117 protein-coding genes and 1 tRNA gene (2 of these 118 cut by a window edge) are annotated in these 110,061 nt (G+C 70.9%); 69 read left to right on the top strand and 49 right to left on the bottom strand.

From position 1 onward, the window contains the following. From cofG to uppS, 3 genes are all read left to right on the top strand, one after another. Positions 1-654, top strand: the 3' portion of a protein-coding gene (gene cofG / locus K6T36_RS06220; protein ID WP_222923076.1) for a 7,8-didemethyl-8-hydroxy-5-deazariboflavin synthase subunit CofG. 492 nt of this gene lie to the left of the window's left edge; the window shows 654 of its 1,146 coding nt (coding positions 493-1,146); its start codon lies off the left edge, out of view; its stop codon occupies positions 652-654. Positions 655-798: 144 nt separating this feature from the next. Continuing rightward, positions 799-1,689, top strand: coding sequence for a mechanosensitive ion channel family protein (locus K6T36_RS06215; protein ID WP_222923075.1), 891 nt, complete (start codon positions 799-801; stop codon positions 1,687-1,689). Between the two features lie 125 nt (positions 1,690-1,814). Beyond that, positions 1,815-2,756: a polyprenyl diphosphate synthase gene (gene uppS, locus K6T36_RS06210; protein WP_222923378.1), complete on the top strand. Its 942-nt coding sequence runs from the start codon at positions 1,815-1,817 to the stop codon at positions 2,754-2,756. Positions 2,757-2,771: 15 nt separating this feature from the next. Here the strand turns inward: uppS and K6T36_RS06205 are convergent, their stop codons facing one another. Continuing rightward, positions 2,772-3,380: an undecaprenyl diphosphate synthase family protein gene (locus tag K6T36_RS06205; protein WP_222923074.1), complete on the bottom strand. Its 609-nt coding sequence runs from the start codon at positions 3,378-3,380 to the stop codon at positions 2,772-2,774. 110 nt (positions 3,381-3,490) lie between these two features. Between K6T36_RS06205 and K6T36_RS06200 the strand changes: the two genes are divergently transcribed. Continuing rightward, positions 3,491-4,999, top strand: coding sequence for a DUF92 domain-containing protein (locus K6T36_RS06200; protein ID WP_222923073.1), 1,509 nt, complete (start codon positions 3,491-3,493; stop codon positions 4,997-4,999). After that, a complete protein-coding gene (locus K6T36_RS06195; RefSeq protein WP_222923072.1) occupies positions 4,996-5,409 on the top strand; it encodes a GNAT family N-acetyltransferase in 414 nt (137 codons plus the stop codon). Before K6T36_RS06200 ends, K6T36_RS06195 begins: the two co-directional genes overlap by 4 nt. Positions 5,410-5,421: 12 nt before the next feature. Here the strand turns inward: K6T36_RS06195 and K6T36_RS06190 are convergent, their stop codons facing one another. After that, positions 5,422-6,105, bottom strand: a complete 684-nt coding sequence (locus K6T36_RS06190) for a TVP38/TMEM64 family protein (protein WP_222923071.1) — start codon at positions 6,103-6,105, stop codon at positions 5,422-5,424. A gap of 142 nt (positions 6,106-6,247) precedes the next feature. On the opposite strand from K6T36_RS06190, the gene K6T36_RS06185 reads away from it, so the two are divergent. Continuing rightward, positions 6,248-6,637, top strand: a complete 390-nt coding sequence (locus K6T36_RS06185; protein WP_222923070.1) for a DUF5830 family protein — start codon at positions 6,248-6,250, stop codon at positions 6,635-6,637. 19 nt (positions 6,638-6,656) lie between these two features. On the opposite strand, the gene K6T36_RS06180 is transcribed toward K6T36_RS06185, so the two are convergent. After that, a complete protein-coding gene (locus K6T36_RS06180; RefSeq protein ID WP_222923069.1) occupies positions 6,657-7,763 on the bottom strand; it encodes a DUF7115 domain-containing protein in 1,107 nt (368 codons plus the stop codon). A gap of 173 nt (positions 7,764-7,936) precedes the next feature. Between K6T36_RS06180 and K6T36_RS06175 the strand changes: the two genes are divergently transcribed. Further along, positions 7,937-8,085: transfer RNA gene (locus K6T36_RS06175), tRNA-Met, on the top strand. A gap of 312 nt (positions 8,086-8,397) precedes the next feature. On the opposite strand, the gene K6T36_RS06170 is transcribed toward K6T36_RS06175, so the two are convergent. Further along, entirely contained in the window at positions 8,398-10,038 is a 1,641-nt protein-coding gene (locus K6T36_RS06170) for a hypothetical protein (RefSeq protein WP_222923068.1), read from the bottom strand. A gap of 252 nt (positions 10,039-10,290) precedes the next feature. Next, positions 10,291-10,431 (bottom strand): hypothetical protein, encoded by a 141-nt coding sequence (locus tag K6T36_RS06165; protein WP_222923067.1) that lies wholly within the window; start codon positions 10,429-10,431, stop codon positions 10,291-10,293. Between the two features lie 215 nt (positions 10,432-10,646). Here K6T36_RS06165 and K6T36_RS06160 point away from each other — a divergent pair, with 215 nt between their 5' ends. The 5 genes from K6T36_RS06160 (at position 10,647) to K6T36_RS06140 (ending at position 14,394) form a co-directional block, all read left to right on the top strand. Then, the gene (locus tag K6T36_RS06160) at positions 10,647-11,018 is read left to right on the top strand and encodes a DUF8134 family protein (protein WP_225935195.1); all 372 of its coding nucleotides are present in this window, start codon (positions 10,647-10,649) and stop codon (positions 11,016-11,018) included. Between the two features lie 47 nt (positions 11,019-11,065). After that, a complete protein-coding gene (locus K6T36_RS06155; protein WP_222923066.1) occupies positions 11,066-12,832 on the top strand; it encodes a nitrite/sulfite reductase in 1,767 nt (588 codons plus the stop codon). 9 nt (positions 12,833-12,841) lie between these two features. Then, the gene (locus tag K6T36_RS06150; RefSeq protein ID WP_222923065.1) at positions 12,842-13,129 is read left to right on the top strand and encodes a DUF6360 family protein; all 288 of its coding nucleotides are present in this window, start codon (positions 12,842-12,844) and stop codon (positions 13,127-13,129) included. 101 nt (positions 13,130-13,230) lie between these two features. Further along, entirely contained in the window at positions 13,231-13,467 is a 237-nt protein-coding gene (locus tag K6T36_RS06145) for a hypothetical protein (RefSeq protein ID WP_222608559.1), read from the top strand. A 57-nt stretch (positions 13,468-13,524) separates the two neighbouring features. Further along, positions 13,525-14,394, top strand: a complete 870-nt coding sequence (locus tag K6T36_RS06140) for an HpcH/HpaI aldolase family protein (RefSeq protein ID WP_222923064.1) — start codon at positions 13,525-13,527, stop codon at positions 14,392-14,394. A gap of 13 nt (positions 14,395-14,407) precedes the next feature. Here K6T36_RS06140 and K6T36_RS06135 read toward each other — a convergent pair whose 3' ends face one another. The 3 genes from K6T36_RS06135 to K6T36_RS06125 all read right to left on the bottom strand — a co-directional run bounded on the left by K6T36_RS06135 (position 14,408) and on the right by K6T36_RS06125 (position 16,089). Then, positions 14,408-14,584, bottom strand: coding sequence for a DUF8178 family membrane protein (locus tag K6T36_RS06135; protein ID WP_222923489.1), 177 nt, complete (start codon positions 14,582-14,584; stop codon positions 14,408-14,410). A gap of 100 nt (positions 14,585-14,684) precedes the next feature. Next, positions 14,685-15,209 carry a DUF1684 domain-containing protein gene (locus K6T36_RS06130; protein ID WP_225935216.1) on the bottom strand — a complete coding sequence of 175 codons (525 nt, stop codon included), beginning with the start codon at positions 15,207-15,209 and terminating at the stop codon, positions 14,685-14,687. A gap of 277 nt (positions 15,210-15,486) precedes the next feature. Continuing rightward, the gene (locus K6T36_RS06125; RefSeq protein WP_222923062.1) at positions 15,487-16,089 is read right to left on the bottom strand and encodes a DUF7282 domain-containing protein; all 603 of its coding nucleotides are present in this window, start codon (positions 16,087-16,089) and stop codon (positions 15,487-15,489) included. Positions 16,090-16,325: 236 nt separating this feature from the next. On the opposite strand from K6T36_RS06125, the gene K6T36_RS06120 reads away from it, so the two are divergent. Beyond that, positions 16,326-17,615: a threonine synthase gene (locus K6T36_RS06120; RefSeq protein WP_222923061.1), complete on the top strand. Its 1,290-nt coding sequence runs from the start codon at positions 16,326-16,328 to the stop codon at positions 17,613-17,615. A 20-nt stretch (positions 17,616-17,635) separates the two neighbouring features. On the opposite strand, the gene sucD is transcribed toward K6T36_RS06120, so the two are convergent. The 3 genes from sucD to K6T36_RS06105 all read right to left on the bottom strand — a co-directional run bounded on the left by sucD (position 17,636) and on the right by K6T36_RS06105 (position 20,056). Then, positions 17,636-18,505 (bottom strand): succinate--CoA ligase subunit alpha, encoded by an 870-nt coding sequence (sucD, locus tag K6T36_RS06115; protein ID WP_222923060.1) that lies wholly within the window; start codon positions 18,503-18,505, stop codon positions 17,636-17,638. Further along, the gene (gene sucC, locus K6T36_RS06110) at positions 18,502-19,647 is read right to left on the bottom strand and encodes an ADP-forming succinate--CoA ligase subunit beta (protein WP_222923059.1); all 1,146 of its coding nucleotides are present in this window, start codon (positions 19,645-19,647) and stop codon (positions 18,502-18,504) included. The genes sucD and sucC overlap by 4 nt, the downstream gene beginning before the upstream one ends. A gap of 124 nt (positions 19,648-19,771) precedes the next feature. Beyond that, a complete protein-coding gene (locus K6T36_RS06105; protein WP_222923058.1) occupies positions 19,772-20,056 on the bottom strand; it encodes a hypothetical protein in 285 nt (94 codons plus the stop codon). A gap of 127 nt (positions 20,057-20,183) precedes the next feature. Between K6T36_RS06105 and K6T36_RS06100 the strand changes: the two genes are divergently transcribed. Then, complete coding sequence (locus K6T36_RS06100) at positions 20,184-21,146, top strand: NADPH:quinone reductase (RefSeq protein ID WP_222923057.1); 963 nt, start codon at positions 20,184-20,186, stop codon at positions 21,144-21,146. A 79-nt stretch (positions 21,147-21,225) separates the two neighbouring features. On the opposite strand, the gene K6T36_RS06095 is transcribed toward K6T36_RS06100, so the two are convergent. Beyond that, positions 21,226-23,586, bottom strand: a complete 2,361-nt coding sequence (locus tag K6T36_RS06095) for a bacterio-opsin activator domain-containing protein (protein ID WP_222923056.1) — start codon at positions 23,584-23,586, stop codon at positions 21,226-21,228. A 193-nt stretch (positions 23,587-23,779) separates the two neighbouring features. On the opposite strand from K6T36_RS06095, the gene K6T36_RS06090 reads away from it, so the two are divergent. After that, entirely contained in the window at positions 23,780-24,121 is a 342-nt protein-coding gene (locus tag K6T36_RS06090) for a DUF7344 domain-containing protein (protein WP_222923055.1), read from the top strand. Positions 24,122-24,196: 75 nt separating this feature from the next. Here the strand turns inward: K6T36_RS06090 and K6T36_RS06085 are convergent, their stop codons facing one another. Further along, positions 24,197-24,343, bottom strand: a complete 147-nt coding sequence (locus tag K6T36_RS06085; protein WP_222608548.1) for a DUF7563 family protein — start codon at positions 24,341-24,343, stop codon at positions 24,197-24,199. A gap of 105 nt (positions 24,344-24,448) precedes the next feature. Further along, positions 24,449-25,363, bottom strand: a complete 915-nt coding sequence (locus tag K6T36_RS06080) for an HhH-GPD family protein (protein ID WP_222923054.1) — start codon at positions 25,361-25,363, stop codon at positions 24,449-24,451. Positions 25,364-25,499: 136 nt separating this feature from the next. Here K6T36_RS06080 and K6T36_RS06075 point away from each other — a divergent pair, with 136 nt between their 5' ends. Further along, positions 25,500-25,820, top strand: coding sequence for a hypothetical protein (locus tag K6T36_RS06075; protein WP_222923053.1), 321 nt, complete (start codon positions 25,500-25,502; stop codon positions 25,818-25,820). A gap of 103 nt (positions 25,821-25,923) precedes the next feature. Then, the gene (locus tag K6T36_RS06070; RefSeq protein WP_222923052.1) at positions 25,924-26,259 is read left to right on the top strand and encodes a ribbon-helix-helix protein; all 336 of its coding nucleotides are present in this window, start codon (positions 25,924-25,926) and stop codon (positions 26,257-26,259) included. A gap of 79 nt (positions 26,260-26,338) precedes the next feature. Here the strand turns inward: K6T36_RS06070 and K6T36_RS06065 are convergent, their stop codons facing one another. Both K6T36_RS06065 and K6T36_RS06060 read right to left on the bottom strand, forming a co-directional pair. Next, the gene (locus K6T36_RS06065; RefSeq protein ID WP_222923051.1) at positions 26,339-27,688 is read right to left on the bottom strand and encodes an aminotransferase class III-fold pyridoxal phosphate-dependent enzyme; all 1,350 of its coding nucleotides are present in this window, start codon (positions 27,686-27,688) and stop codon (positions 26,339-26,341) included. A gap of 145 nt (positions 27,689-27,833) precedes the next feature. Then, on the bottom strand, positions 27,834-29,120 hold the full coding sequence (locus K6T36_RS06060) for an MgtC/SapB family protein (protein WP_222923050.1): 1,287 nt from the start codon (positions 29,118-29,120) through the stop codon (positions 27,834-27,836). A 121-nt stretch (positions 29,121-29,241) separates the two neighbouring features. On the opposite strand from K6T36_RS06060, the gene K6T36_RS06055 reads away from it, so the two are divergent. Beyond that, on the top strand, positions 29,242-30,471 hold the full coding sequence (locus K6T36_RS06055; RefSeq protein ID WP_222923049.1) for an AI-2E family transporter: 1,230 nt from the start codon (positions 29,242-29,244) through the stop codon (positions 30,469-30,471). Positions 30,472-30,597: 126 nt separating this feature from the next. On the opposite strand, the gene K6T36_RS06050 is transcribed toward K6T36_RS06055, so the two are convergent. Beyond that, positions 30,598-30,876, bottom strand: coding sequence for a PadR family transcriptional regulator (locus K6T36_RS06050; protein ID WP_222608541.1), 279 nt, complete (start codon positions 30,874-30,876; stop codon positions 30,598-30,600). Positions 30,877-31,172: 296 nt separating this feature from the next. Between K6T36_RS06050 and K6T36_RS06045 the strand changes: the two genes are divergently transcribed. After that, a complete protein-coding gene (locus K6T36_RS06045) occupies positions 31,173-31,454 on the top strand; it encodes an amphi-Trp domain-containing protein (protein ID WP_222923048.1) in 282 nt (93 codons plus the stop codon). A 204-nt stretch (positions 31,455-31,658) separates the two neighbouring features. Here the strand turns inward: K6T36_RS06045 and K6T36_RS06040 are convergent, their stop codons facing one another. Beyond that, a complete protein-coding gene (locus K6T36_RS06040; RefSeq protein ID WP_222608539.1) occupies positions 31,659-31,805 on the bottom strand; it encodes a hypothetical protein in 147 nt (48 codons plus the stop codon). A 206-nt stretch (positions 31,806-32,011) separates the two neighbouring features. Beyond that, positions 32,012-32,827 (bottom strand): cytochrome c oxidase subunit II, encoded by an 816-nt coding sequence (gene coxB / locus K6T36_RS06035; protein WP_222923047.1) that lies wholly within the window; start codon positions 32,825-32,827, stop codon positions 32,012-32,014. Positions 32,828-33,058: 231 nt separating this feature from the next. Here coxB and cyoE point away from each other — a divergent pair, with 231 nt between their 5' ends. The 4 genes from cyoE to K6T36_RS06015 all read left to right on the top strand — a co-directional run bounded on the left by cyoE (position 33,059) and on the right by K6T36_RS06015 (position 35,866). Beyond that, positions 33,059-34,453 carry a heme o synthase gene (gene cyoE / locus K6T36_RS06030; RefSeq protein WP_222923377.1) on the top strand — a complete coding sequence of 465 codons (1,395 nt, stop codon included), beginning with the start codon at positions 33,059-33,061 and terminating at the stop codon, positions 34,451-34,453. 30 nt (positions 34,454-34,483) lie between these two features. Further along, the gene (locus tag K6T36_RS06025) at positions 34,484-35,161 is read left to right on the top strand and encodes a DUF7546 family protein (protein WP_222923046.1); all 678 of its coding nucleotides are present in this window, start codon (positions 34,484-34,486) and stop codon (positions 35,159-35,161) included. Between the two features lie 91 nt (positions 35,162-35,252). After that, positions 35,253-35,492: a DUF2061 domain-containing protein gene (locus tag K6T36_RS06020; protein ID WP_222923045.1), complete on the top strand. Its 240-nt coding sequence runs from the start codon at positions 35,253-35,255 to the stop codon at positions 35,490-35,492. 131 nt (positions 35,493-35,623) lie between these two features. After that, on the top strand, positions 35,624-35,866 hold the full coding sequence (locus K6T36_RS06015; RefSeq protein WP_222923044.1) for a SelT/SelW/SelH family protein: 243 nt from the start codon (positions 35,624-35,626) through the stop codon (positions 35,864-35,866). A gap of 27 nt (positions 35,867-35,893) precedes the next feature. On the opposite strand, the gene K6T36_RS06010 is transcribed toward K6T36_RS06015, so the two are convergent. Further along, positions 35,894-36,574, bottom strand: coding sequence for a class I SAM-dependent methyltransferase (locus tag K6T36_RS06010; protein WP_222923043.1), 681 nt, complete (start codon positions 36,572-36,574; stop codon positions 35,894-35,896). Between the two features lie 186 nt (positions 36,575-36,760). Between K6T36_RS06010 and K6T36_RS06005 the strand changes: the two genes are divergently transcribed. The 3 genes from K6T36_RS06005 (at position 36,761) to K6T36_RS05995 (ending at position 38,909) form a co-directional block, all read left to right on the top strand. Next, entirely contained in the window at positions 36,761-37,021 is a 261-nt protein-coding gene (locus K6T36_RS06005) for a hypothetical protein (RefSeq protein WP_222923042.1), read from the top strand. Positions 37,022-37,095: 74 nt separating this feature from the next. Next, complete coding sequence (locus tag K6T36_RS06000; protein ID WP_222923041.1) at positions 37,096-38,133, top strand: ABC transporter ATP-binding protein; 1,038 nt, start codon at positions 37,096-37,098, stop codon at positions 38,131-38,133. Beyond that, positions 38,130-38,909, top strand: coding sequence for an ABC transporter permease (locus K6T36_RS05995; protein ID WP_222923040.1), 780 nt, complete (start codon positions 38,130-38,132; stop codon positions 38,907-38,909). Before K6T36_RS06000 ends, K6T36_RS05995 begins: the two co-directional genes overlap by 4 nt. Before the next feature lie 17 nt (positions 38,910-38,926). Here K6T36_RS05995 and K6T36_RS05990 read toward each other — a convergent pair whose 3' ends face one another. Beyond that, the gene (locus K6T36_RS05990) at positions 38,927-39,814 is read right to left on the bottom strand and encodes a winged helix-turn-helix domain-containing protein (protein WP_222923039.1); all 888 of its coding nucleotides are present in this window, start codon (positions 39,812-39,814) and stop codon (positions 38,927-38,929) included. Between the two features lie 268 nt (positions 39,815-40,082). Here K6T36_RS05990 and K6T36_RS05985 point away from each other — a divergent pair, with 268 nt between their 5' ends. Both K6T36_RS05985 and K6T36_RS05980 read left to right on the top strand, forming a co-directional pair. After that, complete coding sequence (locus K6T36_RS05985; protein WP_222923038.1) at positions 40,083-40,727, top strand: bifunctional 4-hydroxy-2-oxoglutarate aldolase/2-dehydro-3-deoxy-phosphogluconate aldolase; 645 nt, start codon at positions 40,083-40,085, stop codon at positions 40,725-40,727. A gap of 41 nt (positions 40,728-40,768) precedes the next feature. Further along, positions 40,769-41,140 carry a VOC family protein gene (locus tag K6T36_RS05980; protein ID WP_222923037.1) on the top strand — a complete coding sequence of 124 codons (372 nt, stop codon included), beginning with the start codon at positions 40,769-40,771 and terminating at the stop codon, positions 41,138-41,140. A 76-nt stretch (positions 41,141-41,216) separates the two neighbouring features. Here K6T36_RS05980 and K6T36_RS05975 read toward each other — a convergent pair whose 3' ends face one another. Together K6T36_RS05975 and K6T36_RS05970 are read right to left on the bottom strand one after the other, a co-directional pair. Next, on the bottom strand, positions 41,217-41,666 hold the full coding sequence (locus tag K6T36_RS05975) for a universal stress protein (protein ID WP_222923036.1): 450 nt from the start codon (positions 41,664-41,666) through the stop codon (positions 41,217-41,219). A 69-nt stretch (positions 41,667-41,735) separates the two neighbouring features. After that, positions 41,736-42,269 carry a hypothetical protein gene (locus K6T36_RS05970; RefSeq protein WP_222923035.1) on the bottom strand — a complete coding sequence of 178 codons (534 nt, stop codon included), beginning with the start codon at positions 42,267-42,269 and terminating at the stop codon, positions 41,736-41,738. 268 nt (positions 42,270-42,537) lie between these two features. Between K6T36_RS05970 and K6T36_RS05965 the strand changes: the two genes are divergently transcribed. After that, positions 42,538-43,449, top strand: coding sequence for a DUF4349 domain-containing protein (locus tag K6T36_RS05965; RefSeq protein WP_222923034.1), 912 nt, complete (start codon positions 42,538-42,540; stop codon positions 43,447-43,449). 39 nt (positions 43,450-43,488) lie between these two features. Here the strand turns inward: K6T36_RS05965 and K6T36_RS05960 are convergent, their stop codons facing one another. After that, positions 43,489-44,424 (bottom strand): inositol monophosphatase family protein, encoded by a 936-nt coding sequence (locus tag K6T36_RS05960; protein ID WP_222923033.1) that lies wholly within the window; start codon positions 44,422-44,424, stop codon positions 43,489-43,491. A 128-nt stretch (positions 44,425-44,552) separates the two neighbouring features. Here K6T36_RS05960 and K6T36_RS05955 point away from each other — a divergent pair, with 128 nt between their 5' ends. The 3 genes from K6T36_RS05955 to K6T36_RS05945 all read left to right on the top strand — a co-directional run bounded on the left by K6T36_RS05955 (position 44,553) and on the right by K6T36_RS05945 (position 48,804). Next, a complete protein-coding gene (locus K6T36_RS05955) occupies positions 44,553-46,715 on the top strand; it encodes an alpha/beta hydrolase family protein (protein ID WP_222923032.1) in 2,163 nt (720 codons plus the stop codon). A gap of 53 nt (positions 46,716-46,768) precedes the next feature. Beyond that, positions 46,769-47,272 carry a macro domain-containing protein gene (locus tag K6T36_RS05950; RefSeq protein WP_222923031.1) on the top strand — a complete coding sequence of 168 codons (504 nt, stop codon included), beginning with the start codon at positions 46,769-46,771 and terminating at the stop codon, positions 47,270-47,272. A gap of 107 nt (positions 47,273-47,379) precedes the next feature. Continuing rightward, entirely contained in the window at positions 47,380-48,804 is a 1,425-nt protein-coding gene (locus K6T36_RS05945; protein WP_222923030.1) for an oxidoreductase, read from the top strand. A 68-nt stretch (positions 48,805-48,872) separates the two neighbouring features. Here the strand turns inward: K6T36_RS05945 and K6T36_RS05940 are convergent, their stop codons facing one another. After that, positions 48,873-49,985, bottom strand: a complete 1,113-nt coding sequence (locus tag K6T36_RS05940) for an ABC transporter permease (protein ID WP_222923029.1) — start codon at positions 49,983-49,985, stop codon at positions 48,873-48,875. A 94-nt stretch (positions 49,986-50,079) separates the two neighbouring features. Here K6T36_RS05940 and K6T36_RS05935 point away from each other — a divergent pair, with 94 nt between their 5' ends. Further along, positions 50,080-51,066: an ABC transporter permease gene (locus K6T36_RS05935; protein WP_222923028.1), complete on the top strand. Its 987-nt coding sequence runs from the start codon at positions 50,080-50,082 to the stop codon at positions 51,064-51,066. Here the strand turns inward: K6T36_RS05935 and K6T36_RS05930 are convergent. The 5 genes from K6T36_RS05930 to ribH all read right to left on the bottom strand — a co-directional run bounded on the left by K6T36_RS05930 (position 51,063) and on the right by ribH (position 57,112). Next, positions 51,063-53,102, bottom strand: a complete 2,040-nt coding sequence (locus K6T36_RS05930) for a DEAD/DEAH box helicase (protein WP_222923027.1) — start codon at positions 53,100-53,102, stop codon at positions 51,063-51,065. The two genes, K6T36_RS05935 and K6T36_RS05930, sit on opposite strands and share 4 nt — an antisense overlap. 134 nt (positions 53,103-53,236) lie before the next feature. Then, positions 53,237-54,424 carry a nitrile hydratase subunit alpha gene (gene nthA / locus K6T36_RS05925; protein ID WP_222923026.1) on the bottom strand — a complete coding sequence of 396 codons (1,188 nt, stop codon included), beginning with the start codon at positions 54,422-54,424 and terminating at the stop codon, positions 53,237-53,239. A gap of 72 nt (positions 54,425-54,496) precedes the next feature. After that, on the bottom strand, positions 54,497-55,180 hold the full coding sequence (gene nthB / locus K6T36_RS05920) for a nitrile hydratase subunit beta (RefSeq protein ID WP_222923025.1): 684 nt from the start codon (positions 55,178-55,180) through the stop codon (positions 54,497-54,499). Between the two features lie 322 nt (positions 55,181-55,502). After that, a complete protein-coding gene (locus K6T36_RS05915; RefSeq protein ID WP_222923024.1) occupies positions 55,503-56,687 on the bottom strand; it encodes a pyridoxal phosphate-dependent aminotransferase in 1,185 nt (394 codons plus the stop codon). Then, on the bottom strand, positions 56,684-57,112 hold the full coding sequence (gene ribH, locus K6T36_RS05910) for a 6,7-dimethyl-8-ribityllumazine synthase (RefSeq protein ID WP_222923023.1): 429 nt from the start codon (positions 57,110-57,112) through the stop codon (positions 56,684-56,686). Before ribH ends, K6T36_RS05915 begins: the two co-directional genes overlap by 4 nt. 153 nt (positions 57,113-57,265) lie before the next feature. Here ribH and K6T36_RS05905 point away from each other — a divergent pair, with 153 nt between their 5' ends. The 16 genes from K6T36_RS05905 to K6T36_RS05830 all read left to right on the top strand — a co-directional run bounded on the left by K6T36_RS05905 (position 57,266) and on the right by K6T36_RS05830 (position 74,763). After that, positions 57,266-59,266, top strand: coding sequence for a flippase activity-associated protein Agl23 (locus K6T36_RS05905; RefSeq protein WP_222923022.1), 2,001 nt, complete (start codon positions 57,266-57,268; stop codon positions 59,264-59,266). A gap of 119 nt (positions 59,267-59,385) precedes the next feature. Further along, on the top strand, positions 59,386-60,564 hold the full coding sequence (locus tag K6T36_RS05900; RefSeq protein ID WP_222923021.1) for a 5-(carboxyamino)imidazole ribonucleotide synthase: 1,179 nt from the start codon (positions 59,386-59,388) through the stop codon (positions 60,562-60,564). A gap of 54 nt (positions 60,565-60,618) precedes the next feature. Continuing rightward, positions 60,619-61,242, top strand: a complete 624-nt coding sequence (gene purE, locus K6T36_RS05895) for a 5-(carboxyamino)imidazole ribonucleotide mutase (RefSeq protein WP_222923020.1) — start codon at positions 60,619-60,621, stop codon at positions 61,240-61,242. A 178-nt stretch (positions 61,243-61,420) separates the two neighbouring features. Beyond that, positions 61,421-61,834 (top strand): NADH-quinone oxidoreductase subunit A, encoded by a 414-nt coding sequence (locus K6T36_RS05890; RefSeq protein WP_222608512.1) that lies wholly within the window; start codon positions 61,421-61,423, stop codon positions 61,832-61,834. 1 nt (position 61,835) lies between these two features. Continuing rightward, entirely contained in the window at positions 61,836-62,537 is a 702-nt protein-coding gene (locus K6T36_RS05885) for an NADH-quinone oxidoreductase subunit B (protein WP_222923019.1), read from the top strand. Between the two features lie 2 nt (positions 62,538-62,539). After that, complete coding sequence (locus K6T36_RS05880) at positions 62,540-64,210, top strand: NADH-quinone oxidoreductase subunit D (RefSeq protein WP_222923018.1); 1,671 nt, start codon at positions 62,540-62,542, stop codon at positions 64,208-64,210. Then, positions 64,207-65,283, top strand: coding sequence for a complex I subunit 1/NuoH family protein (locus tag K6T36_RS05875; RefSeq protein WP_222923017.1), 1,077 nt, complete (start codon positions 64,207-64,209; stop codon positions 65,281-65,283). The genes K6T36_RS05880 and K6T36_RS05875 overlap by 4 nt, the downstream gene beginning before the upstream one ends. A 2-nt stretch (positions 65,284-65,285) precedes the next feature. Then, positions 65,286-65,747 carry a NuoI/complex I 23 kDa subunit family protein gene (locus K6T36_RS05870; RefSeq protein ID WP_222608508.1) on the top strand — a complete coding sequence of 154 codons (462 nt, stop codon included), beginning with the start codon at positions 65,286-65,288 and terminating at the stop codon, positions 65,745-65,747. A gap of 360 nt (positions 65,748-66,107) precedes the next feature. After that, entirely contained in the window at positions 66,108-66,383 is a 276-nt protein-coding gene (locus tag K6T36_RS05865; protein ID WP_222608507.1) for an NADH-quinone oxidoreductase subunit J, read from the top strand. After that, entirely contained in the window at positions 66,380-66,760 is a 381-nt protein-coding gene (locus K6T36_RS05860) for a proton-conducting membrane transporter (RefSeq protein ID WP_222923016.1), read from the top strand. Before K6T36_RS05865 ends, K6T36_RS05860 begins: the two co-directional genes overlap by 4 nt. Then, positions 66,760-67,062, top strand: a complete 303-nt coding sequence (nuoK, locus tag K6T36_RS05855; RefSeq protein WP_222608505.1) for an NADH-quinone oxidoreductase subunit NuoK — start codon at positions 66,760-66,762, stop codon at positions 67,060-67,062. Before K6T36_RS05860 ends, nuoK begins: the two co-directional genes overlap by 1 nt. 3 nt (positions 67,063-67,065) lie before the next feature. Then, complete coding sequence (nuoL, locus tag K6T36_RS05850; RefSeq protein WP_222923015.1) at positions 67,066-69,111, top strand: NADH-quinone oxidoreductase subunit L; 2,046 nt, start codon at positions 67,066-67,068, stop codon at positions 69,109-69,111. Further along, the gene (locus K6T36_RS05845; RefSeq protein WP_222608503.1) at positions 69,108-70,640 is read left to right on the top strand and encodes a complex I subunit 4 family protein; all 1,533 of its coding nucleotides are present in this window, start codon (positions 69,108-69,110) and stop codon (positions 70,638-70,640) included. The genes nuoL and K6T36_RS05845 overlap by 4 nt, the downstream gene beginning before the upstream one ends. After that, positions 70,640-72,148 carry an NADH-quinone oxidoreductase subunit N gene (locus K6T36_RS05840; RefSeq protein ID WP_222923014.1) on the top strand — a complete coding sequence of 503 codons (1,509 nt, stop codon included), beginning with the start codon at positions 70,640-70,642 and terminating at the stop codon, positions 72,146-72,148. The genes K6T36_RS05845 and K6T36_RS05840 overlap by 1 nt, the downstream gene beginning before the upstream one ends. A 247-nt stretch (positions 72,149-72,395) precedes the next feature. Then, positions 72,396-73,853, top strand: coding sequence for a DHH family phosphoesterase (locus tag K6T36_RS05835; protein WP_222923013.1), 1,458 nt, complete (start codon positions 72,396-72,398; stop codon positions 73,851-73,853). Between the two features lie 73 nt (positions 73,854-73,926). Further along, positions 73,927-74,763 carry a CBS domain-containing protein gene (locus K6T36_RS05830; protein ID WP_225935194.1) on the top strand — a complete coding sequence of 279 codons (837 nt, stop codon included), beginning with the start codon at positions 73,927-73,929 and terminating at the stop codon, positions 74,761-74,763. A gap of 16 nt (positions 74,764-74,779) precedes the next feature. Here the strand turns inward: K6T36_RS05830 and K6T36_RS05825 are convergent, their stop codons facing one another. The 3 genes from K6T36_RS05825 to K6T36_RS05815 form a co-directional block, all read right to left on the bottom strand. Beyond that, positions 74,780-75,013 (bottom strand): DUF7543 family protein, encoded by a 234-nt coding sequence (locus K6T36_RS05825; RefSeq protein WP_222923012.1) that lies wholly within the window; start codon positions 75,011-75,013, stop codon positions 74,780-74,782. Positions 75,014-75,517: 504 nt separating this feature from the next. Then, the gene (locus K6T36_RS05820; protein ID WP_222923011.1) at positions 75,518-76,855 is read right to left on the bottom strand and encodes a S8 family serine peptidase; all 1,338 of its coding nucleotides are present in this window, start codon (positions 76,853-76,855) and stop codon (positions 75,518-75,520) included. Between the two features lie 175 nt (positions 76,856-77,030). Next, the gene (locus tag K6T36_RS05815; RefSeq protein WP_222923010.1) at positions 77,031-78,008 is read right to left on the bottom strand and encodes an aldo/keto reductase; all 978 of its coding nucleotides are present in this window, start codon (positions 78,006-78,008) and stop codon (positions 77,031-77,033) included. A 142-nt stretch (positions 78,009-78,150) separates the two neighbouring features. Between K6T36_RS05815 and K6T36_RS05810 the strand changes: the two genes are divergently transcribed. The 4 genes from K6T36_RS05810 to K6T36_RS05795 all read left to right on the top strand — a co-directional run bounded on the left by K6T36_RS05810 (position 78,151) and on the right by K6T36_RS05795 (position 82,062). Continuing rightward, positions 78,151-79,851 (top strand): acetate--CoA ligase, encoded by a 1,701-nt coding sequence (locus K6T36_RS05810; RefSeq protein WP_222923009.1) that lies wholly within the window; start codon positions 78,151-78,153, stop codon positions 79,849-79,851. Between the two features lie 101 nt (positions 79,852-79,952). Continuing rightward, positions 79,953-80,177, top strand: a complete 225-nt coding sequence (locus K6T36_RS05805; protein WP_222608496.1) for a zinc ribbon domain-containing protein — start codon at positions 79,953-79,955, stop codon at positions 80,175-80,177. Further along, positions 80,178-80,342: a DUF8143 family protein gene (locus K6T36_RS05800; RefSeq protein ID WP_222923008.1), complete on the top strand. Its 165-nt coding sequence runs from the start codon at positions 80,178-80,180 to the stop codon at positions 80,340-80,342. It abuts the gene before it with no gap. Positions 80,343-80,487: 145 nt separating this feature from the next. Then, positions 80,488-82,062, top strand: a complete 1,575-nt coding sequence (locus K6T36_RS05795; protein WP_222923007.1) for a cryptochrome/photolyase family protein — start codon at positions 80,488-80,490, stop codon at positions 82,060-82,062. Between the two features lie 53 nt (positions 82,063-82,115). On the opposite strand, the gene K6T36_RS05790 is transcribed toward K6T36_RS05795, so the two are convergent. Next, positions 82,116-82,514: a CopG family ribbon-helix-helix protein gene (locus K6T36_RS05790; RefSeq protein WP_222923006.1), complete on the bottom strand. Its 399-nt coding sequence runs from the start codon at positions 82,512-82,514 to the stop codon at positions 82,116-82,118. Positions 82,515-82,615: 101 nt separating this feature from the next. Between K6T36_RS05790 and K6T36_RS05785 the strand changes: the two genes are divergently transcribed. Next, positions 82,616-83,590, top strand: a complete 975-nt coding sequence (locus K6T36_RS05785) for a hypothetical protein (protein WP_222923005.1) — start codon at positions 82,616-82,618, stop codon at positions 83,588-83,590. Between the two features lie 75 nt (positions 83,591-83,665). Here K6T36_RS05785 and K6T36_RS05780 read toward each other — a convergent pair whose 3' ends face one another. Further along, on the bottom strand, positions 83,666-86,302 hold the full coding sequence (locus K6T36_RS05780) for a heavy metal translocating P-type ATPase (RefSeq protein ID WP_222923004.1): 2,637 nt from the start codon (positions 86,300-86,302) through the stop codon (positions 83,666-83,668). 169 nt (positions 86,303-86,471) lie between these two features. On the opposite strand from K6T36_RS05780, the gene K6T36_RS05775 reads away from it, so the two are divergent. Then, positions 86,472-86,672, top strand: coding sequence for a heavy-metal-associated domain-containing protein (locus K6T36_RS05775; protein WP_222923003.1), 201 nt, complete (start codon positions 86,472-86,474; stop codon positions 86,670-86,672). Between the two features lie 180 nt (positions 86,673-86,852). Here the strand turns inward: K6T36_RS05775 and K6T36_RS05770 are convergent, their stop codons facing one another. From K6T36_RS05770 to K6T36_RS05750, 5 genes are all read right to left on the bottom strand, one after another. After that, positions 86,853-87,518 (bottom strand): hypothetical protein, encoded by a 666-nt coding sequence (locus K6T36_RS05770; RefSeq protein ID WP_222923002.1) that lies wholly within the window; start codon positions 87,516-87,518, stop codon positions 86,853-86,855. A gap of 59 nt (positions 87,519-87,577) precedes the next feature. Then, complete coding sequence (locus K6T36_RS05765; protein ID WP_345778301.1) at positions 87,578-88,171, bottom strand: peroxidase-related enzyme; 594 nt, start codon at positions 88,169-88,171, stop codon at positions 87,578-87,580. Positions 88,172-88,238: 67 nt separating this feature from the next. Further along, a complete protein-coding gene (locus K6T36_RS05760; RefSeq protein WP_390182324.1) occupies positions 88,239-88,439 on the bottom strand; it encodes a PLDc N-terminal domain-containing protein in 201 nt (66 codons plus the stop codon). Between the two features lie 84 nt (positions 88,440-88,523). Beyond that, on the bottom strand, positions 88,524-89,024 hold the full coding sequence (locus tag K6T36_RS05755; protein ID WP_222923001.1) for a metal-dependent hydrolase: 501 nt from the start codon (positions 89,022-89,024) through the stop codon (positions 88,524-88,526). Between the two features lie 108 nt (positions 89,025-89,132). Beyond that, the gene (locus tag K6T36_RS05750; RefSeq protein ID WP_222923000.1) at positions 89,133-89,936 is read right to left on the bottom strand and encodes an aldo/keto reductase; all 804 of its coding nucleotides are present in this window, start codon (positions 89,934-89,936) and stop codon (positions 89,133-89,135) included. A gap of 160 nt (positions 89,937-90,096) precedes the next feature. Here K6T36_RS05750 and K6T36_RS05745 point away from each other — a divergent pair, with 160 nt between their 5' ends. Both K6T36_RS05745 and K6T36_RS05740 read left to right on the top strand, forming a co-directional pair. Further along, positions 90,097-90,423 carry a 2Fe-2S iron-sulfur cluster-binding protein gene (locus K6T36_RS05745; protein ID WP_222922999.1) on the top strand — a complete coding sequence of 109 codons (327 nt, stop codon included), beginning with the start codon at positions 90,097-90,099 and terminating at the stop codon, positions 90,421-90,423. A gap of 113 nt (positions 90,424-90,536) precedes the next feature. Next, positions 90,537-91,142, top strand: coding sequence for a DUF998 domain-containing protein (locus tag K6T36_RS05740; RefSeq protein WP_222922998.1), 606 nt, complete (start codon positions 90,537-90,539; stop codon positions 91,140-91,142). Positions 91,143-91,177: 35 nt separating this feature from the next. Here the strand turns inward: K6T36_RS05740 and K6T36_RS05735 are convergent, their stop codons facing one another. Continuing rightward, entirely contained in the window at positions 91,178-92,812 is a 1,635-nt protein-coding gene (locus K6T36_RS05735) for a potassium channel family protein (RefSeq protein ID WP_222922997.1), read from the bottom strand. Between the two features lie 136 nt (positions 92,813-92,948). On the opposite strand from K6T36_RS05735, the gene K6T36_RS05730 reads away from it, so the two are divergent. Then, complete coding sequence (locus K6T36_RS05730; protein ID WP_222922996.1) at positions 92,949-93,206, top strand: CDGSH iron-sulfur domain-containing protein; 258 nt, start codon at positions 92,949-92,951, stop codon at positions 93,204-93,206. Between the two features lie 13 nt (positions 93,207-93,219). On the opposite strand, the gene K6T36_RS05725 is transcribed toward K6T36_RS05730, so the two are convergent. Further along, positions 93,220-94,086 (bottom strand): cytochrome c oxidase subunit 3, encoded by an 867-nt coding sequence (locus K6T36_RS05725; RefSeq protein ID WP_222922995.1) that lies wholly within the window; start codon positions 94,084-94,086, stop codon positions 93,220-93,222. A gap of 178 nt (positions 94,087-94,264) precedes the next feature. On the opposite strand from K6T36_RS05725, the gene K6T36_RS19165 reads away from it, so the two are divergent. The 5 genes from K6T36_RS19165 to K6T36_RS05705 all read left to right on the top strand — a co-directional run bounded on the left by K6T36_RS19165 (position 94,265) and on the right by K6T36_RS05705 (position 99,438). After that, positions 94,265-94,420 carry a DUF7563 family protein gene (locus tag K6T36_RS19165; RefSeq protein ID WP_425601398.1) on the top strand — a complete coding sequence of 52 codons (156 nt, stop codon included), beginning with the start codon at positions 94,265-94,267 and terminating at the stop codon, positions 94,418-94,420. 75 nt (positions 94,421-94,495) lie between these two features. Then, a complete protein-coding gene (locus tag K6T36_RS05720; RefSeq protein ID WP_222922994.1) occupies positions 94,496-94,975 on the top strand; it encodes a DUF488 family protein, N3 subclade in 480 nt (159 codons plus the stop codon). A 115-nt stretch (positions 94,976-95,090) separates the two neighbouring features. Next, positions 95,091-96,485 carry a hypothetical protein gene (locus tag K6T36_RS05715; RefSeq protein WP_222922993.1) on the top strand — a complete coding sequence of 465 codons (1,395 nt, stop codon included), beginning with the start codon at positions 95,091-95,093 and terminating at the stop codon, positions 96,483-96,485. After that, the gene (locus K6T36_RS18875; RefSeq protein ID WP_225935192.1) at positions 96,482-96,898 is read left to right on the top strand and encodes a DUF7410 domain-containing protein; all 417 of its coding nucleotides are present in this window, start codon (positions 96,482-96,484) and stop codon (positions 96,896-96,898) included. The genes K6T36_RS05715 and K6T36_RS18875 overlap by 4 nt, the downstream gene beginning before the upstream one ends. A gap of 110 nt (positions 96,899-97,008) precedes the next feature. Further along, a complete protein-coding gene (locus K6T36_RS05705; protein ID WP_222922992.1) occupies positions 97,009-99,438 on the top strand; it encodes a DUF7527 domain-containing protein in 2,430 nt (809 codons plus the stop codon). 150 nt (positions 99,439-99,588) lie between these two features. On the opposite strand, the gene K6T36_RS05700 is transcribed toward K6T36_RS05705, so the two are convergent. Continuing rightward, positions 99,589-99,894, bottom strand: a complete 306-nt coding sequence (locus tag K6T36_RS05700) for a hypothetical protein (RefSeq protein ID WP_222608481.1) — start codon at positions 99,892-99,894, stop codon at positions 99,589-99,591. A gap of 261 nt (positions 99,895-100,155) precedes the next feature. Between K6T36_RS05700 and K6T36_RS05695 the strand changes: the two genes are divergently transcribed. From K6T36_RS05695 to K6T36_RS05685, 3 genes are all read left to right on the top strand, one after another. After that, entirely contained in the window at positions 100,156-101,490 is a 1,335-nt protein-coding gene (locus tag K6T36_RS05695; protein WP_222922991.1) for an adenylosuccinate synthase, read from the top strand. Between the two features lie 187 nt (positions 101,491-101,677). Next, a complete protein-coding gene (locus K6T36_RS05690; RefSeq protein WP_222608479.1) occupies positions 101,678-101,869 on the top strand; it encodes a methytransferase partner Trm112 in 192 nt (63 codons plus the stop codon). A 110-nt stretch (positions 101,870-101,979) separates the two neighbouring features. Then, on the top strand, positions 101,980-102,723 hold the full coding sequence (locus K6T36_RS05685; protein ID WP_222922990.1) for a DUF7524 family protein: 744 nt from the start codon (positions 101,980-101,982) through the stop codon (positions 102,721-102,723). 39 nt (positions 102,724-102,762) lie between these two features. Here K6T36_RS05685 and K6T36_RS05680 read toward each other — a convergent pair whose 3' ends face one another. From K6T36_RS05680 to K6T36_RS05670, 3 genes are all read right to left on the bottom strand, one after another. Next, positions 102,763-103,893 (bottom strand): DR2241 family protein, encoded by a 1,131-nt coding sequence (locus K6T36_RS05680; protein WP_222922989.1) that lies wholly within the window; start codon positions 103,891-103,893, stop codon positions 102,763-102,765. Further along, a complete protein-coding gene (locus tag K6T36_RS05675) occupies positions 103,894-104,772 on the bottom strand; it encodes a CbiX/SirB N-terminal domain-containing protein (protein ID WP_222922988.1) in 879 nt (292 codons plus the stop codon). A gap of 137 nt (positions 104,773-104,909) precedes the next feature. Beyond that, positions 104,910-105,164 (bottom strand): hypothetical protein, encoded by a 255-nt coding sequence (locus tag K6T36_RS05670; RefSeq protein WP_222922987.1) that lies wholly within the window; start codon positions 105,162-105,164, stop codon positions 104,910-104,912. A gap of 150 nt (positions 105,165-105,314) precedes the next feature. Here K6T36_RS05670 and K6T36_RS05665 point away from each other — a divergent pair, with 150 nt between their 5' ends. Further along, a complete protein-coding gene (locus tag K6T36_RS05665) occupies positions 105,315-105,890 on the top strand; it encodes a DUF7523 family protein (RefSeq protein WP_222922986.1) in 576 nt (191 codons plus the stop codon). 148 nt (positions 105,891-106,038) lie between these two features. Beyond that, a complete protein-coding gene (gene cysS, locus K6T36_RS05660) occupies positions 106,039-107,550 on the top strand; it encodes a cysteine--tRNA ligase (protein ID WP_222922985.1) in 1,512 nt (503 codons plus the stop codon). Positions 107,551-107,565: 15 nt separating this feature from the next. Here the strand turns inward: cysS and K6T36_RS05655 are convergent, their stop codons facing one another. The 3 genes from K6T36_RS05655 to K6T36_RS05645 form a co-directional block, all read right to left on the bottom strand. Beyond that, a complete protein-coding gene (locus K6T36_RS05655; protein WP_222922984.1) occupies positions 107,566-108,555 on the bottom strand; it encodes a universal stress protein in 990 nt (329 codons plus the stop codon). A gap of 109 nt (positions 108,556-108,664) precedes the next feature. Then, positions 108,665-108,952, bottom strand: a complete 288-nt coding sequence (locus tag K6T36_RS05650) for a DUF357 domain-containing protein (protein WP_222923372.1) — start codon at positions 108,950-108,952, stop codon at positions 108,665-108,667. A gap of 156 nt (positions 108,953-109,108) precedes the next feature. Further along, complete coding sequence (locus K6T36_RS05645; RefSeq protein ID WP_222922983.1) at positions 109,109-109,600, bottom strand: Lrp/AsnC family transcriptional regulator; 492 nt, start codon at positions 109,598-109,600, stop codon at positions 109,109-109,111. A gap of 244 nt (positions 109,601-109,844) precedes the next feature. Here K6T36_RS05645 and K6T36_RS05640 point away from each other — a divergent pair, with 244 nt between their 5' ends. Beyond that, positions 109,845-110,061 carry the beginning of a universal stress protein gene (locus tag K6T36_RS05640; RefSeq protein WP_222922982.1) on the top strand. 1,967 nt of this gene lie beyond the right edge of the window, so the window shows 217 of its 2,184 coding nt (coding positions 1-217); its start codon is at positions 109,845-109,847; the stop codon falls past the right edge of the window.

Below are 110,061 nucleotides of genomic sequence, written 5' to 3'. Positions count from 1 at the left end.
GACGTGGCCGCCCACGCCGGCGGCCGGCGCAAGACGCCGGGCCAGCGGCTCAACACGATCCGCGCGGCGGGGGAGGCCCGGGTGCCGTTCACCACGGGGATCCTCGTCGGGATCGGCGAGGACTGGCGCGACCGGGCGGAATCGCTGCTCGCGATCCGGAACCTGCACGAGCGGTACGGCCACGTGCAGGAGGTGATAATTCAGCCCGTCGTGCCCAACGAGCGGTCCGACTACGACGCGCCCTCGACAGACACGATGCGACGGGTGACGGCGATGGCCCGCGCCGCGTTGCCCGCGGGGGTGTCGGTGCAGTCGCCGCCGAACCTCGCGCCGGTGCGGGAGCTGCTCGACTGCGGCGTCGACGACCTGGGCGGCGTCTCGCCGGTCACGGACGACTACATCAACCCGGACTACGCGTGGCCCGCGCTGGAGGAACTCCGCGCGGTCGCGGAGGCGGGCGGCGTCCCGCTGCACGAGCGGCTCCCGACCCACGAGCGCTACCTCCCCGCCGAACACCGCCGCGACGGCTTCGACGGCGAGCCCGCGCCGGGGTCGTGGCTCCACGGTCGGATCCCCGACGCCCTCGCCGACGGGGGCGTCCACGGCGAGCGCTTCCGCGCGGTCGCCCGTCGCGAGGGGCCGCTGTCGGCGTAGGCGAGCGACGAATTGGCCGCCGGCGTCGGGCGCGATGGACCGGACGCCGGTGTCGGTGCGCGACCGACCGCCCGCAGGCGTCGAGCGTTGTATTCGGGTGGCCGGCAGGTTCTTACCCGATACCGCCCAACGCTGGCCCGACTGATGCATTCCGTCGTGTTGCAGACGACCCTCGATGGCCTGATCGACACGTTCGCCGGCTACCTGACGAACGTGATCGGGTTCCTCGTCGGCTTCGTCGCGACGTACCTCGTCGGTCGGCTCGTGCTGGTCCCGCTCGTCCGACGGGTGTTGGACCGCCGCGGCTTCGACCGGACCGTGTTGAGCCTCATCGACAGCCTCACGGGTGTGATCGTCGTCGTCCTCGCGCTGTCGATCGGCTTCATGAGCGCCGGCTTCCCCCGGTTCCTGACCGCGGCGGCGACGCTCGGGGGCGCGCTCGCGCTGGCGGTCGGCTTCGCCGCGCAGGACCTCGTCGGCAACTTCGTCGCCGGCGTGTTCATCATCAAGGACAAGCCGTTCGAGGTGGGCGACTGGATCGAGTGGAACGACAACGCCGGGCGCGTCGAGGACATCGACCTACGCGTCTCGCGCGTCCGCACCTTCGACAACGAGCGCGTCACCGTTCCGAACGGCGAGCTCGCGAACAACGCGATCACCAACCCCGTCGCCTACGACACGCTCCGCCAGAAGTTCGTCTTCGGCATCGGCTACGACGACGACATCGACCACGCGACCGACTGCATCCTCGAGGAGGCCGAGGCGGTCGACGGCATCCTCGACGACCCGGCGCCGTCGGTGCGGGTCACCGAACTCGGAGACTCGGCCGTCGGGCTGCAGAGCCGCTTCTGGATCGACGAGCCCGACCGCGGCGACTTCGTGCGCGTCCGCTCGGAGTACGTGCAGGCGGTGAAGGAGCGCTTCGACGAGGAGGGCATCGACATGCCGTACGTCCACCGCCAGCTCACCGGCGAGGTGGAGGTGCTGGAGTCGGTCGCCGGCGACGCGGCCGGATCCACGGATTCGACGCGGTGATCGACCGCGGGGGCGACGCCGACTGACGCTGTGCGTCGGTCGCGTACCGTCCGCGCGTCATTCGCGTGTCGTCCGGGCTCTCACAAGACACATATTCCCTGGCCGACACACTATCGGTAGTGACCCTGCGCTCGCGTCTCGCGACCCTGTTCGACAGTACCTACGAGCGCGTGCTGCGCCGGGAGATCGGCGAGGGGCCCGACCACGTGGCGATCATCCAGGACGGGAACCGCCGGTACGCCCGCAGCCGCGGCGACGACGCGCCCGACGGCCACCGCGCGGGCGCCGACACGACCGAGCGGGTGCTCGACTGGTGTGCGGATCTCGGCGTCGAGGAGCTCACGCTGTACGCCTTCTCGACGGAGAACTTCGACCGCCCGGACGACGAGCTGGACCCGCTGTTCGACCTGCTGGAGGACAAGCTCCGCGAGTTCGCCGACGCCGACCGCGTCCACGAGCAGGGCGTGTGTATCCGCGCGCTCGGCGACGTGGAGCGGCTCCCGCCCCGCGTTCGCGACGCGGTCGAGTACGCCGAGGACCGGACCGCCGGCTACGACGAGTTCACGCTCAACATCGCGCTGGCGTACGGCGGCCGCAACGAACTGCTCGGGGCGGTCCGGGCGGTCGCCCGCGACGTGGCCGACGGCGACTTGGCGGCCGAGGACGTGGGCGTCGCGGAGGTGGAGTCGCGGCTGTACCGCCGTCCCGTCCGCGACGTGGACCTCATCATCCGGACGGGCGGCGACGAGCGCACCTCGAACTTCCTCCCGTGGCACGCCAACGGCAACGAGGCGGCGGCGTACTTCTGCTCGCCGTACTGGCCTGAGTTCTCGAAGGTCGACTTCCTGCGCTCCATTCGAACGTACGAGGCCCGCGAGGAGTCATGGCGCCGGACCCGCGCGAAGCGGGCGGCCGCGCTCGTGCGGTCGCTCGCGGCCGTCGAGCTGGACGAGGCGCGGACGGTCGCGGGGCGGCTGCGCGAGCGGCTGCCCGGCGAGGCGACCGACGAGGAGTTGACCGAGGCGCTGGAGGTCGACGGCGCGGGGACCCGCGAGACGGCGGATTGACCGGGGACTGGTCCGTTATTTTCCGAACCGGCGCTGGCGGTTCTGGTAGTCCAGCACCGCCCGCAGGTAGTCCCGTTTCCGGAAGTCCCGCCAGTTCACGTCGGTGAAGTACAGCTCCGAGTAGACGGACTGCCAGATGAGGAAGTCGGAGAGCCGTTCGGCGCCCGTCTTGATCACGAGATCCGGCTCCTCGGGGAAGATCAGTCGGTCCTCGATGTCGGCCTCGGCGATCTCGTCGGGCGCGAGGTCGCCGGCCTCGACGGCCTCGGCGATGTCGCGGACGGCGGCGGCGAACTCCCGCTTACCGCCGAGGCCGATGTTCACCCGGATCGGCGCGTCCGCGCGGGCGGTGTCGTCGGGCGTGCGAACCGCGATCGAACGGGGAGCGTCGACGTCCGCCAGCTCGCGAGCGAGCGTGTCGACGACCGCCTCGTCGAGCACGGAGACGGAGACGGTGACGCGTTCCGCGCCGTACTCGAACGCCCAGCCGAGGAACGACTCCAGCGTGTCGTAGGCGCCCTGTTCGAGCAGGTCGCGCTCGGTGATGACGAGCGCGACGTGGGCGGGCGGGTCGCCCGGGTTGCGCCGGTGGCGCACGCCGAGGTACGCGTCGTAGAGTCCCACTGCTGATAGTGGGTGTGGCGGGGCGCCCGAAAGCGTTACCGTTCGCTCTCCGATCCCGGGAGAGCCGCCGTCCCGGGACCGTTAAGTGTGCGTCGGGGATAGCTCCCGGCGTGAGACACCGACTCCGGCGTGCGGGGGCGTTCGCGGTCGTCGCCTCGGCCGTGTTGGCCGCGCCGGCGCTGGGGCCGGCCGCCGCCGCGCCCTTCGCCGCCGTCGCCGTCCTCGCGGCGTTCGTCGTCGAGGAGGGTCGGTTCTTCGAGCTGTTCGCCCGGCCGGGCGACTACGAGGACCGCCGCCTCAACGGCCTCGCCGGGTTCGCGCTCGCGGCGACCGCCCTCGGCGTGCTGACGGCGCTCCCGCAGGCGGCGATGCCGGCCACCGTCTACGCCGCCAGCGTCCTCTCGCTGGCGTACGGCGTCCTCGGTCGCGAGTTCGTCCGCGAGTCCACGAGCGACGAGTTCGCCACGACGACCGCGTTCACCGTCACGGCGTTCGCGGCCGCGACGGTCGGACAGGCCGCCGTCGCGGTCGCCGCCGGCTCGTTCGCCGTGGGGGCGCTCCCGACGTACGTGTTCCTCGCGGCGACGGCCGCGCTGGTGGCCGCGCTTCTCCGCTCGGTGCTGTTCCCTCGGGACGATCCGATCGTGGTCGTGTCGGTCGGGTTCCTCCTGTGGCTGCTGTCGGCGCTCGTCGCCGCCGGCGGGGTCGTCGTCACGCCGACGCTCGTGGCCGTCGGGCTCGCGCTGACCGTCGGGCTCGGCGTCGTCTCGTACGTGCTCGAGACCGCGTCCGTCTCGGGGATGTTGACGGGCGTATTGCTGAGCTTCGCGACGGTCGTGCTCGGCGGGCTCGGCTGGTTCCTCGTGCTCATCTCGTTTTTCGCCATCGGCGGGCTCGCCGCGAAGTTCCGCTTCGAGGAGAAGGACAGCCGCGGCGTCGCCGAGGGCAACGACGGCGCCCGCGGCGCCGGCAACGTCCTCGGCAACGCCGGGGTCGCGCTGTGTGCGGTGCTCGTGTTCGCGGCCGCCAGGGCGGTCCTCCCGGACACCGCCGTGCCGACGCTGATCGCGTTCGCGTTCGCCGGCTCGGTCGCGGCGGCGATGGCCGACACGCTCTCCTCGGAGTTCGGCGGGCTGTTCGACGCGCCGCGGCTGGTGACGACGCTGCGGCCGGTCGACCCCGGCACCGACGGGGCGATCACCTGGCAGGGCGAGGTCGCGGGGATCGCCGGGGCCGGGCTGGTCGCCGCGCTCGCGGCGCTGGCGATGCCGCTGGGCGGGTCCGCGACGCCGGGCGGCCTCGCGGTCCCGGCGGCCGCGAGCGCGACGGTCGCGGTCCCCGTGGCCGCCGCCGTCACCGGCGCCGGGTTCGTCGGCATGACGGTCGACAGCCTGCTCGGCGCGACCGTCGAGGGCGACCGGATCGGGAACCAGGGGGTGAACACGCTCGCGACGCTGTCGGGCGCGCTCGCGGCCGTTGTCCTCTCGGTCGCCACCGGCGCCGCCGCGGCGCCGTCGCCGGCGGTGCTCGGGGCGCTCGTCGACGCCCTCGCGTCGGTCGCGACGATCGTCCTCCAGGCGCCGCCGTTCCCGGCGTCCGTGCCGCTCCCGCCGCCGTGACGGTCCGATCCGGCCGGCCGGCCGACGAGCCGGCGATCCGAACGCTGCAGCGACTGCTCCGCGAGCCGAGCCCGACGCTGCGTTCGCACGCCCTCCGAACCGGCGACGCGCTCGTCGACGAGACGGCCGACGGCGCCGTCGTCGGCTACCTGCTCCCGGTCGCCGGCGACGGCGTTCACGTGGCGGAGCTCGCCGTCCATCCCGCCCACAGGCGGGCGGGACGGGCGACCCGCCTCCTCCGGGAGCTCCTCGCCCGCGCCGACGGTCGCGTCACGCTCCTCGTCGCCGCCGACAACGACGGCGCGAGGCGCCTGTACGAGTCGCTCGGCTTCCGCCCGACCGCGCGGCGACCTGATTTCTACGACGACGGCACGGACGCGATACTGCTGGCTCGCGAGCCGGCGGAATAGCGCACCCGCAGATCAGACCGACGTCGAGCGGTAGTGGCGGTAGGCCGGCCCCGCGAGGAGGAGGAGCCCGCCCAGCGCCGCCGTCCCGATCAACCACGGGTCGATCACCCCGTCGAGCCCGACCTCGGCGACGCGCCCGGCGGACGCGCCGGCGACGGTGCCGGCGACGGCCCACGGGAGCTCCCCCACCGCGCTCCCGAGGACGAACGGCCCGGCGCGGACGCCCGCGAGCCCGGCGGCGACGGAGACGGCGTCGGAGGGGAACGGGAGGAGCCGGGAGGCGGCGACCGAGCGGGTACCCCCGGCGACGGAGACGGCCCGCTCGCCGGCGCCGACGGCGCGATCGAGGAGGCCGTTGACGGCCGTCGAGATCCGGTCGCCGCCGGCGAGCGCGTCGCCCGCGTCGCGCCCGCGTCTGGCGAACAGATACGGCGGGACCGAGGTCGCCACCATCGCGGCGAGCGACAGCGGGATCGCCGACAGGCCCAGGCCGTAGCCGGCGACGACCGCCAACAGCGTCACCGGCCACGCGAGCAACGGACGAACGACCGCGAGCGCGGCCAGGATCGCGACGAGCCGCCACGGCTCGGCGGTGACCCACGCGATCCGGTCGAGCACGGCGCTCGGGGAGGAGAGGACGGCCGCGATCACCACCGCGGCGGCGACGAGGCCCCCGACGAGCGCGCGACGATTCACGGCCGTACTGGGGCCGTCAGGCGAATAAGCGCCGCGGTCGAGGCTCGCGGCGGCGACGAGTTCACGACGGCACCCCCGGGCGACGCGTCGGCCCCGGGACACCCGAGACGCTTAACAGCGACCGCGGCGAACCGCGGCCGACGTGCCCCCGGACGACGACACGCCCGCCCGAACTCGCGAGGAGACGGTCGCGCTCGGCGTGGAGCTGCTGGAGCACCTCGAGGACGACGAGCTCCCGCTCCCCGAGCTGATCGACCGGCTGGAGACGGTGACGACGAGCCCCGCGGTCACCCGCGAGGTGCTCGACGAGGCCGAACGCCGCGGGGTCATCGACCGCGAGGACGCGGTCGTTCGCGTCCACGGCTCCGGGTTCGTCCGGTTCGACTCGCAGGTGATCCGTCGGGAGGGAGACTTCTCGTGTCGTCGCTGCGGCGCGGGGATCACGACCGGCCACTTCGTCAGACTCGACGCGGGGGAACTCGGGCCGTTCGGATCCTCGTGTATCCGGAAGGTGACCGGGCGCGAGGAGTGAACGACCGGGACGACGGCAGTCAACGGCCGCGGCGCAGTTCCTCGATCAGCTGCTCGACGAGCTCCGTCTGGCGTTCGATCTGCTCGCCCTGGCGCTCGACGAGCTCCCTGAGGGCCGCCACTTCCTCGGCCACGTCGTCGGTGGGTTCGGCGGGCTCGAACCCCGAGTCGCCGAAGCCGTCGCGCTCGGCCGCCTCGGCTCCGGCGGCGTCGGCGTCGACGGCCCCCGGATCGGCCGCGTCGACCGCGTCGGCGTCCCTGTGCATCCCCGTCGCGGCCGCGGTCCCCGCGGCGCCGGCCGTCCCCGACTGTTCGCTCGCCCCGGCCGCGGCGTCCGCGCTCGGCTCGGCGGCCTCCTCGTCGGCGAGCGGCTCCTCGCGGGTGCCGGCGTCGGTGTCGACCTCCGCGGGCTCGGCCGACAGCGGGTCGGGGCCGCCGCCGAAGTCGGTCCGGTCGACCGACTCGTCGGCGTCGTCCTCGCCGTCGGCGGCCGCCGCGAGCGCGCGGAACTCCTCCAGCGAGTCCACGTCGTAGTGGGCCAACAGCGCGTTCGTGAGGCGCTCTTTGATCGCTCGGGCGCTGTCGCTGGGCGCCTTGAACCGCTCCTGGCGCCCGTTGACGGTGAGCACCAGCGTGGTGGCGACGCTCCCCTCCTCGAAGGTGAGGTCGGTCACGTCGTCGTAGTGGAACTCCTCGTAGTCGTCGTCCCAGACGGCCGCGCCGATGTGCTTGACCAGCCGTGCGGAGGTGACGACGAGCGTGAGCTCCGAGAAGCGGAAGGTGCGCTCGACGGTCTCGCCCGGGTCGGTGATCCCGGACGCCGAGAGGACGCCCGCGAGCACGGGGTGGAGGACTTCGTCGAGGGAGCCGCGCGGCACGGAGAACGTGCGCTCGCCGTCGAGGCCGTACTCGAGGGTGAACTTCGCCTTCCGACGCGACTCGGAGACGGCCACGCGCTCGGCGTCGTGGGGGAGCTCATCGGTGGACTCGTCGGAGAGCAGCCCTTCCGCGCGGTAGATCAGCGTGCGGGTCGGGGTGACGAACAGTTCGTCGTCCCCGCCGAGGTGGACGCGGGCGACGGGGTCCTCATCGCCCAGCTCTCCCCGGACCAGTTCCGGCAGACTCATACCAGCGTTTCGCCCGCCCCGTGGCTTAAACCCGGCGGGTACGCCGGTCGCGCGGCGGAACGCCGTCGGCCCGAGGCGTCGCACGCGCGGGGCGCCGCCGCCGTGTGGTTCGGCGTGGCGCACCGGTTCGCGATGGGAAGCTTCAAGAGTGCGACCGCCCGACGACCACGTGAGCCGGGGTGGCTTAGCTGGACATAGCGCCGCACTCATAGGGTTTCGAGATTCGGTGCGGAACGCCTTGGAAGCCTCCGCCCCAACGGGGCCCGCCGAGCCTCGTACCTGGGCCATGCGGAGATCGTGGGTTCGGAGCCCACCCCCGGCATGCTTCTCGCGGAGCGAGGAACGAAGTGACGAGCGGAGGCTGAAGCATGCCGGAGTGATCGTGACGAACCCAGGATGGGTCGACGCGAGCGAAGCGAGCGTCGAGTAGACGGGGCGCGCCGTCCGAGCGTCGCGAGGACGGCCGTCCCGGCGTGGTTCGGAGCCCACCCCCGGCATACATTCGGACCGTTTGATGCCGAAATACGATACTCCACCAGAATGGAGTCCGTATAACCGAACGAATTATTCTCGATTTGCTGGCCTTCCGGTAAGTACGGACCAATCCTGAGTGAACCAACAAGAGATCGGGTGTTCAGGAGAACTGCGTTTCGAGCAACGTAGCGGCCGCATCCACGTCGAACATCTCGGACCCGAGGAAGATCGAAAGGGGAAGTTCACGACCCTCGTCCGCATACCGTTCCCGCCAGAGCTCCGCCAGCGACTTCAGGTCTGCCGCCCGAACCAATCGAATATCCGTTTCGGTCCGCATTTCCAACTGTAGCGCGTTCTCCGCTGCCTGTTCGGTGAACTCGGGTGCGATTATCAGAAACCACTCGACATCGTGTTGCTCGCCTTTCGTGTCGATGTAGTTCTTGATCTTGCTCCTGGTATCGCTGTCGAGTTTGAACGTTCCTCGTCTGCGCTTGTTGTCCCAGAGTAACCATCGGCCGTCCTGCTTGATCTCTCCGTCCGCCACGACACCGGACGCCTGCTGCCCTAGTTTGTTCGTGCCGGTCAGGTTGAACGCTTCCTCGAAGATCTCGGCGGTCGCATCCTCGAACAGGATGTCGAGTTTCTCATCGGGATTGTCCGCATCAACGAGATCCTGAAGCTGGGGTGGGACTTCCGTTATCGCTCCATTCGCTATCTCCTCGAACGCGTCCAAATACAGATCTACTGCCGGCTCGTTGTCATCGACGGTCTTCTGGGATTGTTCGAAGTATTCGATGATCGCTGACACCATTTCATCGGTCTTCCGCTTGTGCGCATCGAGTCCGTACCGCTCGACGATCGCTTTCAGATCGTCCTTGTCGACGACCGTTTTCAGCAGTTCGCTTGGGTATACGCCCGCATCGACGATGTTCTCTCTCCGCTTTTGATTCCGTCCGTAGTTCTTCGCTTCAATGTCGAACTTCTCGTTCGCTTCGACCAGGACGGATTGACGGTCGAACGGCTCCAACGTCTCCAGCATCTGGAGGAAGTTCCGGTCGGACATCTCATAGTAGAGCCACTCCTGTACGATCGGAACGTACTCGTCGGGAATGCCGGTGAGTTCCTCGGAATCCTCGCCGTTTACCTCATAGACCAGCGCCTGTTCCTGAAGCGACCACAGTCCCTTCTCGATGGTATCACGGGCATGTTCCGGCGTCTCGGATCTCGATACCTTGGGGAACCGGCCGATGGCCGAGAGCCGCTGGAAGAAGTCTAACCATGTGTAGTACTGATGTTTACTTTCTTGTGCTCGATTATGCAACTCAAAATAGCTGTACACCATGTGTAGTTCCGAGTCGTCTATTCTGTTCTCGTAGTCGACGGCAGCCTGTGCGAGATGGAGCAGGTCGTCAGTGTCGGGGAAGGAACGCTCATCCGACTCCTCGATCATGTCTCGTTGCCAGCCTTGTACAGCGTCCAGCAACCGTCCCTTTGTCATACTGTAGTCGGGTTGTTGAATCAGTTGACGAAGGATTCCGTAGCGGATGACGAGCGCCTGATAGGGAGAATCGTTGATGGCGTTCAGTCGCGGTGGTGTGAAGTCAGTGAGTTCCGATTGAACCCTGGTTTCATCTGCAAGTGCCGGCACATACCGGTTAAGATACTTTTCGCGATCGTCGAACCCGTCGTGCTTGAACGATTCCGGATCGAATCGATCCGTCTTGTGTTTCGTATCGTCCTTCAGGAACCGTTTTCGCTCGTAACTGTTCCAGTTCTTGTCGATGAGATCGGACAATTTCATTTACTATTCAGTATGACACACGTCAACACTTCAATTTATCTTGGGAAAAGTTAGATTGGACGGTAGATTGGACCAGTGCTAATCTGTCCAGGTCGGGTCTCTACTCTCAATTCGACAAGAATTCTGTCGTGAATCCACTGAGAATGCCCGGACTGTTGAAAGTAGCCGATGCTATGTACTCGAGGAATACGAGACGATCCCACCTATGAAGGGAACAGACGGAACAGCGTCCTGCCAACTACACCAGCAGCCTTACTCCGCCTCGTCGGCGTCCTCGTCCTCGGAGAGGTGCTCCCACACCTCCGCGCAGCCGCAGCCGTCCTCGAGATCGTCGAGATGAGAGGTGTCGACTTCTTCGTCGCCGTATCGGTCGTCGGTCGTCTGTTCTGCCATCACTACACTACAGATACCCCACTACCATAAGCCACGTCGCACGGTCAAGCGTGACCGACGCTCCCCGGTCGAGGATGTTGTTGCCGCTATTCGGGACGGCTGGATCGCGGCGATCCGAACGGAGGCGGGCGATCCCCGCCGCCGTCGGCGTCACCGGAACCGTCGGCCGTTGCGTCCGGCGACGGGGGTATGTCCGTCCACCGCCTCGATACCGTATGAGCGTCGCCCTCCGCGTGCTCGACGACGGCGCGTGGGTGTCCGTGAACGACGAACGCCGGGTCAGCGTCAGCGAACTGTGGCGCGTCGCCGGCGGCGACGATCCGGTGTGCGCCTGCGACTGCGCCGACTACGTCGTCGAGGGCTTCACCGACGTGGGCGTCGACGGCCGCACCGTGACGGCCGACGTGTACGGGCAGTGCATCCGGTGTGGACAGGCGGCGACCGTCCGGGGGCTCCCCGTCGGGCGGATCGTCGACGGCGAGTTCCGTTCCGTCGCGGGCGAGGCGGTCCGGTTCCCGGACGGCGCCCTCGGCGCGCCGGCGGCCTCGCAAGCGTTGCCGGTTCCCGACAGCGTCGGGGAGGATTGACGCGGAGGCGCGCTTTAGGGTCGTCGGGCGACTGTGTTCGTCCACGAATGCCCACGGACGTCGAAAACTGGAAATCGGAGGTGTACGGCAACGAGATCAGGGAGCACCTGATGGAGTTCGCCGAGGAGGGGTGGGAGTCGATCCCGGAGGACGAACACGACGCCTGGTTCGAGCGCTTCAAGTGGTGGGGGCTGTACCACCAGCGGAACGGCCAGGAGAGCTACTTCATGATGCGGATCGGGACGCCCAACGGCGTGCTGAAGCCGGGGCAGGTCGAGGTCGTCGCCGATATCGCCGACGAGTACGCCCGCGGCCCCGCCGAGAACCCCGAGTTCGGCGACGCGTACGTCGACTGGACGACCCGCCAGTCGATCCAGCTCCACTGGATCCGCCTGGAGGACGTGCCCGAGATCTTCGAGAAGCTGGAGGCGAACGGGCTGTCCACCCAACAGGCGTGTGGCGACTCCTGGCGCAACATCGTCGGCTGCCCCGTCGCCGGCAAGGACTCCAACGAGTTCGTCGACGCGCTGCCGGTCGCGATGGACCTCAACGAGACGTTCAAGGGCAACGACGAGCACTCGAACCTCCCCCGCAAGTGGAAGGTGAGCGTCACCGGTTGCGAGGAGGGCTGCGGCCAGGGCGACATCAACGACCTCGCGTTCGAGCCGGCCGAGAAGGACGGCGTCAAGGGGTTCAACGTCCGCGTCGGCGGCGGCCTCTCGCGCAACGAGCCGCGGCTCGCCCGTGACATCGACGTGTTCGTCCCGCCGGAGGACGCCGACGCGGTCGCGGGCGGCATCTCGGCGCTGTTTCGCGAGTACGGCGACCGCGAGGACCGCTACAACGCCCGGATGAAGTTCCTCACCGACGAGTGGGGGACCGAGAAGATCCGCGAGACGCTCCAGGAGGAGTTCGTCGACTTCGAGCTCCAGCACGCCGGCGAGGACCTGCGCGACGAGTACACGTACAACTCCGGCCGCAACGACGCGGGCCACCACGACCACGTCGGCGTCAACGAGCAGAACGACGGCGACTACTACGTCGGCCTGAACGTCCTGGTCGGCCGGATGGGCGCCGACGACACCCGAGAGCTCGCCCGCATCGCCGACGAATACGGCTCCGGCGAGGTCCGCGTCACCCAGCGCCAGAACGTCATCGTCACCGACGTGCCCGAGGAGGACCTCGACGCGCTGCTCGCCGAGGACCTGCTCGACACCTACGAGCCGGACCCGCACACGTTCATGCGCGGCTCCATCGCCTGCACGGGGACGGAGTTCTGCTCGCTGTCCATCGTCGAGACGAAGAACCGGCAGGTGCGGTACGCCCGCTGGCTCAAGGAGAACGTCGAGGTGCCCGACGGCGTCGAGGACTTCCACATCCACCTGTCGGGCTGCACCGCCTCCTGCGCGCAGCCGCAGATCGCCGACATCAGCCTCCGCGGCATGAAGACCCGCAAGGACGGCGAGCCGGTCGAGGCGCTCGACATCGGCCTCGGCGGCGGCCTCGGCGCCGAGCCGCGCTTCGCCGAGTGGGTCGAACAGCGCGTGCCCGCCGACGAGGTTCCCGGCGCGATCGCGAACCTCCTCGCCAACTTCGAGGAGCGCCGCGAGGGGGACGAGTCCTTCCGCGACTTCGTCGAGCGGACCGACGAGGAGACGCTCGCCGAGCTCGTCGAGCCCGAGGAGACCGCCTACGAGGACCCGTACATGCACAACACGAAGATGACGTGGTACCCGTACGCCGACGAGGACGACATGGACGCGTCGCCGGCGCCGGCGCGCGCCGACGGCAGCCCTATCCCGTCGGACGACTGAGGGCCGCCCATGCCCGACCGGCTCATCCGCGTCAACGCCTACACCACCTTCGACCTGCTCGACGGCCACGCCCGCGGCCACGGCTTCGAGGAGGAGGCCGTCGCCGTGTTGAACGTCACGGCGCCGCGGGAGAACCCCGACCACGTCACGCTCGAACTCGAACTCGACAACACCGGACTGACCGAACTCCCGGCCCACGCCGAGGGGGTAACCCTCTCGGCGGCCGAGGCGCGCGAGCTCGCCGACGAACTCGAGACGTACGCGGGCCGCGTCGAGGCGGCCCAGGACGACGAGTAGCCGCCCCGACGGCCGCGCGACGAACGGTCGACGCGCACGGCGTTCTCACCCCCGAGAGCCGGGGACGAACGCTTTTGTGACCCCGACGGCGAGTCGCCCCCATGTGGGTACGGGAGCGCGACGCCGTCGACTACCTGGGAATCTCCGCCGTGACGCTGATCGCGTGGGTCCACTTCCCGTACCGCTTCTTCGTGTACACGCAGATCCACTACGCGGCGTGGTGGCTCCAGCGGTGGATCGACCAGTCGCCCGCCGAGGTTATCGCGGTCGCCGTCGTCGTCGTCGCCGTCGCCGGCGGCGCACTCCTGGCCGGCATCGTTCGGTCGGCGTCGGCATAGCGGCAGCGGAGTGCGGGTTCTGCCGGATTGATGTCCCGTCGGCGAGGAGCGGTTCGCATGACCGACGACTCCGGCCTCGCGGGCCTGCGCGCGACCCTCCGCGAGCGCCCCGCCGGCCACTGGCTGTCGACGCCGTCGCCGCAGATCGCCGAACAGCTCGCGCTCACCGACGCCGACTTCGTCGTGATCGACACCGAACACGCGCCGACGGACACCGAGTCCGTGGAGGCGGCCGTCCGCGCGGTCGACGCAGCGAACGCCCGCGACGGTCCGGGCGGCACCGACGCCCGCGGCAACGACGACGCCGACGCCGAGCCGAACGCCGCCGGCGACACGAGGGACGCGAACGCCGCCGGCGACACGGCGGCCGTGGTCCGGGTCGCGTGGAACGACCACGTCCGGATCAAGCGCGTCCTCGACACCGGCGCGGCGGGCGTGATGGCGCCGCAGGTGAACACCCGCGAGGAGGCCGAGGAGTTCGTCGCGGCCGCGCGCTACCCGCCGGAGGGACGCCGCGGCGTCGCGGGCACGCGCGCGTCGGCGTACGGTCGCGACCTCGACGACTACTACGGGCGGGCGAACGACCGCGTCGCGACTATCGCCCAGATCGAGACCGAAACGGCGGTCGCGAACGCCGGCGACATCGCCGCCGTCGACGGGCTCGACGCGCTACTCGTCGGCCCGGCCGACCTCTCGGCGGACCTGAGCGTCTTCGGCGAGTACGACTCCGAGCGGTTCCTCGCGGCCGTCGAGCGGGTGCTCGCGGAGAGTTCGGTGCCGGTCGGCACGCTCGCGACCTCGCCCGCGGAGATCGACCGCTGGTCGGAGGTGGGGTACGACTACCAGATCGTCGGCGTCGACGCGGGGTACGTCGGCGCCGGCGCGGCGGCTGCGCTGGAGCGGTACGCCGCGGACGAGGAGGAGTGAGTCGGGGGCCGGATCAGACCGCGCGACCGGGTTCGCTCGTCCCGACCAGGTAGGTTCCGTAGGTGAGCAGTGCCGCCGCCGGGACCAGCGCCCAACTCGCGAGCGACCCGGACTGGGGGCCCAGGCTCGGGAAGAACAGCACGGTGCCGACGAGCATGAGAACCGCGCCGAGGACGACCGTTCGTTGCATGGGCGCCAATGGGATCTCGCCCGTACTAAGGGTTACTTTTCGGCCGGTCGCGACTGCGCCCGCCTCACTCCAGCGTCGGGTACCGACTGCGCCAGCCGCCTCACTCCAGCGCCGGGTCGCGCTCGCCGGCGGGCACCGCGACCTCGAGCCAGTTGTCGGTCGGCGGCAGCGGGCAGGCGAACGCGTCCGCGAACGCGCAGAAGGGCGTGTACGCGAGGTTGAAATCCAGCGTCACCTCGTCGATCCCGTCGAGGTCGCCGTCGGGGTGGAGGTCCATGTACCGGCCGCCGTCGTACGTCTGCTGGCCGGTCGTCTTGTCCCTGAACGGGAGGAACAGCGCCGCCGAGCCGTCCGCACGCAGCGCCGTGAGCGTCTCCTCGACCTCGCCGCCGCCGGCGCTCGGGAGCGTGAACGACAGCGTCGCGACGCGGTGGAACCGCTCGGCGGTACCGTTGCGAACCGTCAGCTCGACCGCGTCGGGGTCGTCGTGCACCTCCAGGGACGCCGTCACGCGGTAGGCGGGGTCGGGCTCGAAGTAGTCGAGGCCGTCGAAGTCGTCGCGCAGCGACGGATCGAGGGGGGACTGGGGGTCGCTCGCGAGGAACTCGTCCTTCTCGTCGCGCATCCCGCGGAGGCGAGCGAGCCACTCGTCGTCCGCGTCGCCGCCGCCGTCGCCGCCGTCGCCGCCGTCGCCGCCGTCTCCGGCGTCAGCCGCGGGCTCTGCATCCGTCGCCGTCCCCGACCCGTCGGGAGTCTCGTCGGTCATACCCGTCGGTAGCCGGCGACGAGGGTTCAATCCCGCGTTCCGCGGTCGGACGGCTCGCGATCTGCTGGGATCTGGGTGCACAAAGGGAGCTCGCGTTCGGTGTCGATGCGTCGGTCCGGCGACGGGGTCGCGGACGTTACCGGCGCGCGAGCAGCGCGGCGCCGACCAGCGCGATCAGGGCCGCGGCGATCCCGAAGCCGGGACCGCTCGTCTCGGTGGGCTCGTCGGTCGCGGCGGTCGTCGCGGGCTCGTCCGACTCGGTCGCCGTCGCGGTGGCGGTCGCCGTCGCCGTCGGGGTGGCCGTCTCGGTTTCCTCGACGGTCACGTACGCGGTGTCGCCGATGGGCTGGCCGTTGTCGTTCGTGTACGGCGCGTCGGCGGAGGCGTTGAACGACTCGTCGCCGTCGTCGGCGCGGACCTCGGCCACGGCGACCTGGCTGCGCGAGAACTCGGGCGAGACCTCGAGGGTCACGTCCTCGTGGGTGCCGTTGTCCAGGTACTCGGAGACGCCGACGATGCCGCCGGAGGCGTTGTAGACGACGACGAAGCCGCCCTCGGGCAGCGTCGCCTCGGCGACGGTCACCGACTCGGCGCCGGTCTGGTCGTCGACGCTCACGTCGGCGGTGGCGTTGGCCGTCTGTGCGGTCGCGGTGCCGGCGGCGAGGCCGCCCGCGAGGGCGACGGCGCCGACCAGCACGGAGAGCAATACGAGCGCGGGGATCGTGGATCGTGCGTTCATGTGTAGGGAGGGCCCTCGGCGTCGGTGACGCCGGAGCTGACTCGCGATTCACGGCTCACACGAAAGAGTCCGTCGCTCCCGAACGCGAAAAGTTGGCATACGGCGTGGGGATCGGTGACGATATTCCGTGGCGGACGTGAGTCCCGTCGTCGGTCGATCACGGGGCCGTGCGTGGGTCGGCCGCCGTCCCGTCGAGGGGCGTCGGGCTTTTCCCGACCGCCCACCCGCGTTCGGACGTGCTCACCTGCGACGCCTGCGGCCGGACCGCCGAGTCGGGCCAACGGTGTGACGACTGCGGCGAGCCGCTGTGGTTCGACACCGACCCCGACGGGGTCGCGTGGCCCGACCGCGACGGCGTGTGGGCGTTCGGCGACCTCCTCCCGGTCGAGCCGCCCCCGGGCGGGCTCGCGGCGGCCGCCGGCGCGACGCCGCTGGTTCGCGCGCCGGGGCTCGACGCGGACGGCGCCCGCGTCCACGTGAAGATCGAGGGAACGAACCCGACCGGCTCGTTCAAGGACCGCGGCAGCGCCGTCGGCGTCGCCGCGGTCGCCGGGGACGACGCCCCCGACGCCGTCGGGACGGTCTCCCACGGGAACATGGCCGTCTCGATGGCGGCCCACGCCGCGGGCGCGGGCCTCGAGTGCGTCGTGCTCGTCCCCGCGGACATCTCCGCGGCGCGGCTCCGACGGATCGCCGCGTACGACCCGCGGATCGTCCGCGTCGACGGCGACTACGGCCGCCTGTATCACGACGCGCTCGCGCTCGGCCCCGAGGCGGGGATCGCGTTCGTCAACTCCGACTCGCCGCTGCGCGTCGCCGGCCAGAAGACGACCGTTCTGGAGGTCCTGCGGGCGTTCGCGACCGGCGAGGCCGGCGCTGGCGGCGGTGGCGGCGAGGCCGGCGCTGGCGGCGGTGGCGGCGAAGCCGGCGGTGGCGGCGGGGGCGAGCGCGGGACCCCCGAGGCCGCCCTCGACGCGCCCGACGCCGTCGTCATGCCGATCAGCAGCGGCGGCCACGCCAGCGCCGCCTGGAAGGCGGTCCGCGAGGCGACCGCGGCGGGACTGATCGACGACCCGCCGCGGCTGTACTTCGTCCAGGCGGCCGCGTGCGCGCCGGTCGCGGCGGCGTTCGAGCGCGGCGACGACGCGGTGACCAGGCTCGAGCGCGGGGAGGTCGGCGAGACGGTCGCCTACTCCATCGCCAACCCCGACCCGCCGAGCGGGACGCGCGCGCTGGCGGCCGCCCGCGCCACCGACGGCGCGGTGCTCGCCGTCGACGACGGCGCGATCCACGCGGCCCGACGCGACCTGGTCGCCGCCGGGATCCGCGTCGAGCCCGCGTCGGCGACGCCGCTGGCGGGACTCCGGCGGCTCCGCGAGCGCGGCGCGGTCGACGCGGGCGAACACGTCGTCCTCGTCGCCACCGGCGCCGGATACGGCGGGGACGACCGCGGGACGGAGGCGCCGGCCGCCGAGACGGTCGCCCGCGGCGACCTGGCGGGCGCTCTCGGGGTCGACGACGGGTGAAAAACGGGGGAACGAAGCGTCTAGAGGAAGTCCTCGATGTGGTCGGCGACCTCGTTGGGCGTGTCGCCGACGGGGACGCCCGCGTCGTTGAGCGCGCCGATCTTCGACTCGGCGGTGCCGGTGCCCGAGCCGGAGACGATGGCGCCGGCGTGGCCCATGCGCTTGCCCGGCGGGGCGGTGCGGCCGGCGATGAAGCCGGCGACGGGCGTGTCCATGTTCTCGGCGATGTAGCGGGCGGCCTGCTCCTCGTCCTCGCCGCCGATCTCGCCGCACATCACGACCGCCTTCGTGTCGGGGTCGGCCTCGAAGGCTTCGAGGGCGTCGACGAAGGAGGTGCCGATGATCGGGTCGCCGCCGATGCCGATGGCGGTGGTCTGGCCGATGCCGCGCTCGGTCAGGTTCGAGACGACCTGGTAGGTGAGGGTGCCCGAGCGGGAGACGAGCCCCACGTCGCCGGACTCGAAGATGTTGCCCGGGAGGATGCCCAGCTTCGCCTCGCCGGGGGTGATGATCCCGGGGCAGTTGGGGCCGAGCAGGCGCGTGTCGACCTCCGAGAGGCGCTTGTTCACCTTCGCCATGTCCTGGGTCGGGATGCCCTCCGTGATGGCGACGACGAGGTCGAGGTCGGTGTCGAGCGCCTCGAAGACGGCGTCGCCGGCGAACGCCGGCGGGACGAACACGACGGAGGCGTCGGCGTCCTCGGCGTCGACGGCCTCGTCGACGGTGTCGTAGACGGGGACGCCGGCGACCTCCTGGCCGCCCTTGCCGGGCACCGCGCCCGCGACGACGTTCGTGCCGTACTCCAGCATCTGTTCGGTGTGGAACTTCCCTTCCCCGCCCGTGATGCCCTGCACCACGACGCGAGTGTCGTCGTCGACGAAGATACTCATTGGGTCACCTCCTCCGCGTTCTTGACCGCACGCTGAACCGCGTCCTCGAGCGTTCCCTCGACCTGCACGAGGTCCTCGTTGAGGATCTCCATCCCCTCTTCGGCGTTCGTCCCCGCCAGGCGGACGACCACCGGCTTGGGGATCTCGTCGAACCCTTCGAGCGCCTCGTTGATCCCCTTGGCGACCTCGTCGCCGCGGGTGATCCCGCCGAAGATGTTGAAGACGACCGAGTCGACGTTCTCGTCGGAGAACACCATGTCCAGCGCCTGCGTGACGCGCTCGGCCTTGGCGCCGCCGCCGATGTCGAGGAAGTTGGCGGGCGCGCCGCCGTAGTAGTCCACGAGGTCGAGCGTCGTCATCACGAGCCCGGCGCCGTTGCCGATGATGCCGACGTTGCCCGACAGGCGGACGTAGTCGAAGCCGTACTCGTTGGCCTTCGCCTCCAGCTCGTCGCCGGCGGCCTCGTCCTCCATCTCGGCGAGGTCGGGCTGGCGGAACAGCGCGTCCTCGTCGATGTTCATCACCGCGTCCGCGGCGACGACCTCCCGGTCCGAGGTGATCATGACGGGGTTGATCTCGATCTCGGAGGCGTCCTTCGACTCGTACAGGTCGTACAGCGTCGAGAGGATCGAGGCCACGTCCATCGCCACGTCGCGCGGGATGCCGGCCTCGAAGACGACCTTCCGGGCCTGATAGGAGTGCAGGCCGAAGGCGGGGTCGATGTGCTCGCGGGCGATCTTCTCTGGCGTCTCCTCGGCGACCGACTCGATGTCGACGCCGCCCTCGGTGGAGACCATCGCGACGGGCTCGCCCTCGCCGCGGTCCATCGTGATGCCCACGTACAGCTCGTTCTCGAAGTCGACGCCGGCCTCGACGAGGACCGTGTCGACGGTGTAGCCCTTGAGGTCCATCCCCAGGATGGACTCGGCGGCCTCGCGCGCCTCCTCGGCGCTCGTGGCGATCTCGATGCCCCCAGCCTTCCCACGTCCGCCGACGTGGACCTGCGCCTTGATGGCCGCCGGGTAGCCGATCTCGTCGACCGCGTCCATGACCTCCTCGACGGTGGACGCGAGCCGCGAGTCCGGGGTCGGGATCCCGGCGTCGGCGAAGACCTGCTTCGCCTGATACTCGTGAAGTCTCATGCGTGTGGATAGCAGCCACTCGGGGGGTTAAATCCCGCCGATTCCGGTCGCACTCGCGGCGACGCCCGTGTCCGTCCTCGCGGCGGTGTCCGGGGCCGGCCCGCCCGGTTCAGCGACCGTCGGCTCACCCGGCGGTCGCCTGGCCGACCGCGGCGAGCACGAGTCCGACGGCCGCCGCGAGGCCGGACCACTGCACGAGCGGACTGAGCGCGAACTCGTTACAGCCGTCGGTGTACCGCACCGTCGGCGGCATCCCCTCGACCGCGACGAGCGCGTACTCCGCCAGGCGCCGCGGCCCCGGACAGAACACCTCGGTGCCGCCCCACGCGACCCCGAACGCCACCGCCGAGACGAGACACGCGAACAGCCCGACCGCGAACGTCGTCGCGCCGAGGCGCCGGAGGGACATATCCGACGGCTACCGCGGCGGACGGTTTCACTCCACCGGTCGCCGGCGGCCGCGTCGCCTCCGTCGCCGCGGTGAGCGCGGTTCCGCCGCCGCCCGGAGTTAAGTCACCTCGGGGGGAGTACCGACCATGCGCGCGGTCCGATACCACGAACACGGCGACGAATCGGTGCTCCAGGTGGACGAGGTCGACCGGCCGGATCCGGCCCCCGACGAGGTGCTCGTCGAGGTCGCAGCGGCGGGGGTCAATCCGGTCGACACCTACTTCCGCGAGGGCTCCTACGAGCCGTACGGCCTGCCCGCGATCCCCGGCGTCGACGCCGCCGGAACGGCCGTCGAGGTCGGCGAGGCGGTCGAGGGGATCGAGGAGGGCGACAACGTGTTCGCGACCGGCCTGTCGGGGGCGATGCCCGGCGGCTACGCCGAGTTCGTCGCCGTCCCGGACGACCGGATCGCGGTGTTGCCCGACGGCGCCGACCTCGTCGCCGCCGGCGGCGCGGGCGTCGCCGCCGTCACGGCGTGGCGGGCGCTCGTCCAGCACGCGAACCTGCGTCCGGCCGAGACGGTCCTGATCCACGGCGGCTCCGGCGGCGTCGGCCACGCCGCCGTGCAGGTCGCCGCCGCGACCGGCGCGCACGTGACCGCCACCGCCGCGGAGGGGTACCACGACGACGTGGCGGCGCTCGGCGCCGACGCGGTGCTCGACTACAACCGCGACGACCTCGCGGAGGCGGTCGTCGACGCCGCCGACGGCGACGGCGTCGACGTGATCTTAGACCACCGGCTCGACCAGTATCTCGGCTTCGACGCCGAGGTCGCCGCCCAGGGGTGCCGGGTCGTCGGCATCGGCGAGAACGACCCCGCGATCGGGTTCCCCCAGTCGTCGGCCGCCCGCGGCAAGGACCTGAACCTCCAGCTCATGTCGATGTTCAACACGCCGAGCCTCGCGGACGCGCTCGCGGACGTGGCGTCGCTGTGGGGCGATGACATCGCGATTCGGGTCGCCCACAGCTACGACCTGGAGGGCGCCGCGGAGGCCCAGCGCGCCGTGCTGGAGGACAGCTTCCTCGGGAAGCTGGTGATCGAGCCGTAACGGAGGCCGCCGCGCTCTCGGAGTTCTCGGCGGGCCCGCTGCTCGCCGGTGCTCGACTGTCCGCGCGGCGGCGTGCCGCTCACCCGCCCTCGAACGCCGCCGCGAACACCGTGCGCTGGCACGTCCGGAGATGTCGGTGAAGCGTCGACCGCGCGATGTCGAGCGAGGAAGCCACCTCCTCTGCGGTCGCGTCGCGGGGCCACTCGAAGTAGCCGGCGTGGTATGCCGCCGACAGCGCCGCCCGCTGACGGTCGCTGAGGGAGTCGATCGGCGCAACCGCGGTGGCCGATCCGTCTGTCCCCGCCCGGGTCATCTGCCGTCGCTTCACCAACCTGACATCGGGGTACGTCTCGCGCATGGCGTCGATCACCCTGCGCGCGTCCGTGCTCGGGGAGAGCCGGACCGTCAGCCGGTAGTCCCCGTCCTCGATGACGGCGTCCTCGATCGACCCGCCGTGGGACGCGATCGCAGACAGCACCGGCAGGTCGGCGACGGAGAGTTCGAACCGCAGACCGTCGTCGGCGGAGCGGACACGGAGGTCCTGATACAGCGAATGCGAGTCGACGAGCGTCTCCAGCGTCTCGACGCCCGCGGCCGTCGTCCGGCCGAAGACGACGAACTCGTCGTCCCCCAGCGGGACCGCGTCGTCGAACCGGAACGGGTCGGGAGCGGCGTCGATCCCGGTCGGGGCGAACACGTCCTCGACGAGGAACGACAGCTCGACGACCTCGTCGCCCAACAGCGCCCGTTTGCGCTCGACGGCCGCGATCGCGTGGCCGACCACCTGGCCCAGTTTCCCGATCACCTCCCGTTCGCGCCCGACGAACGCCTCGCGACGCTCGGTGTACACGTTCAACACCCCGTAGACGGTTCCGCCGTGAACGATCGGGATCGCCGCCGACGAGCGGTAGCCGTAGGTCTCGACCTGGTCCGCCCACGGCTCCTGGCGCGGGTCGGCGGCGGCGTGGTCGGTCGTCTGGATCGTCCGCGTACGATACGCCCGACCGGTCGGCCCCTGCCCGTGCTCGTCGTCGGGGTCGATCGAGACCCAGGTCCCGTCGAGATACCCCTCGACGCCGGCCTCCGCTCGTGGGAGTATCTCCCGGCTCGCGGCGTCGGCGTCGCCGATCCACGCGAACAGATACGACTCGGAGGCGGCGAGGCGTTCGCAGACGGCGGTCTCGATCTCCGCGCGCGTCGATCGGTCGATCACCGCCTCGGTGATGTCGCGGACGACCCGGCTGACGCTGTCGAGCGCGACGAGCTGATCGCGTTGCCGGTCGAGTTCCCGCTCGTGGCGCGCCCGGTCGATCGACGACGCGAGCACGTTCGCGACAGCCCGAACGAACGCGGCGTCGTGGTCCGATCGGGTCGCCGGCTCGGTGTCGTGGGTTCCGAGGATCCCCCACGGCGACTCCGGCGGTCCGATCACCGTGGAGATCCCGCTGCGAACGCCGTGGGACGTGAGCAGTTCGGGGGCGTCGAAGCGGCTCTCCTCGCGGAAGTCCTCCACGACGACCGGCTCCGAGGTGCACAGCGTGTACGCCGCCTGGGAGCCGTCCTCGAGGGCCGACACCGTCGCCGACCCCACGACGCCGTCGTCCCAGCCGACTCCCTGTCGCACGCGCAGTTCCCCGGACTCGTCGTCCAGATCCAGCACCGTGCAGTAGTCGTTGTCGAGGGTCTCCGCGACGACGCGCGCGGCCGTCGCGAACAGGTCGTCGAGGTCGTCGGCCTCGAGCGCGTGCCGGCCGAGGGCGGCGACGGCCTCCTGCTGGCGGACCCGCTCCTCGAGCTCCCGCTGGTACTCGACGCGCTCGGTCACCGCCTGGGACATCCCCAGCGCCTCGAACACCTCGCCGTCGTCGTCGCGGACGGGGTAGAAGTGAAAGCGGTACACGTGGTCGTCGATCGCGGCCTCGTATTCGGACGCCTCGCCGTCGAGCGCCCGCTCGTACCCCGGGACCACCGCGTCGGCGACCTCGTCCGGCAGCGCCTCCCGGAGCGGCTCGCCGACGAGCGCGTCGGGCGTCACGTCCGTCTCGCCCTCGAGCGTCCCGCCGAAGGTCGTGTAGCGCATGTCGCGGTCGACGAGCGCGAGCACGCCGTTCGGGAACTGCTCGACGAGCGTCCGGTACTGGTGGCGCGTCGCCCCGCGGTCCGACTCGATACTCTCGATCGTCCCCGACCGCTCGGCCGCCCTGTCGGCGTCCGAGCGTGGCCCCTCGGGCGCCGGCGGACGCCACCAGACCCGGCCGCCGGATCCGACCTTCTTGGTCTCGAGGTGACCGGCCTCGGCGAGGCGGCGGAGCCGGTCGTACGCCGCCCGTCGCCCGACGCCGGTTCGGTTCGCGACCTCGCTCGCCGTCAACGGGTGCCCCCGTCCCGGGAACGACGCCAACGTCTCGCGCTGGACCTCCGAGAGCGGCTGCGGTCCCATATCGCACATCCCTCGATCCGAAGGGCTCTCAAGGTTCCGCCGGCGGAACACGCTGGTCGGTGAACTGGTAACCAATCGTGGGTACTCGTCGTCTCGTGAGTACGAAACGGACACTATCGGGCCGGTTGCCGCCCGCTCACGACCGACGTGTGTTGCCCGGGCGCTTACGCTCCGGGGGACCCTCCCTCGGACTATGCCCGCAGACGACGTGCTCCGCGGCCCGAGTGACCAGTCGGAGAGTCTCGACGAGCCGATCGGACGGTACCCGTCGACGGCGGCGCTTCCGGAGGACGAGCGGCACCGGGTGCTGGCGTCCGAGCGGCGGCGACACGTGCTGGGGATCGCGGCCGCGCGACCCGCGCCGATCCCCCTCGAGGCGCTCGCGGCCGCGGTCGTCGCCCGCGAGGACGCCGACCCGGCCGACGACGAGACGCGCGAACACGCCGTGATCTCGCTGCACCACGTTCACCTGCCGCTGCTGGACGATCACGGCGTGGTGGAGTACGACCCGAACGAACGGGAGCTCCTCGCGTAAGGACACGGAACGACCGGGTGGCGGAGAACGGCGACGAGACGGACGGCCGGCGACGTGAGTTCCCTCCCCGAACGGTCAGTTCTTCTTCGCGCGGACGGTCTTCCCGCGGCGCACCATGTCCTCGCAGTGGGGGCACGCGCGGGGCTGGGTGACGCCCTCGGGTTCGAACACTTTCACGTACCGTTCGGTGACGAACGATTGGCAGTTCTGGCAGGTGGGCATACAACCCCGGCGGGGCACCTCGAATAAACGAATTACGGTCGACGGACCCCGGGTCATGCGGTGGCACGTTCCGGTCGCCCGCGGTCCGCCGACTCCGAACGCACGCTATCGCCGCAGTCGGACCGTCGTTCCGTCCTCGCCGTCCGTCACCTCGACGAGGCCGTCGTCCGCCAGGTCGCCGACGAGCCCGCGGAGCCAGTCCTCGCTCCCCTCGCCGTCGCCCTCGGGGCTGTAGTCGACCCGGATGCGCGGGCCGAGTTCGCCGAGCGTCAACTCGTCGTGGTTCCCGAGCGCGCGTACGACCTTCCCGCGGAACTGCCGACGGCTCCCCTCGAAGCTCGGCTGCTCGGGCACGTCCGGCGCGGTGAAATCGCCCGTCTCGTAGGCGCGACACCACCGTCGCCACGGGCAGCCCGCCTCGTCACAACGCGGGGACTGTCCGCAGGCGACGCCGCCCAGCTCCATGATCGCGTTGTTCCAGACGCGCGATTCCCCCTCGGGCATCAGCGCGGACGCGGCCCCCTCGAACTCCGCGTCCTCGTCGGGGACGCCGAACGCGCGGTGGAGCACCCGCTTCACGTTCGTGTCGACCACCGCGTCGCCGTTGTCGAAGGCGAACGACGCGACCGCGTTGGCGGTGTAGGGCCCGACGCCCATCAGCTCCTGGAGCTCGTCGGGCTCGGTCGGGAACTCCCCGCCGTACTCGTCGCGGACCTGCGTGGCCGCCTCGTGGAGGTACTTCGCGCGGTTGTTGTAGCCCAGCGAGTGGTTCGACCAGAAGGAGACCACCTCGCCGCGCTCGGCGGCCGCGAGGTCCTCGGCCGCGGGCCACCGGTCGAGGAAGTCGGCGTACGCCTCCTCGACCCGCGAGAGCTGCGTCTGCTGGCTCATCACCTCCGAGACGAGGATCCGGTAGGGGTCGTCGGTGCGTCGCCACGGGAAGTCGCGGTGATCGTCTTCGTACCACTCGATCAGCGCCTCCCGCGCCGCGTCGGGGTCGTCGGGGAGGTGTGCACTCATTACCGGAACGGGGGACCGCCGGGCGAAAAGCGCTGACGGTCCCGGGCGTCGGTCTGCGGAGGGGGTCGCGGTCGGCGGAGGGGGTCGCGGTCGGCCCCCGAAACGCCTTTGTGGCGATCCGTGCGTGCATCCGCCGATGCGACATGACCTGGTCCTCGCCTCGCTGCTGGCCGGAATCGGCGTCGCCGTCCTCCCCGGCGTCCTCGCGTTCTACCTCGCCGCCGGGCCGTCGGTGTGGCTGGCGACCGGCGCCGCCGTCGCGGCGCTCGGGCTGGCGGTCGCCTACACCGCCGACGAACGCGAGGACGGCGCCGACGGAGCCAACGGCGACACCGACGGTGCCGACGGCGACGCGGACGGCTCGGCTCCCCCGAGGGTGAACTGTCCGGAGTGCGGCGCCCGCGGCGTCGCGGACGGGTCGAGATGCGAGTACTGCGGCGCCGCGTTCGCGGAGTGAACCGACGGTCGGCCCGGATCGGACGGATCGAATCGGACGGGTCGACCCGGGCGAACCGAACCGGAGCGTAACGGGTTTCCGCCGGCCGCGACACCCACCCACCATGAGCCTCGACGACCTCGACGACGCGATCACCGCGGAGTACGGCGACCTCGACGACGAGATCGGGGTCGAACTGGACCGCGAGACGAAACACGAGCTGTCGCTGCTCGCGGCGGCGCTCGGGACCGACCGCGACGAACTCGTCCGGCGGGGGATCCACGCGCTGTTCCGGCGGACGCTCGACACCGGCGACCTCGACTTCCACCTCCGGCAGGCGTTCGACGTGACCTACGACGAGTACCTCTCGGGGATGACGTACGACGAGATGGCCGGCGGCGCCGGCGGCGGGGCGGGCGACTACCCCGAACGAAGCGACGAGCGGCGCTACCAGCAGTAGCGACGGAGGAAGGGGACGGACGGAACGGCGGCGGACGAGAAAGACGCAACGGCGCGGGCGCCGGAGCGGTTCGACCGTCTCAGTTCACGTCGCCGGCGGCATCGATCAGGAGGTCCGCACCCATCTCGATCTCCCGTTCGGTCACGTCCAGCGGCGGCAGGATCCGGATCACCGTCGAGCCGCACGCGAGCGTGAGCAGGCCCCGGCGCAGCGCCGCCTCCTGCACGTCGTCGCGGAGGTCCGCGGACTCGAACTCGACGGCGAGCATCAGGCCCTTCCCGCGCACGTCGGTCACGCCGTCGAGGGCCGCGTCGCGAACGATCTCCTTGAACTGCTCGCCGCGGACGACCGCGTTGTCGAGCAGGTCGTACTCGTCGATGGCGCGCAGCGTGAACACGCCCTGGGCCGAGGCGACGATGTCGCCGGCGCCCCACGTCGACGAGAGCCGTGCGCGCTCGTCGGGGAAGGTGTCCTCGTTCGCGATCGTGGCGCCGACGCGCATCCCCTTCGCGCCGGTGATCACGTCCGGCTCGATCGGGTAGTGGTCCGACCCCCAGAACTCGCCGGTGCGACCCATCCCCGACTGGATCTCGTCGGCGACGAGGGGGATGTCGTGTTCGGCGGCGAGGTCGGCGACCTCCGCCATGAACGGCTCGGAGGGGAAGCGGTAGCCGCCCTCGCCCTGGATCGGCTCCATGATGATGTAGGAAGTCTCCTCGGGGTCGACGTGCCCCGTCTTCGGGTCGAGCTTCTCCCGCAGCAGCGACGTGTCGCCGTCGTCGACGAAGAAGCCGCACGAACACGTCTCGGGCGAACACGCGCGGTCGTCACAGAAGGGCACGTCGTGGATCCCGGGAACCTCGGGGAAGTCCCGGCGGTACACCGACTTCGAGCGGTTGAGCGAGAGCGCACCGAGCGTCCGCCCGTGGAACGCGCCGTCGAAGGTGACGCCGTACTTGCCGCCGCCGGAGGCGTCGTAGCAGACCTTGATCGCGTTCTCGACGGCCTCGGCGCCGGAGTTCGAGAGGAAGACGGTGTCGAGCCCGTAGCGGTCCGTGCGGTCGACGAGTTCGTGCATCAGGTCGGCGGGGCCGGGAAGCGCCGACTCCCCGGGATCGGCGCCGTCGGAGACGTAGAAGTCCTGCCCGGCGATCTTCGTCGGGTCGACCATGTCGAACTCGGCCATTCGGTCCGTGATCTTCGGGTTGTTGTAGCCGAGCGGCGCGGCGGCGACGTGGGAGGTGAAATCCAGCAGGACGTTCCCGTCCACGTCGGTGCAGAACGGCCCCTCGGCCTCGGCGGTGATGTCCCACACGAAGTCGTACACGTACGTCGACGTCGCGGCGACGTCCCGGTGGTAGGCGGCCCACTCGCGGGCGCGAGCGCCAGGCATCTCGGTGACGCTCACCTCGGCCGTGTCTCGGTCCATGCCGGTGGATGCGGACGGTAGATGATAAAACAGTGGTTCACTTGATACTGGTCCGGATCTGGACGGAGATCTTGTGGCAAATCCAATGCCGGGCGGTCGCGGGCGGCACGCGCTGTCGCCGGTCGCACGCGCGGCCGCGGACTGTTCACGCCATCGTCGCCGCGAGGGCGACGACCGCGGCGCCTGCGACGATCGCGAGGCTGTAGGCGGCCACGCGGCGCACGAACGCCCGCGGGCCGGCGAACGCCAGGGCGGCCTTCACCGCGACGCTGGAGACGGTCGCGAGCAGGACGGCGACGCTCGCGGCCTCGGCGCCGACGGTGCCCCCGCGGTACAACAGCACCGCCGAGGTGGTCGCGCCGGCCGAGGAGACCAGCCCCGAGACGGCCGCCGACGCGTACAGCCCGGCGGTGCCGAAGCGGGCCTGCGCGAGGCTGCTGGCGGCGAGGATGACGAGGAACGCCGCGCCGAACGCCAGCGCGTTGCGGAGCGAGAACGGCGACTCGATGGCGAGGTCGACCCGGGTACGCCAGTCGGCCGTCGCCGCCGCCACCGCGACGGCCCCGAGCGCGAGCGCGCCCAGCGGTGCGGCGACGCCCAGCAGGACGGGCGCGTCGCCGCCGACGGTGAACGCGACGGCGATCGCGAGGTTGCGCAGCGCCATCGCCGCGTCCGCCAACAGCACGCCGGCGACGGCGTACGACACCGACTCCGCCCGGTCGGTCGCGTGATCGAGCATCGTCCCGACGACCGCCGTCGAGGAGGCGAGCCCGCCCAGGAACCCGGTGACGGCGATGCCGCGGCCGCCGTAGGTGCGCACCAGCGCGTAGTTCACCATCCCGATGCCCGCGACGGTGACGACCATGAGCCACGCGACCCGCGGCTCCAGCGGGACGCCGAGCACGACCCGTTCGCCCGCCGGCAACACCGGATAGACGACGAACGCGAGGACGGCGAACTCGGTCATCGAGCGCAACTCCGTGCGCGAGAGGTCGCCCGCGAACGAGTGTAGCTCCCGCTTCAACACCAGCAGCGCGGCCGACACCACCGCGACCGTCACGCCCTCCACGACGGCGCCGACGGCGACGAGCGCCCCGACGCCGTACGCCGCCAGCAACGAGACCGACGTCGTGAGCGACAGCGACCCGTCGGCGCCGGTCCGAAGGCCGCTGACCGCCAGCAACACCCCCTGCACGATGACGAGGATCCCGCCGACCGCCAGCAGCGCGCCGCCGACGTCTGTCTCGATCGCCAGGTGCGTGAACACCGCGGCGACGAGGCTCGTCAGCGAGAACGTCCGGATCCCGGCGGACTTCTCGGACCACTCGCGCTCCAGTCCGAGGAACAGCCCCAGCGCCGCCGCCAGCGCCAGCCGGACGACCGGCAGCGACAGCGGATCCCCGACGACGCCCTCCGCACCCGTCGCGATCATGGCCTCAATATTACTCTATAGCGGTATATACTTCTTCGGGCGGGCCGGCCGCGAGCGCCCGCCGCTCCCGGGACGTGCGCTCCCGCGACACGCTTTTGTCGGCGGACGGAGGGGACAGGGTATGGCGCTCTCCGATGTCGACTGGTCGCGAACGGCGTGGTGGGGCATCGGCGCGGTGCTGGGAGCGGCGCTCACGTTCGTGGTGTATTCGTTCGTCGGGACGTTCGTGTTCGGGGTGTTCATCTACTACGCGACGCGCCCCGTCTACAACCGGATCCGCAAGCGGATCCCGCAGCCGAGCGTCGCCGCCGCGGTCGCCATCTTCGCCATGGTGCTGCCGGCACTGCTGCTCGCGGGCTATGCCCTGCTGATCGTCGCCAACCAGATCCGGGAGCTCGACATCGCGGGGAACGGCTACCTCGAACAGCTCCCGTTCACCCAGGACACCCTCGACATGCTGACCGACCCGTCGCAGGTCGCGGCGATCGACTGGCAGCAGTACGTCACGCTCGACACGATCGGCGGGGCGTTGAACTCGTTGGCGCAGGCGGCCGACACCGTCGCGTTCGTCGGGACCGGCGCGGTCCACCTGTTCGTCATGCTCGCGCTCGCGTTCTATCTGCTTCGCGACGGCGGACGGCTCGGCCGGTATCTCGTCCGATTCACCGACCAGGCGGGGATCGTCGACGCCTACGGGCTCGCGGTCGACCGCGACCTGAAGTCGATCTTCTTCGGAAACATCCTCAACGCGATCGTCACCGGCACGATCGGCGTGATCGTCTACTCGGTGCTCAACGTGTTCGCGCCCGAGGGCGGCGCCATCCCCGCGGCCGCGCTGGTCGGACTGATCGCGGGCGTCGCGAGCCTGATCCCGATCGTCGGGATGAAGCTCGTGTACGTCCCGGTCACGGCGTTCATGGCGGTTCGAGCGGTGGCGAACGATGTCACCGGAGGGCTGGCGTTCGTTGGCGTGTTCGCGCTCGCGTCGCTGGTCGTCGTCGACACGATCCCCGACCTCGTGTTGCGGCCGTACGTCTCCGGGCGCTCGCTCCACGTCGGGGCGGTGATGCTCGCGTACACCCTCGGCCCGCTGCTGTTCGGCTGGTACGGGATCTTCCTCATGCCGATCCTGCTCGTGTTGCTCGTGCACTTCGTCCGGATCGTCCTCCCGGAACTGCTCGCCGGGGAGCCGCTCCGGCCGTACGCGGTCGACCCCACACACCTCACCGCAGAGGGGCCGTCAGTCGTTCCCACGAAGTCGGACCCGGCCGCCGTCGAGGACGGCGGCGGGACCGAGGAGTCCCCCTCTCAGGACCGACAGCCGCCGGCGGAGGGGACCGACGAGGAGTGACTCGGCTATGGACGGGGAGAGGAGCGCGGGGGAAGAGAGAATCCGGCGAGGAGAGAACCCGGCGAGGAGAACATCGACGAACGGACCCCGACCGGGGAGCTCGACGGGGAGCGACCGGGCCGGCGCTCACTCGAGGTCGACGTAGCGCCCCTCCCACTCGCGGCGGGCCTCGATCTCCCGGCGCCCGCGTCGCGTGAGCGTGTAGAAGTTGGTTCGTTGGTCGCGTTGCCCCTTCTCGACGAGTCCCTTCTCGACGAGCGTGTCGAGGTTCGGGTACAGTCTCCCGTGGTGGATCTCCTTCTCGTAGTAGTCCTCGAGCTCCGCTTTGATCGCCAGCCCGTGCGGCTCCTCTTGCCCAGCGATCACGTACAACAGGTCACGCTGGAACCCGGTCAGGTCGTACATCGGTAATGTCCGGGAAACTGTTATTGTCGGACCGAAATAAACGTGCCGACGACCGGAACCGTCGTGTCCGCTCGTGAGGCGGGACGCTTCCGTCTCCCGTCGAGACTTCGGTAGTGTAGATGAACGGATACGTCGTTGCTCCTATCAGCGATCGAAGACGGGATGAACCCCGGATGCCGGCCGGCGATCCGGGCGAACCCGTACCGCCTCGCCGCCCGCACGACCGCCGTCGCGTCCGTTCCACGCGAACCCTTACGGCCGACTGGTTTTTCACCGCTCCCGACGAGTACCGTGATATGCCCGAAGAAGTGCTGTTCAAATCCGAGACCCGCCAGGACCGCAGCGAGATCGCCGCCCACCTCCGCGAGGTCGCCGCGAAGCTCGACGCCGACGGGGAGCTCACGCTGGCCGGCGGCGGCGAGTCGCTCACGATGGCGGTGCCCGCGACCGCGACGTTCGAGGTGAAGGCCGAACGGGAGACCGGCTCGGGGCCGGACGAGCTGAGCGTCGAGTTCGAGATCGAGTGGGACGAGGGCGCCGACGTGGATGCCGCCGACTCGGGGTTCTCCGTCGAGTGAGGCCGGTCCCGGTCATCGGCCGACGGATACGGCGACGGCTCGCGGCGTTGTCTCGCGGGCTCCGAGAACGAACGGGGGCGCGCCGCGGAAACACCCGCGGCGCGCCGCCCGGATCGGTCCCCGCTGACGCTTCGGCCCTCCAGACGAAGCGTCACCGATCGATACCGGCGGTACGGCGATAAAACTACCGGGCGGATCGATCTCTCACATGTGCTCCTCCTCGAGTACCCACCCGAGCGCGCGTTTGTAGTGGGTGAACAGCTCCCTGACGCCCTCGTGGCGCATCTCCTCGGAGTCCAACTGCTCGGCGAGATACTCGTACTGCTCTCTGATCTCCGCCTCGTCGCGCATGCCCGACCGTACGGTCACCGGCGACTTGAACGCGGGGGCGACACGGGCACCGACCGCGGAACCGTCGCGGCTGATCCTCCGGGGGAGCACGTGCGGGAGTCGGCGCCGGCGGCGACGAAACCGCCCGGGGCGTCGACGGCGGAGGTCGCAGACGGAACCGGCGGAGCGAAGGAACCGGAAGAACCGTCGATCCGGGAACGCGTCGGTTACGCGCCGAGGGCGGCCGGTGCCGGTGCGCTCAGCGACTCGCTCTCGGAGTCGTCCGACCCGGTCTGGTTGTCGACGAACTCGTCGTAGGTGCCCTGGTCGACGACGATGACGGTGAAGTACATGTTGGAGTGGGCGACGCCGCAGTACTCGGTGCAGTACCCCTGGTAGGTTCCGGTCTCCTGAGCGACGGTCTTGATCGTGATCTCCTGTCCGGGCACGGCGTCCTGCTTGAGTCCGAGCGCGGGCACGCTGAAGCCGTGGATCACGTCGTCAGAGGCCGTGGTGAAGAACAGGTCCTGCCCCTCGGGGACCACTATCACCGGCCCCTCGACCCCCTCGGCTTGTGGCACCACCGACGTGTCGATGTCGCTCGCGGTCAGTTCGCTGATGTTCGACGTCTGGTAGTTCATCCGCCAGTTCCACTGGTAGGCGACGGCCTCGACGTGGACGTCGCCGTCGGCGGCGTCGATCTCCTCGGGGCCGCCCGTGTAGGTCACGTCGGGGTTCGCCAGCACGCCGTAGGAGGCGACGCCGACGAACAGGAGGATGATCGCCGTCGCGACCGTCCACGTGATCTCGAGGCGCCGGTTCTCTCGGGTCGGCGCCGGCTCGTCGTTGTCCTTGAACTTCAGGACGGTGTAGATGAGAATGACCTCGACGAGCAACGTGATCGGGAGCGCGACGTACAACAGGTCCTCGTTCAGCCCGTTGATCAGCTCCGCCGTCGTCGATGCCTGTGCCGCGACCGGCGTCGCGAACAGCATCAACCCGGCAAGCCCGACCAGCAGGCTCCCCAGTCGCGTACGCGTCATTACAACCGCGGTTGGCGCAGGCCACGTAAATACCTACTGTTGTCGCTCGAAACACCGGATGGCGGGACCGTGTTCCGCGACTCGACCCGAACATCTTCCCGCCGATGAGCGCGCGCTCGCCGCGGCGATTCCGGCGGGTCGAGCCCGAAAAGCGCGGGGTTGATATGCGGCGGGTCGCAAGGTCGGATAGTGATATCGAAGCGGTTCCCGCCGCTGCTCGCGGCCGGCGCGATGGGGGTGTACCTGCTGCTCGTGGTGGGTGCGACCACCGCCGTCACCGACGCGGCCACGGCCTGTACGGCGTGGCCGGCGTGCGGTGACGGGTTCGCGCTTCCGACGGCGGAGGCCGGCTGGGTCGCGCTCGGCCACCGCGCGCTCGCGGCCGTCGTCGGCGTGCTCGTGCTCGCCACCGGCGTCGCCGCCTGGCGGGCCCGCCCGAGCCGTCGCGTCGCCGGAGCGCTCGCGGCATCGTTCCTCCTGTATCCCGTCCAGTCGTTGTTGGGGGCGTACGTCGCGACCGGCGGCCGCGAGACGCTCGCGGTCGTCGCGGGGGTTCCGGTGACGCTGTCGGTCGTCCACCTCGCCGGGGGCCTGGCCGTGTTCTTCGGGCTGCTCGCGGCGCTCGCGTGGGAGTTGGAGAACCGCACGGGCGACCCGGACGACGAGCCCGCGATCGGTGCCGACGGCCCGGCCCTCGCGGACGAGCCCCTCGACCCCGGGCCGCGCCCCGAGATCCCGTCGTGGCGGGAGGACCCGGTCCGGCGCGCCCGTCTCACGGCGGCGGCGTACTTCCGGCTCATGAAGCCGCGGCTGATGTGGCTGCTGTGTCTGGTCGCCAGCGCGGCGATGGCGCTGGCGGGCGGACCGGGCCTTTCGGTGCCGGTCGTCGCGGCGACGCTCGTCGGCGGGGCGCTCTCGATCGGCGCCTCGGGCACGTTCAACCACGTGTTCGAACGCGACATCGACCGCCGGATGCAGCGCACGAGCGACCGCCCGCTGGCGGTCGATCTGGTGTCGGTGCGCAACGCGGTCGCCTTCGGGCTGCTGCTCACGGTCGTCTCGGTCGGCCTGTTCGCGTGGGTGAACGTCCTCGCGGCCGTCCTCGGGTTCGTCGCGATCGTGTTCTACTCGGTCGTGTACACGCTCGTGCTGAAACCCAACACCGTCCAGAACACCGTCATCGGCGGCGCCGCCGGCGCGCTCCCCGCGCTCATCGGGTGGGCGGCCGTGACCGGCGAGATCGGCGTCGGCGGGCTCGCGCTCGCGACGCTCATCTTCCTGTGGACGCCGGCGCACTTCTACAACCTCGCGCTCGCGTACAAGGACGACTACGAGCGCGGCGGCTTCCCGATGATGCCCGTCGTGCGCGGGGAGACGGCGACGCGGCGCCACATCGTCTGGTACTTCGGCGCGACGTCGGCGGTCGCGGCCGGGATGGTCGGCCTCGGCCGGCTGGACTGGCTGTACGCGCTCGCCGGCGCCGTCGTCGGCGCCGTGTTCCTGTGGGCGATCGTCCGCCTCCACTACGAGCGCGACGAGTCAGCGGCGTTCCGCGCGTTCCACGCGTCGAACGCCTACCTCGGCGTCGTCCTGCTCGCCGTCGTCGTCGACGCGCTCGCGCTGTGACCGCGCTGACTTCACGCTGACCCCACATCCATGAGCACGAACACGTCCACGTCCTCGGGTATCGTCCCGTCGGTCACCCGTCGCGACCTGTTGATCGCGGCGCTCGTCGCCAACGTCGAGCTCGCGGCCGTCGTCGGGTACTTCGCGCTCACGAACGCGACCCTCTCCTCGCCGCTGTTCACGCTGTACGGGCTGATCTGGGTGAACGTCGCGCTCGTCGTGTTCGCGCGCTACCGCCCGCCCCGTGGCGACGCCCGGAGCCGCCGCCGCGCGCTCGCGGTCGCCGGCGGCTACGCACTGCTGCTGGCGGTCTTCGGCGGCGTCCTCGGCGTAGCGCCGCCGCGGACGACGCCGGGCGTGGAACTGGCGTTGCTCCCGCCGGGGTGGGGGCCGGCGCTCGTCGTCAACGCCGGCGTCGCCGCCGCGGTGGTGATCCCCGCGAAGGTGCTCGGCTACGCCGCGCTGGCGTACCTCCTGTACGGCACCGTCGTCGACGCCGCGAGCGCGGGGGTGGCGGGCGTGCTCGGGCTGTTCTCGTGTGTCTCCTGCTCGCTGCCGATCCTCGTCGGCGCGGCCACCGCCGTCGTCGGCGGCGGGGGGTTCGTCGTCGCGGCCGTCGGGGGCATCGGCTACGGCCCCTCGACGCTCGTGTTCGTCGTCACGGTCGGCCTGCTGTGGTGGCGCCCCGAGTTCGACCTGCTCCGGTAGAGATCGCTCGTCCGTAAAATAACTTACTCCGGTTACTTTCCGGTGGGATGCAAGCGCTAGTGGTTATATTCCGGCGGTGCGTGGTCCGCACATGGCGCGTCTCTCGCTCCCGCGGTCGCCGCTCCAGCACAGGCGGCGAGCGATCGTCAAGACGCTGTGCTACCGGGCGGTGATGGTCACGATCACGGTCGTCGTCGCGTGGGCGGTCGTCGGCGACGTGAGCGACGCGGTGAACATCGGCGTCGTCGCGAACGTCGTGAAGACGGCGACGTACTACGTCTACGAACGGCTGTGGGACCGGATCTCCTGGGGCGTCGTCGAGGCTGCGTGACCGGCGCCCGCGCCATCGCCGCCGGGCGAATGGGTTCGGATCGGCGTCCGGCCCGGGAACGGTCACTGGGTGGGGCCGCGGACGGCCGACTGCGTCGGACTTACCTCGCGGGCGTCCCTACGGGGAGAGGTATGACGCAAGTCGAGATCGAATACTGCGTACCGTGCGGGATGCTGGAGCGCGCACAGGACGTACAGGCGGCGATCCTCGAGGAGTTCGGGCTGGACGTCGAGGCGGTGTCGCTGGTCACCGGCGACGGCGGGATCTTCGAGGTGCGCGCCGACGGCGAGGTGGTGTTCGACAAGGAGTCCGACGAGTTCGATGTCGACGCCATCGTCGACGCCGTCGGGAGTCGCGTCGGCGCGACAGCCTGAGTCGGCCGCGAGGGACCGATCTCGGGGTCAGTCGGCTCGGAGCCGCGCGAACAGGTGCGTCCACGACCCGCCGTCGTCGTCGGCGACGGTGTCGCCGAGGACTCGCTCGTCGGTCACGCGGAACCCGGCCTCCCGGAGCTGCGCGCGGGTCGTGTCGAGCCCCGGGAACGACCACGTCATCGTCGCCCCCGAGCCGAGCCAGTCGGGGTTCGCGCCCGCCCACCCGTCCTCGTCGGTCGCGGCCGTGAGGTAGAGCCGGCCGCCGGGCCGGAGCACCCGGGCGAACTCCCCGAACACGGCCGGGTGCTCGGACACCGGCACGTGGATCACGGAGTGAAGCGCCGTCGCCGCGTCCGCGACGTTCGACGCGACCGGGAGCCTGGTGAGATCCCCACGGACGAGGGCGGCGTCGGTCCGCTCGCGGGCGAGATCGAGCATCGACGCAGAGAGGTCGACGCCGACGCCCTCCACGCCGGCGGGAAGACGGTTCAACACCGGCGTCCCCTGCCCGCACCCGGCGTCGAGGAGCCGGTCGCCCGCCGAGAGGTCGGCGAGGAACGACTCGACGAGCGGACGCTCCGGGGCCTCGGTGCCGTCGCCGTCGTCGCCGCGCTCGTCGCGATACGCCGCCGCCATCGCGTCGTAGCCGTCGCGTACCGTCGTCCGCTGGGCGTGCGGGTCCGGCGGCGGTGAGGGCTCGTCGGTCATACCGACCCGCTCGGCGGGCACGCCCAAGAACGTGTTCCGACAGTGCTACTCGATGCCACGCCGCCGACGGGACGACGATCGGGGCCTCCGGCGGCCGGTCGTCGGCTCGGCGGCGATCGGCCCCGGTATTGAAGTCGATACGTTCGGCGACGGAATTATATCCGGAGCACCGACAACCGAGCGGGTATGACGGGGGGACCGATCGAGCCGTGGGCGTCGGCGTCGACGCCGAGGGACGCCGTCCACGACGCGCTCGCGGGCGAACTCGGCGGGTTCCTCGCGCTCGGGGCGACCCTCTCGCCGGTCGGGGTGCTCCGGGCGTGCCACGAGTGGCTCGTCGCGCTCGGGGTCGACCCGGCGAGCGCGGCCGCGGTCGTCGTCATCGTCGCGCTCGCGCGCTGGGCCGTCGGCGTTTCGCTGTTCGCGACACGCACGGTCGAGTGGTAGCCCCCGAACCGCGAACCCGATCTCACGGGGACGCCTTCGGCACCCTTACTTCCGCGAGGCTCGGACCCGACGTCATGAACGACGCGACGGTCGTCCGCGCCGTCGACGCGCGCAAGTCCTACGACGGGACGGTCGCGCTCGACGGCGTCTCGCTCGACGTACACGAGGGCGAGGTGTTCGGGCTCATCGGCCCGAACGGCGCGGGGAAGACGACGCTCGTGCGCGCGCTCACGGGCACCGCGAGCGCCGAGGGAACGCTCGAACTGTTCGGCGACCCCGCCGGCGACTCCGACCGCTCGCGCGTCGGCCTGCTCCCGCAGGAGTTCGGCCCGCCCGAGCGGCTCACCGCCCGCGAGCTCGTCGCCTACTACGCCGGCCTGTACGACGAGTCCCGACCCGTCGGCGACGTGCTCGACGACGTGGGACTCGCGGACGACGCCGACGCCGACACCTGGTACGAGAACCTCTCCGGTGGACAGAAACGCCGCGCGTGCGTCGCCACGGCGCTGGTGAACGACCCGGACGTGCTGTTCCTCGACGAGCCGACGACCGGCATCGACCCGGCCGGCCGGCGCGCGCTGTGGGGGCTCATCGAGTCGCTCGCCGACGGCGGCGTCACCGTGTTCCTGACGAGCCACTCCATGGAGGAGGTCGAGCGGCTCGCCGACCGCGTCGGCCTGCTTCGCGACGGGGAACTCGTCGCCGTCGGCACGCCCGCGGAGCTGGTGGCCGACCACGGCGGGCCCGCGCGCCTCGTCGTCGCCGGACCCGTGGTCGAGGCGGGCGCGGAGCCGCTTCGGGAGGTCGGCTTCACGGTCGAGGTCGGCGCCGACGAGCTCGTCCTCGGCGACGTGTCGCCCGCCGACCTGGCTGACGCGGTGGCCGCGCTCGCCGAGGCCGGGGTCGGCTACGAGTCGCTCACGTGGACCGAGCCGACGCTGGAGGACGTGTACCTCCGGCTGACCGGCGAGGAGTTCGAGGGGGCGGCCACGCCCGGAGCCAGCGCGGTCGAGGGGACGGGCGCCGACGACGCGGCCGCCGCGGGAGAGGAGGCAGCGGGCGGCGCCGCCGGCGACGCCGACCCGGCAGCGACCGCGGAGGCCGACCGATGAGCCTCGTCGGGCGCGTCCGCGCGGAGACGCTGGCGGCGACGCGGTCGTTCCTCCGCCGCCGGACGGCGGTGTTCTTCACGTTCTTCTTCCCGCTGTTGCTCGTGCTCATCTTCGGCGTCCTCGTGCGCACCCAGCCGGGCGGGGGCGGGCTGTTCTCCCGGCCGGACGCCTACTACCTGCCGGGGTATCTCGCGACCGTCGTCCTGTTCACGCCGCTGTCGCGGGTCGGCTCGGAGATCGCCCGCCACCGCGACGGTCACCGCTTCGAGAAGCTGGCGACGACGCCGTTGACGCGCGCCGAGTGGCTGCTGGCGCACACGCTCGTCAACGTCGGCGTCATCGGCGCCGCCTCGCTGCTCGTGTTCGGACTGGTCGTCCTCGTGACCGGCGCGGAGATCCCGCTTTCGGTGGACCTGCTCCTGCTCGTCCCGTTCGTCGTCGTCGGGGTCGTGCTGTTCTGCGGCGTCGGGGCGATGCTCGGGCGGGTATCGGACACGCAGGACGGCGTCATCGCCGCCTCGAACTCGGTGGCGTTGCCGCTGCTGTTCCTCTCGGACACGTTCGTCTCCCCCGAGTTGCTTCCGGAGTGGTTCCTCCCGGTCGTGAACCTCTCGCCGCTCACGTACTTCTCCCGGGGTGTCCGCGCGGTGACGTTCGCGGTGCCCGACGGCGCCGGACTGTCGAGACTGGGGGCGACGGCGAACCTCGCGATCCTCGCCGCGCTGGCCCTCGTCGCGTTCGCCGTCGGCGCGGTCGCGGTGCCGCGCGGGGAGTAGTCGATCCAGGCTCTCGGTCACGATCCGACCGACTCGATCGTCCGCGCCTCGACGATCCGCGCGTCGCCGTCGACCACGATAGAGAGGTGGTCGCCGTCGTACGCGAAGTGGCCGCGGACTCGGATCGGGTCGGAGTCGACCGAGTCGACGGCCCAGTCGATCCGGTCGGTCCACAGGTACTCCGACCAGATGTCGACCCCGCGGGCCGCGAAGAACGCCTGCACCGGCTCCTCGATGCGCAGCGCGGCCGCGAGATTCGCGTAGACGAACCACGAACACGCCTCGCAGACGACGTGGACGAGCGCGTCGTCGTCGATCATCCCGGTCTCCTCCCAGTGGTCGGCCTCGAACCGGAGGTCGGATACGGCGGTCCCGCCGCAGTACGGGCAGATGCCACGGAGCATGGAGCCGTAGTCGCGGAGGGCCCGCTCGTGCATCGCGTCGAGCAGCGACTCCGGATCCGCGGGGTCGACGTGTCGCGCGTCGACCGGGTAGCGGAACTGGATCTCGCCGCAGTCCGCACAGCCGACGTGCCCCCGGCCCTCCTCGTACCACGCCCTGCGGTCGCCGCCGCAGGTCCGGCACTCACCCGGGACGTCGAACGGTTCGACGGCGACGCCGCCCTCCGACTGATGGGCGATGACGGCCTGATACGCCCGGATCCCCGCGAGCGTCAGGCTGTACCCGGTTTCGGTCTCCTCGACGAACTCGCCGAGCAACTGCTTGAGATGGTAGGTAAACTTCCCGCTGTCCTCGACGCCAGTCCGCTCCCGCAGGTCGGTGAACGCGAGCGACGCGTACCCGTCCTCGCCGCTGGCGTCGCCGAGCGCCGTGATGATACGCAACCTGATCTCGTCGGACAACAGCTCGAACGTGCGGCGCGACGGGTGCTCGTCTCGACTCACGCTCCGACGAGTTCCCCGAGGGATAAAGGAATTGTCGTGAGGACAGGACCTGCATCCGACGCGGCGACGGCCGGTCGACCGACTCGGCGAGGGCGATGGGTCGCGTCCGACTACCCGACAGGCACGCTTCTCTCGGTTCCCGGGCGCTCGGCCAGTTCGACCTCGACGGCAGGCTCGCCGACCTCGCCCTCGCGGCGGACGGTCACCTCGTTCGGGGCTCGGTCCCGCAACCCCCGGCTTTATTCTCCGCCGCGAAGTTCACTCGCGTATGAGTTCCACGGACGCGTTCACAACGATGCGGGAGTCGGGGGTCGTCGCGGTGCTGCGCGGCGCGGAGCCGGAAACCGTCGTCGACACCGCCGAGGCGCTCGTCGCCGGCGGCGTCACCGCCCTGGAGGTCACCGCCGACACCGCCGGCGCGACCGACATGATCGCCACGCTCTCGGCGGAACTGGGCGACGACGCGCTCGTCGGCGCGGGCACCGTCCTCGACAGCGAGACCGCCCGCGCGGCCGTCGCCGCCGGCGCGGAGTTCGTCGTCTCCCCCTCCTTCGACGAGGGCGTCGTCGAGACGTGCAACCGCTACGGCGTGTTGTGCGCGCCGGGCGTGATGACGCCGACGGAGGCCGTCGAGGCGTCCGAGGCCGGCGCCGAGATGGTGAAGGTGTTCCCCGCCAAGACCGTCGGCCCCGACCACGTCGCCGCGATGAAGGGCCCGCTCGGGCAGCTGGAGATCATGCCCACCGGCGGCGTCTCCGCCGACAACGCCGGCGAGTACATCGAGGCGGGCGCCGTCTGCGTCGGCGCCGGGTCCGCGCTCGTCGACCGCGACCTCGTCGACGCCGGCGACTTCGACGCCATCACCGAGCGCGCCGAGCGGTTCCGCGCGGTGATCGAGGACGCCCGCGAGTAGACGGCGAAGGCTATTCGTCGCCGCCGGCCGTCGGGGCGGTCATGGGCGCCCCCGACGGCATCGTCTTCGTTCGGACCGCGAACCGCGAGCGCGTCGTCGACTGGTACCGCGAGGTCGTCGACGCGGACGTGTGGCTCGAACAGCCGGGCTGTACGATCCTCGAACGCGGCGGCTTCCGGTTCGGGTTCTGCGACGCCGGCGGCGACGCGGACGCCGCGACCGAGACAGAGGGTATCCTCACGTTCGTCTATCCGGACCGCGACGGCGTCGACCGGATGCACGACCGCGTCGGCGACGCCGCCCGCGAGGAGCCGCACGTGAACGAGCGCTACGACATCTACCAGTTCTTCGCCGACGACCCGGACGGCCGCACGGTGGAGTTCCAGACGTTCCTCCACGACCTGCCCGAGTGAGTCGACGGACGGCGACGTGTCCTTCCCCGGTGGGGGATCCGATCGGGATCCGTTCGGGATCCCCTCGTGAGCCCGTTCACCCGCCGACGCGCTCCCGGACCGTCGTGACCGGGACGGGCGACCGGCGGACCAGCGCGCGGGCCACGTCGCCGATGAGGAACTCCGCGAACGGCGACCGACCGTGCGCGCCGACGACGATCAGGTCCGCGCCGTACTCCTCGGCGACCGCGATAGTCATCTCGGAGACGCGGCCGACGGCGACGGCCGTCTCGATCGACGCGCCGTACTCCTCGGCGACCGCCTCGGCGTCCGCGAACAGGTCGGCGGCGTGCCCGCGGCGCTCGGTGAGCCAGTCCTCCCACTGTCCCGGGTGGTCGCCCCATCCGGCGGACGCCGTCTCGTCGGTGTGTTCGTCGACGACGTAGAGGACGGTGAGGGTGCTCGACGGGAACTCGGCGCAGGCGTATCGCAGCGCGTGGTCCGCCAGCGGCGACCCGTCGTACGGGATCAGGACGTGCTCGGGCATGGCCGGCGCTACGGCGGCCGCGGCCTAACTCGCCGCGACCGTTCCCATCCGGCCGGAAGCCGGTCGCGGTCACCCCTCGGCGCGCTCGCGGTGGACCGACTCCCCGTCGATCCAGTAGACGTACGTCTGGGTGAACCAGTCGGCGTGGAGGACCGTCGAGGTGGCGGTTGCGGTGCCGTCGCCGGCCGACTCGCCGCCGGTGTTCGAGTAGGCGGTGCAGGTGACGACCGCGCGCCAGGCGTCGCCCCGGCGATCGACGGCGTCGAGTTCGCACTCGGCGGACACCTCGCTCGTCTCGTCGTACCAGAGGCTGTTGTACACGAACCGGTACTCGTAGGTCCGGGCGAACGAGCCGACCGAGGACTCGTTCAGCGTCGGCGGGCGCTCGGGACGTTCCTTCGGTCCGTCGGGCCAGTCGATCGACGTTCCCGGGAGTTCGGTGTGCTCGCCGTCCGCGCCGGCGGTCGCCGAACCGCCCGGTTCGGTTCCCGGGGAGGTCGCGGCGTGACCGTCGGTTCGGCCGCCGGGCGCGCCGAGACAGCCGGCGGTCACCAACAGCAGCGCGATGCCACACGCCCGGAGGGGAGGGCCGCGGGGACGCATCGGGTCGACGATCCGGAGTGTCCGTCAAGTGTCTTCTGTCGGTGGCACGCAGCCGGATCCGGTCGGCGGTCACCTCGATCCCGGACGAGTAGCGGACGATCGGCTCCCCGGACGGGGGCTCGAAGTCGTCGGCCTCGAACAGGGCGTCGAGCCACCGCACCGACAGCAGGCGTCGCTGTATGAGGGCCGTAGGCGCGGCGTACGGAAGGGTCAAACGGCCCTTTGAGCGTACCGAACGGGTATGGGCCCCGCCGCGGTAGGGTGTCGCATGCGACGTGGCTCACTCGCGACGGTCTGTTGTGTCCTCCTCGTCGTCCTCGCGGGCTGTTCGGGCGCCGGCGGGGGCGCCGACGCCGGCGGCGACGGGGCGACGGGCGCGGAGATGCAGGCGGACGCGACCGCCGCCCCCCAGGCGACGCCGGGACCGGAGGGTGACGACGCCGCCGGCGGCGACGGCGCCGGCGCGAACGTGAACGCGCAGGTATCCGAGCGCCAACTGATCTACGAGGCGACCGTGCAGCTCCGGGTGGACGACTACGACGCCGCCCGCGCGGACCTGACGGCGATGGCCCGCGAGCGGGGCGGCTACGTCGGGAGCTCGCGGACGCAGGTCCGCGGCGAGGGCAACGAGACGTGGACGACCGGGCAGCTCGTGCTCCGCGTTCCCTCGGACAACTACTCGGCCGCGATGGAGGCGATCAACGGGACCGGCGAGGTCCGCTCGGTCGAGCAGTCCACGCGGGACGTGACCGAACAGATCGTCGACCTGGAGGCGCGCCTGGAGAGTCTCCGCGCGGAGCGCGACCGTCTCCGCGAGCTGTACGACCGGGCGAACGACACCGAGGACGTGCTCGCGGTCCAGCGCGAGCTCTCGGACGTGCAAACGGAGATCGAGCGCACCCAGGCGCGACTCCAGAGCCTCGAACGGCGCGTCGCCTACTCGACGATCACCGTCGAACTCCACGAGCCGCGGCCGGACTACGAGCCGCCGGAGCGAACCGCGTGGCACGAGACACCGCTGACCGAGGCGTTCCTGGAGTCCGTCAACGGCGTGATCGTCCTCGCGCGCGGCGGGGTCGTGCTCGCGGCGTACGCGCTGCCGTACCTACTCGTGCTCGCGGTGCCCGTGGTCGGGGTCGCGCTCGGGTATCGGAGCGCCCGCGGCCGGTTCGGCGACTGACGCCGTCGACCCGGGGTCCGCCCGATCGCGGGATCGTTCTCACTCGTCGAGCGACTCCCGAACTGCCTCCGGCAGCGCCTCCACCAGCGCCGTGAGGGTCTCCTCGTCGCCCGCGGCGACGTAGTAGCCGTCCACCGATGTCGAGACGACGCCGGCCTCGCTCGCGAGCAACTCGCCCGCCTCCTGTTCGAACGGGTCGGGATACGCGCAGACGATCCCGGCGATGCTCCCGCGGGCGAGCAGTCCCCAGTCGACGCAGGGCGACCACGTCTCAAGCACCCGCTTGCACTGCCCGGAGAGCGCGCGTCGGACGGCCTCGGCCTCCGCGCGCAGATCCCCGTCGCGGAGGGCCGGCAGTCCGACGACGAACGAGACGGTCGAGCGATCGAGGGGTCGGTCACGCGGCGTCGCCGTCACCTCCTCCCCGTTGACGGTCGCGCCCGCGCCGCGGACGGCGACGTAGCAGTCGTCGACCAGCGGCTCGTAGATCGCGGCGACGAGCGTCTCGTCGTCGGCCCGCGCCGCGACGGCGCTCGCGATCGACGGGTAGTCGATCGCGTAGTTGTTCGTCCCGTCGAGCGGGTCGACGACCCACTCGACGCGACCGTCGCCCGAGCGACCGGACTCCTCGCCGTGGAGCGAGTGCGTCGGGAACTCCTCGCGGATCCGCTCGAAGACCAGCTCCTCGGCGGCCTCGTCCGCCTCCGCCTTCACGTCGTCCGTGTGGTACTCGCCGACGGTGCCGCCGTCGCGGAAGCGCTCGGCGAGGTAGTCGCCGGCCGCGCGCACCGCCGCCTCCGCCGTCTCCGCGAGCGCGTCAGGCGTCGGCACGCCGGCGGCGTCCCAGACGTTCGCGGCATCTCGGCCGCCCGCCGCGTCCCGGTCGTCCGCGTCCGTCCGGCGGTCCGCGGCGTCCCGGCCGTCGGCGGCGCCGCGGTCGTCCTCGCGTCCGGTGCCGTCGTCCTCCTCGGTCATTGTCGACGATGGGTCGCTTCGGCGTTTCAACGCCTCGGTTCCCGTGGGCGATCCCGGCCGCGACGACGGATGCGGCCGCGACGACCGGATGACGAAGCTATTTCCGCCGCCCCACGGCACCAGGGTGCATGACGGAACTCCCGCTTTCCGCCTTCTACGACCTGACGCAGGTCGGCGAGGTCGCGGTCTCGCCGACGGGCGACCGGGTCGCCTTCACGACAACCGAGTACGACGCCGACGCCGACGAACCGGTCGGCTCGCTGTTCGTCGCGCCCGCCGACGGCTCCCGCGAGCCGCACCGGCTCACCCGCGTGTCGGGCGCCTCCGCCCCCGGGTGGTCGCCCGACGGCGACCGGCTGGCCTTCCTCGCCGCCCGCGACGAGGACGCCGAGCGCCGGGTCGGCCGCGACGACGGGAACGACGAGGACGGGGGCGACGAGAGCGACGACGACGCCTCGGCCGCCGGCGGGAACGGCGACGAGGAGCCGACCCAGCAAGTGTGGGCGTTCGACCTCGCGCTCGGCGGCGACGCGACCCAGATCACCGACTTCGAGGAGGGCGCCGAGGAGTTCGACTGGGGGCCCGACGGGGAGCGGCTCGTCGTCGCCGCGCGCGACCCGACGGACGCCGAGAAAGCCTATCTCGACGGGCGCAAGGAGGGCGAGCCGATCGAAACCGAGCGCCTCCAGCACAAGCTCGACGGCGTCGGCTACACCGACACCGTCCGAACCTACCTCCACGTCGTCGACGCCGACACGGGCGAGGCCGAGCGCCTCGACGACGCCCACGGCGGCGGCGCCTACCAGGAACTGTCGGGCCTCCAGCCCGACTGGGGCGCGACCGACCGCATCGCGTTCACCTCCTGTCGCGAGGACGACCCCGACGACACGCTCGTTCGCGACGTGTTCACGATCGCGCCCGACGGCACCGGGCTCCGGAAGCTCACTGACGGCGACCTCTCGGCGAACGCGCCCGCCTGGTCGCCCGACGGCGACCGCCTCGCGTTCCTCGGCGGCGACCCCGTGAACTGGTGCATCCCGACGCAGGTGTACCTGTACGAGGACGGCGAGTACGCGTCATTGACGGCGGATCTGGACCGGACGGTCGCCCGGGGCGGCGCGCCGGTCTGGGCCGACGACGGGACGCTGTACTGCCTGTTCGGCGACGAGGCCCGAACGCGGCTGATGCGCGTCGACGCCGAGCCCATCGCCGGCGACGCAGCGGCCGGCGACGCCGACGGCGGCCGCGCCGCCGAGCGCGTCTTCGAGGCGCAGGGCGACGGCCGCGCGATGGCCGGCTTCGACCTCTCGGCGGACGGCGAGCGCGCCGGCCTCGTCTTCTCGCACCCGAGCGACGGACAGGACGTGTACGCCCTCGATTCCGCCGACCTCGACGCCGACGAGGAGGACGAAGCCGAGTCGCTGACGCGGCTCTCCGAGGTCAACGCCGACCTCGTCGACGAGTACGCGATGCCCGAGTCGAGGCGGATCGAGTGGGACAGCGACGGCGAGGCCATCTCGGGGATCGTGTATCACGACCCCGACGTTGACCTCTCGGACGGCGATCACCCGCTCGTCGTCGCCATCCACGGCGGCCCGATCAGCTACGACGAGCCCGTGTTCAGCTTCGACCACGCGGCCCTGACGAGTCGCGGCTACGTCGTCCTCCGGCCGAACTACCGCGGCGGCTCCTCCTACGGCCGGGAGTTCGCCGAGGCGCTGCGCGGCCAGTGGGGCACCCACGAGGTGACCGACATCGCCAACGGCGTCGCCGACGTGATCGAGCGCGGCTGGGCCGACGAGGACCGGGTGTTCGGCTACGGCTTCTCCTACGGCGGCATCGCGCAGGGGTTCCTCGTCACGCAGGAGCCGGACCTCTTCACCGCCGCCGCGCCCGAGCACGGCATCTACGACCTGCGCTCGGCGTACGGCACCGACGACTCGCACGTCTGGATGGAGAACGAGTACGGCCTCCCGTGGGAGAACCCGGAGGGCATCGACGCGTCGTCGTCGATAACCGATATCGGCAACGTCGACACGCCCCTCCTGGTCACCGCCGGGCAGGAGGACTGGCGGTGCCCCCCGAGCCAGAGCGAGCAGCTGTACGTCGCCGCGAGGAAGCAGGGCGTCGACGCGCGTTTGGTCCTCTACGAGGACGAGCACCACGACATCGGCACGCCCGACCGCGCGATCCACCGGCTGGAGGAGCTGACCGCGTGGTACGCACGCCACGATCCCGCCGTCGACGACCCCGACGCGGACGACCCGCACGGGCGCGAGAACGGGGAGTAGTCGGGGCGTCGCCGTCGGACAGTTCTTTGCCGTTCGACGCGGATCGGACGCACATGGACTTCGAGGTGATTCAGGGCGACATCGCCGACCAGTCCGCCGACGCGCTGGTGAACGCCGCCGGCACGAGCCTCCGGATGGGCAGCGGCGTCGCCGGCGCGCTCCGCCGCACGGGGGGCGAGGAGCTGAACCGGGCCGCGATGGCGAAGGGACCCGTCGACCTGGGCGCCGTCGCCGTCACCGACGCGTTCGCGCTCGACGCCGACTACGTGATCCACGCGGCCGCGATGCCCCACTACGGCGACGGGAAGGCGACCGCCGAGAGCGTCCGCGACGCCACCCGCAACGCCCTCGCGGCCGCCGACGAGCGCGGCTGTGAGTCGCTGGTGATCCCGGCGCTCGGCTGCGGCGTCGCGGGGTTCGACCTCCGGGAGGGCGTCCGCCTCATCGCCGAGGAGATCCGCGCGTTCGACCCCGATTCGCTGCGGGACGTGCGGTTCATCGCGTACTCGGACGAGGAAGTCGAGACGGTGCGCGAGGCGGTCGGCGCCGACGGCTGACGCCGTCGCCCGCGCGGTCGAGTCGCTGTGGCGTCGTCGTCCGACGGTGTCGCCGCGACGACCGATCGCGTGAACGTTCCCGTTCCTGGCGGTTCGACCGAGCGTTCATGCTCCCGGAGCGCCAGCATTCGTCCGTGCCGGCGCTCACCGAACCGCTCGATGTCGGGGGCGTTACGCTCCCGAACCGGCTCTACCGCGCGCCGCTGCTCGAACACGCGGGCAACGGGCCGGACGCGGTCGAGGCGCTGATCGACGACCTGGAACCGGCCGCAGAGGCAGGGGCCGGGCTCGTCTGCCAGGGCGCCACCATCGTCCGCGAGGAAGGCGGCTGTGCCGCGCCGGGGATGACCCGCGTCCACGACCCGGACTTCGTCGCCGACCTCGAACGCCTCACCGACGCGATCCACGATCACGGCGGCCGGATCGCGATCCAGCTCGAACACGGCGGCCTGCGCTCGATGGAGACGTGGCACCACGGCTTCCGCGAGCGCAACCCGGACCTCGAACAGCTCGCCGTCTCCCGCCCGCCACGCCCCCTCCGCCTGCTCGACCGCCTCGGCTTCCTCCACTACGACGCGCGCGTCCTCACGACCGACGAATGTCACGAACTGGCCGCGGACTTCGGTCGCTCGGCCGCGGCCGCCGTCGACGCCGGCTACGACCTGATCCACCTCGCGGGCGCGAACATGGGCATCATCCACCAGTTCGCCTCGCCCTTTTACAACCGTCGCGACGACGAGTTCGGCGATCCCGCGCGCTTCTTCGAGACGGTGATCGCGGAGATCCGCGACCGCGCCGGCGACGTGCCCGTCATGACGAAGGTGCCCGCCGAGACCGGAGCGCCGCCGGGGATCGCCCCGACGCTGTCGGCCGACGACTGCGTCCGCCTGTGCGATCGGCTCGCCGACGCCGGCTACGACGCGCTCGTGCCCGTCAACGGCTCGGTGTTCTGGGACATGAGCGTGATCCGGGGCGCGTTCCCCGGTCGCTCGTGGCGCGACGAGCGCTTCCGCGAGGGGTACGTCGACGCGTTCGGGTCGCGCCCGCGTGCGGCGCTCGTCGCCGCCGCCAACTGGGCCGAGTCGCTGGTCTATTCGCGGGAACCGGCGTGGAACGCCGATCTCTGCCGCCGGGTCCGCGAGCGCGTCGACGTGCCGGTCCTCTGTGAGGGCGGGATCAGACGCCGGGAGACGATCGACCGACTGCTCGGCGATGCCTGCGACGCGGTCGGCATGGCCCGCCCGTTCTACGCGGAGCCCGGGTTGCCGGCGCGGCTGCTCCGCGAGGACGCGGCGGCGGACGGCGTCGCGGTCGCCTGCGAGGACTGCAACAACTGCGTCGTCCCGCAGGCGACCGGCGAGCCGGGGGTGTGCCGGACGCCGGCCGTGCTGCGGCGGGTCGGCGAGCGCCGGCGCGACGGCGAGTACGAGCCTGCCGGCGGTGCCGACGGCGGGGAGATCGACCGCGGGACCATCGACAGCGAGAGCGTCGACGGCGGGAGTGTCGGCGACGGGACCGACGCGGACGCCTGAGTCAGGACGAGAGCAACCAGTTACGCCGGGCGTCCGTGGCGACGTGCTCGCCTTCGGTCGGGTCACCTTCAGTCGGGCCCGCGGAGCGTCGAGGAGCCACGGTCGAGCGCGTCCCGCGCGGCGTCGCCCGCGACGCTCGCTGCCACGGTCGTGAGGACGAGCGCGACCGCCGGTGCCGCGGAGATCCACCACGTCAACGGGAAGAACTGGTCGAGCCCGCGGGCGGCGATCGCCCCCCAGGAGAGCAGGTCGAGGTCGGTGAGCTTCATGTACGCCAGCGCCGCCTCGACGAGGATGAGCGACGGCGCGCGGGCGAACGCGGCGACGACGACCGAGTCGGCGACGTTCGGGAGCACGTACCGCCGCAGTAGTCCCAGGCGGCCGGCCCCGGCGACCCGGCCCGCCTCGACGAACGACGACTCCGTGACGCGGATGGTCTCGCTGCGCACGAGCCGCGCGATGCTCCCCCAGCCCAGCAGCCCGAACGCGAGCACGAGCAGCCACAGGTGCCGGCCGTATACGTACGCGAGCAGGACGTAGACGACGAACGCCGGGACGGTCTCCTGCACGTCGACGTACCGCATCAGCACGTCGTCGACCCACCCGCGGGCGGTGCCGGCGGCGACGCCGACGGCGGTTCCGAGCGGGACGATGAGCGCGGCCGCGACGACGGCGACCTCCAGGCTGACCCGCGCACCGCGGACCAGCAACACGAGCACGTCGCGGCCGAACGGGTCGGTGCCAAGGGGGTGTGCGAGCGTCCCGTGGCATCGGTTCCCCACGACCGGCCCGAGACAGTCCGCGGCGACGAACGCGTCGACGGTGAACCCGACCGGGGGGAGGTAGGCGCGCGACGCGTCGCCGAGCGGCTCCGAGACGACGACCGGACCGAGGACGCCAACGGCGGCGAACACCGCGAGGTACGCGGCGGCGACCCCGGCGCCGGTTCGCTCGGCGAACGCCGCGCGGTACCGCTCCCGTCGGGCCGGGTCGCGCGCGAACGGCAGGACGACGAGTCGGACGACGCCCACCGACGCGAGCAGGAACAGCCAGTCGGTCGGCGACTGCTCGCCCGGGAGGCCGCCGCCGACGAGGTCGACCGCCGCCGCGGCCGCGAGGACGGCGCCGGCGAGAAGCGCGAGCGCGGTGTCGCGACGGCGGACGCCCTCAGTGTCACGCATCGACGGAGCGTCGCCTGCGCCCCACATAACGGTACCCGATACTGAACACGCGATTTCAGCATCGCTTTTGGGGCCGGCCGTCGAGTCGGCGGTCGTGTCCCTCCGTCGCCGGGTCCTCCGTCGGACCGCCTTCGCCGTGCTCACGGTCTATCTCGTCTGTTCGGTCTCGTTCCTGCTGGTGGCGGTCCCCGGCGACCCCAACACCGGGTCGGTCCGCCAGGCGGCCGCGATGGAGGCGACCGGGAACGAGTCCCAGCGCGCCGCCCAGATCGAATCGCAGGTGGAAGCGTACCGCGCCGCGAACAACCTCGATGAGCCGCTCCACCGGCGGTACATCCGCTGGCTCGTCGACATCTCGACGCTGAGCTGGGGCGAGGCGCGCAGCGCCCCCGGGAGCGTCACCGACGCCATCGCGCGGGCCGCGCCGTACACGCTCGTGTACCTCGTCCCGGGCTTCCTCGTGGGGGCCGCCCTCGGCGTCGCGAGCGGGGTGGGGTCCGCGCTCGCGGGCCGGCGACCGGTCGGCCGGCTCACGTCGACGGCCACCTACCTGCTGTCGGGCGTCCCGAACTTCTATCTCGCGGCGGTGCTGCTCGTCCTCGTCGGCTCGGCGTTCGGCTGGGACGCCACCGGCTGGGAACCGGGACCGTGGCCGGCGAAGTACTGGCTCCGCATGGCGCTGCCGGCCGCCGTGACGGCGACCGGGACGCTCGCGGCCGCCCACCGCCACGCGCGGGCGAACGCGCTCGCCCGCCGGACGGAGGACTACGTCGCGCACGTCACCGCCACGGGTGCGGGCCCGGTCGACACAGCCAGGCACCTGCTCCGCCCCGCCGCGGTGCCGCTGCTCACGCTGCTGTACGGCGACCTCCTCGCCGCGCTCGTCGTCACCGTCTACGTCGTCGAGTACGCGTTCGGCATCCCCGGGTTCGGCGCGCTGAGCTACGGCGCCATCCGGGCGCGGGACGTCCCGCTGGTGCTCGGCACCACGTTCGTCATCGTGCTCGTCGGCGTCGCCGGGTCGTGGGCCCAGGACGTGCTCCACGCGGTGCTCGACCCGCGTGTCCGCGAGGACGACTAGGTGTCCTCCTCCTCTGTTGACGACACGAGCCGCTTGCGCGCCGACGCGAACGCCGGCATGTCGACGCCGACCACCTCCGCGATGGCGTCGGCCGCGCCCAGCAGCCACTCGGCGCGCTCGATCCGCGACTCCAGGTCGCCGGGGCCGATGCGGTACGCCGCCACCAGCTCCTCGACGCTCGCGCCGTCGACCCACTCGGTCAGGACGCGGGCGGTCTTCACCGACTCCAGCCACCCCTCGAAGTCCTCGGCCTCCGTCATCCCGGTCGTCAGCTCCGCCGAGCGCGTGCGGGCGAACTGGTAGATCTCGGCGCGCTCGGCGTTGCCGAGGTAGGTGTCGACCATGTCGGGGGTGTCACAGACGATCTCGAACGCCGTCAGCTCAGTCACCGTCTCGGGGTCCATCCCCGCGACTGCCTCCAGTCCCTCGACGATCCGCACGCCTGTGTCGGGGGTGACGTACTGGCGCGACACCTGCTCGCCCAGCGGCGTCGCCTCGATCCCGGCGTCGTCGCCGGCATCCGTCGGGGCCAGCAGGCCGTCGTCGATGAGGCTCGCGATCGCGTCGCCGACGACCCCGCCGAGGTTCGGGTTCGACGTGCGCGACGCGTAGAAGGTTCCGCCGAGGGCGTCGAGCACCTCCGTCTGCGAGCCGGCGATCCCCGTGGCGACGAGCGCGAGCGTGTGCGTGCGTAGCGCCGCGGGATCCCGGAGCTTCGACTCGACCCGTTCGGGGTCGGCGGTGACGTACCGGTCCCACAGCCCCTCTCGTTCCTCCCTATCATCGGCCACGAGCACCGCCTCGCCGTACGGGTCGAGGTGCGGGCGGCCCGCCCGTCCACACATCTGGTGGACCTCCAGCACGGGGAGCCACTCGGTCCCCTCGCCGGTGTAGCGCCGCTGGTCGCGCACGACCACCCGCCGGGCGGGGACGTTCACCCCGGCGGCGAGCGTCGGCGTCGCGCAGATGACCGACAGCTTCCGGTCGCGGAACGACCGCTCGACGAGCGCGCGGTGGTCCGAGGAGAGCCCGGCGTGGTGGAACGCGACCCCGCGTTCGGCCGTCTCCGCGAGCCGGTCGCCCGTCTCGGTGCCGCCGGCCTCGCGAAGCTCCGCGGCGACCTCGACGGCCGCCGTTTCGCGATTATCGACAGCGTCGCCGTCGCCCTCATCGCCACCGTCCCCGTCGCCGCCGCGGTCGACGCCGTCGGCGACCGCCGGAAGCCGCTCCTCGCTCAGCCGCTCGGCCAGGCGTTCGGCCTCCCGTCGGGAGGCGACGAACGCCAGCGCCTGCCCGCCGTCGGCGACGGCCCCGCGAACGAGTTCGGCGGTCGCCTCGGTATCCGCGTCGCTCGCGGGGTCGCCGGCGTCGACCGGCACCGACAGGGAACTCCCGTCGTCGAACTCGACGGTTCCCTCGGCGTGGACGCCGACCCGGAGGTCGACCGGTCGCCACGTCGACTCCACCAGCTCGGCGTCGAGCCACGCCGCGATGTCCTCGGGGTTGTCGACGGTCGCCGACAGCGCGACGATCTGCACCTCGGGCGCGCGCCTGCGGAGCGTCGCGAGGGTTACCTCCAGCGTGGGACCGCGGCCGGGCGAGCCGAGCAGGTGCACCTCGTCGACGACGACGCACGCGAGGTCGTCGACCCACCCGGCGCCGTTGCGGATGGCCGAGTCGACCTTCTCGCTGGTGGCGACGATCACGTCGTTGGCGGCCAGATCGCTGGCGGCCGAGTCGTAATCGCCCGTCGAGATGCCGGCGTCGACGCCCGGGAGCGCGTCGAACTCCTCGTACTTCTCGCGGGCGAGCGCGCGAAGCGGGCAGACGTACAGCCCCGGGCCGTCGGCCGTCAGCAGAGCCAGCTCGGCGACGAACGTCTTGCCGGAGGCGGTCGGCACCGCCGCGACGACGTTGTCGCCGTCACAGACGCCGGCCTCCACGGCCGCGACCTGTGGCGGGTACAGCTCCGCGATCCCCTCCCGCTCGAAGTGCTCGACGTACTCGGGGGCCAGCGGGAGGTCGGCGACGCGCATTCGATGCCGGTGCTGGGTCCCTCTCGGATATAAACCTCCGTCCGGGACGGTCGCCCTATCTCGGCCGTCCGCAACTCGGTGGCAGTCGGCGCTCCGGCGGCGGCGGTCGACGCAACTCGGCCGTCGCGACCGACTCAGTGATCGTGGCCGTGTTCGTGCCCGTGATGATGGCCGTGATCGTCACCGTCCCCGTGGTGGTGGTGCGCCCCGTCGGCGTGTCCCTCCGGGAGCCGGTCGGCGTGTGCGTGGGGGTCGCCCTCGACGAACTCGTGGGCGTTGCGCTCGCCGCCGGCGAAGGCGCTCGCGCGGGCCGCGAACGCGTCGGCGTCGACGACGTCGCGGTCGGTCAGGAACCGTTCGAGGGCGGCGAGCCACGCGCCGTAGTAGTCGGCGTCGCTCCCGTCCTCGGCGCCGGGGTTCGCGTCCAACTCGGCGACCAACTCCGACTGGAAGTCGTCCCACGTGCGGCCGGGGTCGTCCTCGTCGGTGAGCGCGACCGCGAGCGCGAACGACCGCGCCATCCACGGCTCCGCGAACGTCGGCCCGTCGGCGTCGGCGCGCGGGACCGGTTTCCCCGCGGTGTCGACCTCGGCGGTCGCGTCCGCGCCCGCCGCCTCCGGCCCCGCGTTCGCGCCGCCGGCGTCGGCCGCCCGTGCGCCCCCGTCGGAGGCGATGGCGCCGCCGTCGCCGAGGCGCTCGACGCCGATCATCGCGTTGCGGGAGACGAGCTCCGCGAGCTCGGCCTCGTCCATGTCCTCGGTTCCCTCGGGTCGCTGCGGGAGGACCATGTAGCGCACCTCGGAGTTGGAGTCCCACACCTCCACGTCCACGGAGTCGTCCAGGTCCGTGTCGAACTCCTCGCGCAACAGCGCGCGGGGCTCGTCCACGACGCGCGAGCGGTACGCCGGCGACTTGTACCACGTCGGCGGCAGGCCCAGCACGGCCCACGGGTAACACGAGCAGAGGGTACAGACGACGACGTTGTGGGTGTCCGCGGTGTTCTCGATCACTCGGAGCTCCATCACCTCGTCGTTCACGGAGATGTCGAGGTCGGCGACTGCCTCGATGCCGTCCTCCAAGAGCCACTCGCGGTACTCGGGGTCGGTCCACGCGCGGGCGACGACCCGGGCGCCGTTCATCGGACCCACGTCGCCCTCGTATGTCGCGATCACCTCGTCGACGGCGTCGGTGCTCAAGATTCCCTGCTCCGTCAGCAGCGACTGGAGGGCGCGGGCCCTGGACTGTGGGTCGATCCCGTCTCGAAGTTCGGGATCGGGGTGGGACGGCGGGTCCGGATCGGTCGCGTCGCGGTCGTCGGTCATGTGACGTGGTGACGCGTGTAGGGGCTTAGGCGTTCGCCTCGAACCGGGCCGCGGCCGGCGGGACCGGACCGGTCAGGCCTCGGTCAGGTACGGTTCCCACAGCTCGATGTGCAGCCCGTCGGCGTCGGTGCAGCCCTCGCCCCACAGCTCCTCGGCGTCGAACCGGACGTTGTAGAGCTGTTCGGCGCGCTCGTCGTCGCCCCCCTCGCGGGCGTTCTCGTCGGGATAGACGTGGGCGCCGCGGTCGGCGACGACCTCGCCCTCGGCGCCGCGGACGTAGCGCGGACACCGTGTGTGTCCCGCGGGATGCCGTTTGCGGACGTGGACGCGGTCGCCGACGGCGAACGCCGGGTCGCCGTCGCCGCGGCGGCTCAGGTACTTCTCGCGGGTCCCCTCCAGCAGCGCGGGCAGGCGGTCGGGGTCGGTCTCGTCCGGCACCTCGGCTTCGCCCGCGGCGAACGCCTCCGCGCGCTCGCGGAGTTCGTCGGCGTCGACGACGCCCGCCTCGACGAACAGCGTCTCGATGGCGCCCAGCCAGCGCTCGTAGTAGGGAACCGTCAGGTAGCGCTCGGGGTCGTCGCCCTCCACCGTGTACCGGAAGCGGTCGAGTTCGAACGTGTCGGAGCCGAGGCCGGTGATGTACAGCGACTGGACGACGCCCTCCCACTCGTGGTGGAACGGGCTGGCGTCGTCGGGCTGGTCCGGCGGGAGGTCGTGATAGGAGTCCATCCCGCCGAGGTCGTGGATCCCGTCCATACACGGTTGATTCCGGCGCGGCTGATAAAATCTCGCCACGCGGTAGCATGGATCTGGTTCGGGACGCCGCCCGCGATACCGTGGTGACGACCGCGAAAGCCCCCGCGGCTGTGCGCTCGGTGCGGCCGCTGCGCTCCTCGGCTCGCTTCGCTCGCCTTGCGGTGCTTGTCGGTCCGCGCCTTCGCGCACAGCCGCGGCCCCTTTCAGTCCCACCCGTGGCTCGGACGGGCGTCGTCGCTCGGCGGTCGGACGGGCAGTCGTCGAACCCGGACTCCCGCGAGAAACCGCGCCGGGGAGTCAGAACTGTTGTGCGATGGTTCCGCTACTCGTCGCCGAGGAGTCCGGCGTCGAAGAGGCGCTCCATGCCCTCGCGCAGGCGCTCCTCGCTGGCGGCGTAGCTGATCCGGGCGTAGCCCGGCGCGCCGAAGGCGGAGCCGGGGACGGTCGCGACGTGCGCCTCCTGGATCGCCTCCTCGGCCCACGCGGAGTCGTCCTCGGCGACGGGCAGCATCATGTAGAAGGCGCCGTCGGGCACGGTCACGTCGACGCCGTGGTCGTCGAACAGCTCGACGAGCATGTCGCGGCGCGACTCGAAGGCCGCGCGCATCTCCTCGACGGACTCGTCGGTGTTGCGCAGGGCCTCGACGCCCGCGCGCTGGACGAAGTTCGTCGCACACGAGACGGAGTGGCTGTGGAGCTTCCCCGCCTGCGAGATCAGGTCGCCCTGCGCGTGGAGGTAGCCGAGACGCCACCCGGTCATCGAGTACGCCTTCGAGAAGCCGTTGATCGTGACAGTGCGGTCGGCCATCCCGTCGAGGCTCGCGAGGCTGGTCTGCTCGACGCCGTAGACGATCTCGTCGTAGATCTCGTCGGAGATGACCGCGAAGTCGTGCTCGACCGCGAGGTCGCGAACGCCTTCGAGGCCCTCGTCGGAGTAGACGGCGCCGGTCGGGTTCGACGGGGAGTTCACGATCAGGAGTTCCGTGTCGTCCGAAACTGTCGCCGCGAGGTCGTCGAGCCCGTCCGCCAGCGAGAAGTCGTGGGGCGCGAGATCGACCCGAGCGAGGTCGCCGCCCGCGAGCTTCACCATCGCCTCGTAGGACACCCACGCGGGGTCGAGCAGCACCACTTCGTCCCCGTCGTCGACGAGCGTCTGGACCGTCTCGTACAGCGCCTGCTTGGCGCCGGGCGTGACGATCACGTCGTCGGCGTCGGCGTCGATGTCGTCCGCGCGGAGCTTCTCGGCGATGGCCGCCTTCAGTTCGGGGACGCCGTTCGAGGAGGTGTAGCCCGTGTGCCCGGCGTCCATCGCGGCCTTGCCGGCCTCGACGACGTTCTCGGGCGTGGGGAAGTCGGGCGCGCCGACCGACAGGTCGACCACGTCGTGGCCGGCCTCCTCCAGTTCGTTCGCGGCGTTGGAGATGGCCAGCGTCGCCGACGGCTCCACGCGACCGACGCGCTCGGCGAAGTCGTAGGCGAACTCGTCGCCGGCCTCCCGTCCGCTCATGCGGCCACCTCCGCTGCGGGGAGCCCCTCCGCGAGATCCAAGGCGGCGCTCGCGGCCTCGGCGCCCTTGTCGGCGCGCTCGCGAGCTTCAGCCCCGGACTGGCCCGGCCCCGACACGCCGAAGGTGACGGGGGTGTCGCGGTCGAGGCTCACGTCGACGAGCTTCGTCGCGACGGCCTGGCCGATCACCTGGTCGTGGTCGGTGTCGCCGGCGACGATGGTGCCGACGACGGCGACGGCGTCGATATCGTCGCGGCGGGCGAGCCGGTCGGCCGCCAGCGGCGCGTCGTAGGCGCCGGGTACGTCGACGGTCTCGGCGACGGCGGCGCCGCGCTCGGCGACCGCGTCGCGGGCGGACTCCTCCATGGCTTCGGCGATGGACGCGTAGTAGCGCGCGACCACCAGGCCGAGTGTCGTCTCGGTCATTGTGCGAGCCGACGGCGGGCCCGCTGAAATGCGTACCGCTCCGGGCGGATGTGTCCGTTCCGTCCGCGGGGGTCGCGTTCGGCGGGGGCCTGAGCGGCGATCCGACGATCCATTCCACAAGAGTTGTTACCGGTGGCGTGCGACCGCTCGCCAATGAGTGACCCCGCCGGCGGGGACGAGTCAGCCCCCGACGGGACCGGCGACCGCGACGACGACGCCCCCGAGGCCGACGACGATGTCGTCCCCGACGGCGACGACGTTCTCCCGGCCGGAGCCGGGTCGCCGCTCGCCGCCCTCCGCGACCGCGTCGGCGACCCGGCGACCGTCGCGGTACTGCTGATCGTCGCCGGCTCGCTGCTGCTCCGGACGGTCCAACTCGGACAGCGGGTCTTCCACTGGGACGAGGGCCGCGTCGGCTACTGGATCCTCCGGTTCGACGCCACCGGCGAGTTCTTCTACCGCCCGATCATCCACGGCCCGTTCCTCCCGGTGGTCAACAACGTCCTCTTCGACCTCATCGGCGCGTCGGACTTCGCCGCGCGGCTCCCCGTCGCGCTCGTCGGCGGGCTGCTCCCGCTGGTCGCGCTGCTGTTGCGCCACCGCCTCCGCGACCGCGAGGTCGTCGCGCTCGCGCTGTTGCTGTCGGTCGACCCGCTGCTCGTCTACTACGGCCGGTTCATGCGCGGCGACGTGCTCGTCGGCGGCTTCGCCGTCGCCGCGTTCGCGCTCGTCGTGTACGCGATCGACACGCGCCGGACGCTCCCGCTGTTCGGGTCGGCCGCCCTGCTCGCGCTGGGGTTCACCGCCAAGGAGAACGCGCTGGTGTACCTCGCGTGCTTCCTCGGCGCCGGGTTCCTCCTGCTCGACCACCGGCTGGTGCGGACCGCGCGGCGGACGGGCTCGCCGCTCGACGCCGCGATCGGCGAGGTCGTCGCGCTCGGCCACTTCCTCGACGACTGGACCGCCGGATCGCGAACCAGGCTGTGGATCGAGCGCCGGGTCCGCGAGCGCGACCCGGACGCCCACTGGGCGCCAGAGGCCGGGTTCCTCGGCCATCTCGCGGTCTGGATCCCGGTCGGCGCCGTCGGCGTCGCCGCGACGTTCCTCGGGGTCGTCGCGTTCTTCTACGCGCCGCGGCCGGACCTGTGGCAGGCGCTCGGCGTCGCGTCGGCCTCGGCCGGAGCCGCGGGCGCCGACGCCGCGGCGCCGACGCTCGGGTCGGTACTACACGAGGCGACGTGGGGCGCCGGCGAGAAGTTCTGGGGCACGTGGGCGGCCGGCGGTCACGCCGGGCACCCGTACGTCCCGTTCCTCTGGGACATCGTCGAGACGCTCGGGTACGGCTCCGGCGTGCTCGTCGTGCTGGCGATCGTCGGCTTCCTCGCGGACGGCTACGGCGAGGCCCGGGGAACCCGGTCGATCGTCGCGTACGCGACCTACTGGGGCGCCGCGTCGCTGGTCGGCTACCCCGTCGCGACCGACATCGAGGCGCCGTGGGCCGCCGTCCATATCGTGCTCCCGCTGGCGATCCCGGCGGCCGTCGGGCTCGGCGAACTGGCCGACTCGCTGCGGGGCGGCTTCGCGAGCGAGGATACGGTCACCGCGGCGCTGGCGGGCCTGATCGTCCTCGCGGCCGTCGGCGGCGTCGCCGTCCCGAACGCCGACTACTGGAACTCCGCCTCCGAGGAGGACAAACAGGTGCTCCAGTGGGCCCAGCCCGAGAACGCCTACAAGGAGGCGCTGCAGGACGCCGGCGCCGTCGCCCGCGACAACGACGAGGGGGCCGACGTGCTGTGGGTGGGGACGAGCACGAGCCGAGGAACGAGACTGTACGTCTCCGACGAGTCGAGCGTCGACCGGATGCCCCCCGGCGGGCCGAGCTGGCACTCCCGGCTTCCGACGCCGTGGTACCTCGAACTCCACGACGCGAACGTGACCTCGACGCCCCCGGAGGCGCGCTACGACGAGCTCCCGCCAGCCGAGGAGATGCCGCCGGTCGTCATCGCGAAGCCGAACGACGCCGCGGAGTTGGAGTCGCGCCTCGACGGCTACGACTCCCGCGAGTACGCCTTCCGGCTGTGGAGCGAACGGATCGTCGTGTTCATCGACGAGGAGGCGCTCGCCGACACCCGCGCCGACGAGCAGTCGGCGTGAGGGTACCGGACGGTCGCAGCGACCGCCGGTTCCGGTCGCGGACACGATCAATCCACGTTCGTGCATACAAACCATGTCGTGAAGCAAGATTTATTCGCGGACCTGCCGAACCGGCGCCCGTGACACCGACCTGTCCCGGACCGACGTTGGGCGTCGTCGGCGGGGGCCAACTCGGCCGCATGCTCGCTGAGGCCGCCTCGCCGCTCGGCGTCGACGTGGTCGTGCTCGACCCGACGCCCGACTGCCCCGCCGCTCGGGTCGCCGAGCAGATCGAGGGCGCGTTCGACGACCCCGACGCCGTCCGCGAGCTGGCCGACCGGGCCGACGCGCTGACGTTGGAGATCGAGCTCGCCGACCCCGATGTGCTGGAGGCCATCGGCGAGGAGTACGACGTGCCCGTCAACCCCTCGCCGGACGCGTTGCGGACGATACAGGACAAGCTCGTCCAGAAGCGAGCGTTCGCCGACGCCGGGATCCCCGTCCCGGAGTTCGTCGCCGTCGACGACGCCGCCGATCTCGCGGACGCTGTCGACCGCTTCGGCGGCTGCATGCTGAAGGCCCGCACCGGCGGCTACGACGGCCGCGGCAACCTCCCCGTCGAGCCCGGCGACGACTACGAGGCGAAGCTGGCGGCCGTCGGTGCCGGCGAGGGCGGCGCGATGGCCGAGGAGCTGATCGATTTCGAGCGCGAACTCTCCGTGGTCGCCGTCCGCGGCGACGACGAGCGCCGCGCGTTCCCCGTCGTCGAGAACGTCCACCGCGAGGAGATCCTCCGGGAGACCGTCGCGCCCGCCCGGTGCTCGGACGCGGTCGCCGAACGTGCCCGCGAGGTCGCGCTCGACACGCTGGAGACGCTCGACGGGCGCGGCGTGTTCGCGATGGAGTTATTTGGGGAGCCGGACGGTACCGTCTCCGTGAACGAGGTCGCCCCGCGTCCCCACAACTCCGGCCACTGGAGCATCGAGGGCGCGACCACCTCGCAGTTCGAACAGCACGTCCGCGCGGCCCTCGGGTGGCCGCTCGGGACCGCGGAGGCGCGCGCGCCGACCGTGATGGCGAACGTCCTCGGCGACGTGCCCGAGCCCCGCCCGGCGTCGCTGTCGGGCGTCGGCGACGTGCTCGCGGCGCCGAACGCGAACCTCCACTGGTACGGCAAACGCGAGGCGCGCCCGCTGCGGAAGATGGGCCACCTCACGCTCGTCGACGCCGACGGCGACGCCGCGGCCGACGACACCGCCGCCCGCGACGACCTGCTCGCCCGCGCCCGCGACCTGCGCGACGGGCTCACCTTCGAGTGACCGCCGCACGCGACTCACCGCCGAACACCCACACACACGGACTAACACCCACCCATGACCACCGTTCAGGACCTCATCGACCGACTCGAATCGGAGGCGAACAGCGACGCCGACCCGGACTCGACGCCCGACGTGGGCGTGATCATGGGGTCGGACTCGGATCTGGACACCATGCAGGGCGCGTTCGACGCGCTCGACGAGCTGGGATTCGCCGAGCAGACCGACTTTCACGACCCGCCGGCGGCGCGTTTTACCTACGAGGTGTACGTCGTTTCGGCTCACCGCACGCCCGAACTCATGTACGCCTACGGCGAGACCGCCGCGGACCGCGGGCTCGACGTGATCGTCGCCGGCGCGGGCGGGAAGTCCGCGGACCTGCCGAACATGACCGCGAGCATCGCCTACCCGATCCCGGTCGTCGGCGTGCCCGTACAGGAGAAGTCCGTCGACTCGGTGATCGGGATGCCGACCGGCGCCCCCATCGTCGCCGTCGACGCCGGCAAGTCGTTCAACGCCGCGCTGTCGGCGGCGCAGGTGTTGGGGCGCGAGCACGACGAGGTCGAGGAGCGCCTCGTCGAGTATCACGAGGACCTCGTGGCGGGCGTCGCGGACGTCTCCGCGGACCTCCACGACCTCGGGGTCGAGGGGTTCCGGGAGTCGCGCGGACGAGAGCAGTAGTCTCGAAGTCTCGAGTACTCTCGACCGGGTACCGCGTGTCGCCTCCGCGGGGACAGGACCACCCCGTCGCCGCGAGGGAGCGCCTGTCGCCCCGAACCGGGCGGTACACGCGTGCACGCGTAAGTGAAGCACTTATCTGTGGGGCCTCCAAACCGACGTACGATACGGAGAACCCGGTATGAATGCATGGATAGCGATCGGCGCGTTGGCGGTGATGGGCGTGGGCATCCCGCTCGGGATGATGGCGGTGTCCGCGATCCTCCGCCCCAGCGTGCCCGAACAGGGCAAGAGCGCCACCTACGAGTCCGGTGAGATCCCGACGGGGTCGGCGACGGGCATCCAGTTCAACATCCAGTACTACATGGTTGCGCTGCTGTTCGTCGTGTTCGACATCGAGACCGTTCTGATCTTCCCGTGGGCCGTCATCTACCAGCCCGCGCTGGAGGCGGGCGTCGGGCTGACGACGGTGCTGCTCCCGATGCTGATCTTCATCGGGGTGCTCGTCGTCGGACTCGTGTGGGCGTGGCGACAGGGCGCCGTGAAGTGGGCCTCCAGCCCGCGTGCGGCGAGACAGAAGACGGAGCGTTCCTGACATGAGTAGCGACAACAGACCGTTCGTCACGGACGACAGCCAGGTACTGACCGACACCCGGGACGCCCGGATGACGGGCGAGGACAACCGCTTCAACTCGAAGCTGCGCGAGGCGTTCGGCTCCTCGCCGTTCATCCTCACCAAGTTCGACAAGTTCATGAACTGGGTGCGGGGCTCCTCGATGTTCATGCTGCAGTTCGGCATCGCCTGCTGCAGCATCGAGATGATGCACACCTACGCGGTCAAACACGACCTCGACCGCTTCGGCGCCGGTGTGCCGCGCGCGTCGCCGCGACAGGCCGACGTGATCATCGTCCCCGGGACGATCGTCTCGAAGTTCGCGCCGCGGATGAAGCGCGTGTACGACCAGATGCCCGAGCCGAAGTTCGTCATCGGCATGGGCTCGTGCACCATCTCCGGCGGCCCGTTCCAGGAGGGGTACAACGTGGTCAAGGGCGCCGAGGAGGTCATCCCGGTCGACATCCACGTCCCCGGCTGCCCGCCGCGCCCCGAGGCGCTGGTGTACGGCGTCGCGAAGCTCCAGGAGCGCATCGCCAACGGCGAGTCCTCGCCGGTGACGGTGAAGCCCTACGAGCTGGAGCAGTTCGGCGACCTCGACCGCGACGAGATCGTCGACCAGCTCGCACGGGAGATCGACGAGGAGGACCTCGTCATGCGGTACAACTGGGCGGACTCCCCCTAACCATGAGCCTGGAAGAACCCGAGCCGGACGTGCCGGCACCGGTCGAGGAACAGTCCCCCGACGAGCTCGCCGAGCTGCTGGGCGATCACGTGATCGGTCGCGAGGAGCACCTGAACGCGCCCGGCTACGTGATCCGGCCGGACGCGGTCCAGGACGTGCTCTCCACGCTCAAGGAGGAGGCGGGGTACGACCACCTGTCGTGTGTCACCGCCCAGGAGTACGAGGACCGCTACGAGTCGATCTATCACCTGAAGAAGTTCGACGACCCGACCCAGGAGGTCAGCGTCGTCGTCCCCGCCGACCGCGAGAACCCGGTCAGCGAGTCGGCCGAGCCGGTGTTCCGGACGGCAGACTGGCACGAGCGCGAGGCGTACGACCTGGTCGGCATCGACTATGACGACCACCCCGACCTCCGCCGCATCCTCCTGCCGGAGTCCTGGCAGGGGCACCCCCTGGCCGAGGACTACGACCAGGACCGCCCGCAGATCGTCCCGCTGCGCGAGAACGCGAACCCGCTGCAGGAGGACCACCGCGGGGAGGACGACACGGACACGATGTTCCTCAACATCGGTCCCCACCACCCCGCGACCCACGGCGTCCTCCACCTGAAGACGACGCTGGACGGCGAGCAGGTCGCCGACGTGGAAAGCGACATCGGCTACCTCCACCGCTGCGAGGAGCAGATCTGCCAGAACGGCACCTACCGCCACCAGATCATGCCCTATCCCGACCGCTGGGACTACATCTCGGCGGGCCTGCTCAACGAGTGGGCGTACGCCCGCGCGGCCGAGGACATGGCCGACATCGAGGTGCCGGAGTACGCGCAGGTCATCCGGACGATGGGCGCGGAGCTGTGCCGCATCGCCGCGCACATGCTCGCGGTCGGCACGTTCGCGCTCGACGTGTACGGCGACTTCACCGCCATCTTCATGTACGCGATCCGGGACCGCGAGAAGGCCCAGAACATCCTCGAGGACCTGACGGGCCAGCGGCTCATGTTCAACTACTTCCGCCTCGGCGGGGTCGTCTGGGACCTGCCCGAGCCCCGCGAGGAGTTCTTCGAGAAGACCCGCGACTTCCTCGAGGACCTCCCGGAGGCGCTGGAGGAGTACCACGACCTCATCTCGGGCAACGAGATCCTCCAGATGCGCACCATCGACACCGGCGTGCTGCCGCCGGAGGTCGCGAAGAGCTACGGCGCCACGGGCCCCGTCGCCCGCGGCTCCGGCATCGACTACGACCTCCGCCGCGACGACCCGTACGGCTACTACGACGAGCTCGACTGGGACGTGGTGACCGAGGACGGCTGTGACAACTACAGCCGCCTCCTCGTGCGCCTGCGCGAGGTCGAGGAGTCCGCGAAGATCATCGAGCAGTGCATCGACCTGCTGGAGGACTGGCCCGAGGAGGACCGCACCATCCAGGCCAACGTCCCGCGGACGCTGAAGCCGGACGACGACACCGAGATCTACCGCGCGGTCGAGGGCGCCAAGGGCGAGCTCGGCATCTACATGCGCTCGGACGGCACGGACAAGCCGGCCCGCTTCAAGATCCGGTCGCCGTGCTTCTCGAACCTCCAGACGCTGCCGGAGATGGCCGAGGGCGAGTACGTGCCCGACCTCGTCGCCGCGCTCGGTAGCCTGGACATCGTCCTCGGCGAGGTGGACAGATGACCGGGGCGGTCCCGCTTCAGCAGGGGATGCTCCCCGACACGATCGCGAACCTGCTGGGACTGGACGCGTTCGGCGTCGCCGGCGACATCGTCGCCGCGCTGCTGGGCGCGTTCCTCATCGCCAACTTCCTGCTCATCAACACGGCCTTCGCGGGCCCGTGGGCGAAACGGAAGATCACGGCGGCGTTCACCGACCGTATCGCGGTCAACCGGATCGGCCCGTTCGGCCTGTTCGTCATCGTCGCCGACGCGGTCCGGCTCCTCTCGAAGGAGCTGATCGTCCCCGAGGGCGCCGACCGTCCCGCGTGGGACCTCGGTCCGATCCTCATCCCGTTCTCGGCGCTGCTCGGCTTCGCGGTCATCCCGATGGGAAGCGGCCTGCAGCTGGCCGACCCCGAGACGGGGCTGGCGTTCGCGTTCGCCGCCTCGTCGATCGCCTCGGTCGGGCTGATCATGATGGGCTACGCGTCGAACAACAAGTACAGCCTGCTCGGGGGCCTGCGCGCCGTCGCCTCGAACATCGCCTACGAGATCCCGCTCATCGTCACCGGCGTCTCCGTCGTGCTGTTCACGGGGTCGCTCCAGATGAGCGCGATCGTCGAGGCCCAGCAGGCGACGTTCGTCAGCGTCGCCGGGATCGCGATCCCCCAGTGGTTCGCGTTCGTCAACCCGTTCGCGTTCGTGCTGTTCGTGGTCGCGAACGTCGCGGAGGTCGGCCGGAACCCGTTCGACATCCCGGAGGCGCCCACCGAGATCGTCGCCGGCTACCAGACGGAGTACTCCTCCGTCTACTTCGTGCTCATCTACCTGGGCGAGTTCATCCACATCTTCCTGGGCGGCGCCATCGCGGCGACGCTGTTCCTCGGCGGGCCGGCCGGGCCCGGCCCGGCGGCGCTGGGGATCGTCTGGTTCACCGCGAAGATCTGGGCGTTCTTCCTGTTCACCCAGTGGCTGCGCTCGGCGGTCCCACGGCTTCGTGTGGACCAGTTCATCGAGATCGGCTGGAAGGGAATGCTCGTGCTCGCGTTTGCGAACCTCGTCCTCACCGCGGTCATCGTGGGGGTGCTCGCGTAACCATGATCGGACTACTCAAAGGAATGGCGACGACGATGAAGCACGCGCTGGACGGCAAGACGTTCACGGTCGAGTACCCGGACGTCGCGCCCGAGGTGAGCCCGCGGTTCCGCGGGGTCCACAAGTTCTCCCAGGAGCGGTGCATCTGGTGCCGCCAGTGTGAGAACGTCTGTCCGAACGACACGATCCAGATCGTGCAGGACGACCAGCGCAACGGCGAACAGTACAACCTCCACATCGGCCAGTGCATCTACTGCCGGCTGTGCGAGGAGGTGTGTCCGGTGGACGCCATCCTGCTGACGCAGAACTTCGAGTTCACCGCCGACACGAAAGACGAGTTCGTCTACAACAAGGAACAGCTGAAGAACGTCCCCTGGTACAAGGGGATCGACCCGCTCGCCTCGCGCGAGCCCGACCGCGGCGCCTGGATCGGCGAGGGCGACGGCGAGATCGACTACCAGTAACCGTCGGACCGACGCGGTTCGACGTTCTCGGGTTCTCCACCCGTTCGTTCGCTGACTCGGTAGCTGCCGGTGTGACCGGGGCGTTCGTCTCGTCTAGTTCCGCTCGGCCGCGACTCCCACGTTGCGCGCGCGGCCGGATCCCGCCCCGTCGGCGGTCAGGCGTGCGCCGATCCGAGGGCCGATAGCGGCGCGCGGACCCCTCGTCGGGCGAGCGCCGTGGGGACGGACTCCGGGATCGGCGCCTCTCCGAAATACCTATAAAAGCGATCCGGCCCGGACCGCGCGGAATCCGCACACGCGCACCCACACGCGCAAACGTTCTCGAAACCTTCAAACGGACTCCGGCGGGAGTGTCCCGTAATGGTTGTAGAGACTATCGCGTTCGCGCTGTTCGCCCTCGTCACCGTGGGGAGCAGTTTGGGCGTGGTGCTCGTCGAGGACGTGTGGCACTCCGCACTCCTCCTCGGGGCCGCGCTTCTCAGCGTCGCGGTGCACTACGTGATGTTGCAGGCGGAGCTGCTGGCCGCCATGCAGATCCTCGTCTACGTGGGCGGGGTCCTGATCCTCATCACGTTCGCCGTGATGCTGGTGCGCAGGGAGGCTGAACCGGAGCAACTCGGGGTGAGCGACGCGTGAGCGACGCCGGCTCGCGACCGCGGCTGAAGCTCGGGGGGCACCTGCTTCCCGGCCTGGCGGCCGTCGCGCTGTTCGCCGTTCTCGCGATCGTGTTCCTGCAGGCCTCCTTCGGGGAGCCCGCCGGGTTCCCCGAGGGTGCGTCGATCACCGCGAGCATCGGCTACGCGATGTTCAACGTCGACACGGAGGCCATCTCCGGGACGGTCGTCTCGGGCGAGGGCTTCGTCGTGGCGTTCGTCCTCATCGCGATCGTGCTCGACGTGGCGATCGACGGGGCGGTGTTCCTCGCGAAGCGCGACGAGGACGGCGGCATCGGGGGCGTGCTCACCGACGGCGGACGGGAGATCCGCGACAAGCTCCGCGGAGGTGAGGACTGATGGTGCCGCCGCAGTACTACCTGCTCCTGGCGGCCGCCGTCTTCTGTATCGGCGTGTTCGGGCTGTTGACGCGCCGGAACGCGCTGTTGTTCCTGATGTCGGTCGAGCTGATGCTCAACGCGGCCAACATCAACCTCGTCGCGTTCTCCTACTACTGGGGGAACGTGACGGGCCAGACGTTCGGCCTGTTCACGATGGCGCTGGCGGCCGCCGAGGTCGCCATCGGCATCGGGATCATCCTCGTGCTGTACCGCAACTTCAAGGAGATCGACGTGACCGAAGCGACGACGATGAGGTGGTAACATATGGCAGGAATCTTCGACTTCGGGCCGGCCATCGTACTGCTCCCGTTCCTCTCGTTCCTGATCGCGCTCGGGACGGCCCTCTCGGGGCGTGACCTGCTCCCGAAGGGCGGCGCCATCCCCGGCATCGCGGCGACCGCGGGGTCGCTGGTGCTGTCGGTCGCGATGGCCGCCGCCGTGGCTGGGGGCGAGGTGTACGACGAAACGATCTACACGTGGGCCGCCGGCGCGGTGCCGGGCACGGAGGGGATCGAGCTGACGTTCGGCCTGCTCATCGACCCGCTGTCGTCGATGATGCTCGTCATCGTGACGCTCATCGCCCTGCTGGTGCACGTGTTCTCGCTCGGCTACATGAACGACGACGGCCAGACCGGCCTCCCGCGCTACTACGCCGGGCTCGGCCTGTTCACGGCGTCCATGCTCGGGTTCGTCGTCGCCGACAACCTCCTGATGGCGTTCATGTTCTTCGAGCTGGTGGGGCTGTGTTCGTATCTCCTCATCGGCTTCCACTTCCGCGAGCCCGGCCCGCCGTCGGCCGCGAAGAAGGCGTTCCTCGTCACCCGCTTCGGCGACTACTTCTTCCTGATCGGCGTCGTCGCCGTGTTCGCGACGTTCGGCACCGCGCAGTTCGCCGGGGAGAACGCCTTCCCGGTGCTGGCCGAACAGGCGCTCGCGGGCGAGTTCGCGGCGAACACGTTCCTCGGGCTCGGCACCGAGGCGTGGTTCACCGTCGTCGGCCTGCTCGTGCTCGGCGGCGTGATCGGCAAGTCCGCGCAGTTCCCGCTGCACACGTGGCTCCCCGACGCGATGGAGGGCCCGACCCCGGTCTCGGCGCTCATCCACGCGGCGACGATGGTCGCCGCCGGGGTCTACCTCGTCGCCCGGATGTACGGCTTCTACGCCGTCTCGCCGACGGCTCTGGGCGTCATCGCCCTCGTCGGCGGCTTCACGGCGCTGTTCGCCGGCACGATGGGCATCGTGAAGCGCGAGCTGAAGCAGGTGCTCGCGTACTCCACCATCTCGCAGTACGGCTACATGATGCTCGCGCTCGGCGCGGGCGGCTACGTGGCCGCGACGTTCCACCTGCTGACCCACGCGTTCTTCAAGGCGCTGCTGTTCCTCGGCGCCGGCTCGGTCATCCTCGCGATGCACCACAACGAGAACATGTGGGACATGGGCGGGCTGAAGGACAAGATGCCCGTGACGTACTACTCGTTCCTCGCCGGGTCGCTGGCGCTTGCGGGCATCTTCCCGTTCGCCGGCTTCTGGTCGAAGGACGAGGTCCTCTACTACTCGCTCGTTCACGGGCTGGACGGCCAGCCGCTCCTGCTGCTCGGCTACGTCTTCGGCCTGCTGGCGGTACCCGTCACCGCGTTCTACACCTTCCGGATGGTGTTCCTCACCTTCCACGGCGACGCCCGCACCGAGGAGGCGGAGTCGCCCGAGTCGGTCCGCTGGAACGTGAAGGGGCCGCTCGCGGTGCTGGGCGTGCTCGCGACGGTCGCGGGCGCGGTCAACCTCGCGCCGGTTCGCACCCTCACGGGCGCGCACGTGGACTTCCTCCACGCGTGGCTCGACGGCGGCTTTACGGACCTGACGGTCCACCACTACGGCGAGATCGACCCGTACTCCTCGGTGTATCTCGCGGGCAGCGAGGTGACGACGGTCCTGCTGGGCGCGGCGGTGTCGCTCGGGCTGGCGCTGCTGGGCCTGGGGCTCGCCTACCGCCTGTACGCGGTTCCCGAGCCCGTCGAGCACACCGACAAGCTCGGCTCCGTGAAGGACCTGCTGTACGACAACTACTACCAGGACGAGTATCAGGTGTACCTCGCGAACCGGGTCGTGCTCCCCCTCGCCCGCGCCGCGGACACCTTCGACCAGGGCGTCGTCGACGGCGCCGTGAACGCCGTCTCCAGCGTGAGCCTGTTCTCCGGCTCGCGCATCCGGCGCATCCAGACCGGCGTCGTGAGTAACTACGCCGCGCTGGTGACGCTGGGGCTGACGGCGCTGCTCGTCGTCTTCGGGGTTCTCGGGGGGTGGTTACTGTGATAATCGAAGCACTCATCGGAGTCACGTTCCTCGCCGCGCTGGTCGTCATGCTGGCGCCCGACAGGTACGCGGGTAAGCTCGCGTTCGCGCTGAGCCTCCTGCCGGTCGTCGGGAGCCTGTACATGTGGGCCGGCTTCGACGCCGGCGGGAACGCGCTCATGGCCGGGAGCATCGCCTACGAAACGCAGCTCGACTGGCTGACGGTCGCCGGCTACGACCTCCAGTGGTTCGTCGGCGTCGACGGGATCAGCCTCCCGCTGGTCGTCCTCTCGACGGTGCTGTCCTCGCTGGCGATCGTGTCGGCGTGGACGCCGATCGACACGCGCCAGTCGCAGTTCTACGGCCTGATGCTGTTCATGGAGGCGAACCTGCTGGGCGTGTTCACCGCGCTCGACTTCTTCCTGTGGTTCGTCTTCTGGGAGGCCGTGCTGGTCCCGATGTACTTCCTCATCGGCGTGTGGGGCGGCCCGCGCCGGAAGTACGCCGCGATCAAGTTCTTCGTCTACACGAACATCGCCAGCCTCGCGATGTTCATCGCGTTCATGGCGCTGGTGTTCAACCTCCCCGTCGGCTCGTTCGGGCTGCCTGAGATCACGCAGTCGTTGCAGGCCGGGGAGTTGAGTAGCTTCGTCGGGCTCGATCCGGCGACGCTGAAGCTGGCCGCCTTCGCGGCCATGTTCGCGGGCTTCGCGGTGAAGGTGCCCGTCGTCCCGTTCCACACCTGGCTGCCGGACGCCCACGTCGAGGCGCCGACGCCGGTGTCGGTGATGCTGGCGGGCGTCCTCCTGAAGATGGGGACGTACGCCCTGCTGCGGTTCAACTTCACCATGCTGCCGGACGTGGCGACGCGGCCGCTCGTCGCGACGGTCATCGCTGCCGTCGCCGTCGTCTCGGTCATCTACGGCGCGATGCTCGCGCTGGCACAGCAGGACCTCAAGCGCATCGTCGCGTACTCCTCCGTCTCCTCGATGGGGTACGTCATCCTCGGGCTCATCGCGTACACGGGTCTCGGGATCGGCGGCGCGACGTTCCAGATGGTCGCACACGGTCTCATCTCCGGGCTGATGTTCATGGCGGTCGGCGTCATCTACAACGTCACCCACACGCGCATGGTGGGCGACATGTCCGGGATGGCCGACCGGATGCCCGTGACGGTGGGCATCCTCGTCGCCGGCGCGTTCGGCTACATGGGCCTGCCGCTCATGGCCGGCTTCGCCGCCGAGTACTTCATCTTCCAGGGGGCGTTCGCCTCGACGGTGATCCCGTCGGCGCCGCTGTTCACGGCGGCGTCGATGTTCGGCATCGTCATCGTGGCCGGCTACCTCCTGTTCGCGATGCAGCGCACGCTGTTCGGGGAGTTCTCCCTGGAGACGGACTACGAGGTGCGCCGCGCGCACTTCCACGACGTGGCGCCGCTGGCGGTGCTGCTGCTTTGCACCATCGCGCTCGGCGTCGCGCCGAATATCTTCTTCGAGATGATCACTGACGCGATCGAGCCGGTGGTCGCGGTCGTCGGGGGTGGTGCCTGATGGATCCCGTGCTCCTGCAGGCCGACCAGCTCCCCTCCTGGACCGCGCTCGCGCCGGCGCTGGCGCTCGCGGCGACCGGCCTCGTGCTGATCGCCGTCGACAGTATCGACCCCGACGACTCCCGGCCGGCGCTGTTGGCCGGCATCGCGACCGTCGGGTCGCTCGCGTCGCTCGGGTTCGCCGGCTGGTTCCTCTCGGCCGGCACCGGGCAGGCGGGCACCGGCGGCGCCATCGCGCTGTTCGGCGACGCGCTCGTCGTCGACGGGATGGCGCTGTTCTTCCAGGCCGTGTTCGCCTCCGTGACCGCGCTCGTCGTGGTCGCGAGCTACGACTACCTCAGCGACCACCCGTACCGGGCGGAGTTCTACTCGCTGGTGCTGTTCGCGGCGACCGGGATGGCGCTGATGGCGGCGGCCAACTCCCTGGCCGTGGCGTTCATCGCGCTGGAACTGGCATCGCTGCCGTCGTACGCGCTGGTGGCGTTCCTCAAGCGGAACGCCGGCAGCGTCGAGGCGGGCCTGAAGTACTTCCTCATCGGCGCGCTGTCGTCGTCGGTGTTCGCGTTCGGCATCTCGCTGGTGTACGCCGCGACCGGGAGCCTCCTGCTGCCGGACGTGTACGACGCGCTCGCGGGCGGCGTCGAGGGACTCACCGGCGTCGCCGCCGTGGGTATCCTGATGGTCGCCGGCGGGTTCGCGTTCAAGACCGCCTCCGTCCCGTTCCACTTCTGGGCGCCGGAGGCGTACGAGGGCGCGCCCGCGCCCGTCTCCGCGTTCCTCTCGTCGGCCTCGAAGGCGGCCGGCTTCGCGCTCGCGTTCCGCGTGTTCGTCGTCGGCTTCCCGCTGGACGCCGGCATCGACTGGGTGCTCCTGTTCCAGGTGCTCGCGGTCGTCACGATGACGCTCGGGAACTTCGCGGCCGCGACCCAGGAGGAGGTCAAGCGCATGCTCGCGTATTCCTCGATCGGGCACGCGGGTTACGCGCTCATCGGCCTGGCCGCCTTCACCGGCGGCGCCGGCGGCGACGTGATCGGCGCGTCGATGGCGCACCTGCTCGTGTACGGCTTCATGAACACCGGCGCGTTCCTGTTCGTCGCGCTCGCGGAACACTGGGAGATCGGCCGGACCTTCGACGACTACGCGGGGCTGGCGAGCCGGGCGCCGATGGCGTCGGTCGCCATGTCCGTGTTCATGTTCTCGCTGGCGGGGCTGCCCCCGTTCGGCGGGTTCTTCTCGAAGTACTTCCTGTTCATGGGCGCGATCGACGCCGGCTTCTGGTGGCTCGCGGCCGTCGGGGCCGTCAACAGCGCGCTGTCGCTGTTCTACTACAGCCGCGTCGTGAAGGCGCTGTGGCTCGACGACGCGGTCGGCGAGTTCGAGCTCGCGTCGACGCCGACGGCGCTGTACGCCGCGGTCGTGTTCGCCGCCGTCGCGACGCTGCTGCTGCTCCCCGGCTTCGCGCCGGTCATCGAGACGGCCCAGTCGGTCGCGACGACGGTCGTCCCGTAGCGGCCCGACCTCGGCGGTCGGGGTCGGTTTTTCGACGTGTCGAGTTCGGGTCCCGTCGAGCGACGGCCACACGGTCGACGGTCTCGACGGTCGCCGCCGCCGGCGACGGGGACGGTCAGACGGTTCCACTGTCGTCGGCGACGGGGACGATCACACGGTCCACTGTCGCTGGGGGACGGGGCCGCCGCGTGCCGCGGGAGCCCGAGGACGGCAGGGTTTTGCCGGTCCGGGCCGACCGTCCCCTGTAATGCGTCGGCTGGTGCTCGGCTGCGGGACCGTCGGCAACGACATCGTCGACTCGTTGACCGGCAGGTCCGGCGACCTCCACGTGATCACCGACGACAGCGGGCGGGCCTCGGCGCTGCGCGACGAACACGTCGCCGCGCTGGAGGCCGACCCGTGCGACCCGGATAACTACCCGGACCACGCCGACCTCGTGGTCGTCGCCGGCGCGTCCGCGACGGCGAACCTCACCGCCGCCGACCACGCACGGGAGCGGTTCCCCGACGCGATCGTCGTCGCGTACGCCGGCGACGACGCGACGGAGGCGGACCTCAAGGCGTTGCGGGGGCTGGCCGACCGCGTCATCGACCCGATCGGCGTCGTCGCCGACCGCGTGCTCGACGTGGCGACGGGGACGACCGCCGACCGGCTCCGCGGGCTGGTTCGCACGCTCCGCTCGGTCGACGGGACGCTCGCGGTCGTCGCCCACGACAACCCCGACCCCGACGCCATCGCCTCGGCGGTCGCGCTGGTGCGGATCGCGCGCTTCGCCGGCGTCGACGCCGAGGCGTGCTACTACGGCGATATCTCCCACCAGGAGAACCGCGCGCTCGTCAACCTCCTCGACATCGACATGCGGCAGCTCGACCCCGAGGCGGACCCCCGCGAGGAGTTCGCCGGGTTCGCGCTCGTGGACCACTCGCGCCCGGGCGTCAACGACTCGCTGCCGACGGCGATCGAGCCCGTCGTCGTCGTCGACCACCACCCGCCGCGCGAGCCGATCGACGCCGCGTTCGTCGACCTCCGCGACGACGTGGGCGCGACCTCCACGCTCATGGCCGAGTACCTCGACCGGTTCGGGGTGACGCCGGACACGCAGGTCGCGACCGCGCTGCTGTACGGCATTCGGATCGATACGAAGGACTTCACCCGCGAGGTGAGCGAGGCGGACTTCGACGCCGCGGCGTCGCTGCTGGCGCACGCGGACTCGGGGATCCTCGACCGGGTGGAGTCGCCGAGCATCACGCCCGAGGTGTTGGACGTGCTCGCGCGCGCCATCGAGGCGCGCGAGCGGCGCGGGTCGGTCGTCGCCTCCTGCGTCGGGGAGATCTCCGACCGCGACGCGCTCGCGCAGGCGGCCGAACGCCTGCTGGACATGGAGGGCGTCAACACCACCCTCGTGTACGGCTACCGTGACGGCGTCGTCTACGCGTCGGGGCGGACCCGCGGCGCGGACCTGGACCTGGGCGAGACGCTGCGCGACGCGCTCGATCAGATGGGTTCGGCCGGCGGACACGCCGACATGGCGGGCGCGCAGCTCCCGCTCGGGATCCTCGCGGACGTGGGCGACGACTCGACGGAATCGCTGACCGAGATCGTCCGCGACATGGTCGCCGAGCGGTTCTTCGAGACGCTCGAGGACGCGCCGAAGGCTCCCCGGCACGCGACCGATCGCGTCCTCTCGTTCCCCGACGAGGACTGACGCGCCGGGGCCGTCCGCCCCGTGAGGAACGCGAACGCTTACCCCGCGCCCCGCCGAACCGCACGACGTACCGATGAGCGACGCCACGAGCGAGCTGTCGACCCCGGCGGTCAAGGGGTACATGACCCGGGACGTGGCGACGGTTTCTCCCGACGACACGGTCGAGGAGGCCGTCGAGCGCATCCTCGACAGCAACCACAACGGCTTCCCCGTCACCGACGGACGGACCGTGGTGGGGTTCATCTCCGCGCGCGACCTGCTGTCGGCCGACCGCGACGCGCCGGTCTTCACCGTGATGAGCGACGACATCATCGTCGCGCACCCGGAGATGGACATCAACGACGCCGCCCGGGTTATCCTCCGGTCGGGCATCCAGAAGCTGCCGGTCGTCGACGACGCGGGCAACCTCGTCGGCATCATCTCCAACACCGACGTGATCCGCTCGCAGATCGAGCGCGCGACCCCCGAGAAGGTTGGGAAGCTGATGCGCACGCTCGAGGAGATCCACGGCGTCTCAACCACCGAGGAGCGGCGGGAGATCCCGCTTTCGGACCTGCTCCCGACGCAGGCGAGGGTGTACGCCGACGAGCTGGAGGGGCGGCGCTACGAGCTGGAGCGCGGCCTCGCCGAGCCGCTGGTCGTCATCGACAACCCGAGCGCGAGCGGCGAACTCGAGGACGACGGCACGCTCGTGCTCGCGGACGGCCACCACCGCGTGATGGCCGCCCACCGCCTCGGGATCGAGGAGATGGACGCGTACGTCATCGTGATCGCCGACCACGTCGAGCTCGGCATGGAGCGGACGGCCCGCAAGGAGGGGCTCCAGTCGATCACGGACATCGAGGTGATGGACTACGCGCGCCATCCGCTGGTCGAGACGACACGCCGGTTCCAAAGCGACGAGGAGTGACCGCCTCCCGGGCCGGTCACGCCTCCTGAAGTTCGAACGCCGCCTTCCACTCCGACACGAGGTCGTCGGCGCGCTCGCGGTCGTCGACCCGCTCGCGCCGGTAGCCGCGGCCGTCCGGCGCCTGTTCGAGCCGGTCGAGCCGGACGACGTAGCTGCCGTCCGGGTGTTCGCGCACGCGCAGCGTCGCGTACCCGTCCGCTCGCTCCCACTCCTCGTACCGCTCGGGCGTCTCGACCTCGCTCCAGGGCATAGGTCCGTCTTGGGGGCCCCGCATCGTCAACGCAGCGGCCGACTCCGGGGTGCGGCGTGTCCGGCGCGTTCGCTCGCGTCGACGCGATGGCTCCGAGTCGGCGTCGACCGCGTGACCCGGTTCAGTGGGTGAGACGCTGCCGCCGACGCCCTCGGGACCGGACGTGCCGGGCGAGCGGGCCGGTGGCCCGACCGCACTCGGGGCAGATCGGATACCCGAGTCGGTCGTAGTCGATCCACGTCGACGGTGCACAGGTGCCGCAGCCGCCGCACTCGAACGTCGCCGTCTCCACGAACGCCATGACGATGGTGTCATAGTGGATACCAGTTAGTTGTACAGCGCCTAACCGGCGTGTTCCGGCCTGTGTACCGGTTCCGCCGAGCCGCCGATCGTGCGGCGGATCTCCCAGGCGATGGCGGTCGCTCCGGGCACGCGGCCGGCAACGGAGAAAGATCGGCGCCGGTCAGTTCTCAGGTCGGCCCGTCGATGCCGCCCTCGCGACGGTCAGAGCGCGTCGACGACGTTCAGGAAGCCGGCCCCGTAGTAGGTCTTGTCGTAGCCGTCGGGGACCGCGGCGGCCCGACGGAGCGCGCTCTCGACCTGGTTGGCGTCGTACTCGGGGTTTGCGCTCTTGACGAGCGCGGCGGCGCCCGCGACGTTCGGCGCCGCCATCGACGTGCCGGCCTTCCAGCCGTAGCCGGGAACGGAGCCGGCGTAGTTGCCGTCCTCGTCGGTCAGCACGGTCGTGACCGTGTTGAACACGAGGTCGTAGGCGTACGCGGGGACGCCGTCGACCGGGTCGGTCAGCGAGGCGTCCGCGTCGCCGCCGGGGGCGCCGAGATCGATCGCGTTGGTCCCGTAGTTCGTGTAGAACGCGGGGCTTTCGGGGGGCGATTCGAGCCCCTCCCCGTCGAACAGGGCGTCCGCGAAGCCGATCGGCCCGGTCGCCGCGACCGACAGCGCCTGCGCGCCCTCGTTCGGGAGGCTGATGAGGTTCTTGTCGTGCTGGAGGTCCGCGGAGTCGTTGCCGGCGGCGACGACCAGCAGCGTTCCCTCCTTGTTGGCGTACGTCATCGCCTTGTTGAGGACGCCGCCGTAGAAGCTCCCGAGTTCCTGTCTCGGGATCGGATACGCGCCCAGCGAGAGGTTCGCCACGTCACAGCCGTCCTCGACCGCCCGGAGGACCGCAGCGACGATGGTCGCGAACGACCCGTTGGTGCCCCCGAAGTCGGAGAACACCCGGTAGTCGACGAGGTCCGTCGCCGGCGCGGTGCCCGCAACGCCGGTCGTGCCGGCGGTTTGTGCGGCGGCGATGCCGGCGACGTGGGTCCCGTGGTCGCCGCCGCCGGGGACGCCCGCGCCGAGGCCGTCGCCGGTGAAATCGCGCGACAGCTCCTCGTTGACGGCGAGGTCCGGATGACTCGCGTCGACGCCGGAGTCGATGATCGCGATGCGGGTCCCCTCCCCCTTCGTCGTCTCGTGGGCCGTCGGCACGTCCAGCGCCTGCTTGTCCCACTGGTACGGGTACAGGTCGTCGTCGTCGGCGTCGCCCTCGTACGCCCGCGTCCGCACCGCCGGGTCGGACATGTCGAGTTCCACGTCGGGCGCGAACGACTTCACGGCCTCCGACCGCTTCACGTCCGACTCGCTGCCGTGGACGACCGCGTAGCCGATCTCCGAGAGGTCGAAGACGACCTCCAGGTCGGTCGGCGTCTCGTTCCCCCTCGTCTTCACGATGAACCGGTCCGTCCGCTCGGCCGCGGTGACCGTCGAGCCCGCGAGGAGGCCGCCGAGTACGCCGCCGCTCACCTTCAGGAAGGTTCGTCGTCCATGTCGGGACATACCATGGACTCAGAATTAATACACAATAGGTGTTTGTGAACTATTATGAATCGACAGAATGTTTATCGAATACCGGAGTGAATAAATATCGATCGGCGCCCGTCGGACCGTTCGTGGTGATCGGTTTCCCTCCCGGATCCGTCTTCGCCTCGGAATCCGTCTCTCCGTCCGGGTCCTACTCGTGGCCGGAGACGCGGACGGGTTCGTACGGCTCCTCCAGGTACGCCATGTCCGACGAGGACAGCGAGATGTCGAGCGCCTCGACGGCGTCCTCCAGGTGCTCTACGCTCGTTGTCCCGACGATGGGCGCGTCGACGGCGTCCTGTTCGAACAGCCAGGCGAGGGCGATCTGGGCCATCTTCACGCCCTTCTCGTCGGCCAGCTCCCCGACGCGGGCGTTGATCTCCTCGCCGCCGCCCTCCAGATACGGGTGTCGTCGGGCGTGCTCCTCGCTTTCGCCGCGAGTCGTCGCGTCGAGCTCGTCGACGGGGCGGGCGAGCCACCCGCGCGCCAGCGGCGACCACGGGATCACGCCGACCCCCTCGCGCTCACACAGCGGGAGCATCTCGCGCTCCTCCTCGCGGTACAGGAGGTTGTAGTGGTTCTGCATGGTGGCGTACCGCTCCAGCCCGAGCCGGTCGGCCGTGTGGAGGGCGTCGGCGAACTGGTGGGCCCACATGGAGGAGGCGCCGACGTAGCGGGCCTTGCGGTCGCGGACGGCCTCGTCCAGCGCCCGCACCGTCTGCTCGATCGGCGTGTCGTCGTCGTACCGGTGCGTCTGGTACAGGTCGACCGTCTCCATGCCGAGTCGATCGAGAGAGTTGTCCAGCTCCTGCTGGATCGCCTTCCGGGAGAGGCCGCCGGAGTTCGGGTCGTCCTCGCGCATTCGGAAGTAGCCCTTCGTTGCGACGACGAACTCGTCGCGGTCGTACCCGGCGAGCGCGTCGCCGAGGACGCGCTCGGAGGCGCCGTCGGAGTACATGTTTGCGGTGTCGAAGAAGTTCACGCCCAGCTCGATCGCGCGCTCGACGAGCTCGGTCCCCGCCTCCTCGTCGAGCACCCAGTCGCGCCACTCGGGGTCGCCGAAGCTCATGCAGCCGAGACAGATCCGCGAGACGGTCATTCCCGTGTCGCCGAGGGTGGTGTACTCCATGCTCGCCGGCTCGTCGGGAGGCGACAAAAACCCGGGTGACGGCGTCGGTCCCGTTCCGTCGATCCTGCCGACTGCGCGCCGATCCCAGACACATGGAAACGGTACCCAAACGATTATTCCCTATACTGTCCACGGTCCGCGTATGCCGGTCGATTACGACACCGCCGTCGCCGACTTCGAGTGGGACATCCCCGACGACTACACCCTCCCCTCGGTCATCGAGGGCCACGCGGAGGCGTTCGGCGACCGCGTCGCCGTCACGTTCCTCGACGACGAGGGAACCAGGACCGAGCGGACGTACTCGGACATCCACGGCGACATGAACCGCTTCGCCAACGCCCTCGAGGATCTGGGCGTCGGCGAGGGCGACCGCGTGATGCACCTGCTCCCGCGGCATCCGGACGTGTTCGCGATCCAACTGGGCGTGCTCAAGCGCGGCGCGCTGGTCGTCCCCTGCTCGGAGATGCTCAAGCCGAAGGACCTGCAGTTCCGCGCGAACGACTGCCAGGCGACGACCGTCGTCGCCCACGAGTCGCTCGTGGACATGGTCGAGCCGATCGTCGAGGAGACGCCCGTCGACACCCTGATCGCGGTGGACGGGAGCCCCGACGGCTGGCACGCGTTCGACGACCTGCTCGACGGACGCGGGACGGAACACGACGGGCCCGACGTGGGCGCACAGGACCCGATGAGCATCAACTACACCTCCGGCACCACCGGCCAGCCGAAGCCGGTGCTCCACAAGCACCGCTGGATGCGCGCGTTCGAGCTGGTGAACGCCCCCTACTGGTGGGGCGTCACCGCCGATGGGACGGAGGCGCCGGGCGTGGTCGACAGCGCGGAGCAGAGCTCCGCGGGCAGCCGGACGCAGTCCGGCGACGACGACCTCGACCTGGACGAGGAGCTGCTGTGGGCGACGACCGGCACCGGCTGGGCGAAGTGGTTCTGGTCGCCCGTCGGCGTCGGGATCACCACGGGCGCGAGCCAGCTGCTGTACGAGGGCGAGTTCGACGCCGACGAGTTCCTCTCGGTGATGGAGGAGGAGGGCGTCACCCGCCTGTGTGCGGTCCCGACCCAGTACCGGATGTTCACCCAGACCGACCTGGGCCAGTACGACCTGCCGCTGAAAGAGGCGCTGTCGGCGGGCGAGCCCCTCAACCGCGAGCCGATCGAGGCGTTGCAGGACGCCTACGGCATCACCCCCCGCGACGGCTACGGGCAGACCGAGACGGTGTGTCTCGTCTCCAACTACCCCGGAATCGACGTGAAGGAGGGGTCGATGGGCAAGCCGACGCCCGGCCTCGGCACCACCATCATCGACACCCAGGAGGAGGAGGAAGTCGAGCCGGGAGAGATCGGCGAGATCGCGGTTCCCGTTGGCAATCCGGGCATCTTCGAGCAGTACTACGAGAAGCCCGAGTTGGACGAGAAGACGTTCTCGGGCGAGTACTACCGCACGGGCGACCTGGCCCGCGAGGACGAGGACGGGTACTTCTTCTTCGAGGGTCGCGCCGACGACATCATCCTCTCGGCGGGCTACCGCATCGGTCCGTTCGAGGTCGAGGACGCGCTCGTCTCCCACGAGGCGGTCGCGGAGGCGGCCGCGGTCGGCTCCCCCCACGAGGAGCGCGGCGACGTGGTGAAGGCGTACGTCGTCCTCGCCGACGGCTACGAGGGCAGCGACGAGCTGACCGACGAGCTACAGGACTACATGAAGGAGGAGACGGCCCCGTACAAGTACCCCCGCCGGGTCGAGTACGTCGACGAGCTGCCCAAGACCTCCTCGGGGAAGACCCGCCGGATCGAGCTGCGCGAGCGCGAGAAGGAGAAGTTCGGCGAGTAACGGGGCGACGCCGTCGGGACGGGTGACGGCCGGTCAGCCCGTCCCCGCCGGCGAGAACCCCCCGCCCAAGACTTATTCTGCGTCCCGGAGAACGCTGTCGTATGGCATCCGAGCCCTCCATCGACAGCGACGACGGCTGTCCCAAGTGCGGCCACGGCGACGCCGAGGTCGGAACGATATCGACCACCGGCGGCGGGCTGAGCAAGATGTTCGACATCCAGACGAACTCCTTCCGGGTGGTCTCCTGCACGAACTGCGGCTACTCGGAGCTGTACCGCGACACCGGCTCCGCCGGCAGCGACCTCGTGGACGTGTTCCTCGGGTAGATGGCCGGCGTCGGAATCGCCTTCGCGGCGTTCCTGCTGCTCGCGCTCGCGGCGCCGTTCGTGCTGTACCTGCTGGTCAGGCGCGAACGCGAGCGCGACGCCGAGACGGTCGCCGACCGCGAGTCGGCCCAGCGGGCCGCCCGCCGCGACACCCGGGAACGGTAGCTCACGGACCGGGTCGGACGCGTCGGGGCCGCCGCAACGCCCTTGCGTCGGGCGGTCGTGGATCGGTTCGTCGCTCGCGACGGCTCGCCCGCGCCGACGCCGCCGCGGTCCTCGGCGGCCGGGCCGGCCGCGCGCACACCCACCCATGACCGTCTGGCTCCTCGGCGATCAACTGAACCCGAACGCCGCACCGCTCCAGCATCACGACCACGTCCTCATGATCGAGGCGCACGGCTTCGCCGAGCGCATGCCGTACCACCCGCAGAAGCTCACGCTCGTGTTCTCGGCGATGCGACACCTCCGGGACGACCTCCGCGCGGACGGCTACGACGTGACGTATCTCGAGGCCGAGTCGTTCGGCGACGGCCTCGATCGCTACTTCGAGGCGCGTCCCGGGGACTCGCTCGTGCTCCAGCGCCCGGCGAGCCACGGCGCCGGCGACCGCCTCCGCGAGATGGTCGAGGAGCGCGGCGGCGACTGCACCCTCGTCGCCAACGACGGCTTCCTCACCACGCCCGCCGACTGGGAGGCGTGGGTCGCCTCCCGCGGGGAGTCGGCGGCCGGGGGCGACGGGACCAGCGACGGTGGGACCTACCGACAGGAGCACTGGTACCGCCACGTCCGCCGCGAGACGGGGATCTTGCTGGACGACGAGGGCGACCCCGTCGGCGGCGAGTGGAACTACGACGACGAGAACCGCGAGACGCCGCCGGGGGACTGGTCGCCCCCGCCGGTCCCGGAGTTCGAGCCGGACGCGATCACGCGCGAGGTCCACGAGTTCGTGGTCGACAGGTACGACCAACGCTGGGGCAGCGCGGACCTCGCGGACTTCCGCTGGCCCGTCACGCGCGAGGAGGCGTTGCAGGCGCTGGAACAGTTCGTCGCGGTTCGCCTCCCCGAGTTCGGGCCGTACCAGGACGCGATGGTCGAGGGCGAGTGGGCGCTGGATCACTCCCTGCTGTCGCCGGCGATCAACCTCGGCCTGTTGCACCCGCGGGAGGTCGTCGACGCCGCGGTCGACGCCTATCGTGCCGGACGCGAGGACGGTGCCGCCGGCGATTCCCCCGCGATCCCGCTCAACTCCGTCGAGGGGTTCGTCCGACAGGTGGTCGGCTGGCGTGAGTTCATGCGCCACGTGTACCGCGAGTCGATGCCCGGGATGGACGAGACGAACCAACTCGGCCAGACCGAACCGCTCCCGGAGGCGTACTGGACCGGCGAGACCGACATGACCTGCCTCTCGGAGGCCGTCGGCCACGTCCGCGAGCACGGGTACGCCCACCACATCGAGCGCCTGATGGTCCTCTCGAACTTCGCGCTGATCTACGGCGTCGACCCGGGCGAGCTGAACCGCTGGTTCCACCTCGGCTTCGTCGACGCGTTCCACTGGGTGACGACGCCGAACGTCGTCGGCATGGGGTCGTTCGCGACGGACGCGCTCTCCTCGAAGCCGTACGCCTCCTCGGCGAACTACGTGAACCGCATGAGCGACTACTGCTCCTCGTGCCCCTACCACCACACGAAGACCACGGGCGAGGGGTCGTGTCCGTTCAACGCCCTCTACTGGGACTTCCTGAAGGAAAACGAGGGGACCCTCCGGGGGACCGGTCGGATGGGGCTGATGTACTCCCACGTCGACGACAAGAACGACGAGGAGTGGGCCGCCATCGAGGAGCGGGCCGCCGAGATCCGCGAGATGGGGAAGGAGGGGACGCTGTAGGGGGGCCGGCGACTCGCCGATTCAGGGAGGTGACGATCCCGCGGTTCGCCGATTCAGCGGTCGTCGCCGCCGACCAGCGAGAGCACCCGGACCCGCCGGACCGCGTCGAAGTCGCGGAGGCGGTAGACGAGTTCGCGCACGCGGTCGGCGTCGCCGCGGCAGAACACCGTCTCCAGACACCACTCGCCCTGATGGACGTGGGAGGTGGTCGTGATCACGTCCTGGTAGTCGTGTTGGACGCCGTGGAGGTCGCGGATCACCTCGTCGTGGACGTAGTCGAACGCGACGACGGCGGCGACCTCGCGGGCGGCGTCCTCAAGCCGCGTGTGGCGTTCGACGTACTCGGCCATCGCCTCGCGGAGCGCCCGCGACCGGGAGTCGAACCCCTCGGCCTCGGCGACGGCGTCGAACTCCGCGAGGGCGTCGTCGGGGACGTTCAGGCTCGTTCGCATGGCCGTCCCTCGTCGCCCCCGGCGGTTCGGCGTTTCGGTATTACGGCCGCCCCGATCGGGTCATAACAGGCGTTTTCGGTCGGCGTCGCCGACCGTCGGTCGTGCTTCACGACGTCGCTCCCGGCCTGCTCGTGGGATCGCTCGCGCTCGGGGCGCTCCACGGGGCCGAGCCGGGTCACGGCTGGCCTATCGCCGCCGCGTACGCGTTCGACCGCGCGAACGCCTGGATCGCCGGCCTCGCCGCCGGCCTGATCATCGGTATCGGCCACCTGATCTCCAGTCTCGCGGTCGTCGGCGTGTTCTTTCTCCTGAAAACGCAGGTCCCGCTCGACGGGCTCTCCGAGCCGATGACCGTCGCCGGCGTCGCGATCGGCTCGCCCATCGGCGTCGTCGCCGGCGTCCTCCTGATACTGCTCGGGATCCGCGAGTACCGCGGCGGCGGACACGGCCACTCGCACGGGACCGAACACGGGCACTCCCACGCCGACGATCACGGTCACGTCGCCGACCACGACCACCGTCACCACGGCGACGACGACGGCCACGCGGCGGGCGACCACGCCGCCGTCGACGACGGCCCGGGTCGGCTCCACGCGGCGGTCGACCTCGCGTCGACGGGGCGCGGCGTCGGTCACGATCACGCCGCCGGCGACGACAACGGGGGTGGCGTTCTCGCCCGGCTCCGTACCGCCCTGCCGATCGTCGGAGACGGGGGAGCCGGCGGCGGTCGGACCCATGACGCCGACCACGGCGACGGGGACGGCCACGCCCACGATCACGACCTCTCGGCCGACGACGGCCTGTACGGCATCGCCGTCTCGGCGTTCGTGCTCGGGTTCGCCCACGAGGAGGAGTTCGAGATCATCGCCATCTGCGCGGGCTCGGACCACTGTCTCGAACTGATGCTCGCGTACGCGGGCACCGTCGTCGTCGTGATCACGGCGCTGACGCTCGCGCTGGTCGCGGGGTACGAACGCTTCGAGGACCGCATGGAGCGGTACGCCGAGCACTTCCCGACGGTGTCGGCGATAGTGCTCGTCGCGCTGGGGCTCGGCTTCCTGCTCGGGGTGTTGTAGCGCGGCGGGACGCGGGGCGCCGGCGCGGGGGATCGCCCCGCCCGACCGCGGCGGGCGATATCGACCGGGCCGACCTCAGCGGAACCGACCCAGCAGCCGGTAGCGCTCGTCGGGGTCGTACGAGCGGAACGCCATGCTGTTGGCGAGCACCGAGACGCTGGAGAACGCCATCGCGGCGGCCGCGAGGACCGGTTGGAGCAGCCCCAGCGAGGCCAGCGGGATCATCGCGGTGTTGTAGCCGAGCGCCCAGAAGAGGTTCTGCTTGACCTTCGCGAGCGTCCCCTCCGAGACGTTGATCGCCTTCACCACGTCCGCCGGATCCGAGCGCATCAGCGTCACGTCGGCGGCCTCGATGGCAACGTCGGTGCCCGAGCCGATGGCGACGCCGACGAACGCCGAGGCGAGCGCGGGGGCGTCGTTGACGCCGTCGCCGACCATCATCGCCCGCGAGCCGTCCGCCTGGATCGCCTCGACGGCGTCGGCCTTGTCCTCCGGCAGGACGCCCGCGCGGACGCGCTCGGGGTCGATGCCGACGCGCTCGGCGACCGCGCGGGCGGTGCGCTCGTTGTCGCCGGTGATCATGTGGACGACGATCCCGCGGTCGCGGAGCGCCTCCACCGCGGCGACGGCCGACTCGCGCACCTCGTCGGCGACCGCCAATACCCCGAGCAACTCGCCGTCGGCGCCGACGAGCATCGCCGTCTTCCCCTCCGACTCCAGTTCGCGCATCGTCTCCAGCGCGGGCTCGGGGTCCACGTCCTCCTCGCGCAGCAGCTCGGGCTTGCCGACGACGACCGTGCCGTGCTCGGTGCGCGCCCGGATCCCCTTCCCGGAGACGTTCTGGAGCACGTCGAGGTCGCCCGGCTCGACGCCGCGCTCGCGGGCGCCGGCGACGACGGCCTCGGCGATCGGGTGCTCGCTGCCGTTCTCCGCGGTCGCCGCGGCCGCGAGCAGGCGCTCGGTCGCGTCGCCGGCGACCCCCTCGTCGGCCAGATCGGCCTCCTCGGCCGCCTCGGTCCCCTCCGCCTCGTCGGCGGACACCGCGCCGTCCGCCGCCGGCGAGACGGGGACGGCGTCGGTGAGGGTCATCTCGCCGCGCGTGAGCGTTCCCGTCTTGTCGAACACGACGGCGTCGGTGTCGCGGACGCGTTCGAGCACGTCGCCGCCCTCGAAGAGGACGCCGTGCTGGGCGCCGATGCTCGTGCCCACCATCGTCGCCGCCGGCGTCGCCAGCCCGAGCGCGCAGGGACAGGCGATGAGGACGGCGGAGGCGAACACCAGCACCGCGAACTCTGTGACGCCGACGGCGGCGGGCCCGCCGGCCGCGAGTCCCCACAGCGGCAGCGCCGATATCACGCCCGCCAGCGTCTCGGGGGCGAGGAACCAGACGGTCCCCCACAGGAGGGCGTTGGCGATCACCGCGGGCACGAAGTACGCCGAGATGCGGTCGGCGACCCGCTGGATGTCGGGCTGGCGCGACTGCGCCTCCTTCACGCGCTCGACGATCTGCTGGATCGCCGTCTCCTCGCCGACCTTCGTCGCCTCGATCACGAGCACGCCGTTCTCGTTGACCGTCGAGCCGATCACCTCGTCGCCGGGCCCCTTGCCGACGGGGACGGACTCGCCGGTCACCATCGACTCGTCGACGGCGGACTCGCCCTCGCGGACGACGCCGTCGGTCGGGACGCGCTCGCCGGGGCGCACCTTCAGCCGGTCGCCGACGGCGACCTCGTCGATCGGGACCTCCCGCTCGGTGCCGTCGTCCTCGACGAGCGTCGCGGTGTCGGCCTCCAGCTCCAGCAGCGAGCGGATCGCCTCGCCCGCCTGCGACTTCGAGCGCGCCTCGAGGTAGTTGCCCAGCGTGATGAACACGAGGATGAGCGCGGCCGTGTCGAAGTACAGCCCCGCCTGCGGCAGCACGCCCAGCAGGGCGATCACGGAGTAGCCGTACGCCGTTGTCGACCCAAGCGCGATGAGCACGTCCATGTTGGCCCGCCGGTTGACGACGAGCGCGGTGTAGGAGTTCTCGTAGAACTCCCGGCCGAGCAGCACCTGCACGGGCGTCGCCAGCGCGAACGCCGCCCATCCGATGTGGAGGCCAGTGCCGGGGATCTCCTCCGGGAGCGTCCCGGGCGCGAACAGCTCAAGCACGAGCATCGCGAGCAGGGGCGCCGACAGCGCCGCGCCGAACAACGTCAGCCGGCGCTGACGGGCGAGCTCGGCGCTGCGCGCGGCGTCCTTCGCGGACTGCCCGTCCCCCCCGCTCGCGCCGTCCGCCCCGGCGGCCCCGTCCTCACGGATCGGCCCGTAGCCGGCGGCCTCCACGGCGTCGTAGATGTCCTCGCGGGTCGTCACCGACGGCGCGTACCGAACGGTGGCCTCGTCGGTCGCGTAGTTCGCGTCGACGCGGACGACGCCCGGGAGGTCGCCGACGGCGTCCTCGATCGTGGCCGAGCAGTTCGCGCACGTCATCCCCGTGATCCCGACGGTGACGGTCTCGGCGATCGGGTCGTAGCCGGCCGACTCGACCGCGTCGAACACCTCGGCCAGCGAGACGCGCTCGGGGTCGTACTCCACGGTCGCCTCGTCGGTCGCGTAGTTCGCCGTCGCCGTCGCACCCTCGAGGTCCGCCACGGCGTCCTCGATGGTGGCGGCGCAGTTGGCGCAGGTCATGCCGCCGACGTCTATCCGGACGGTCCGTCGGTCACTCATTACGTGGTACTACGGGGGCCACACTCATGCGGTTTGTGCCTTCGAACCCGCCGGTTTTCACCGGAGGATATTTTGGATTCCAAAGCGTCACGGGGATCGTCCCGCAGATACCGGAGCCCCCCGTTCCGCGACCGAAACAGGAATGCCGGTCCGACCGCTACCGACGTCCATGACGACGACGATGCGGATCACCGGCATGACCTGCGGCGGCTGCGAGGCGAACGTGGTCGAGGCGCTTTCGGGCGTCGACGGCGTCGAGGAGGCGACCGCGGACCACGAGGCGGACGAGGCGGTCGTCGAGGGCGACGCGGACCCGCTGGACCTGATCGCGGCCGTGCCCGAGCAGTACGAGGTCGAGTCCACAAGATAGGGAGTTCGCTTGATTGGGGACCCCAACAGATTTTATCAGCGCTTGCAATCGGTGAGTATGTCGAATACTGAGGAAGCGTTTGGATCTATTATTGGTGCGATAACTATCGCTCTATTAGCAATAGTTATGATTCCGATTTTCAATACCCTCACTGATCTCGCTCCAAGTTCTGGTCCATTCTCAGGAACCATGGATCTCTTTCTCTCGCTCTTTCCCATCTTCTTTGGAGCCTTCGCCCTCCTTGCGATCCTTATCAGCCTTGCTCAGATTTTTGATTAAGCGTTCATACAAACCACGTACGCTACTCGACACTATTGTTGTGAAATTCACAGCCTTTCTATCCTCCTCGAATAGCACCTCTTCTTTTCCAACTGTCCAAATTATTTGAAGTACAACAACTCCTGCTAATACCATCATCAGAGAAATCTGCCAATCAGCAGTACCTATATTCGAATATCCAGATACAAACAAATCAAATAACCCAACCAAAAGCAACCCAATTGTCAGATATGCAACTGCACGGTTTATTCCGTGCTGACGTTGACTCCTCTGATCTTCCCTATTCATCTGGCGATTATTTATTGCTCTCTGATGAGCGATTTCAAATCCTCTATTTGTCAATCGATATGGGTCCGTTCTGGATTGACCTTCTTCTATCAAATTTGCATCAATAAGATACTCTACTGCATTATCAACTTCCTCCTGATTGAGATCAATCCGATCAAATATCTGCTCAGATCTCAGAACTTTTCGGTCTTTCGCTGGTGACCTCTTCACCGTCGAACGCTCACCATTGTATAGGGCACGAAGGACAGTTGCCCAAGATGGTTCGTCCGACCTATCCATGCTGGATATATCATACTGACATCGGCATATAAAATCGGTAGACTGATCGAGAGTATTCTCTACCGACCCATCCCGTAGAACTCCTCGTTGGGCCGCCAGTCGGCGAACGTCGCCATCCGGTTGGAGAGGTTGAAGAAGGCGGCGACCATCCCGATGTCCCACACCTCCTCCTGCGTGTAGCCCGCCTCGTACAGCAGATCCAGGTCCTCGGTCGTCACGGCGTCCGGCTCCTCGGTCAGCTTCACCGCCACCTCCAGCATCGCCATGCGCGCGTCGCTCACGTCGGCGGTGCGGTGATTGGACACGAGCTGGTCCGCGAGGTGCGGGTCCTCCGCGTAGATGCGCACGAGCGCGCCGTGGGCGACGTTGCAGTACAGGCAGTTGTTCCGCCCGGAGACGGCGACGACGATCATCTCGACCTCCTCGCGGTCGAGGGTGGTGTCGTCGACGAGGGCGTCGTGGAACGCCATGAACGCCCGGAAGTGACTGGGCTTGTACGCGAGCGCCGACATGACGTTGGGCGTGAAGCCCGCGCGCGCGGTCTCCTCGTCGAGGCGCTCGCGGATGTCCTCGGGCACCTCGTCGTAGTCGGGGACCGGGAAGCGTCGCTGGGCGTCGTCGAGCAGTTCGGGTCGGGGTGACTCCTCGCTCATGCGCGTGGGTTCGGCGACCCGGAGTAAAGTGCTACCCCCGATCCGGCGACTCGGGTCGCCGCCGTCGTCAGTCACGGCCCAGGAGGAAGTACAGAACGAGCCCCAACATCGGCGCGAGAAACACGACCAGCGCCCACAGAAACGCCGGCTGATCGCTGTTTCGCTGGGCGTCCTTGTACGTCCAGTACACCGCGTAGAGGAACACCGCTGTGAACAGCAGCCAGATGAGGAATGCGATGCCGCCGCCGCTGCTCTGGAGGAGGAGCATATCCCGGATCCTCGCGGTCGGGTGATATGCTTTGTGCTGGGGGGCGCCGATCGGCGGGGCGCGACCGCCGGGAGCGGAGGCGCCTCACACGGGGACGCCACGCACCGCCAGCGCGACAGCGCCGGCCATGGCGCACACGCCGAGGGCGAACAGCCCCCAGTTCCACAGCGTGGAGTCGGCGGACGTCAGGTATAGCGACCACTCCTTCGGGTACGGCCACAGGAAGTTGACGCCGGCGGGCGTGATCACGTCCCCGAGCAGGTGCGCGACGACCGAGCCGAACCCCAGCAGGAAGCCGAACGCGACCATCGAGACGCCGCCGGGCACCGCGACCGAGAACACCGGCTCGACGAGCGAGGCGGCGCCCGCGAAGACCGCGCCCACGACGCCCGCGAACAGCAGCGAGTGGGTCGGCCCGCGGTGGGAGATCCCGGGGACCCGGTGGTCCATGTCCGGCAGCATCGCGAGATAGAGGACGGTGCCGGCGACGAGGACGGCGAACGCCGGGTAGCCGCCGACCAGCAGCCAGAAGGTGATCGGCGCCAGCGTCAGCATCGCGACGCCGAGGTGACCGCGTTTGTACACGCGCACCTGTCCCGCCCGCCGGGATACAAACGTTCGGGTCGACGCGCGAGGCGGTGGCCGACGGGTCGCCCCGTCCTCACGACCGGGACCGGCCGTCCCGCGGCGCGACTACCGATTCCAGGCCGCACTGTCGGGGTCGATGACACGCTCGCGAACCTCGTACTCGGCGATGCGGTCCAGGTCCTCCTCGTCCAGCTCCAGCTCCTGTGCCTCGAAGTTCGCGCGGAGGTGGTCGCCGGTCGCCTTCGGGATGGGCACGAGCGCCTCCTGGGCGAACGCCCACGCGAGACAGACCGCGGCGGTGCCGGTGTCGTGTTTCTCCGCGATCTCCGCGAGCAGCGGGTCGTCCAGCGCCTCGCCGCGCCCGAGCGGCGAGTAGCCGACGAGGAAGTGGTCGTGCTCGACGGCGTACGCCCGGAGTTCCTCCTGCGGGAACAGCGGGTGGCACTCGACCTGGTGGGCGACGACCGGCGAGTCGAGGATCTCCCGCGCCTCGTCGAGCAGGTCGGGCGTGAAGTTCGAGAGGCCGACGTGGTCGCACAGCCCCTCCTCGCGGAGTTCGTCCATCGCGCGCAGCGTCCCCTCGGGGTCGTACGCCGAGATGGGCCAGTGGACGTACAGCAGGTCGACGGAGTCGAGGCCGAGCCGCTCCAGCGACTCGCGGGCGGTGCGCTTCGCGTCGTCGTACGCGAGGTTGTCGGGGTGGACCTTCGTCGCGACGACCACGTCCTCGCGGGCCACGTCCGCGCGGCGGATCCCCTCGCCGACCGCCGCCTCGTTGTCGTACATCTGCGCGGTGTCGACGTGGCGGTAGCCGAGTTCCAGCGCCGCTTTCACCGTCTCGGCGCACTCCTCGAAGTCGTCGTTCGCGGAGGTGCCGAGGCCGAGCGCCGGGAGGTCGAGTTCGGTCATCGACGGAGGTGGGTGCGTACGCGGGGAAAGCGTTCGGGAGGCGGAAGGCGTCGACCCCGAGCAGGCGGGACGCTCGCCACGGGGGCCCGCCGGCGACTCGCCCGCGATCCGCGACGCGCGGCGCCCCGGCTATTTGTCGCTCCGACGCGTACCGCGACCCATGCCGACCGTTCGATTCGCGGGCGCCAGGATCGACTGCGAGCGCGGCGACGTCCTCCGTGACGTGTTGCTGGCGGCGGGGCTGTCGCCGCACAACGGGCGCGCGAACGACCTGAACTGCCGCGGCCACGGCACCTGCGGCACCTGCGCGGTCCACGTCGACGGCGCGGTCTCGGAGCCGACCCGTCGGGAGCGGCTCCGCCTGCGCGTTCCGCCCCACGACCCCGAGTCGGGGCTGCGGCTCTCGTGTCAGGCGACCGTCGAGGGCGACGTGACCGTCACGAAGTTCCCCGGGTTCTGGGGCCAACACGTCGGCGACGGGGAGTAACGCGCCCGACCGTGCCGATCGCCCCGGCCTCGGCCGGCCGGCTCGGTTCCCACGCGCGGTCGGTCTCCGACCGTTGGACAACGGCCAAGACGCTCCGGACGGTGGACCCGTCCGTGTCCCGCTCCCCGCGCCGGATCGCCGCCGCCTCCGGCGTCGCCTCGATCGCGCTCGCCCTCGGCGGGATCGGGATCGCGGTCCTGGCGGCGCCGTGGTTCTCGTGGACCGGCAACGCCCTCTCTGATCTCGGCGTCGCCGGCGACCCCCTCGTCGCCGCGGCGTTCAACGGCGGGCTCCTCGCCGGCGGCGTCGTCGCCCTCCCGTACGCGTGGGCCGTGTGGACGACCGCGGGCGACCGGGCCGGCCGAGCGCTCGCTGTCCTGTTCGGGATCGTCTCGCTGCTCATGGCCGGCGTGGGCGCGTTCCCGTCCGACAGCGCGCTCCACGTCCCGGTCGCGATCGGCTTCTTCCTCGGCCTCACGGCCCTGCTCGCGGTCGACGGCCTCCGCCGACGCGACACGGCCGTCGGACGAACGCTCCTCGTCGCGCCCGTCGTCCACCTCGGCGCCTGGTGGGGGTGGATCGCGGTGCTCGATCTCGGCGACGGCATCGCGATCCCGGAGCTGGTCGGTGCCCTCCTGCTTGCGGCGTGGGTGTTGGCGCTGTCGCCGGTCGCGCCGCTTTCCGCGTCGCCCCCGTCGGCGGATCGCCGATCCAGGTAACGAACGCGCTCGCCCGAGTGACTCCCGTGCGATCGTCAGCAGAACCGTTCGTTGAATCGGTTGACGGCGTCGTCGGTCCCCGCGACGACGAGCCTGTCGCCGGCGATCAGCTCGGTGGCCGGACCGATGTCGGTGAGCAGGTCGTCGTCGCGCTCGACGGCGACGACGGTGACGCCGGTCTCGGCGCGCACGTCCGCCTCCGCGAGCGTCCGGCCCTCCAGCCGGGGCGCCCGCGTCCGGACGAGGTCCACCTGCGTCTCGGGCCGGAGCACCTCCTCGTCGAGCAGCTGGGAGGCGAGGAGGCGTCCCGACACCGTCGACAGCGAGAGGACGTACTCGGCGCCCGCGCGGTAGAGCTTCGGCACCGACTCGACGTCGTTCGCGCGGGCGATCACCTCCACCTGCGGGGCGACCTGCTTCACCGCCAGCGTCGCGAAGATGGTCGTCGTGTCGGAGTCGAGCGCGATCACGACCGCCCGAGCCTCGTCGACGCCGGCGGTCTCCAGCGTCTCGCGGTCGGTCGCGTCGCCCACCACGTCGACGCCGGGGGCGTCCTCCAGGTCGACGACGGTCACCTCGTCGGTCGGCCGGACCTCCGCGGCGGCGCTGTGGCCGACCATCCCGTACCCGGCGACGACGACCGAGCCGCGGCGCCGGGTGCGGGTCTCCGAGAGGGTGAGCTCCTTGAGCGACTCCAGCTCCGGTTCGGTGCCCACGACGAGCAGGACGGTGTGCTCGTCGATGACGCGGCCGGGTCGGGGCGGCGACTCGAACTCGCCGTCGTCCCAGGCGCCGAGCACGTTCGCGCCGGTGCGCTCGCCGATCCGCGACTCGGCGACCGTCTCCCCGACGAGCGGGCTGCCGTGGTGGACCAGCAGCTCCGCGATCTGGAAGTCCTCGCCGATCTCGACGCCGTAACCGAGTTCGTCGGCGACGCTCGCGGTCGCCTTCGACCCGAGACTCTCCCCGAGCAGGCGCCGCGGGGAGACGACGCTGTCGGCGCCGGCGTAGCGGTGGTAGTCGGCGACGTCCTCGTCCTCGATGAGGCTCACGACGCGCAGGTCGCCGTCGTCGACGCACTCGCGCGCCGAGAGGACGACGCTCGCGTTCGTCTCGTCGTCGGCGTCGGCGACGAGCGCCCGCGCCGTCCCGACGTTCGCGCGCCGTAGCGCGTCGATCTCCTCGGGGTTGCCGTGGATGACGTGCTCCTCGCCGCCGTCGTAGACGGCCGTCGCCTCGTCCTCGTCGGCGACGACGAACAGGTACGGCACGTCGCGGGCGACGAGCTCGTCGCGGAGCACGCGCCCCCTGGGCGTGTGTCCGCAGATGACGACGTGACCGGCCAGGTCCTCGACGGTCCTCGGGGCCGTCGTCGACAGCGTCTCCTCGAACAGCGGGAACACGAAGGCCGGGAGCGCCATGAAGATGAGTAACACGCCCGTGAGGTCCATCGCGACCACGAGGAGGTTCATCTCGGTCGTCTCCCACGGGGCGTCCGAGCCGAACCCGGTAGTGGTGAACGTCTCGACGACGACCTGCAGCGAGTGGGCGAACGACTGCTCGCGTCCCTCGAACGTCGCCATCGCCTCGTGGTACGCGACCGTGTACACCAGGATGACGACGACGAGCGCACCTAGGTACGCCGCCGTCCGCCGTCGCCACTTTCCCATACCACCTCCTGCGGCGGCACCGTGTTAACCGGTACGGATGCGTCGACACGTCGACCGTGTCCGGCCGGGCGTACCCGTCCGTCCCGCCGGCCGCCGCCCCCCGTGAAGTGATGGGCCTCGGACGCGAAGCCCGGCCGTGCGCGAAGTCACGCTCGATGCGACCGGCCCGATCCGGGTGGACGAGGACGACATCGACGAGGAGAAGGGGGACATCGCGGTGTGTCGCTGCGGGCTCAGCGACGGCTTCCCGTTCTGTGACGGCTCGCACAGGGCGACCGAGGACGAGGAGCCGGGCGTCCGCTACAAGTACGTCGACGGCGAGCGGCGCGTGGTCGAGGAGATCCGACTCGCGGCTGCGGACGAGGACGATCCGAGCGAATCGGGATCGGCGTAGCGATCGAGGTCGACTACGCGCCGACCTCGGCGCCGGCGTACAGCGCGATGACGAGGAAGATCCAGACGGCGTCGACGAAGTGCCAGTACATCGAGGCGGTCGTCACGGAGACGTGGCGGTCGGCGGAGTACTGTCCCTGCAGGGCGCGGACGAACACGATGGCGAGCAGCACCGCACCCATCGAGACGTGCAGCCCGTGAAGCCCGGTGAGGCCGTAGAACGCCGAGCCGAACAGCCCGGAGGTGAGGGTGAAGCCCTCGTGGACGATGAACTCGTAGTACTCGTACACCTGGCCGCCGATGAACACGATCCCGAGCAGCAGCGTGACGGCGAGCCAGCCGAGGAACCTCCCGCGGTCGTTTCGGCGGATGGCGCCGTGTGCGAAGTGCAGCGTCACCGACGAGACGATCAGGATCGTCGTGTTGATGACCACCAGCGACCCGAGCAGGTGCGGGAGGTCACCCGCGATCTCCGCCCACGCGTCCTGCGAGCGGATGAAGAAGAAGTACGTGAAGCCGGCGCTGAAGGTGGCGATCTCCGAGCCGAGGAACGCGATCATCCCCCACCTGAGCTTGCTCGCGCTGTGTTCGTCGGCGCCGCGCTCCCAGAAGTGCGTGACGAACGCGTGGTACATCCACCCGTAGATGCCGACCAGGAACAGCCCGATGCTCCCGACCAACACGCCGGGCCCGACCATCGGGCCGACGATGTTCCGGTCACCGATCGCCATGAGGTACAGCGCCGCGCCGATGTAGATGCCGGCGCCCCCGAGCGCCGTGACGAACGGCCACCACGAGGCTTCCCCGAAGCCGCGCGGCCAGTCCTCGACCGCGGGCAGGTGATGCCCGTCGTCGTGGGCGTCCTCCGTTTCTGTAGCCATGCGCGCCGGTAGCCGACGCGGAGACAAAAATCCTCCCACCTGCGTCGGCGCCCGACGGCACGACGGTGCGGCATCGCCGCGCTCGACGGCTCGGTTCGCAGTAGTTTGCGTGGACGGCCGATACAGTTCGCGTGGACGGCCGATACACATACTACGGTAGCCGATAACTATCTGACGTATGCCGGAGTGCAGGAACTGTAGTTCGTTCGTCACCGAACGATACGTTCGAGTGTTCGCTCCGGAAGGGATGAACGACGTCCGCGTGTGCCCTTCCTGTGAAGACATGGTCCGCGAGGGGGCCAGCGTGCGGGAGGCCCGGTCGAAACGCGTCTGAGCCGCCTTCTCTCTCCGAGTCGTCGGTCCCGGCCTCGGCGGTGCGCTTTTTGCCGGCCGAGGTCATCTCCCACCCGTGCCGCTGTACGACACCTACGTCGGCGAGCTCGACCGCGACGGCGGCGACTTCCCGCCCGAGGCCCGCCTGATCGGCGTGGCCGCGTCGCCCCCGGGGCGCCTCCGCGCGCTCGTCGACGAGACGCGTCCGGCGCTGGCCCCGCCGCCGGCGCTCCTGGACGACCACGCCGACGCCGCCGAGTCGTTCCGGATCGACGGGCTGTGTGAGTCGGGCGCGCACAACGCGGCGTGGGACCGCGTCGACTTCGCCGACCGCTACCGCGAGCACCTCGCGTCGGACCCCGACGCCAGTACCGCGATCGACTCGCTGTGTGCGGCCCTGGCCGACGGCGCGGACCTGGCGCTCGTGGGGCCCGAGCGCTCCGGCGAGCTGCGGAGCCACCGGACGGTGCTCCGCGAGGTGCTCGCCGAACGGACGGAGGGCCCAGACGACGCCGACCGTGTCGACGACGCCGACCGCGTCGACGGGATCTGCTGATCGTGGCGCGCCCGCGTCGCGTTCGGTTCGCCGCCGGGGACCGTCGCGGACGGTTCCCCGCATCCCCCGTCGCGGTTTCGCAAGCTACTCGGCCGCCCTCTCCCAACCGTCGGTGATGGATCGCTACTCACGAAGCGCTCGTCTCGCGCGACGCGCGACGCCGTTCGCGCTCGCGGCGCTCGCGGTGCTCGCGAGCGCGTCGCGCGTCGCCGCCCACGCCGGCGGCGTTCGCGCCGCGACCCGCGAGACGGTGACGGTGCCGACGTGGCTGTTTCTCGCCACCGGCGGCGCCGTCGTCGGCGCCTCCTTCCTCCTCGCGTCGGCGGTCACCGACCGGAGCTACATCCGCCGGATCGACGGGTGGACGCGCGCGCTCCCCGACGCCGGTCGCGTCGCCCGGGTCCTCGCGAGGACCGTCGGGATCGCCGCGCTCGCGGTCACGATCGCGGCCGGCCTGTTCGGCCCCCGCACGGCCGCCGACAGCGCGGCCGTCCTGGTCGTGTGGGTCGGCTGGTGGGCCGTGTTCGTCCTCTCGGCGTACCTCCTCGGCAACACCTGGCCGGCGGTCGACCCGTTCCGGGCGATCGCCGGGGTGTTCCCGTCGCTCGATCGGCCCTACCCCGAGCGGCTCGGATCGTGGCCGGCGGTCGCCGGCCTGCTCGCGCTCGTGTACCTGGAGGTCGTGACGCCGATGGCGGACGACCCGCGGCTGCTCACCGGCCTCGTGCTCGGCTACCTCGCCGTCTCCGTCGCGGGGAGCGTCGTCTTCGGCGCCGACGACTGGTTCGACACCGCCGACCCGGTGTCGCGGCTGCTCGACGCCTACGGTCGGGCCGCCCCGATCACGCGCACGGACGACGGCCCGCGGCTTCGCGTTCCCGGGATGGGCCTCACCGACGCCGCGTGGATCGACGGCCGCGACGACGTCGGCTTCGTCGTCGCGATCGTCTTCGTCACGACCTACGACGGCTTCGTCGGCACCGGACTGTGGACCGACATCGCGCGGCCGTTCGTGGAGGCCGGCGTCCCCGCGCTGCTCGTGTATCTGCTCGCCATGCTGATCGGGTACGGACTGTTCCTCGGGCTGTATCTCGCGTCGGCGCGCGCGGCCCGTCGGACGGCCGACACGTTCCTCGCGCCCGGCGAGCTCGCTCGGCGGTTCGCGCCGTCGCTGCTGGCGATCGCCGCCGGCTACCACCTCGCGCACAACCTCGCGACGGCGCTGTCGCTGTCGCCGACGCTCGCTGCGGTGCTCACGTCGCCGCTGTCGCCCCCGGAGGCGCTCCCGGTGCTGATCGTGCCGGGATGGGTCGGCGGCGTCGGCGTCGCCGCGGTGCTGGGCGGACACCTGCTGGCCGTCTGGGTGGCTCACGCGACGGCGTACGACCTGTTCCCCGACCGACTCCAGGCGATCCGAAGCCAATACGGCGTCACCGTCGCGATGGTGGCCTACACCATGGCGAGCCTGTGGATCGTCTCGCGCCCCGGAGGTGCGCCCCCGTTCGTATGAGCCGCGAGCACGTCGCCGGCGACGACGCCGGCACGGACGGGGGGAGCGGCGGCGACGGGACGACCGCCGGCGACGGACCCGCCGTCGCCGACGATGGTGTCGGCGACATGGAGGACCCCGGCAACGCGACGGACGCCCCGGAGCCGCGCGACCCGGACGCCGACCGCTACGAGGTGCCGCCGGGGGAGACGGCGTTCGCGTGTCCGCGGTGCGGCCGGCCGTTCGCCCGGAAGCGTCACCGCGACCTCCACCTCGGGCAGGCCCACGCCGACCTCGACGACGAGGAGCGGACCGCCTACGAGGTGGCCCGCGACGAGGAGACCGACGACCTCCGTCGGTTCCGGATCGTGTCGCTGGGGATGCTCGTCGTCCTGTACTTCGGGTTCCTGTTCCTGTACGCGATCGCGGGCTGACGGCCGCGATCGGCTCGCGAGTCCGAAGCTGTCAATCGGCGAGAATCACTGTCCGACAGCCGTCCGACCAGGCGGAAGGTATTTGCGTCGGACGCAGCGATGTACCGGCGATGGACGGCGAAACAGTCGAAACGGTGACCGGATGGGAGTCCGAGCCGCTCTCGGGGGGGATCGACGGGCTCCGCACCTTGCAGTCCCGCGACTTCACCGGGGCGGTCACCGAGGGACACGCGTGGCTGTTCATGTTGAACGGTCGCGTGGTCGGCGTGTTCGACGGGTCGCTGGACTCGTTCGCGGACGCCGACGGCACCGCGTACGTCGCGCCCGACCCGTCGCTGCCGCTGCTGTACGCGATGCGGGAACGCGGCGGCGAGACGAAGGCGCGCTACTACACGAACGACACGGCCCTGTCGGCCGCCGACGCGAAGCTCTCCTCGGGGAAGTTCACCGGCTACATCGAGCTGTCGGAGAACGTCCTCTCGGGGGACTACTACGCGGTCTACTACGGCGGTCGCCGCCTCGCGTGCGCGTTCGTCGGCACCGGCGAGCAGAAGCAGGTGCTCACCGGCGACGAGGCGTTCGAGGCCGCCGACGACGAGGTCGGCATCTACGAGGTCGTCGACGTCGATGTCGACGTGGTCGACATTCCGGACCCGGAACCGGAGCCCGAACCGGACTCCGGCACGGACTCGGACCCGGCTCCGGACTCGGCGGCAGCCTCGGCGACGGCCGCCGCCGCGGACCCGGACGCCGCCGCGAGCGGCGACTCGCCCGCTGACGGGGACGACCGGTCCGAAGCCGACTCGTCGACGAGCATCACCTTCGGCGGCGCCGGCGGATCGGGCGGCGACGGGGAGCCGGACGACGCCGGTGAACCGACCGACGCCAGGGAGCCGACCGAGGCCGACGAGTCGCCGTCGACCGTCGCCACGGCCGGGGACGACGACCCCGCCCCCGACGCGTCGCCGACGGCCGACGCGACAGCGACGACCGACGCCGAGGTGCCGGACGACCCCGAGTCGACGGACGACGACGGGGAGGCCGCCGCGGCGTCGCCGAGCGACGACGGGGGGCCGCGCCCGTCCGGCGACCCCCGCGAGGGGGCGCCGGATCCGTCGCGACCGTCGAACGCATCGTCCCGCGGTGACGGTGCGGCGACCCGACGGGAGTCGGCCGGATCCGACAGATCAGCGGCGTCGTGGCCGGCGAACCGTCCCCCGGAGGGGGACCGGGACGACCGCGAGACGGGCGACCGAGGGAAGCCGGAGGGGAGCGGATCCGACGGCGACCCGTTCTCGGCGGAGGAGCAGTGGCGCGAGACCCGGTCGATCCCGTCGCTCGACCCGTCGCGAACGGCGACGCCGGCGGCGGAGGACGCGGGGACGAACGGCTCGGCGGCCGCCGCCGAGCGTCGCCGCCGCCGGGACCGGTCGGCAGGGGAGACCCAGTCGGCGACGGACGACGCCGGTCGACGCGAGGCCGCCGGCGCCGACGCGGACGGCCGGCGGTCGTCCGACCGCGACGACGGCTCGGGAGCTCGAGTCGAGGGACCGGCCGACGCGAGCGAGGAGCTCGCGGCCGCCCGGGAGGCGCTCGCGACGGCGCGCGCCGAGCGCGACCGCGCCATCGAGGGCGCCCGCGAGGCGCGCGAGCAGCTCGAGTCGACCGAGGAGGAACTCGACGGGCTCCGCGAGGAGAACGAGCGACTCTCCGAGCGCGTCGAGGAGCTGGAGGCCGAGCTGGCCGAGGCGCGCGAGGAGTTGGAGGCGGCCCGCGAGCGGGCGGCGGTCGGCGACGGGGACGACGGCGACGCGCCAGCGCGGACCGTCCCGGCCGACCGGGCGCTGGCCGGGACGAACCTGTTCGTCCGCTACGACTCGAAGGGCGGGGCGACGCTGGAGAAGGCCCACGCCGGTGGCGCGAGCCGTTCGGACGTGAACGACAACCTCCGGCTGGAGCTGCACACCGACTTCGAGGCGGCGGACGCGGCCGTCGACGGACGACCGTTCCGGGAGTTCCTCACCGACACTATCGAGTACGGCTTCGTCGAGTGGGCGGTCCGCGAGCTGCTGTACGAGATCCAAAGCACCGGCAACGAGTCGGCGCTGCGGGACCTGTTCGACGCCATCCCCGAGATCGACCGCGCCGAGCTCGACGGGACCGTCGCGGTCGACGACGCCGACGGCGGCGCGACCGAGCACACCTTCGACGTCGTGCTCCGCGACCGCATGGGCAACCCGCTGTTGGTGGCCGACGTGACGGAGGGGCGCGACGCGACGACCGAGTCGATGCTCGACGGGCTCGTCGGCGACGCCGGCGCCGTCGCGGACGCCGACGACCACCTCGCAGCCGGCTTCTACGTCACCGCGTCGTTCTTCGAGCCCGGCGCGCTGGAGGCGGCAGCCGACGCGACCGGCGGCGGGCTGCTCTCGCGGGGCAAGCGCAAGAGCTTCGTGAAGCTCTCGCGCAAGCAGGGCTTTCACCTCTGTCTTGTCGAGTCGCGCGAGGGCGAGTTCCACGTGAACGTCCCCGAACTGTAGCCGGCCCGTCCGACGCCGTCGCCGACGCTACGGGTCGTTCCTCCGTCCGTTCGTCCGTCCTACGTGTGTTCTCGACCCGGTAGTAAGGAGAGCGGCCGCGGCGCTATCGCGGCCGCAGCGATGGATCAGTAGAACGTCGTCGAAGTCCGGTCAGCCCTCGAGCTCCGGCGCGTCCTCGATCCGCATGCCGCCGATCTTGTCGACGATCTCGTCGATCTTTCCGTCGAGCTCCTCGACGAACTCCGCGGTCCGCTCGGTCGTGATCGCGCCCTGGCTGGACGGCTCGATGAGGTTCTCCTCCTCGAGGACGCGCAGCGAGTAGCGGACCTTGTGGTGGGGGTACCCCGTCTCGTTGGACATCTTCACGATCCCGATCGGCTCGTTCTCGATGACCATACGGAGGACTTGGAGGTGTCGCTCCAGCATATCGACCTCCTTCTCCAGTCTGTCTATCATGGCACGTGTTAACTCGTCCGTCCTCCCTTTAAAAGTTCTCCTCCCGGCCGGGATCGGGTCGCCCGGCCGTCACGATGTCCGGCGGTTCTCGGCTTCACCTCCGATGTGGGTGTGGTTAACGGTTACGCCGACGCCGCGTGGCGGTAATGCGCAGACACGAATAGTACCGCGTGACAGGGACAACCGATACGCATCCCCGTGGATCGTCTCCGCGAACGGACCGTAATCGGTTTACCGTGCCGCGCGGAACCAGCGGTCGGTATGACTGTCACCATCGTCGGATCCCAGCTCGGGGACGAGGGCAAGGGCGCCCTCGTCGACCTGTGGGGCGGGGACGCCGACGTCGTCGTGCGGTATCAGGGCGGCGACAACGCCGGCCACACGGTCGTCGAGGGCGGCGAGGAGTACGCCCTCTCGCTGGTGCCCTCCGGCGCCGTCCGCGACAAGGTCGGCGTGCTCGGCAACGGCTGCGTCGTGAATCCGCGGACGCTGTTCGAGGAGATCGAAACGCTGCGCGAGCGCGGGCTCGACCCCGACGTGCGCGTCGCCGAGCGCGCGCACGTCATCATGCCGTACCACCGGCGCCTCGACGGCATCGAGGAGGAGGCGAAGGCCGACTCCGACTCCGGCGCCGAGGTCGGCACCACCGGCCGCGGCATCGGCCCCACCTACGAGGACAAGGCGGGCCGCCGCGGGGTCCGCGTCGGCGACCTGCTCGACCCCGACGTGTTGCGCGAGCGCCTGGAGTACGTCGTCCCGCACAAGCGCGCGCTCGTCGAGGACGTGTACGGGCTCGAGGCGGGCGAGGAACTCGACATCGACGCGCTCCACGAGGAGTACAGCGACTTCGGCCGTCGCCTCCGCGAGGAGGACATGACGGTCAACTGCTCGGACTTCCTGTACGAGCGCCACGAGGGCGGCGACAACGTCATGTTCGAGGGCGCGCAGGGCACCCTCATCGACATCGACCACGGGAGCTACCCGTACGTCACCTCCTCGAACCCGACCGCCGGCGGCGCCGCCACCGGCTCCGGGATGGGGCCGACCGTCACCGGCCGCGGCGAGGTCGTCGGCGTCGTGAAGGCGTACCTCTCGCGCGTCGGCGCGGGACCGATGCCGACCGAGCTGGACGGCGACGAGCGCGAGGAGACGCTTGCCGCCGACATCCGCGAGAAGGGCGGCGAGTTCGGCACCGTCACCGGCCGCCCGCGCCGCATCGGCTGGCTCGACGTGCCGATGCTGCGTCACGCCGCCCGCGTCAACGGCTACACCGGGCTCGCCGTCAACCACCTCGACGTGCTCGCCGGGCTGGACGAGCTGTACGTCGGCCACGCCTACGAGCTCGACGGCGAGGAGCGACCCTCGCTGCCGGCGACGACCGAGCGCTGGGCCGAGTGCGAGCCGGTCCTCCGGGAGTTCGACACGTGGGCGGAGTTCGACGCCGACGCCGTCGCCGAGGCGGGGTACGATGCGCTCCCGGGGGCGGCCCGCGAGTACCTGGAGTACCTGGAGGAGCAGCTCGACACGCCCGTCTACGCCGTCGGCGTCGGTCCCGACCGCGAGCAGACGGTCGTGCGGACGAACCCCTGGGAGTAAGTGTCGTCGCCGGCGACCGCCCGGATGCACACGGCGCGGCTGGTTCTCGGCTATCGCCGGCTTCACCGCCTCGACCGCCGACAGCTCCGCCTCGCGGTCGTCCGCCGGGACGCGCACTCGTGCGATCGGCGCCGCCCCTCGCGGGGAACCCGCACGCTTTTGACCGCCCCGCGCCACGAACCGGCCAATGAAGGAGTCCCTGTTGGACATCGTCTGCTGTCCGCTCGACAAGCACGACCTCGAGCTCGAGGTGACCGAGCGCGAGGAGGGCGAGGAGGGCGAGATCATCGCGGGCACGCTCACCTGCACGGACTGCGGCGAGACGTACCCCATCGAGGACGGGATCCCGAACCTGCTGCCGCCGGACATGCGCGAGTAGACCCCGGACGCGCCGCCGCGAGCGAGTCGCCGTCGCCGCCGCGTCGCCGCCACACCGTCGCCGTCGCCGTGGCGACGAACTTTTTTCCCGTCTCCGCGGGAGGGCAACCTGTGTCGTCAGAGGCAGCCATCCTGGGGGTGACGCTGAACCGCGATCGGCTCAACGAGGTGACCGCGCCGGAGTCGTTCGCCGCCGACGGGGAGTTCGCCGTCGCGCTACGCAACGAGGGGGAGCCGGTCCACGTCCATCTGCGGTTCGACGGACCGCTGGCGGCGGTCGCGTCCGTCGCGCCGCCCAACCACTACGTCGACGAGGAGGCGACCCGGACGGTTCGGGTGACGGTCGCGCCCGTGGACGAGGCGGTTACGGGGACCCTGGAGGTCGTCGTCGGCCACGGCGCCGAGGCGACGACCGTGCCGGTTCGGGTCGCGCCGTCGGCGACCGCGAGTGGCGACGATTCCTCCGGGGGCAACGAACCCGCGGCCGGCGACGATCCCGCGGGTGAGGAGTCCTCGGAGGTGCCGTCGCCGAGCGACGCCGACCCGACGGCCGCCGAGTCAACACCGGCCGCGGAACCGGACGACGACGACGACGGGCCGGAACCGGCGGCCGCGGCCCGCAGGCGGCTCGACGAGTGGGTCGACCGCGCCCGCGACGCCGCGGACACGGCGGTCGACGACGAGGCGGGGATCCCCTCGCCGGAGCCCGGGACGCTCGCGGTCGCGGCGCTGGCGGCCGCGGCGCTCGTCGGGGCTGGGATCGTCGCCGTGACGCTCGACGGGCTCGCGGTCACGCTCGGCGTGGTCGCGGTGTTCGTCGCCGTGCTGGTCGCCGGGTTCCTGTTGCTCGGATAGACGGTCGTCGAGAAGCGGGTCGCGGCGTTGTCGCCCGAGTTAGTCCTCGTGGTCGCCGTGCCCGTCCTCGGGCTCGGTCGCGACACCGCCGAGGTTGCCGTGGTCGTCGAACAGCTTCGCGCGCAGGTATCGCGTCCGGTAGCGGTTGGCGTCCTCGTACACGTCGGCCTCGCGGATCTCGTCGACGCGGCCGTCGGCGACGGCGTCGATGACCCCCTCGATCTGTTCCTTCTCGCTGGGGGTGAGGCGGAAGGTGTACTCGCGCGGCTCCTCCTCCTCCAGCTTCGTCCACTTGCGCGCGGCGGCGATCACCAGCGAGCACGGCTCCCGGCACGGGAACGCGCCGGTCCCGCCGTCGGCCGCGAGTTCGTCGCCCTCGTCGTACTGCCACTCGCGACGCTTGACACACTGGGAGTCGTCGCAGGCGGCCTCGGCGACCCACTCGACGGCCTCGCGGGGCAACTCGGAGACGATCCCGTAGATGCCCGTCTGGCGGTCGGTCGTGTCCGTCCAGTGGTCGATGTCGAGCCGCCCCTGCCGCTCGCGGTACCAGTTCGCGACCGTCGCGGGGTACAGCGTCTCGACCGTCTCCACGGCGTCGCGCCAGTTCAGGTCGTGGAACGCCCAGCCGGTCGGCATGTTCGTCCCGGTCTTCAGCGGGCGGTACATCCCGTCGTCGTCGTGTTTCGCCAGCTCGCGGGCGTCGAGGGGGTCGTCGTACGTCTCCAGGTCCTCTACCGCGCGGTCGGCGTCGTCGACGTGGCGCACGTCGTAGCGACGGGAGCCGTCGGCGCTGCCGACCCCGTCGCCCGCGTCGGCGAGGGTCGCCTCGATGCGGAGTTGCCCCCACTCGGTGACCATCCCGTCGGCGAGGGCGTCGTAGCGCGCGGCCGCGTCGTGGTCGTCCGCGGCCTCGGCGTGTCGGAGGAACGCTCGACGGGGGGAGTCGTGGCGCTGCACCTCGCGCTCCCAGAAGTACCAGTCGGTGACGTACGGGCTTCCGTCGGCGTGCGCGTGGAGTTCCGACTCCGAGAGGTTCGTCGCCTCGTGTTCGGGCGTGGCGAAGGTGTAGCCGCCGTCGTCGTCGCGGGCGACGCGGAGGCCGTCGAAGTCGACCCCGCCGTCGGCGTCGGCGGCCGAAAGCAGCGCGTCGAACTGTCGCGCGAGCATTCAGTCGTCCGCCCCCGGGGCGACGCGGGTCGTCTCGCGGACCGACTCGATGGCGGCGCTCACGTCGGCGCCGGCGTCGGCCGCCCGCTCCAGTACCACGTCGGCCATCAGGGACTCCGTGCCGACGGCGCCGGCGTACCAGATCCGGTGGCCGTCGACCGCGGCGGGCACGTCGTAGCCGTCGCGGTAGTCGTCGGTGAGGCCCATGTCCTCGGGGATGTCCTCCTGCGTGTGGAAGCCGTCGGAGACGAACAGCGGGACGACGACCACGTCCTCGCTTTCGAAGTAGTCGGTCACGTCGTCGACCTCCGGCTCCTCGTCCATGTACAGCGCCTGGACCTCCTCGAAGCGCCCCGTCTCGCGGACGCGTTCGGCGTGGTACTCGATGGCCTTCGCGGAGTTCTCGTTGCGCTCGGTGCCGTGGCCGACGACGGCGAAGCCGAACCCATCGCCCACGTCGGGATCCTCGGTCACGCTCTCGGCGCGGCGCACGAGTACGTCCGTCATCGACTCGTGGGTGCCGACCGGCCCGCAGTAGTGGACCGTCTGGCCGGTGTCCTCGGCGGTGTAGGTCGCCACGTCCGCCGAGAGGCCGTCGGAGTCCCAGTCGGCGACGTCCCAGCCGTCCAGGCGGAGCTCGCGGGGGATCACCTGCTCGGTGAAGTAGCCCTCCGAGATGAACATCGGGACGACGTACACCTCGTCGGCCTCGCAGGTGCGTAGCACCTCGCGGAGGCTCGGTTCCTCCTTCCAGAAGCCGGTGCGAACCTCGTCGAACGCGCCGGCCGCGCGGATGGTGTCCGCGTGGTCGTAGGTTGGCGCGCTCGACCCGGGGTTGAGGTGCGACCCGTGGGCGACGATGACCAGCGCCTGACTCATGGACGAATCGAGGGCCGGAGCGACCTTTACGCCTTCGGCAGGGGAGGGGGCGCGGCGATCGAACGCGGGAGGGGGGTCAGGGGGACCGGGAGCGAATGCGGGGGAGGGGCGTCAGCGGGAACCGGAGCGGGATCGGATCAGACCTCGACGCAGGCGCGGGTGCCGGGCAGACAGAGCCGTCGCCGGCGGCGATCGCGGGCCGCCCGTGCCCGAATCGCGAGCACAAGCCGTCGCCCCGCGAGCGCGAGCGCCGCGCCGACCGCCGCCGTCGCGACCGGGGGAAACGCGTACGCGAGGAACGCGGCGAGCGCGAGCGCCGCGGCCGCCGCCGTCGGGCCGACCGATACGTCCGTCTCGGGGACACCGCGTCCGCCGTGGGTGGGCCGTCTCATGCAAGTGATCGATCGGCCCGGCCCCACTAAACAGTAATCTGAATGATGTTTCTGTCCGGCGTGTTACTGAAACGTGCTTCAGTGGCGACCGCCCGTTCCTCGGGCGTCCGAACCGTCGCGATTATGTCCGCCCGCGCCGCCCTTCCGTCGATGACCGTCGCCGAGGAGACCCGCGCCGCCGTCCGCGAGCGACCGTTCCTGTACGACGCCCTCCGCGCCGGCGTCGTGAACTACGCGGCCGCCGCGGCGACGCTCGACATCGACGCCGACCGCGACGCGGTGGCGACGGCGCTTCGCCGGTTCGCGAACGAACTGGACGACCGCGCGGAGTCGGACGCCGACGCCCCGGGCGACGCCGGCGCGCGCGTCCGGATGGAACGCGGCGTCGGCGCAGTCGATCCCGTCGACGCCGTTGTCGCCGGCGGCGACGACCGTGACGCCGGTGACGACACGGACGACCGTGGCGGCGACGGCGACGACGAAACCGCGGAGCCAGTGCTCGCGGTCGGCTCAAGCGCCTACGCCGCCGGCGCGGGCGACGCGACCGCGGTCGTCGCCGCCGGCGACGTCGACCCGCGCGCGCTCGAACGCGTGCTCGGGCGACTCCGCGTCGCGGGCGTCGCCGTCGACGCCGCCGGGGTGACGCCGACCGGGCTGGCCGTGGTGGTGGCCGGCCGCGCCGGCGCCGACGCGTTGCGTGCGGTCGAGGCCGCGCTGGACGGCTGAGGCCGCCGGCACGCGGCCTCGACGGCGGCCGACATCCCGCCGGCGCCTCGCGTCGCCGCCGGTCGACTCGGTGTTCGACCCGACCCGACCTTCGACTCGACTCGATCTTCGACCGTTTAACACGGAGGACCGCGTAGCCGTGCCCGATATGGGTCTGTCCGTGACCAACACCCTGACGGGCGAACGGGAGGCGTTCGAGCCGGCCAGCGACGACGAGGTCCTGCTGTACGTCTGTGGGCTGACGGTCTCGGACGACGCGCACCTCGGGCACGCCCGGCTGTGGTTCCACGCCGACGTGCTCCACCGGTGGCTCGATCACCTCGGCTACGACGTGCGTCACGTCGAGAACGTCACCGACGTGAACGAGAAGATCGCCGCCCGCGTCGGCGAGCGCGAGGGCTGGGACACCGAGGCGGACGTGGCCCGCCACTTCACCCGCGAGGTCATCGAGGACATGCGCGGGCTCAACCTCAAGCGCGCGGCGGTGTACCCCCGGGTGTCCGAGCACGTCCCGGAGATCATCGGGCTCGTCGAGCGCCTGATCGAGTCGGGACACGCCTACGAGACGAACGGCTCCGTCTACTTCGACGTGACCAGCTTCGAGGACTACGGACACCTCTCGAACCAACGGCCCGACGAGTTGGAGGCCGACGAGGACGAGGACGTGCTCGCCGAGAAGCGCCACCCCGGAGACTTCGCGCTGTGGAAGGCAGACGGCGTGAGCGAGGACGCCGTCCGGGAGCACCGCAAACACGACCACGAGGGCGACCTCCCGACGGGCCAGACGTGGGAGTCGCCGTGGGGGGAGGGTCGCCCCGGCTGGCACATCGAGTGCTCGGCGATGTCTACGACCCACCTCGGGGACACCCTCGACGTGCACATGGGCGGCCGGGATCTGGTGTTCCCGCACCACGAGAACGAGATCGCCCAAAGCGAGGCCGCCACGGGTCACACGTTCGCCCGCTACTGGCTCCACAACGGCCTGCTGGAGACGACCGAGGACAAGATGTCCTCCAGCCTCGGCAACTTCTTCACCGTCGAGGACGCCCTGGACGAGTTCGGGGTGAACGTCATCCGGACGTTCTATCTGGGCGCGCAGTACCGCGGCGACCAGACCTTCTCCGAGGACGCGATGGCGGAGGCCGAGGAGCGCTGGGAGCGACTCGAACGCGCCTACGAGACCGCGGTCGACGCCTGCGACTCCGTCGACGCCCGCGCGAAGGCGACCGACGACGACCTCCGCGCGGCCGTCGACGACGCCCGCGAGACGTTCACCGCGGCGATGAACGACGACCTGAACGTCCGCGAGGCGTTCGGCGCGCTGCTGGACCTCGGGAACGCCGTCCATCGACACGTCGACGGCGTGGATTCCGCCGACGACCGCGCCGACGCCGGGGGCGCCTACGACTACCGCGGCCTCCGCCGCGCCGTCGAGACGTTCGAGGAGCTCGGCGGCGACGTGTTCGGGCTCGAACTCGGCCGCGAGGCCGGCGGCGACGTGGAACTCGTCGGCGACCTGGCGGAGCTCGTGCTCGACGTGCGCGAGGAGGAGCGCGCGGCCGGCAACTACGAGCGGGCCGACCGCCTGCGCGACGACCTGGAGGCGCTGGGGCTCACCGTCGAGGACGGCGACGACGGCCCGGAGGTTCGGTTCGACTGACGCCGAGTGCGACGCCTACTCCTCGGCCTTCGGTTCCGCTTCGGTATCCGCCTCCTCGTTTGCCTCTGCCTCCGCGTCGCCCTCGTCCTCAGCCAGGTCGCCGGCGGCCGCCGGGACGACCAGGACCGGTCGGTCGGCCCCGCGGATCACGCGCTCGGCGACGCTGCCGAGCACGATCCGTCGGATGCCCCCCCGGCCGTGGGTGCCGACGACGATCAGGTCCGCGTCGGCGTCGCTCGCGTACCCACAGATCGCGCGGCTCGGCTCCCCGCCGATCACCTCGCCCGCGGCCTCCACGCCGGCCTCGCGGGCGCGCTCGACCACGCGCTCGACGGCGTCGCCGGCGCGCTCGTCGAGCGCCCGCCTGACGGCCGCGATCGTCTCGTCGGTGAGCATCCCCCCGCCGACGTTCGCCACGGTGCCCGACTCGTCGACGACGCTGACGGCGGTCAGGCGTGCGCCCAGTGCGTCCGAGAGCGCGACGCCGGTCCGCTCGGCGGGCGCGGCCGCGTCGCTGCCGTCGGTCGCGAGCACGATCTCCGCGGCGTCGGTCCAGTTCGGGCCGTCATCGCCCGGTCGGTCGTTCCCGTGGACCACGAGCACGGGCACCTCGACCGTGCGCACGAGCTTCTCGGCGACGCTCCCGAGCAGCGCGCGCCGCGCCCCGCCGCGGCCGTGGGTGCCGATCACGAACAGGTCAGCGCCGACATCGTCGACGTACGCCGACAGCTCCCGGTGTGGGGTTCCCTCCCGGACGACCGGCTCCGCGTCGACGCCGGCCTCCCGGGCGCGCTCGGCGATCGCGGCGACGCGCTCGTCGGCCTCCTCGCGGGCCGCCCGGAGGTCGGGCAGTCGCTGACCGATGGCGAACGGGTCGACCACCGTACACGCGTGGAGCCGCGCGCCGAGGGCGGTCGCCAGCGACAGTCCCGTCTCGACGGCGGCCGCCGCGGGCTCGCTCCCGTCGGTCGCGACGACGACGTCCGCGAACTCCATGTCCTCCATGTCACAACGTTGTGTGGATCGAACGATAAATCCGCCGCCGGCTCCCGCGCTCGGGGAGGCCGTCGGCGTCCGGGGAGGCCGTCGGCGTCCGGGGAGGCCGTCGGCGTCGTCACTCCGTGGTGAACAGCTCGGTGTCGTCGGGGATCGCGAACAGCCCCATGCGGATGCCGCAGTCGAGCCAGCCGTAGCCGTAGGAGTACGACGCCAGCGCGTTCACCGGGTCGTCGTTCTCGCGGAAGTGGCGGCCGTCCTCGAGGTATGAGGCGGCCATCTCCTCGCACTCCAGGGCCATCCCGTGCAGCGGCGTCCCCTCGGGGACGGACACCTCCGCCGCCGCGAGCGCGTCCGCGAGCATCTCCCCGTACCGGGTCGTCTTCTCGTCGAGGTCGGCGGGCATGTCACGACCGATCCGGGCGACGCCCCCTGAGCGTGTCGCCATCGCGGCGACTCCCGAGCGCGACGGGACCGGACTGTCGCGTGCAGCCCCCCTCGGCGCGCGCCGGGATCGCGGCGGCGACCCGGCGTGAACGGGGTGGGCGCCTACCCCGTCCGATCACTGCTCGTCGGCTTCCGGGTCCTCCTCGGGGTCGAGGAAGCCGCGGTACGGACAGACGTGCTCGTCGCGGATGAGCTGCTCGTCGATGATCTCCAGCCCCAACTCGTCCAGCTCCCGGTTGATCCGGTCGAGGTCGTCGTGGTCGCGGCCGATCGCGTTCACGTACACGTTCCGCTCGCCGGTCATGATCTCCCGCACCGCCGTCACGCCGCGGATCTCCCGCGCCTTCCTCCCCAACTCGTCGCGCTCGGGAACGCGCGCGGTGCAGACGATCTTCGTGTACAGCGGGTAGCCCGCGAGGTCGTAGTCGATGTCGATGTGGTAGCCGCGGACGATCCCCGACTCCTCGAGCTTGTTGAGTCGGGTCCGGACCGTGCTCGCCGAGAGGTCGAGCTTCTCGGCGATGTCGCTCGAGGAGGTCCCCCGGGCGTCCTGCTGGAGGTAATAGAGGATGTGTCTGTCGACCGAATCCAGCTCGCCGTCCTTCATCTCTATCGTGGAGTGCTCCCGCCGACGCTTTAGTGTTCCCCGGTCGCCGGCGCGTGCGGCGCGCCTCTCGGCGGCGCGCTCGCCGGGGCACCGACCGACAGGATTGCAGACGGGAAACGAATAATCCATACCGATCGTTGACGATCCGTCAATAGAAGCGCCCCGTTTATCTGGTTCCGTCACGTAGGCGCGAACAAGCACCCGGGCCGTCCCGTGACCCGGACCGCCCGCCCCACACCTCACCATGAAGGAACTCGAACGAGACCTCGGTCTCCCGTCCGTCCTCGCGATCAGCATCGGCGCAATGATCGGCAGCGGCATCTTCATCCTCCCGGCGCTGGCGCTGGAGATCGCCGGGCCCGCGGTGATCCTCGCGTACGCGCTCGCCGGCCTGCTGGTGGTCCCGGCAGCGCTGTCGAAGTCGGAGATGGCGACGGCGATGCCGGAGGCGGGGGGAACGT

Source organism: Halobaculum roseum (assembly GCF_019880245.1).
In the GTDB taxonomy this organism is placed as follows: Archaea; Halobacteriota; Halobacteria; order Halobacteriales; family Haloferacaceae; genus Halobaculum; species Halobaculum roseum.
This window is presented reverse-complemented; position numbering and strand designations above follow the sequence as displayed.

Coding starts and splice junctions, on each gene's coding strand:
- K6T36_RS06215 (WP_222923075.1), top strand. CDS start 799: ATGCATTCCGTCGTGTTGCAGACGACCCTCGATGGCCTGATCGACACG.
- K6T36_RS06180 (WP_222923069.1), bottom strand. CDS start 7,763: ATGAGTCTGCCGGAACTGGTCCGGGGAGAGCTGGGCGATGAGGACCCC.
- K6T36_RS06170 (WP_222923068.1), bottom strand. CDS start 10,038: ATGAAATTGTCCGATCTCATCGACAAGAACTGGAACAGTTACGAGCGA.
- K6T36_RS06165 (WP_222923067.1), bottom strand. CDS start 10,431: ATGGCAGAACAGACGACCGACGACCGATACGGCGACGAAGAAGTCGAC.
- K6T36_RS06160 (WP_225935195.1), top strand. CDS start 10,647: ATGAGCGTCGCCCTCCGCGTGCTCGACGACGGCGCGTGGGTGTCCGTG.
- K6T36_RS06155 (WP_222923066.1), top strand. CDS start 11,066: ATGCCCACGGACGTCGAAAACTGGAAATCGGAGGTGTACGGCAACGAG.
- K6T36_RS06150 (WP_222923065.1), top strand. CDS start 12,842: ATGCCCGACCGGCTCATCCGCGTCAACGCCTACACCACCTTCGACCTG.
- K6T36_RS06145 (WP_222608559.1), top strand. CDS start 13,231: ATGTGGGTACGGGAGCGCGACGCCGTCGACTACCTGGGAATCTCCGCC.
- K6T36_RS06140 (WP_222923064.1), top strand. CDS start 13,525: ATGACCGACGACTCCGGCCTCGCGGGCCTGCGCGCGACCCTCCGCGAG.
- K6T36_RS06135 (WP_222923489.1), bottom strand. CDS start 14,584: ATGCAACGAACGGTCGTCCTCGGCGCGGTTCTCATGCTCGTCGGCACC.
- K6T36_RS06130 (WP_225935216.1), bottom strand. CDS start 15,209: ATGCGCGACGAGAAGGACGAGTTCCTCGCGAGCGACCCCCAGTCCCCC.
- K6T36_RS06125 (WP_222923062.1), bottom strand. CDS start 16,089: ATGAACGCACGATCCACGATCCCCGCGCTCGTATTGCTCTCCGTGCTG.
- sucD (WP_222923060.1), bottom strand. CDS start 18,505: ATGAGTATCTTCGTCGACGACGACACTCGCGTCGTGGTGCAGGGCATC.
- sucC (WP_222923059.1), bottom strand. CDS start 19,647: ATGAGACTTCACGAGTATCAGGCGAAGCAGGTCTTCGCCGACGCCGGG.
- K6T36_RS06105 (WP_222923058.1), bottom strand. CDS start 20,056: ATGTCCCTCCGGCGCCTCGGCGCGACGACGTTCGCGGTCGGGCTGTTC.
- K6T36_RS06100 (WP_222923057.1), top strand. CDS start 20,184: ATGCGCGCGGTCCGATACCACGAACACGGCGACGAATCGGTGCTCCAG.
- K6T36_RS06095 (WP_222923056.1), bottom strand. CDS start 23,586: ATGGGACCGCAGCCGCTCTCGGAGGTCCAGCGCGAGACGTTGGCGTCG.
- K6T36_RS06090 (WP_222923055.1), top strand. CDS start 23,780: ATGCCCGCAGACGACGTGCTCCGCGGCCCGAGTGACCAGTCGGAGAGT.
- K6T36_RS06085 (WP_222608548.1), bottom strand. CDS start 24,343: ATGCCCACCTGCCAGAACTGCCAATCGTTCGTCACCGAACGGTACGTG.
- K6T36_RS06080 (WP_222923054.1), bottom strand. CDS start 25,363: ATGAGTGCACACCTCCCCGACGACCCCGACGCGGCGCGGGAGGCGCTG.
- K6T36_RS06075 (WP_222923053.1), top strand. CDS start 25,500: ATGCGACATGACCTGGTCCTCGCCTCGCTGCTGGCCGGAATCGGCGTC.
- K6T36_RS06070 (WP_222923052.1), top strand. CDS start 25,924: ATGAGCCTCGACGACCTCGACGACGCGATCACCGCGGAGTACGGCGAC.
- K6T36_RS06065 (WP_222923051.1), bottom strand. CDS start 27,688: ATGGACCGAGACACGGCCGAGGTGAGCGTCACCGAGATGCCTGGCGCT.
- K6T36_RS06060 (WP_222923050.1), bottom strand. CDS start 29,120: ATGATCGCGACGGGTGCGGAGGGCGTCGTCGGGGATCCGCTGTCGCTG.
- K6T36_RS06055 (WP_222923049.1), top strand. CDS start 29,242: ATGGCGCTCTCCGATGTCGACTGGTCGCGAACGGCGTGGTGGGGCATC.
- K6T36_RS06050 (WP_222608541.1), bottom strand. CDS start 30,876: ATGTACGACCTGACCGGGTTCCAGCGTGACCTGTTGTACGTGATCGCT.
- K6T36_RS06045 (WP_222923048.1), top strand. CDS start 31,173: ATGCCCGAAGAAGTGCTGTTCAAATCCGAGACCCGCCAGGACCGCAGC.
- K6T36_RS06040 (WP_222608539.1), bottom strand. CDS start 31,805: ATGCGCGACGAGGCGGAGATCAGAGAGCAGTACGAGTATCTCGCCGAG.
- coxB (WP_222923047.1), bottom strand. CDS start 32,827: ATGACGCGTACGCGACTGGGGAGCCTGCTGGTCGGGCTTGCCGGGTTG.
- cyoE (WP_222923377.1), top strand. CDS start 33,059: ATGGGGGTGTACCTGCTGCTCGTGGTGGGTGCGACCACCGCCGTCACC.
- K6T36_RS06025 (WP_222923046.1), top strand. CDS start 34,484: ATGAGCACGAACACGTCCACGTCCTCGGGTATCGTCCCGTCGGTCACC.
- K6T36_RS06020 (WP_222923045.1), top strand. CDS start 35,253: ATGGCGCGTCTCTCGCTCCCGCGGTCGCCGCTCCAGCACAGGCGGCGA.
- K6T36_RS06015 (WP_222923044.1), top strand. CDS start 35,624: ATGACGCAAGTCGAGATCGAATACTGCGTACCGTGCGGGATGCTGGAG.
- K6T36_RS06010 (WP_222923043.1), bottom strand. CDS start 36,574: ATGACCGACGAGCCCTCACCGCCGCCGGACCCGCACGCCCAGCGGACG.
- K6T36_RS06005 (WP_222923042.1), top strand. CDS start 36,761: ATGACGGGGGGACCGATCGAGCCGTGGGCGTCGGCGTCGACGCCGAGG.
- K6T36_RS06000 (WP_222923041.1), top strand. CDS start 37,096: ATGAACGACGCGACGGTCGTCCGCGCCGTCGACGCGCGCAAGTCCTAC.
- K6T36_RS05995 (WP_222923040.1), top strand. CDS start 38,130: ATGAGCCTCGTCGGGCGCGTCCGCGCGGAGACGCTGGCGGCGACGCGG.
- K6T36_RS05985 (WP_222923038.1), top strand. CDS start 40,083: ATGAGTTCCACGGACGCGTTCACAACGATGCGGGAGTCGGGGGTCGTC.
- K6T36_RS05980 (WP_222923037.1), top strand. CDS start 40,769: ATGGGCGCCCCCGACGGCATCGTCTTCGTTCGGACCGCGAACCGCGAG.
- K6T36_RS05975 (WP_222923036.1), bottom strand. CDS start 41,666: ATGCCCGAGCACGTCCTGATCCCGTACGACGGGTCGCCGCTGGCGGAC.
- K6T36_RS05970 (WP_222923035.1), bottom strand. CDS start 42,269: ATGCGTCCCCGCGGCCCTCCCCTCCGGGCGTGTGGCATCGCGCTGCTG.
- K6T36_RS05965 (WP_222923034.1), top strand. CDS start 42,538: ATGCGACGTGGCTCACTCGCGACGGTCTGTTGTGTCCTCCTCGTCGTC.
- K6T36_RS05960 (WP_222923033.1), bottom strand. CDS start 44,424: ATGACCGAGGAGGACGACGGCACCGGACGCGAGGACGACCGCGGCGCC.
- K6T36_RS05955 (WP_222923032.1), top strand. CDS start 44,553: ATGACGGAACTCCCGCTTTCCGCCTTCTACGACCTGACGCAGGTCGGC.
- K6T36_RS05950 (WP_222923031.1), top strand. CDS start 46,769: ATGGACTTCGAGGTGATTCAGGGCGACATCGCCGACCAGTCCGCCGAC.
- K6T36_RS05945 (WP_222923030.1), top strand. CDS start 47,380: ATGCTCCCGGAGCGCCAGCATTCGTCCGTGCCGGCGCTCACCGAACCG.
- K6T36_RS05940 (WP_222923029.1), bottom strand. CDS start 49,985: ATGCGTGACACTGAGGGCGTCCGCCGTCGCGACACCGCGCTCGCGCTT.
- K6T36_RS05930 (WP_222923027.1), bottom strand. CDS start 53,102: ATGCGCGTCGCCGACCTCCCGCTGGCCCCCGAGTACGTCGAGCACTTC.
- nthA (WP_222923026.1), bottom strand. CDS start 54,424: ATGACCGACGACCGCGACGCGACCGATCCGGACCCGCCGTCCCACCCC.
- nthB (WP_222923025.1), bottom strand. CDS start 55,180: ATGGACGGGATCCACGACCTCGGCGGGATGGACTCCTATCACGACCTC.
- K6T36_RS05915 (WP_222923024.1), bottom strand. CDS start 56,687: ATGAGCGGACGGGAGGCCGGCGACGAGTTCGCCTACGACTTCGCCGAG.
- ribH (WP_222923023.1), bottom strand. CDS start 57,112: ATGACCGAGACGACACTCGGCCTGGTGGTCGCGCGCTACTACGCGTCC.
- K6T36_RS05905 (WP_222923022.1), top strand. CDS start 57,266: ATGAGTGACCCCGCCGGCGGGGACGAGTCAGCCCCCGACGGGACCGGC.
- purE (WP_222923020.1), top strand. CDS start 60,619: ATGACCACCGTTCAGGACCTCATCGACCGACTCGAATCGGAGGCGAAC.
- K6T36_RS05890 (WP_222608512.1), top strand. CDS start 61,421: ATGAATGCATGGATAGCGATCGGCGCGTTGGCGGTGATGGGCGTGGGC.
- K6T36_RS05885 (WP_222923019.1), top strand. CDS start 61,836: ATGAGTAGCGACAACAGACCGTTCGTCACGGACGACAGCCAGGTACTG.
- K6T36_RS05880 (WP_222923018.1), top strand. CDS start 62,540: ATGAGCCTGGAAGAACCCGAGCCGGACGTGCCGGCACCGGTCGAGGAA.
- K6T36_RS05875 (WP_222923017.1), top strand. CDS start 64,207: ATGACCGGGGCGGTCCCGCTTCAGCAGGGGATGCTCCCCGACACGATC.
- K6T36_RS05870 (WP_222608508.1), top strand. CDS start 65,286: ATGATCGGACTACTCAAAGGAATGGCGACGACGATGAAGCACGCGCTG.
- K6T36_RS05865 (WP_222608507.1), top strand. CDS start 66,108: ATGGTTGTAGAGACTATCGCGTTCGCGCTGTTCGCCCTCGTCACCGTG.
- nuoK (WP_222608505.1), top strand. CDS start 66,760: ATGGTGCCGCCGCAGTACTACCTGCTCCTGGCGGCCGCCGTCTTCTGT.
- nuoL (WP_222923015.1), top strand. CDS start 67,066: ATGGCAGGAATCTTCGACTTCGGGCCGGCCATCGTACTGCTCCCGTTC.
- K6T36_RS05840 (WP_222923014.1), top strand. CDS start 70,640: ATGGATCCCGTGCTCCTGCAGGCCGACCAGCTCCCCTCCTGGACCGCG.
- K6T36_RS05835 (WP_222923013.1), top strand. CDS start 72,396: ATGCGTCGGCTGGTGCTCGGCTGCGGGACCGTCGGCAACGACATCGTC.
- K6T36_RS05830 (WP_225935194.1), top strand. CDS start 73,927: ATGAGCGACGCCACGAGCGAGCTGTCGACCCCGGCGGTCAAGGGGTAC.
- K6T36_RS05825 (WP_222923012.1), bottom strand. CDS start 75,013: ATGCCCTGGAGCGAGGTCGAGACGCCCGAGCGGTACGAGGAGTGGGAG.
- K6T36_RS05820 (WP_222923011.1), bottom strand. CDS start 76,855: ATGTCCCGACATGGACGACGAACCTTCCTGAAGGTGAGCGGCGGCGTA.
- K6T36_RS05815 (WP_222923010.1), bottom strand. CDS start 78,008: ATGGAGTACACCACCCTCGGCGACACGGGAATGACCGTCTCGCGGATC.
- K6T36_RS05810 (WP_222923009.1), top strand. CDS start 78,151: ATGCCGGTCGATTACGACACCGCCGTCGCCGACTTCGAGTGGGACATC.
- K6T36_RS05805 (WP_222608496.1), top strand. CDS start 79,953: ATGGCATCCGAGCCCTCCATCGACAGCGACGACGGCTGTCCCAAGTGC.
- K6T36_RS05800 (WP_222923008.1), top strand. CDS start 80,178: ATGGCCGGCGTCGGAATCGCCTTCGCGGCGTTCCTGCTGCTCGCGCTC.
- K6T36_RS05795 (WP_222923007.1), top strand. CDS start 80,488: ATGACCGTCTGGCTCCTCGGCGATCAACTGAACCCGAACGCCGCACCG.
- K6T36_RS05790 (WP_222923006.1), bottom strand. CDS start 82,514: ATGCGAACGAGCCTGAACGTCCCCGACGACGCCCTCGCGGAGTTCGAC.
- K6T36_RS05780 (WP_222923004.1), bottom strand. CDS start 86,302: ATGAGTGACCGACGGACCGTCCGGATAGACGTCGGCGGCATGACCTGC.
- K6T36_RS05775 (WP_222923003.1), top strand. CDS start 86,472: ATGACGACGACGATGCGGATCACCGGCATGACCTGCGGCGGCTGCGAG.
- K6T36_RS05770 (WP_222923002.1), bottom strand. CDS start 87,518: ATGGATAGGTCGGACGAACCATCTTGGGCAACTGTCCTTCGTGCCCTA.
- K6T36_RS05765 (WP_345778301.1), bottom strand. CDS start 88,171: ATGAGCGAGGAGTCACCCCGACCCGAACTGCTCGACGACGCCCAGCGA.
- K6T36_RS05760 (WP_390182324.1), bottom strand. CDS start 88,439: ATGCTCCTCCTCCAGAGCAGCGGCGGCGGCATCGCATTCCTCATCTGG.
- K6T36_RS05750 (WP_222923000.1), bottom strand. CDS start 89,936: ATGACCGAACTCGACCTCCCGGCGCTCGGCCTCGGCACCTCCGCGAAC.
- K6T36_RS05745 (WP_222922999.1), top strand. CDS start 90,097: ATGCCGACCGTTCGATTCGCGGGCGCCAGGATCGACTGCGAGCGCGGC.
- K6T36_RS05735 (WP_222922997.1), bottom strand. CDS start 92,812: ATGGGAAAGTGGCGACGGCGGACGGCGGCGTACCTAGGTGCGCTCGTC.
- K6T36_RS05725 (WP_222922995.1), bottom strand. CDS start 94,086: ATGGCTACAGAAACGGAGGACGCCCACGACGACGGGCATCACCTGCCC.
- K6T36_RS19165 (WP_425601398.1), top strand. CDS start 94,265: ATGCCGGAGTGCAGGAACTGTAGTTCGTTCGTCACCGAACGATACGTT.
- K6T36_RS05715 (WP_222922993.1), top strand. CDS start 95,091: ATGGATCGCTACTCACGAAGCGCTCGTCTCGCGCGACGCGCGACGCCG.
- K6T36_RS18875 (WP_225935192.1), top strand. CDS start 96,482: ATGAGCCGCGAGCACGTCGCCGGCGACGACGCCGGCACGGACGGGGGG.
- K6T36_RS05705 (WP_222922992.1), top strand. CDS start 97,009: ATGGACGGCGAAACAGTCGAAACGGTGACCGGATGGGAGTCCGAGCCG.
- K6T36_RS05700 (WP_222608481.1), bottom strand. CDS start 99,894: ATGATAGACAGACTGGAGAAGGAGGTCGATATGCTGGAGCGACACCTC.
- K6T36_RS05695 (WP_222922991.1), top strand. CDS start 100,156: ATGACTGTCACCATCGTCGGATCCCAGCTCGGGGACGAGGGCAAGGGC.
- K6T36_RS05690 (WP_222608479.1), top strand. CDS start 101,678: ATGAAGGAGTCCCTGTTGGACATCGTCTGCTGTCCGCTCGACAAGCAC.
- K6T36_RS05680 (WP_222922989.1), bottom strand. CDS start 103,893: ATGCTCGCGCGACAGTTCGACGCGCTGCTTTCGGCCGCCGACGCCGAC.
- K6T36_RS05675 (WP_222922988.1), bottom strand. CDS start 104,772: ATGAGTCAGGCGCTGGTCATCGTCGCCCACGGGTCGCACCTCAACCCC.
- K6T36_RS05670 (WP_222922987.1), bottom strand. CDS start 105,164: ATGAGACGGCCCACCCACGGCGGACGCGGTGTCCCCGAGACGGACGTA.
- K6T36_RS05665 (WP_222922986.1), top strand. CDS start 105,315: ATGACCGTCGCCGAGGAGACCCGCGCCGCCGTCCGCGAGCGACCGTTC.
- cysS (WP_222922985.1), top strand. CDS start 106,039: ATGGGTCTGTCCGTGACCAACACCCTGACGGGCGAACGGGAGGCGTTC.
- K6T36_RS05655 (WP_222922984.1), bottom strand. CDS start 108,555: ATGGAGGACATGGAGTTCGCGGACGTCGTCGTCGCGACCGACGGGAGC.
- K6T36_RS05650 (WP_222923372.1), bottom strand. CDS start 108,952: ATGCCCGCCGACCTCGACGAGAAGACGACCCGGTACGGGGAGATGCTC.
- K6T36_RS05645 (WP_222922983.1), bottom strand. CDS start 109,600: ATGAAGGACGGCGAGCTGGATTCGGTCGACAGACACATCCTCTATTAC.